Origin of the sequence: Sulfitobacter sp. G21635-S1 (assembly GCF_027213915.1) — a bacterium.
In the GTDB taxonomy this organism is placed as follows: Bacteria; Pseudomonadota; Alphaproteobacteria; order Rhodobacterales; family Rhodobacteraceae; genus Sulfitobacter.
This window is the reverse complement of sequence record NZ_JAPWGV010000007.1, coordinates 1-113,707: the sequence shown is the minus strand read 5'-3', so window position 1 is coordinate 113,707 and position 113,707 is coordinate 1. Positions and strand designations below refer to the sequence as shown.

The 113,707-nt window shown below is 60.4% G+C and carries 107 protein-coding genes (1 of these 107 cut by a window edge); 55 read left to right on the top strand and 52 right to left on the bottom strand.

Going from position 1 to position 113,707, the window contains the following annotated elements; translation table 11 throughout:
• Window positions 1-2,507, top strand: partial view of a DNA mismatch repair protein MutS gene (mutS, locus tag O4H53_RS09385; protein WP_269363353.1) — the 3' portion only. Its footprint begins 115 nt before the window's first position; only the last 2,507 of its 2,622 coding nucleotides appear in the window; the start codon falls outside the window, past its left edge; its stop codon occupies window positions 2,505-2,507.
• Window positions 2,508-2,555: 48 nt separating this feature from the next.
• Here mutS and O4H53_RS09380 read toward each other — a convergent pair whose 3' ends face one another.
• Window positions 2,556-3,119 (bottom strand): nucleotide exchange factor GrpE, encoded by a 564-nt coding sequence (locus tag O4H53_RS09380; RefSeq protein WP_269363211.1) that lies wholly within the window; start codon window positions 3,117-3,119, stop codon window positions 2,556-2,558.
• Window positions 3,120-3,128: 9 nt separating this feature from the next.
• Complete coding sequence (gene hrcA / locus O4H53_RS09375; RefSeq protein WP_269363209.1) at window positions 3,129-4,193, bottom strand: heat-inducible transcriptional repressor HrcA; 1,065 nt, start codon at window positions 4,191-4,193, stop codon at window positions 3,129-3,131.
• Window positions 4,194-4,289: 96 nt separating this feature from the next.
• Between hrcA and rph the strand changes: the two genes are divergently transcribed.
• The 3 genes from rph to hemW are packed head-to-tail and all read left to right on the top strand — an operon-like array spanning window position 4,290 to window position 6,761.
• Complete coding sequence (gene rph / locus O4H53_RS09370) at window positions 4,290-5,003, top strand: ribonuclease PH (RefSeq protein ID WP_269363207.1); 714 nt, start codon at window positions 4,290-4,292, stop codon at window positions 5,001-5,003.
• A complete protein-coding gene (gene rdgB, locus O4H53_RS09365; RefSeq protein ID WP_269363205.1) occupies window positions 5,000-5,611 on the top strand; it encodes an RdgB/HAM1 family non-canonical purine NTP pyrophosphatase in 612 nt (203 codons plus the stop codon). Before rph ends, rdgB begins: the two co-directional genes overlap by 4 nt.
• The gene (hemW, locus tag O4H53_RS09360) at window positions 5,604-6,761 is read left to right on the top strand and encodes a radical SAM family heme chaperone HemW (RefSeq protein ID WP_269363203.1); all 1,158 of its coding nucleotides are present in this window, start codon (window positions 5,604-5,606) and stop codon (window positions 6,759-6,761) included. The genes rdgB and hemW overlap by 8 nt, the downstream gene beginning before the upstream one ends.
• On the opposite strand, the gene O4H53_RS09355 is transcribed toward hemW, so the two are convergent.
• The 7 genes from O4H53_RS09355 to O4H53_RS09325 all read right to left on the bottom strand — a co-directional run bounded on the left by O4H53_RS09355 (window position 6,758) and on the right by O4H53_RS09325 (window position 14,109).
• Window positions 6,758-7,657, bottom strand: a complete 900-nt coding sequence (locus O4H53_RS09355; RefSeq protein ID WP_269363202.1) for a ParB/RepB/Spo0J family partition protein — start codon at window positions 7,655-7,657, stop codon at window positions 6,758-6,760. The two genes, hemW and O4H53_RS09355, sit on opposite strands and share 4 nt — an antisense overlap.
• Before the next feature lie 9 nt (window positions 7,658-7,666).
• Window positions 7,667-8,467, bottom strand: coding sequence for a ParA family protein (locus tag O4H53_RS09350; protein WP_269363200.1), 801 nt, complete (start codon window positions 8,465-8,467; stop codon window positions 7,667-7,669).
• Complete coding sequence (rsmG, locus tag O4H53_RS09345) at window positions 8,460-9,068, bottom strand: 16S rRNA (guanine(527)-N(7))-methyltransferase RsmG (protein ID WP_269363199.1); 609 nt, start codon at window positions 9,066-9,068, stop codon at window positions 8,460-8,462. Before rsmG ends, O4H53_RS09350 begins: the two co-directional genes overlap by 8 nt.
• The gene (gene mnmG / locus O4H53_RS09340) at window positions 9,065-10,927 is read right to left on the bottom strand and encodes a tRNA uridine-5-carboxymethylaminomethyl(34) synthesis enzyme MnmG (RefSeq protein WP_269363198.1); all 1,863 of its coding nucleotides are present in this window, start codon (window positions 10,925-10,927) and stop codon (window positions 9,065-9,067) included. Before mnmG ends, rsmG begins: the two co-directional genes overlap by 4 nt.
• A 13-nt stretch (window positions 10,928-10,940) precedes the next feature.
• The gene (gene mnmE / locus O4H53_RS09335) at window positions 10,941-12,227 is read right to left on the bottom strand and encodes a tRNA uridine-5-carboxymethylaminomethyl(34) synthesis GTPase MnmE (RefSeq protein ID WP_269363196.1); all 1,287 of its coding nucleotides are present in this window, start codon (window positions 12,225-12,227) and stop codon (window positions 10,941-10,943) included.
• Between the two features lie 31 nt (window positions 12,228-12,258).
• Window positions 12,259-13,530, bottom strand: coding sequence for a transcription termination factor Rho (gene rho, locus O4H53_RS09330; RefSeq protein ID WP_114274041.1), 1,272 nt, complete (start codon window positions 13,528-13,530; stop codon window positions 12,259-12,261).
• A 129-nt stretch (window positions 13,531-13,659) separates the two neighbouring features.
• Window positions 13,660-14,109: a CopD family protein gene (locus O4H53_RS09325; protein WP_269363195.1), complete on the bottom strand. Its 450-nt coding sequence runs from the start codon at window positions 14,107-14,109 to the stop codon at window positions 13,660-13,662.
• Window positions 14,110-14,513: 404 nt separating this feature from the next.
• Between O4H53_RS09325 and O4H53_RS09320 the strand changes: the two genes are divergently transcribed.
• Genes O4H53_RS09320 through dnaQ form a run of 4 tightly spaced genes read left to right on the top strand, consistent with a single transcriptional unit; the run spans window position 14,514 to window position 17,212 of the window.
• Window positions 14,514-15,113 (top strand): Maf family protein, encoded by a 600-nt coding sequence (locus tag O4H53_RS09320; protein WP_269363193.1) that lies wholly within the window; start codon window positions 14,514-14,516, stop codon window positions 15,111-15,113.
• The gene (locus O4H53_RS09315) at window positions 15,110-15,943 is read left to right on the top strand and encodes a shikimate dehydrogenase (RefSeq protein WP_269363192.1); all 834 of its coding nucleotides are present in this window, start codon (window positions 15,110-15,112) and stop codon (window positions 15,941-15,943) included. Before O4H53_RS09320 ends, O4H53_RS09315 begins: the two co-directional genes overlap by 4 nt.
• Entirely contained in the window at window positions 15,943-16,533 is a 591-nt protein-coding gene (gene coaE / locus O4H53_RS09310; protein WP_269363191.1) for a dephospho-CoA kinase, read from the top strand. The genes O4H53_RS09315 and coaE overlap by 1 nt, the downstream gene beginning before the upstream one ends.
• Entirely contained in the window at window positions 16,526-17,212 is a 687-nt protein-coding gene (gene dnaQ, locus O4H53_RS09305; protein ID WP_269363189.1) for a DNA polymerase III subunit epsilon, read from the top strand. Before coaE ends, dnaQ begins: the two co-directional genes overlap by 8 nt.
• On the opposite strand, the gene secB is transcribed toward dnaQ, so the two are convergent.
• Together secB and O4H53_RS09295 are read right to left on the bottom strand one after the other, a co-directional pair.
• Entirely contained in the window at window positions 17,209-17,709 is a 501-nt protein-coding gene (gene secB / locus O4H53_RS09300) for a protein-export chaperone SecB (RefSeq protein ID WP_443069597.1), read from the bottom strand. The genes dnaQ and secB overlap by 4 nt on opposite strands.
• A 51-nt stretch (window positions 17,710-17,760) precedes the next feature.
• Window positions 17,761-18,246, bottom strand: coding sequence for an FxsA family protein (locus O4H53_RS09295; protein WP_269363186.1), 486 nt, complete (start codon window positions 18,244-18,246; stop codon window positions 17,761-17,763).
• A gap of 104 nt (window positions 18,247-18,350) precedes the next feature.
• Here O4H53_RS09295 and O4H53_RS09290 point away from each other — a divergent pair, with 104 nt between their 5' ends.
• The 3 genes from O4H53_RS09290 to O4H53_RS09280 all read left to right on the top strand — a co-directional run bounded on the left by O4H53_RS09290 (window position 18,351) and on the right by O4H53_RS09280 (window position 20,634).
• Entirely contained in the window at window positions 18,351-19,010 is a 660-nt protein-coding gene (locus O4H53_RS09290; RefSeq protein WP_269363184.1) for a Tim44/TimA family putative adaptor protein, read from the top strand.
• Window positions 19,011-19,090: 80 nt separating this feature from the next.
• Complete coding sequence (mltA, locus tag O4H53_RS09285; protein ID WP_269363351.1) at window positions 19,091-20,044, top strand: murein transglycosylase A; 954 nt, start codon at window positions 19,091-19,093, stop codon at window positions 20,042-20,044.
• Complete coding sequence (locus O4H53_RS09280) at window positions 20,041-20,634, top strand: Smr/MutS family protein (RefSeq protein WP_269363182.1); 594 nt, start codon at window positions 20,041-20,043, stop codon at window positions 20,632-20,634. The genes mltA and O4H53_RS09280 overlap by 4 nt, the downstream gene beginning before the upstream one ends.
• A gap of 260 nt (window positions 20,635-20,894) precedes the next feature.
• On the opposite strand, the gene O4H53_RS09275 is transcribed toward O4H53_RS09280, so the two are convergent.
• Both O4H53_RS09275 and hslU read right to left on the bottom strand, forming a co-directional pair.
• Entirely contained in the window at window positions 20,895-22,112 is a 1,218-nt protein-coding gene (locus tag O4H53_RS09275) for an MFS transporter (RefSeq protein WP_269363180.1), read from the bottom strand.
• 47 nt (window positions 22,113-22,159) lie between these two features.
• Window positions 22,160-23,467, bottom strand: coding sequence for an ATP-dependent protease ATPase subunit HslU (hslU, locus tag O4H53_RS09270; RefSeq protein WP_269363178.1), 1,308 nt, complete (start codon window positions 23,465-23,467; stop codon window positions 22,160-22,162).
• A 63-nt stretch (window positions 23,468-23,530) separates the two neighbouring features.
• Here hslU and O4H53_RS09265 point away from each other — a divergent pair, with 63 nt between their 5' ends.
• Window positions 23,531-24,727 carry a patatin-like phospholipase family protein gene (locus O4H53_RS09265; protein ID WP_269363176.1) on the top strand — a complete coding sequence of 399 codons (1,197 nt, stop codon included), beginning with the start codon at window positions 23,531-23,533 and terminating at the stop codon, window positions 24,725-24,727.
• 4 nt (window positions 24,728-24,731) lie between these two features.
• On the opposite strand, the gene hslV is transcribed toward O4H53_RS09265, so the two are convergent.
• On the bottom strand, window positions 24,732-25,289 hold the full coding sequence (hslV, locus tag O4H53_RS09260; RefSeq protein ID WP_269363174.1) for an ATP-dependent protease subunit HslV: 558 nt from the start codon (window positions 25,287-25,289) through the stop codon (window positions 24,732-24,734).
• 106 nt (window positions 25,290-25,395) lie between these two features.
• On the opposite strand from hslV, the gene O4H53_RS09255 reads away from it, so the two are divergent.
• Window positions 25,396-26,301, top strand: coding sequence for a hypothetical protein (locus O4H53_RS09255; RefSeq protein ID WP_269363172.1), 906 nt, complete (start codon window positions 25,396-25,398; stop codon window positions 26,299-26,301).
• A 47-nt stretch (window positions 26,302-26,348) separates the two neighbouring features.
• On the opposite strand, the gene trxA is transcribed toward O4H53_RS09255, so the two are convergent.
• The 8 genes from trxA to regB all read right to left on the bottom strand — a co-directional run bounded on the left by trxA (window position 26,349) and on the right by regB (window position 38,146).
• Window positions 26,349-26,669 carry a thioredoxin gene (gene trxA, locus O4H53_RS09250; RefSeq protein WP_114274056.1) on the bottom strand — a complete coding sequence of 107 codons (321 nt, stop codon included), beginning with the start codon at window positions 26,667-26,669 and terminating at the stop codon, window positions 26,349-26,351.
• A gap of 37 nt (window positions 26,670-26,706) precedes the next feature.
• Window positions 26,707-30,075 carry a double-strand break repair helicase AddA gene (gene addA, locus O4H53_RS09245; protein WP_269363170.1) on the bottom strand — a complete coding sequence of 1,123 codons (3,369 nt, stop codon included), beginning with the start codon at window positions 30,073-30,075 and terminating at the stop codon, window positions 26,707-26,709.
• The gene (gene addB / locus O4H53_RS09240) at window positions 30,072-33,029 is read right to left on the bottom strand and encodes a double-strand break repair protein AddB (RefSeq protein WP_269363168.1); all 2,958 of its coding nucleotides are present in this window, start codon (window positions 33,027-33,029) and stop codon (window positions 30,072-30,074) included. Before addB ends, addA begins: the two co-directional genes overlap by 4 nt.
• Entirely contained in the window at window positions 33,022-33,708 is a 687-nt protein-coding gene (locus O4H53_RS09235) for a nucleotidyltransferase family protein (RefSeq protein WP_269363166.1), read from the bottom strand. Before O4H53_RS09235 ends, addB begins: the two co-directional genes overlap by 8 nt.
• Window positions 33,705-34,691 (bottom strand): aminoglycoside phosphotransferase family protein, encoded by a 987-nt coding sequence (locus O4H53_RS09230; RefSeq protein ID WP_269363165.1) that lies wholly within the window; start codon window positions 34,689-34,691, stop codon window positions 33,705-33,707. The genes O4H53_RS09235 and O4H53_RS09230 overlap by 4 nt, the downstream gene beginning before the upstream one ends.
• Window positions 34,685-35,152 carry a tRNA (adenosine(37)-N6)-threonylcarbamoyltransferase complex ATPase subunit type 1 TsaE gene (tsaE, locus tag O4H53_RS09225; protein ID WP_269363163.1) on the bottom strand — a complete coding sequence of 156 codons (468 nt, stop codon included), beginning with the start codon at window positions 35,150-35,152 and terminating at the stop codon, window positions 34,685-34,687. Before tsaE ends, O4H53_RS09230 begins: the two co-directional genes overlap by 7 nt.
• A 48-nt stretch (window positions 35,153-35,200) precedes the next feature.
• The gene (locus O4H53_RS09220) at window positions 35,201-36,661 is read right to left on the bottom strand and encodes a PAS-domain containing protein (RefSeq protein ID WP_269363161.1); all 1,461 of its coding nucleotides are present in this window, start codon (window positions 36,659-36,661) and stop codon (window positions 35,201-35,203) included.
• A 111-nt stretch (window positions 36,662-36,772) separates the two neighbouring features.
• Window positions 36,773-38,146, bottom strand: a complete 1,374-nt coding sequence (regB, locus tag O4H53_RS09215; protein WP_269363159.1) for a sensor histidine kinase RegB — start codon at window positions 38,144-38,146, stop codon at window positions 36,773-36,775.
• A gap of 99 nt (window positions 38,147-38,245) precedes the next feature.
• Here regB and O4H53_RS09210 point away from each other — a divergent pair, with 99 nt between their 5' ends.
• Both O4H53_RS09210 and O4H53_RS09205 read left to right on the top strand, forming a co-directional pair.
• Window positions 38,246-38,857, top strand: coding sequence for an SCO family protein (locus tag O4H53_RS09210; protein WP_269363157.1), 612 nt, complete (start codon window positions 38,246-38,248; stop codon window positions 38,855-38,857).
• 62 nt (window positions 38,858-38,919) lie between these two features.
• Window positions 38,920-39,471 carry an ActR/PrrA/RegA family redox response regulator transcription factor gene (locus O4H53_RS09205; RefSeq protein WP_269363156.1) on the top strand — a complete coding sequence of 184 codons (552 nt, stop codon included), beginning with the start codon at window positions 38,920-38,922 and terminating at the stop codon, window positions 39,469-39,471.
• 90 nt (window positions 39,472-39,561) lie between these two features.
• On the opposite strand, the gene O4H53_RS09200 is transcribed toward O4H53_RS09205, so the two are convergent.
• Window positions 39,562-39,696, bottom strand: coding sequence for a hypothetical protein (locus O4H53_RS09200; protein WP_269363155.1), 135 nt, complete (start codon window positions 39,694-39,696; stop codon window positions 39,562-39,564).
• Window positions 39,697-40,050: 354 nt separating this feature from the next.
• Between O4H53_RS09200 and O4H53_RS09195 the strand changes: the two genes are divergently transcribed.
• The 10 genes from O4H53_RS09195 to O4H53_RS09150 all read left to right on the top strand — a co-directional run bounded on the left by O4H53_RS09195 (window position 40,051) and on the right by O4H53_RS09150 (window position 50,784).
• The gene (locus O4H53_RS09195; protein WP_269363154.1) at window positions 40,051-40,620 is read left to right on the top strand and encodes a cysteine hydrolase family protein; all 570 of its coding nucleotides are present in this window, start codon (window positions 40,051-40,053) and stop codon (window positions 40,618-40,620) included.
• Window positions 40,621-40,677: 57 nt separating this feature from the next.
• Window positions 40,678-41,691: a TRAP transporter substrate-binding protein gene (locus O4H53_RS09190; RefSeq protein ID WP_269363152.1), complete on the top strand. Its 1,014-nt coding sequence runs from the start codon at window positions 40,678-40,680 to the stop codon at window positions 41,689-41,691.
• A complete protein-coding gene (locus O4H53_RS09185; protein ID WP_269363150.1) occupies window positions 41,688-42,194 on the top strand; it encodes a TRAP transporter small permease in 507 nt (168 codons plus the stop codon). Before O4H53_RS09190 ends, O4H53_RS09185 begins: the two co-directional genes overlap by 4 nt.
• Window positions 42,187-43,476 carry a TRAP transporter large permease gene (locus O4H53_RS09180; RefSeq protein ID WP_269363149.1) on the top strand — a complete coding sequence of 430 codons (1,290 nt, stop codon included), beginning with the start codon at window positions 42,187-42,189 and terminating at the stop codon, window positions 43,474-43,476. Before O4H53_RS09185 ends, O4H53_RS09180 begins: the two co-directional genes overlap by 8 nt.
• 660 nt (window positions 43,477-44,136) lie before the next feature.
• Window positions 44,137-44,919 carry a DeoR/GlpR family DNA-binding transcription regulator gene (locus tag O4H53_RS09175; RefSeq protein ID WP_114274066.1) on the top strand — a complete coding sequence of 261 codons (783 nt, stop codon included), beginning with the start codon at window positions 44,137-44,139 and terminating at the stop codon, window positions 44,917-44,919.
• Window positions 44,916-46,427 carry a sugar ABC transporter ATP-binding protein gene (locus tag O4H53_RS09170; protein ID WP_269363148.1) on the top strand — a complete coding sequence of 504 codons (1,512 nt, stop codon included), beginning with the start codon at window positions 44,916-44,918 and terminating at the stop codon, window positions 46,425-46,427. The genes O4H53_RS09175 and O4H53_RS09170 overlap by 4 nt, the downstream gene beginning before the upstream one ends.
• A gap of 23 nt (window positions 46,428-46,450) precedes the next feature.
• A complete protein-coding gene (locus tag O4H53_RS09165) occupies window positions 46,451-47,437 on the top strand; it encodes an ABC transporter permease subunit (protein ID WP_114274068.1) in 987 nt (328 codons plus the stop codon).
• Window positions 47,438-47,509: 72 nt separating this feature from the next.
• A complete protein-coding gene (locus O4H53_RS09160; protein WP_269363147.1) occupies window positions 47,510-48,454 on the top strand; it encodes an ABC transporter substrate-binding protein in 945 nt (314 codons plus the stop codon).
• A 64-nt stretch (window positions 48,455-48,518) separates the two neighbouring features.
• Window positions 48,519-49,208 (top strand): L-ribulose-5-phosphate 4-epimerase AraD, encoded by a 690-nt coding sequence (gene araD, locus O4H53_RS09155; RefSeq protein WP_114274070.1) that lies wholly within the window; start codon window positions 48,519-48,521, stop codon window positions 49,206-49,208.
• Window positions 49,209-49,215: 7 nt separating this feature from the next.
• A complete protein-coding gene (locus O4H53_RS09150; RefSeq protein ID WP_269363144.1) occupies window positions 49,216-50,784 on the top strand; it encodes a ribulokinase in 1,569 nt (522 codons plus the stop codon).
• Window positions 50,785-50,876: 92 nt separating this feature from the next.
• Here the strand turns inward: O4H53_RS09150 and O4H53_RS09145 are convergent, their stop codons facing one another.
• Window positions 50,877-51,362, bottom strand: a complete 486-nt coding sequence (locus O4H53_RS09145) for a GNAT family N-acetyltransferase (RefSeq protein ID WP_269363142.1) — start codon at window positions 51,360-51,362, stop codon at window positions 50,877-50,879.
• Window positions 51,359-51,955 (bottom strand): HD family hydrolase, encoded by a 597-nt coding sequence (locus O4H53_RS09140; RefSeq protein WP_269363140.1) that lies wholly within the window; start codon window positions 51,953-51,955, stop codon window positions 51,359-51,361. The genes O4H53_RS09145 and O4H53_RS09140 overlap by 4 nt, the downstream gene beginning before the upstream one ends.
• A 75-nt stretch (window positions 51,956-52,030) precedes the next feature.
• Between O4H53_RS09140 and O4H53_RS09135 the strand changes: the two genes are divergently transcribed.
• The 4 genes from O4H53_RS09135 (at window position 52,031) to O4H53_RS09120 (ending at window position 55,182) form a co-directional block, all read left to right on the top strand.
• Complete coding sequence (locus O4H53_RS09135) at window positions 52,031-52,348, top strand: S-adenosyl-L-homocysteine hydrolase (protein WP_269363139.1); 318 nt, start codon at window positions 52,031-52,033, stop codon at window positions 52,346-52,348.
• A gap of 78 nt (window positions 52,349-52,426) precedes the next feature.
• A complete protein-coding gene (ahcY, locus tag O4H53_RS09130; protein WP_269363138.1) occupies window positions 52,427-53,815 on the top strand; it encodes an adenosylhomocysteinase in 1,389 nt (462 codons plus the stop codon).
• Window positions 53,816-53,991: 176 nt separating this feature from the next.
• Window positions 53,992-54,669 carry a PRC-barrel domain-containing protein gene (locus tag O4H53_RS09125; protein WP_269363136.1) on the top strand — a complete coding sequence of 226 codons (678 nt, stop codon included), beginning with the start codon at window positions 53,992-53,994 and terminating at the stop codon, window positions 54,667-54,669.
• Between the two features lie 171 nt (window positions 54,670-54,840).
• On the top strand, window positions 54,841-55,182 hold the full coding sequence (locus O4H53_RS09120) for a DUF2853 family protein (RefSeq protein WP_114274077.1): 342 nt from the start codon (window positions 54,841-54,843) through the stop codon (window positions 55,180-55,182).
• A gap of 224 nt (window positions 55,183-55,406) precedes the next feature.
• Here the strand turns inward: O4H53_RS09120 and O4H53_RS09115 are convergent, their stop codons facing one another.
• From O4H53_RS09115 to tsaD, 5 genes are read right to left on the bottom strand one after another with little or no spacing between them, the layout of a single operon-like run.
• On the bottom strand, window positions 55,407-55,802 hold the full coding sequence (locus O4H53_RS09115; RefSeq protein WP_114274078.1) for a DUF1761 domain-containing protein: 396 nt from the start codon (window positions 55,800-55,802) through the stop codon (window positions 55,407-55,409).
• Between the two features lie 45 nt (window positions 55,803-55,847).
• Window positions 55,848-56,267 (bottom strand): EVE domain-containing protein, encoded by a 420-nt coding sequence (locus O4H53_RS09110; protein WP_114274079.1) that lies wholly within the window; start codon window positions 56,265-56,267, stop codon window positions 55,848-55,850.
• Window positions 56,267-56,539: a YciI family protein gene (locus O4H53_RS09105; protein ID WP_269363134.1), complete on the bottom strand. Its 273-nt coding sequence runs from the start codon at window positions 56,537-56,539 to the stop codon at window positions 56,267-56,269. Before O4H53_RS09105 ends, O4H53_RS09110 begins: the two co-directional genes overlap by 1 nt.
• A 1-nt stretch (window position 56,540) precedes the next feature.
• On the bottom strand, window positions 56,541-57,494 hold the full coding sequence (locus tag O4H53_RS09100) for an NAD(P)H-dependent glycerol-3-phosphate dehydrogenase (RefSeq protein ID WP_269363133.1): 954 nt from the start codon (window positions 57,492-57,494) through the stop codon (window positions 56,541-56,543).
• Complete coding sequence (gene tsaD, locus O4H53_RS09095) at window positions 57,491-58,579, bottom strand: tRNA (adenosine(37)-N6)-threonylcarbamoyltransferase complex transferase subunit TsaD (protein ID WP_269363131.1); 1,089 nt, start codon at window positions 58,577-58,579, stop codon at window positions 57,491-57,493. Before tsaD ends, O4H53_RS09100 begins: the two co-directional genes overlap by 4 nt.
• Between tsaD and O4H53_RS09090 the strand changes: the two genes are divergently transcribed.
• From O4H53_RS09090 to O4H53_RS09075, 4 genes are all read left to right on the top strand, one after another.
• Window positions 58,578-59,357 carry a uroporphyrinogen-III synthase gene (locus O4H53_RS09090; RefSeq protein WP_331284230.1) on the top strand — a complete coding sequence of 260 codons (780 nt, stop codon included), beginning with the start codon at window positions 58,578-58,580 and terminating at the stop codon, window positions 59,355-59,357. The genes tsaD and O4H53_RS09090 overlap by 2 nt on opposite strands.
• 75 nt (window positions 59,358-59,432) lie before the next feature.
• The gene (locus tag O4H53_RS09085) at window positions 59,433-60,821 is read left to right on the top strand and encodes a COG4223 family protein (protein ID WP_269363129.1); all 1,389 of its coding nucleotides are present in this window, start codon (window positions 59,433-59,435) and stop codon (window positions 60,819-60,821) included.
• A 13-nt stretch (window positions 60,822-60,834) separates the two neighbouring features.
• Window positions 60,835-62,334: a heme biosynthesis protein HemY gene (locus O4H53_RS09080; RefSeq protein ID WP_269363128.1), complete on the top strand. Its 1,500-nt coding sequence runs from the start codon at window positions 60,835-60,837 to the stop codon at window positions 62,332-62,334.
• 232 nt (window positions 62,335-62,566) lie between these two features.
• Window positions 62,567-64,906, top strand: coding sequence for a calcium-binding protein (locus tag O4H53_RS09075; protein WP_269363126.1), 2,340 nt, complete (start codon window positions 62,567-62,569; stop codon window positions 64,904-64,906).
• Between the two features lie 44 nt (window positions 64,907-64,950).
• On the opposite strand, the gene O4H53_RS09070 is transcribed toward O4H53_RS09075, so the two are convergent.
• The 3 genes from O4H53_RS09070 to O4H53_RS09060 are packed head-to-tail and all read right to left on the bottom strand — an operon-like array spanning window position 64,951 to window position 68,935.
• A complete protein-coding gene (locus O4H53_RS09070) occupies window positions 64,951-65,736 on the bottom strand; it encodes a carnitinyl-CoA dehydratase (protein WP_269363125.1) in 786 nt (261 codons plus the stop codon).
• Window positions 65,737-65,738: 2 nt separating this feature from the next.
• Complete coding sequence (locus O4H53_RS09065; RefSeq protein WP_269363124.1) at window positions 65,739-67,778, bottom strand: acetate--CoA ligase family protein; 2,040 nt, start codon at window positions 67,776-67,778, stop codon at window positions 65,739-65,741.
• The gene (locus O4H53_RS09060; RefSeq protein WP_269363122.1) at window positions 67,775-68,935 is read right to left on the bottom strand and encodes an acyl-CoA dehydrogenase family protein; all 1,161 of its coding nucleotides are present in this window, start codon (window positions 68,933-68,935) and stop codon (window positions 67,775-67,777) included. Before O4H53_RS09060 ends, O4H53_RS09065 begins: the two co-directional genes overlap by 4 nt.
• Before the next feature lie 80 nt (window positions 68,936-69,015).
• Here O4H53_RS09060 and O4H53_RS09055 point away from each other — a divergent pair, with 80 nt between their 5' ends.
• The 5 genes from O4H53_RS09055 (at window position 69,016) to O4H53_RS09035 (ending at window position 75,847) form a co-directional block, all read left to right on the top strand.
• A complete protein-coding gene (locus O4H53_RS09055; RefSeq protein WP_269363121.1) occupies window positions 69,016-69,996 on the top strand; it encodes a GlxA family transcriptional regulator in 981 nt (326 codons plus the stop codon).
• Between the two features lie 45 nt (window positions 69,997-70,041).
• Window positions 70,042-72,417, top strand: a complete 2,376-nt coding sequence (locus O4H53_RS09050) for a pre-peptidase C-terminal domain-containing protein (RefSeq protein WP_269363120.1) — start codon at window positions 70,042-70,044, stop codon at window positions 72,415-72,417.
• 108 nt (window positions 72,418-72,525) lie between these two features.
• Window positions 72,526-73,167, top strand: a complete 642-nt coding sequence (locus O4H53_RS09045) for a CmcI family methyltransferase (protein WP_269363118.1) — start codon at window positions 72,526-72,528, stop codon at window positions 73,165-73,167.
• A 21-nt stretch (window positions 73,168-73,188) separates the two neighbouring features.
• The gene (locus O4H53_RS09040) at window positions 73,189-74,955 is read left to right on the top strand and encodes a hypothetical protein (RefSeq protein WP_269363117.1); all 1,767 of its coding nucleotides are present in this window, start codon (window positions 73,189-73,191) and stop codon (window positions 74,953-74,955) included.
• A gap of 34 nt (window positions 74,956-74,989) precedes the next feature.
• Window positions 74,990-75,847 (top strand): sulfotransferase family protein, encoded by an 858-nt coding sequence (locus tag O4H53_RS09035; protein ID WP_269363115.1) that lies wholly within the window; start codon window positions 74,990-74,992, stop codon window positions 75,845-75,847.
• A 20-nt stretch (window positions 75,848-75,867) separates the two neighbouring features.
• Here the strand turns inward: O4H53_RS09035 and O4H53_RS09030 are convergent, their stop codons facing one another.
• Entirely contained in the window at window positions 75,868-76,671 is an 804-nt protein-coding gene (locus tag O4H53_RS09030; protein WP_269363114.1) for an ABC transporter permease, read from the bottom strand.
• 486 nt (window positions 76,672-77,157) lie between these two features.
• Here O4H53_RS09030 and O4H53_RS09025 point away from each other — a divergent pair, with 486 nt between their 5' ends.
• Both O4H53_RS09025 and O4H53_RS09020 read left to right on the top strand, forming a co-directional pair.
• Window positions 77,158-78,228: a capsule biosynthesis protein gene (locus O4H53_RS09025; protein ID WP_269363113.1), complete on the top strand. Its 1,071-nt coding sequence runs from the start codon at window positions 77,158-77,160 to the stop codon at window positions 78,226-78,228.
• Between the two features lie 9 nt (window positions 78,229-78,237).
• Window positions 78,238-78,906: an ABC transporter ATP-binding protein gene (locus O4H53_RS09020; protein ID WP_269363112.1), complete on the top strand. Its 669-nt coding sequence runs from the start codon at window positions 78,238-78,240 to the stop codon at window positions 78,904-78,906.
• On the opposite strand, the gene O4H53_RS09015 is transcribed toward O4H53_RS09020, so the two are convergent.
• A complete protein-coding gene (locus tag O4H53_RS09015; protein ID WP_269363111.1) occupies window positions 78,907-80,025 on the bottom strand; it encodes a glycosyltransferase family 4 protein in 1,119 nt (372 codons plus the stop codon).
• 13 nt (window positions 80,026-80,038) lie between these two features.
• On the bottom strand, window positions 80,039-80,986 hold the full coding sequence (locus tag O4H53_RS09010) for a glycosyltransferase (protein ID WP_269363109.1): 948 nt from the start codon (window positions 80,984-80,986) through the stop codon (window positions 80,039-80,041).
• Window positions 80,987-81,185: 199 nt separating this feature from the next.
• On the opposite strand from O4H53_RS09010, the gene O4H53_RS09005 reads away from it, so the two are divergent.
• Window positions 81,186-82,397 (top strand): glycosyltransferase, encoded by a 1,212-nt coding sequence (locus O4H53_RS09005; protein WP_269363107.1) that lies wholly within the window; start codon window positions 81,186-81,188, stop codon window positions 82,395-82,397.
• A complete protein-coding gene (locus O4H53_RS09000; protein ID WP_269363105.1) occupies window positions 82,394-83,617 on the top strand; it encodes a glycosyltransferase in 1,224 nt (407 codons plus the stop codon). The genes O4H53_RS09005 and O4H53_RS09000 overlap by 4 nt, the downstream gene beginning before the upstream one ends.
• Here O4H53_RS09000 and O4H53_RS08995 read toward each other — a convergent pair.
• On the bottom strand, window positions 83,607-86,366 hold the full coding sequence (locus O4H53_RS08995) for a calcium-binding protein (protein WP_269363104.1): 2,760 nt from the start codon (window positions 86,364-86,366) through the stop codon (window positions 83,607-83,609). The two genes, O4H53_RS09000 and O4H53_RS08995, sit on opposite strands and share 11 nt — an antisense overlap.
• Before the next feature lie 215 nt (window positions 86,367-86,581).
• Here O4H53_RS08995 and O4H53_RS08990 point away from each other — a divergent pair, with 215 nt between their 5' ends.
• From O4H53_RS08990 to rfbA, 5 genes are all read left to right on the top strand, one after another.
• A complete protein-coding gene (locus O4H53_RS08990; protein ID WP_269363103.1) occupies window positions 86,582-87,619 on the top strand; it encodes a DUF2793 domain-containing protein in 1,038 nt (345 codons plus the stop codon).
• 110 nt (window positions 87,620-87,729) lie between these two features.
• A complete protein-coding gene (rfbC, locus tag O4H53_RS08985) occupies window positions 87,730-88,299 on the top strand; it encodes a dTDP-4-dehydrorhamnose 3,5-epimerase (protein ID WP_269363101.1) in 570 nt (189 codons plus the stop codon).
• Window positions 88,296-89,336: a dTDP-glucose 4,6-dehydratase gene (gene rfbB, locus O4H53_RS08980; RefSeq protein WP_269363099.1), complete on the top strand. Its 1,041-nt coding sequence runs from the start codon at window positions 88,296-88,298 to the stop codon at window positions 89,334-89,336. Before rfbC ends, rfbB begins: the two co-directional genes overlap by 4 nt.
• 23 nt (window positions 89,337-89,359) lie before the next feature.
• Window positions 89,360-90,211: a dTDP-4-dehydrorhamnose reductase gene (gene rfbD / locus O4H53_RS08975; RefSeq protein ID WP_269363097.1), complete on the top strand. Its 852-nt coding sequence runs from the start codon at window positions 89,360-89,362 to the stop codon at window positions 90,209-90,211.
• Window positions 90,208-91,080, top strand: coding sequence for a glucose-1-phosphate thymidylyltransferase RfbA (rfbA, locus tag O4H53_RS08970; RefSeq protein WP_269363095.1), 873 nt, complete (start codon window positions 90,208-90,210; stop codon window positions 91,078-91,080). Before rfbD ends, rfbA begins: the two co-directional genes overlap by 4 nt.
• 130 nt (window positions 91,081-91,210) lie before the next feature.
• Here rfbA and O4H53_RS08965 read toward each other — a convergent pair whose 3' ends face one another.
• From O4H53_RS08965 to gmd, 4 genes are all read right to left on the bottom strand, one after another.
• On the bottom strand, window positions 91,211-92,650 hold the full coding sequence (locus tag O4H53_RS08965; RefSeq protein WP_269363093.1) for a mannose-1-phosphate guanylyltransferase/mannose-6-phosphate isomerase: 1,440 nt from the start codon (window positions 92,648-92,650) through the stop codon (window positions 91,211-91,213).
• A 171-nt stretch (window positions 92,651-92,821) separates the two neighbouring features.
• Window positions 92,822-93,988, bottom strand: a complete 1,167-nt coding sequence (locus O4H53_RS08960) for a DegT/DnrJ/EryC1/StrS family aminotransferase (protein ID WP_269363092.1) — start codon at window positions 93,986-93,988, stop codon at window positions 92,822-92,824.
• Complete coding sequence (locus tag O4H53_RS08955) at window positions 93,985-94,914, bottom strand: GDP-L-fucose synthase family protein (protein WP_269363090.1); 930 nt, start codon at window positions 94,912-94,914, stop codon at window positions 93,985-93,987. Before O4H53_RS08955 ends, O4H53_RS08960 begins: the two co-directional genes overlap by 4 nt.
• Window positions 94,915-94,917: 3 nt before the next feature.
• Window positions 94,918-96,036: a GDP-mannose 4,6-dehydratase gene (gene gmd, locus O4H53_RS08950; protein ID WP_269363088.1), complete on the bottom strand. Its 1,119-nt coding sequence runs from the start codon at window positions 96,034-96,036 to the stop codon at window positions 94,918-94,920.
• Between the two features lie 120 nt (window positions 96,037-96,156).
• Between gmd and O4H53_RS08945 the strand changes: the two genes are divergently transcribed.
• Window positions 96,157-96,849: a fumarylacetoacetate hydrolase family protein gene (locus O4H53_RS08945; RefSeq protein ID WP_269363086.1), complete on the top strand. Its 693-nt coding sequence runs from the start codon at window positions 96,157-96,159 to the stop codon at window positions 96,847-96,849.
• On the top strand, window positions 96,846-97,505 hold the full coding sequence (gene maiA / locus O4H53_RS08940) for a maleylacetoacetate isomerase (RefSeq protein ID WP_269363085.1): 660 nt from the start codon (window positions 96,846-96,848) through the stop codon (window positions 97,503-97,505). Before O4H53_RS08945 ends, maiA begins: the two co-directional genes overlap by 4 nt.
• 82 nt (window positions 97,506-97,587) lie before the next feature.
• On the opposite strand, the gene O4H53_RS08935 is transcribed toward maiA, so the two are convergent.
• The 8 genes from O4H53_RS08935 to O4H53_RS08900 form a co-directional block, all read right to left on the bottom strand.
• Window positions 97,588-98,394: an alpha/beta fold hydrolase gene (locus tag O4H53_RS08935; RefSeq protein WP_269363083.1), complete on the bottom strand. Its 807-nt coding sequence runs from the start codon at window positions 98,392-98,394 to the stop codon at window positions 97,588-97,590.
• Complete coding sequence (locus O4H53_RS08930) at window positions 98,387-99,376, bottom strand: P1 family peptidase (RefSeq protein WP_269363081.1); 990 nt, start codon at window positions 99,374-99,376, stop codon at window positions 98,387-98,389. The genes O4H53_RS08935 and O4H53_RS08930 overlap by 8 nt, the downstream gene beginning before the upstream one ends.
• Window positions 99,377-99,424: 48 nt before the next feature.
• Entirely contained in the window at window positions 99,425-99,775 is a 351-nt protein-coding gene (locus O4H53_RS08925; protein WP_269363079.1) for a cupin domain-containing protein, read from the bottom strand.
• A complete protein-coding gene (locus tag O4H53_RS08920) occupies window positions 99,772-100,518 on the bottom strand; it encodes an SDR family oxidoreductase (protein ID WP_114274112.1) in 747 nt (248 codons plus the stop codon). Before O4H53_RS08920 ends, O4H53_RS08925 begins: the two co-directional genes overlap by 4 nt.
• Window positions 100,519-100,586: 68 nt before the next feature.
• Complete coding sequence (locus O4H53_RS08915; RefSeq protein ID WP_269363076.1) at window positions 100,587-101,054, bottom strand: GNAT family N-acetyltransferase; 468 nt, start codon at window positions 101,052-101,054, stop codon at window positions 100,587-100,589.
• Window positions 101,051-102,649, bottom strand: coding sequence for an ABC transporter ATP-binding protein (locus tag O4H53_RS08910; RefSeq protein ID WP_269363074.1), 1,599 nt, complete (start codon window positions 102,647-102,649; stop codon window positions 101,051-101,053). Before O4H53_RS08910 ends, O4H53_RS08915 begins: the two co-directional genes overlap by 4 nt.
• A complete protein-coding gene (locus tag O4H53_RS08905; RefSeq protein WP_269363072.1) occupies window positions 102,646-103,461 on the bottom strand; it encodes an ABC transporter permease in 816 nt (271 codons plus the stop codon). The genes O4H53_RS08910 and O4H53_RS08905 overlap by 4 nt, the downstream gene beginning before the upstream one ends.
• Window positions 103,458-104,405: an ABC transporter permease gene (locus O4H53_RS08900; RefSeq protein WP_114274116.1), complete on the bottom strand. Its 948-nt coding sequence runs from the start codon at window positions 104,403-104,405 to the stop codon at window positions 103,458-103,460. Before O4H53_RS08900 ends, O4H53_RS08905 begins: the two co-directional genes overlap by 4 nt.
• 282 nt (window positions 104,406-104,687) lie before the next feature.
• On the opposite strand from O4H53_RS08900, the gene O4H53_RS08895 reads away from it, so the two are divergent.
• Together O4H53_RS08895 and O4H53_RS08890 are read left to right on the top strand one after the other, a co-directional pair.
• On the top strand, window positions 104,688-105,137 hold the full coding sequence (locus tag O4H53_RS08895; RefSeq protein WP_269363069.1) for a hypothetical protein: 450 nt from the start codon (window positions 104,688-104,690) through the stop codon (window positions 105,135-105,137).
• Window positions 105,138-105,240: 103 nt separating this feature from the next.
• Window positions 105,241-106,356, top strand: a complete 1,116-nt coding sequence (locus O4H53_RS08890) for an acetoin utilization protein AcuC (protein ID WP_269363068.1) — start codon at window positions 105,241-105,243, stop codon at window positions 106,354-106,356.
• A 323-nt stretch (window positions 106,357-106,679) separates the two neighbouring features.
• On the opposite strand, the gene O4H53_RS08885 is transcribed toward O4H53_RS08890, so the two are convergent.
• The gene (locus O4H53_RS08885; protein WP_269363066.1) at window positions 106,680-107,861 is read right to left on the bottom strand and encodes an acetyl-CoA C-acyltransferase family protein; all 1,182 of its coding nucleotides are present in this window, start codon (window positions 107,859-107,861) and stop codon (window positions 106,680-106,682) included.
• 142 nt (window positions 107,862-108,003) lie between these two features.
• On the opposite strand from O4H53_RS08885, the gene O4H53_RS08880 reads away from it, so the two are divergent.
• From O4H53_RS08880 to tdh, 3 genes are all read left to right on the top strand, one after another.
• On the top strand, window positions 108,004-108,570 hold the full coding sequence (locus tag O4H53_RS08880; protein ID WP_269363065.1) for a helix-turn-helix domain-containing protein: 567 nt from the start codon (window positions 108,004-108,006) through the stop codon (window positions 108,568-108,570).
• A 102-nt stretch (window positions 108,571-108,672) separates the two neighbouring features.
• Window positions 108,673-109,860, top strand: coding sequence for a glycine C-acetyltransferase (locus O4H53_RS08875; RefSeq protein WP_269363349.1), 1,188 nt, complete (start codon window positions 108,673-108,675; stop codon window positions 109,858-109,860).
• On the top strand, window positions 109,857-110,894 hold the full coding sequence (tdh, locus tag O4H53_RS08870) for an L-threonine 3-dehydrogenase (RefSeq protein WP_269363063.1): 1,038 nt from the start codon (window positions 109,857-109,859) through the stop codon (window positions 110,892-110,894). The genes O4H53_RS08875 and tdh overlap by 4 nt, the downstream gene beginning before the upstream one ends.
• 18 nt (window positions 110,895-110,912) lie before the next feature.
• On the opposite strand, the gene O4H53_RS08865 is transcribed toward tdh, so the two are convergent.
• Together O4H53_RS08865 and O4H53_RS08860 are read right to left on the bottom strand one after the other, a co-directional pair.
• On the bottom strand, window positions 110,913-111,647 hold the full coding sequence (locus O4H53_RS08865) for a metallophosphoesterase family protein (RefSeq protein ID WP_269363061.1): 735 nt from the start codon (window positions 111,645-111,647) through the stop codon (window positions 110,913-110,915).
• 303 nt (window positions 111,648-111,950) lie between these two features.
• Window positions 111,951-112,868, bottom strand: coding sequence for a LysR family transcriptional regulator (locus O4H53_RS08860; protein WP_269363059.1), 918 nt, complete (start codon window positions 112,866-112,868; stop codon window positions 111,951-111,953).
• A 180-nt stretch (window positions 112,869-113,048) separates the two neighbouring features.
• Here O4H53_RS08860 and O4H53_RS08855 point away from each other — a divergent pair, with 180 nt between their 5' ends.
• On the top strand, window positions 113,049-113,450 hold the full coding sequence (locus O4H53_RS08855; protein WP_331284229.1) for a hypothetical protein: 402 nt from the start codon (window positions 113,049-113,051) through the stop codon (window positions 113,448-113,450).
• Window positions 113,451-113,707: the final 257 nt, after the last annotated feature.

The window sequence follows — 113,707 nt, the reverse complement described above, 5'->3', positions numbered from 1 at the left end:
TGGATATTGCCCTGACAAAACGCGGTAAACACGCGGGCGATGACATCCCGATGTGCGGTGTCCCCGTCCATGCGGCCGAAGGATATCTGCTGACCCTGATCCGCAAGGGGTTTCGCGTTGCCGTCTGCGAACAGATGGAAAGCCCGGCTGAGGCCAAGAAACGCGGCCACAAATCCGTCGTGAAACGCGATGTCGTGCGCCTTGTCACCCCCGGCACGCTGACAGAGGAAACGCTGCTCGAAGCGCGGCGCCACAATTATCTTGCCGCCTTTGCCGAAGTCAGGGACGAAGCGGCGCTGGCCTGGGTCGATATCTCCACCGGTTTCTTTCAGGTAATGGCCCTGCCCGCCGTCCGGCTTGGCCCGGAGCTCGCCCGCCTTGCCCCCGCCGAACTGATTGTCTCCGAGTCGAGGGAAGCGGACTATCGCCATCTGGAAACGGAATTCGGCACCGCCCTGACCGGCATCGCGCGCTCCGCCTTTGACAGCACAAATGCCGAAAAGCGGATTTGTGCGCTCTATGAGGTGGGCACGCTGGACGCCTTCGGCAGCTTCACCCGTGCCGAGGTCTCGGCGATGGGCGCGCTGATCGACTATCTGGAGATCACGCAAAAGGGCAAGCTGCCGCTCCTGCGCCATCCGCAAAAGGAAAGCGAGGCCCGCAATGTCCAGATCGACGCGGCCACGCGGCGGAATCTCGAACTGACCCACGGGCTCGGCGGCGGGCGCGCGGGATCGCTGCTGGCGATCATGGACCGCAGCTGCACCGCTGGCGGCGCAAGATTGCTGGAACGTCGCATTTCCAGCCCTTCGCGCGTGTTAGAGACGATTTCGCAACGGCTGGAGGCAGTGTCATACGGCTATGACAACACCCATATCACCCGGCAAATCAGGGACAGCCTGCGCAAGGTGCCGGATCTGGACCGGGCACTGTCGCGCCTGTCGCTCGACCGGGGCGGACCAAGGGACCTTGCAACCATCCGGAACGGGTTGGCCGAAGCCGCCCTGCTGGCCGAAGCCCTGCGTGAACAGGATCTGCCCCCCTTGCTGGCAACGGCAGTTGACGGGCTGAACGGCCATGACAGCCTGACCGACCTGTTGGATCAGGCCCTGATTGCAGAGCCGCCCCTGCTGGCAAGGGACGGTGGATTCATCGCCCCGGGCTATCACGCCGAACTGGATGAGGCGCGGCAGCTGCGCGACGAAGGGCGCAGTGTCATCGCGTCCATGCAACAGAATTATGTCTCTGACACGGGGATTTCCTCGCTCAAGATCAAACATAACAACGTCCTGGGCTACTTTATCGAGACGACAGCAACCCATGCGGAAAAGATGTTGTCCGCACCACTGTCAGAAAGGTTCATCCACCGCCAGACCACGGCCAATCAGGTCCGGTTCACAACTGTTGAGCTGTCCGAAATGGAGACCAGGATCCTCAACGCGGGCAACCACGCGCTGGAAATTGAAAAGCATCTGTTTGAAGACTTGAAACAGGCGGTTCTGAACCATGCCGCCGGAATTGGCGTGGCGGCCTCCGGCCTGGCGGAAATTGATCTGGCCTTCGGTCTGGCCGATCTGGCGCAGGCGGAAAACTGGGTCAGGCCCATTGTCGACGATTCACGCGCCTTTGACATTTCCGGGGGCAGGCACCCGGTGGTCGAACGCGCCCTGCGGCAACAATCCGGCGATCCCTTTGTCGCAAATGACTGCGATCTGGGGATCGACGGCGATGGCGCGCATATCTGGCTGCTGACCGGGCCGAACATGGCGGGTAAATCCACCTTCCTGCGCCAGAATGCGTTGATCGCACTGATGGCGCAAATGGGCAGCTTTGTACCTGCGGACAGCGCACATATCGGCCTGATCAGCCAGCTGTTCAGCCGCGTCGGTGCCTCCGACGATCTGGCGCGGGGGCGGTCCACCTTCATGGTCGAAATGGTCGAAACCGCGGCGATCCTGAATCAGGCAGATGATCGCGCCCTTGTCATCCTTGACGAGATCGGCCGCGGCACCGCCACCTATGACGGCCTGTCCATCGCCTGGGCCACGCTGGAATACCTTCATGACGCCAACAAGTGCCGCGCCCTCTTCGCCACCCATTATCACGAGATGACGGCGCTTTCGAACAAGCTGGACGGCGTCGACAATGCCACGGTTGCGGTCAAGGAATGGGAAGGCACGGTCGTCTTCCTGCACGAGGTCCGCAAAGGTGCCGCGGACCGGTCGTATGGGGTTCAGGTGGCGCAGCTTGCAGGACTGCCGGAAACCGTGATCGCCCGCGCCCGCGTTGTGCTTGAGGCCCTGGAAAAAGGCGAGCGCGAGGGTGGTGCCACCCAGAAAACCCTGATCGACGACCTGCCGCTGTTCTCGGTCAACCCTGCCCCGGCACCGGTGAAACGCCAGAAATCCGAAGTTGACGAACAACTTGCCGCGATCATCCCCGATGAGCTGACACCAAGGGAAGCGCTTGATCTGCTCTACAAACTGAAAGAGGCGGCCAAAACCTGACCGCCCCTTCATTGTTCTTTCAAATACACAAAATCGACGGTTGCCGCGTTAACCAGCAGGGGTTGAAGACACGCCAACCTGTGCCGGGCGCAGCAAACGGTCATGCAGCATGAAGCCTTCTGCGGCAACCTGGATGATATCGCCCGCCTTGGTATCGGGAACCGGGGCCTCGAACATCGCCTGATGGTGCTTGGGATCGAAACGATCACCAACTTCGGGCGCGATGACTTCGATACCGTGTTTCTTGAACACGTTCAAAAGCTCGCGCATTGTCAGCTCGACACCCTCAAGCACCGGGCCCGATACGGCGCGTTGTTCTTCGGTTGCCGCTTCCAGGGCACGCTTCATGTTGTCATAGACCGGCAGCATGTCACGGGCGAGTTTCGACCCGCCATAGTTCTCGGCCTCGCGCCGGTCCTTGTCCGACCGCTTGCGCGCGTTTTCGGCATCCGCCAGAGCCCGCATGAAACGGTCCTTCAGCTGATCGCGCTCTGCCCGCAGCTGGTCCAGTTCCAGTGCTTCATCGTCGATTTCCGCCATGCTGTCAGCAAATTCTTCGTCTTCCGCCGCATCAATATCGTCGAGAAAATCATCGTTCTTCGGCTCAGCCATTTTTCCCCTCTAGCTCCGGTCGGAAACCAGTTTTCCGACCAGTTGCGCAGTATAATTTACAATCGGCACAATGCGACCGTAGTTCAGCCGCGTGGGACCAATCACACCGACGGCCCCGATCACCTTTCGATCAGCGTTCATATAAGGGGAAACCACCAGAGAGGAACCCGAAAGTGAGAAAAGTTTGTTCTCTGAGCCGATAAAAATGCGAACACCGTCGCCACCTTCGGCAAGTTCGAGAAATTCGGCGATATCACGCTTCCTCTCAAGGTCGTCGAACAGGGATCTGATGCGCGCCAGGTCTTCCTCTGCCGCGTCGATTCCCAGCAGATGCGACCGCCCTCTGACGATCAGCCGCTCGGAATTTTCGTCGTCCCCGGTCCAAAGCGCCAGACCACTTTCAACCAGTTGCTGCGCCAGAAGGTCGATCTCCTGGCGGCGTTCCGCGATTGTCTGCGCGATGCTGCGCTGCAGCTCGCTCAGGGTCTTGCCCTCAACCAGGGAGTTCAGGAAATTCGCCGCCTCGCGCATCGAACTGGGAGTCTGCCCCGGCGGCGGCGTGAACAGGCGGTTTTCCACATGACCATCCGAAAACACCAGAACAACCAGCGCGCGGTCATGAGACAGTGAAACAAACTCGATGTGCTTGATCGGCGCCTCGTGTTTCGGCGTCAGCACCAGCGACGCGCCCTGCGTGACGCCCGACAATGCCGAACCGACCCGGTCCAGCAGGCCACTGACATCGGAGACGTTGTCGCCAAGGGTTGCGTCGATCTTTTCGCGATCCGTGTCCGTGGGTTCGCCCAGCTCGATCATGCCATCCACGAACATCCGCAACCCCAGTTGCGTCGGAATGCGGCCAGCGCTGACATGGGGAGAGCCCAGAACCCCCATGTATTCGAGATCCTGCATGACATTGCGAATCGTCGCCGCGCTGACCTTTTCGCTGAAATCCCGCGTCAATGTGCGCGAGCCAACGGGATCACCGCTGGAAAGATAGCTTTCGACAACCCGGCGAAACACTTCGCGGGACCTTTCGTTCATTTCTTTCAAAAGATCCGAGGTATCACTCATGCCCCCAATAAAGGTGCCATTGGTGGAAACGTCAATCGGGGTTGCATCATTGCAGTGCTGGACGCTATGCCAAAGGCAGTTCAAAAAGGATCATACATGCGACCTTCAGGCCGGAAACTCGATGAAATGCGCGCTGTCTCTGTTGAGGTCGGCTTTACCAAACATGCGGAAGGATCCGCGTTGATCAAGGTGGGCGATACCCATGTTCTGTGCACCGCCACGATCGAGGATCGGGTGCCGCCCTTCATCAAGGGCTCCGGGCTGGGCTGGGTGACAGCGGAATACGGCATGCTGCCCCGCGCGACCAACACGCGGATGCGCCGCGAATCCGCCATGGGCAAGCAAGGTGGCCGGACCGTTGAGATCCAGCGCCTGATTGGCCGTGCCCTGCGCGCCGGCGTCGACCGCGTGGCCCTGGGCGAACGCCAGATCACAATCGACTGCGACGTGCTGCAAGCCGATGGCGGCACCCGTTGCGCCTCCATCACCGGCGGCTGGATCGCGCTGCGTCTTGCGGTGAACAAGCTGATGAAGGCCGGGGATGTTATTTCCGACCCGCTGGTCGATCCCGTTGCCGCGGTCAGCTGCGGCATCTATGCGGGCCAGCCGGTTCTTGATCTGGACTACCCGGAAGATTCCGAAGCAGGCGTGGACGGCAATTTCATCATGACCGGCAGCGGCAAGCTGATCGAAATTCAGATGAGCGCGGAGGGATCGACCTATTCCCGCGATCAAATGAACCAGTTGATGGATCTGGCCGAAAAAGGCGTTTCCGAACTGGTCGCCATCCAGAAATCCGTCACCGCATGACCCGCAAGTTCACCGAGACCCGGATCCTCTTTGCCACCCACAACGCTGGCAAGCTGGAAGAGGTGCAGCAGCTGTTCGCGCCTTACGGCGTCTCGGTTGTCGGTGCTGCCGAAATGAACCTTCCGGAGCCGGAAGAGACGGAAAATACCTTTGTCGGCAATGCGCGGATCAAGGCCCACGCAGCCACGAAGGCCACCGGCATCCCTGCCCTGTCGGACGATTCCGGAATCGAGGTCGAGGCGCTGGACAATGCCCCCGGCGTCTATACCGCCGACTGGGCCGAAACGCCGAACGGCCGTGATTTTCTGATGGCGATGACCAAGACCCATGACCTGCTGGAGAAGGCAAATGCCCCGCACCCGCGCCGGGCAAGGTTTTGCGCCACGATGGTCCTGGCCTGGCCGGATGGCCACGACGAGGTTTTTGAGGGAACCGTGAACGGCACTCTGGTGTGGCCGATCCGGGGCGAACTGGGGCACGGCTACGACCCGATGTTTCAGCCCGACGGGCATGAACAGACCTTTGCGGAAATGACCGCCGATCAGAAGAACGCCATCAGCCACCGCGCAGATGTCTTCGCCAAGCTGATCACGGGCTGCTTTGACTGAAGACTGGCAAAACGGGGGCTTCGGCCTTTATATCCATTGGCCCTTTTGCGAGGCGAAATGCCCCTATTGTGACTTCAACAGTCACGTCAGCCGCCGGATTGACCATGCCGCTTGGCGCGATGCCTATCTTGTCGAACTGAAGCGCGCGGCCGCCGAAACAAGGGGCCGGGTGCTGAATGCCGTTTTCTTTGGCGGCGGCACGCCCAGCCTGATGGAACCGGAAACGGTCGCAGAGATCATCACGGCGATCCGGGCGCATTGGCCCACCGCAAATGATCTGGAAATCACGCTTGAGGCCAACCCGGGCTCCGTCGAGGCAGGCAGGTTTGCGGCCTTCAAACAGGCGGGCATCAACCGGGTTTCAATGGGCATACAGGCCCTGAACGATCCGGACCTGCGACGTCTGGGGCGGTTGCACAACGTGGCAGAGGCGCTGACCGCTTTTGACATTGCCCGAAATGAATTTGACCGCGTCAGCTTTGACCTGATCTATGCCCGGCAGGACCAGTCGCTGGCGGATTGGGAAGCAGAGCTGAAACAGGCACTGTCCCTCGCGATAGATCATCTTTCTCTCTATCAACTGACGATCGAAAACGGCACGGCCTTTGGCGACAGATACAGCAGGGGCAAGCTGCGCGGCTTGCCCGACGAAGACCTCGGCGCAGATCTGTATAATCTGACGCAGGAGATCTGTGGCACCATGGGCATGCCCGCCTATGAGGTGTCAAACCACGCCCGCGACGGCGCGCAATCCCGGCACAACCTGATCTATTGGCGCTATGGCGACTACATTGGCATTGGCCCCGGCGCGCATGGTCGCCTGACCATCAACGGGCAAAAATGGGCGACGGAATGCTATGGCCAGCCCGACCGCTGGCTGAATGGTGTGCAAGACTTCACAACCGAAAAGCCCCGCAGCCTGTTGTCCGGAAAGGATCAGGCGGCGGAATATCTTCTGATGGGTCTGAGGCTGAAGGAAGGGATCGACCCAAAACGTTACGCCGCCCTAGCCGGAGAGGTTCTGAACCCCTCCGCCCTGGACCACCTAACAGAGATCGGCATGCTCGATCAGGCGCGTGAAAGAATAACCGTTACAGATCAAGGGTTTATGGTCCTGAACTCGGTCATTGAGACCCTTTTGCCCGGTTAGGACCCGCCCAATATGCGGCAAAGCTCATCCAGTTGCTCAAGTGAGTCATATTTGATCGCCAACTGGCCGGATTCCTGCCCCGGCTTGTGATCCAACGTCACCTTCATACCAAGTGAAGCGGACAAATCCCCTTCGAGCGCCCTGGTATCCGCATCCTTTTCCTCCCGCGACGCGGCATTTGACGACGTCTTTGTGGGGGCGGCATCTCCCTTCAGCTCATTCCTGACCAATGCCTCGGCAGCGCGTACAGACAGACCACCTTTGACAATGGCCTGTGCCAACTTCAAAGGGTCCGATGCCGGAATTAGCGCCCTTGCGTGACCCGCGCTGAGGTCGCCGCTGCGCACCATGTCGATCACCGGTTCAGGCAGCGTCAACAGCCGCAAAAGGTTCGCGATATGGCTGCGGCTCTTGCCCAGGGCCTCTGCCATTTTCTCCTGCGTATGGCCAAACTTGTCCATCAATTGCCGGTAGCCTGCCGCCTCTTCAATCGCGTTCAGGTCGGCGCGCTGAATGTTCTCGATGATGGCGACTTCAAGCACTTCGGCATCCGAAAAATCGCGGACGATAACAGGAAGTTCATGCAGCTGCGCCAGCTGCGCCGCCCGCCAACGGCGTTCGCCAGCGACAATTTCAAAACTGTTGTCAGACCGGACGCGCACAATAAGCGGCTGAATCACGCCTTTTTCACGGATTGAGGATGCAAGATCGTTCAAATCCGACTGTTCGAAGTGCTTCCTTGGCTGGTCCGGGTTCGGTGAAATCCGCTCAATCGGGACGAATTGATCTGCCGCTGCAATGCCCTGGGCCGCGACACGCTCCGATTCCGTGACATCCGACATCAGGGCAGACAGGCCTCGACCCAAGCCGCGTTTCCGTTCCTGTTTATCTGCCATGTCGTTTCCTCAGATTGAATTATTATGGATCAGTTCTTTTGCAAGCGCACGATATGCCGATGCGCCTTTTGACGCGCTGTCATAGGTAAGGACCGGCATCGCAAAGCTGGGCGCCTCGCTGACCCGCACGTTCCTTGGAATGACAGTCTTGAAAACAAGATCGCCCAGATTGTTCCGCGCGTCGCTTTCCACCTGTTGCGACAGGTTGTTCCGCCTGTCGTACATCGTCAGAACCACGCCTTCGATGCGCAAATCCTTGTTTCCGCTTTGCCGGACCTCGCGGATTGTCAGCATCAGCTGAGAAAGCCCTTCAAGGGCGAAAAATTCGCTTTGCAGGGGAACAAGGATGGAATGCGCCGCGATCATCGCGTTGACTGTCAGCAGGTTAAGTGATGGCGGGCAGTCGATCAGGATATAGTCCAGAGCAAAGGCGTCCATGGCCGTCTGCCTGAGCGCATCATGCAAAAGAAAGCTGCGTTTTTCATTTGAAATCAGTTCGATATCAGCCGAGCTCAGATCAATTGTCGCCGGGACGATGTACAGACCTTCGAAATCCGTCTCCTGAATGACCTCGTTCAGCGAAATGTCTTCAAGCAGCAGTTCATAGGTCGTAAAATCACGCGCATCGCTTTCCACCCCCAGGCCGGTGGAGGCATTCCCCTGCGGATCCAGATCAACCACAAGCACGCGTTTGCCGGCTTCGACCAATGCAGCCGCCAGATTGATGGAGGTCGTTGTCTTTCCGACCCCGCCTTTCTGGTTTGCAACCGCAATGATTTTCGGCCCTTGGGGACGGGACAGGTCAGACACGCGATACATCCTTGATCAGCAAAATAGCGGCTTCAGCGCTGGTCTTACTCTTAACGGGGTCCAGGGAATATGACCACAATTGTCGTGCGGCTTCATCCTCTTTTCGCCAGTTCTGACCTTTTGGAAAGATAGCTGTCCCGCTCTTTGCCAGGTGCAATTCCGTGAACTCCAGGAGGGCCGGCAAATCGGCCAATGCCCGCGCTGACAGAACATCGGCGCCCAAAGGCGGTAGCTCTTCGATTCGCTCCGCAATCACCTTTGCGTTCAATCCAAGTTCCCGGATTGCGGTTCTCAGAAAGGTTGCCTTGCGCAAATCGCTCTCGACCAGGGTGATCCTGGCCTCCGGCCGCGCCTCTTTCGCGATGATGGCAATGACAATCCCGGGAAATCCGCCGCCGCTGCCCAAATCCACCCAATGTTCAAATTCAGGCGCCAATTCAAACAATTGAGCCGAGTCAGCAACGTGCCGTTCCCAGATGCCATCGACACTGGCCTTTGAAATCAGGTTGATCCTGACCGTCCAGCGTTCAACCAGTTCGGAAAACTGCGTCAGAAGATCCGTTGTTTCACGTGAAACATTCAAGCGGTCCAAAGATGTCATGCCCGCAACCGGTTATCCAGTCGCCGCAGTCGTGACAGCAACAGGGTCAAGGCGGCAGGTGTCATCCCCTCGATCCGCGCGGCCTGGGCAAGATTGGCCGGTTTCGCCTGAATCAGCTTGCCTTTCAACTCGTTCGACAGCCCTTCAAGGGCATTGTAATCAAAATCAACGGGAATCTTGAACCCTTCATCCTTGCGAAGAACATCAATGTCCTTCTGCTGTCTGGCGAGGTAATTGGCATAAAGCGCGTCATATTCGACTTGTTGCTTGATCGACCCGTCGAGCGATTCAAGCTCCGGGAACAGGGGTTCAAGATCGGAGAACGCAACATCTGGAAAGGACAGCAATTGCATGCCGGTCCTACGGCCCCCATCCCGGCTGATCACGACGTCAATATCCGTGAGCTCCTTGGGAGTGAAGCTTCGGCCTTCAAGGATGGATTTAGTCCTGGTCAGGTCGCCGAGTTTTTGTTCAAAAGCCTCTTTTCTCCGATCAGATACGCAACCGATCTCGATGGCCAGCGGTGTCAGCCGCTGATCCGCGTTGTCAGCGCGCAACGAAAGCCGGAACTCGGCCCGGGAGGTAAACATTCTGTAGGGTTCAGTCACACCGCGGGTCGTCAGATCGTCGATCATCACACCGATGTAGCTTTCCGCCCGGCTGAACAGGATTTCAGGCTGCTGCCGAACAGATCGCGCCGCATTCAGACCCGCAACCAGCCCCTGCGCCGCCGCCTCTTCGTAACCGGTGGTTCCGTTAATCTGGCCGGCAAGGAAGAGCCCCTGCACATCTTTAAGCTCAAGACTTGGCTTGAGCGATCGCGGATCGACGAAATCATATTCGATCGCATAACCCGGCTGAAGGATAACCGCCTCCTCCAACCCTTTGATCGAGCGGACATAAGCCTCCTGCACATCTTGGGGCAGCGATGTGGAGATCCCGTTGGGATAGATCGTATGATCATCGACGCCTTCCGGCTCAAGAAAGATCTGATGCGAGGTCTTTTCCGCAAAGCGCACAACCTTGTCCTCGATGGAGGGGCAATACCGTGGACCTGTTCCTTCGATCATCCCACCGTACATCGCTGAACGATCAAGGTTTTTGCGGATGATGTCGTGGGTGCCTTCGTTTGTATGGGTGATCCCACAGGAGATCTGCCGCGCAGTTACCTGATTGGACAGAAAGGAGAACAGCACAGGGTCATCGTCACCCGGCTGCAGCTGCAAATCCGTCCAGTCAATCGTGCGCCCATCCAGACGCGGGGGTGTCCCTGTTTTCAAGCGACCCATGCGCAGATCAAACTGGTCAAGCCGCTCCGCCAGCCGAACCGAGGGGCGATCGCCCATTCTGCCGCCGGAATGCGATACGTCGCCGATATGAATAAGCCCGCGCAGGAAAGTCCCGGAGGTGAGGATAACTGCACCAGATTGCAGCTTGGCGCCCGTCGCCAGTTCAACACCGGTAGCTCTTTTCCCTTCCATGATCAGATCGACAACTTCACCTTCCACAATGGTCAGATGCGGTTGATTTTCAGTCTCCCGCAGCATCGCTTGCCGATACAGCTTGCGATCCGCCTGGGTTCTGGGCCCCTGAACCGCCGGGCCTTTCCGCCGATTCAGCAGGCGGAACTGAATGCCTGCCTCATCCGCGACACGGCCCATCACGCCGTCCATCGCGTCAATTTCGCGAACAAGATGCCCTTTTCCAAGACCGCCAATGGCCGGGTTGCAGGACATGACGCCGATATCCTCACGCCGCATGGTGACAAGTGCCGTCTCCGCACCCATACGCGCAGCAGCATGTGCCGCCTCCGCGCCAGCGTGGCCACCGCCAATGACAATCACATCAAAATGTTTCACGTGAAACACTCCATCATTTCCCAATGCAGAAATTCGCAAAAATCTCGTCGAGGAAGTTTTCAACATCTACCCGGCCAATCAGGCTTTCCAACGCCTGAATCGCCAACCGCAATTCCTCTGCTGCGAAATCATACTGGTCCGCGCCGCCCGAAGCCATCACAATTGCAGATTGGAGGGATTCCCGCGCATGTAGCAAGGCGACGCGATGCCGTTCCTGGGTGGCAAGGCCAGCATTCTGCACGCGGCCTTCCAGGATGGACTGAATCTTCTGGATCAAGGCGGACAGGCCCTCGCCGGTTCGGCCTGAAATCGCGCCGGTCTTGTCCTGCCTCATGTCCGCTTTTGGCAGCACCTGAATGTCATCCGGCAAAGGTTGCACCATCAGCTTTTCATCTTCCTCACAGAGGAACACCCGCAGATCTGCCGCCTCGCTCCGCGCCACAGCCCTTTGAACACCGATCTTTTCAACGCTGTCCTCCGTCTCCCTCAGACCGGCGGTGTCGAGGAAAGTCACCGGCAGACCGCCGATATCCATGCGCACCTCGATCACATCCCGGGTCGTGCCGGCAACCTCTGAGGTGATCGCAGCATCCCGGCCGGCGAGGGCATTCAGCAAGGTCGACTTCCCGGCGTTGGCAGGACCGATGATTGCCACCTCGAACCCCATCCGGATTCGCTCAGCCGCGCCAACCCCGGCGATTTCGGCGTCAATGCCTTGGATGACCCCCTGCAGCAATGCTGTAACTTCCGGCGTGACGTCAATCGGCACGTCTTCATCGGCAAAATCAATGGTAACGGTCAAAAGCGAGGCGGATCTGATCAGATCCAGGCGCCATTGCTCTACCCGTTCACCAAGTTTTCCTGAAAATCCAAGCATGGCCTGCTTGCGCTGCGCTTCGGTCTCCGCATCGATCAAATCGCCCAGACCCTCGATCTGCACCAGATCCAGACGGCCGTTCTCAAGCGCGCGTCGTGAGAATTCGCCAGGTTCGGCAAGACGGGTATTGGGGAAGGCGCCCAAACACCGCAGCACTGCGCGGATGACCGCGATGCTGCCGTGCAGGTGAAATTCAACAACATCCTCACCGGTGAAACTCTGCGGTCCGGCAAAGCGCAGGACAAGCGCCTGATCGAGAAGAGAGCCGTCCGGCCCATGCAGGTTGCGAACAGCAGACCGCCGCGGCTCCGGCAGGGAACCGGCCAGGGATTCACCTATGGCGAAGGCGTCCGGGCCAGAAACCCGGACAACCGCAACCCCTGCCCGGCCCATGACAGTTGCCTGGGCGAAAATCGTGTCCATTTCACTTAACCTATTGTTATTAAATAATAACTCAGGTGTTCATTGAATCAAAGAAATCCGAGTTCGACTTGGTTTGCTTCAGTTTGCCGATCAGGAACTCGATGGCGTCGGTGGTGCCCATCGGGTTCAGAATCCGGCGCAGGACAAAGGTTTTCTGCAGATCGATCTTCTCGACCAGCAGGTCTTCCTTACGGGTGCCCGATTTGAGAATGTCGATGGCCGGGAACACGCGTTTGTCCGCAATCTTGCGATCCAGAACGATTTCAGAGTTACCCGTGCCTTTGAATTCTTCAAAGATCACCTCGTCCATCCGGCTGCCGGTGTCGATCAGCGCGGTTGCGATGATGGTCAGCGATCCGCCCTCTTCGATGTTCCGGGCCGCCCCGAAGAAACGCTTGGGGCGCTGCAGCGCGTTCGCGTCCACACCACCGGTCAGAACCTTGCCGGAGGACGGCACCACGGTGTTGAACGCACGGCCAAGGCGGGTGATGGAATCGAGCAGGATCACCACATCGCGCTTGTGCTCGACCAGCCGCTTTGCCTTTTCGATCACCATCTCGGACACGGCAACGTGGCGTGTTGCCGGCTCATCGAAGGTGGAGGAGACAACCTCACCCTTGACCGACCGCTGCATGTCGGTGACTTCCTCGGGCCGTTCGTCGATCAGCAGAACGATCAGGTAGCATTCCGGATGGTTCTTCTCGATCGAGTTGGCGATGTTCTGCAGCAGAACCGTCTTACCTGTCCGCGGCGGGGCAACGATCAGGCAGCGCTGGCCTTTGCCGATGGGCGATACCAGGTCGATGATCCGGGCTGACCGGTCCTTGACCGTGGGGTCGTCCACTTCCATCGTCAGGCGCTCATCCGGATAAAGCGGTGTCAGGTTCTCGAAAGCGACCTTGTGGCGCGCCTTCTCCGGTTCTTCAAAGTTGATCTTGGTCACTTCGGTCAGGGCAAAGTAACGCTCGTTGTCGTCAGGTGCCTTGATCAGCCCTTCGATGGTGTCACCGGTCCGCAGCGACCATTGGCGGATCATGTCGGGCGACACGTAGATGTCATCGGGGCCCGGCAGATAGTTCGCCTCTGGTGACCGCAGGAAACCGAAACCGTCCTGAAGCACCTCAAGCACACCATCACCCGAGATTTCCCAGCCTTCATCCGCGCGTTCGCGCAGGATCTGGAACATCATCTCGCCCTTGCGCATGGTGGAGGCGTTTTCGATCTCAAGCTCTTCGGCCATGGCGAGAAGGTTCTTGGGCGTCTGCGCCTTCAGATCGGCAAGGTTCAGTGTATCTGTTGTCATGGAAAATCCCGTTCAGCGGCAACACGCAGGGCGTTGGCTGGTCATCATTGCAATGTTGAAGCTAGGCAATCACCCCGGACGGGGCGTTGCGATGGGATATAGGGCCGGGCAGGCGCGGAGTCAATCAGCTCAGAACTTCACGACCACCGAAAGGACAATCACGATCATCAGAACGGTCGGAACTTCGTTCATCAGCCGGTATTGCCGTCCCGTGAACTGGTTCCGCCCCTCGCCAAACTCCCGCATCCGCGCCATCAGCCATTCATGGAAACCGGTCATCGCGATGACGCAGGCCGCTTTCGTATAGGGCCAGATCGCCGACCAATCCACGATCCCCGGTGTGAAGACAAGGGCAAGGCCGAAAACCCAGGTTGCGATCATCGCCGGTCTCATGATCACCGTTGCCAGCTTGAATTCCATCTGGGTGAAAATGTCGTGGGTGCTGCCGCTCAATCCCGCTTTCTCGGTATGATGGACAAACAGACGCGGCAGATAGAACAGCGCAGCCATCCATGAAATCACGGAGATGATGTGCAGCGATTTGGTCCAAGGGTAGGCGAGGGCTAGAAGGTCAGACATATCCCACTCCGGTTTCTGTGCCCTTCTAATAATAATAAAGAAAAGAAGAAAGATGATGTAGTATGTAGGGAGCCGGGAAACTGTGGATTACTCTCTTTCACCCGCAGATGTCCCCAGTCGGATAACGGTTCAGGCGCTGTGTGCATAACATCTCGTCAAGAGCCAAAAATCACTCCTGAATCTGCTATGTGACCTGTCTCACCGGGTTTGGCCCTGTGGATATCCATAAGGACAATTTTAACGAAAACCGATTCCTCCCGGATCCGGACTTGTCCTTTTCCACGCGGGAACTTTTACGGCATAAGGCGGCGAGATCGTCGGAGAACCCGCTGTTTGCGGGTGGGCTGTCGCTCTCGGTAAAAAGTCCTTAATTACTCCTTAACGTCTTACACAGGGTTATCCCCATGTCTCAGCCGATCATACTGGCATCCGGATCGTCCATCCGCGCGAAACTGTTGCAACAGGCCGCCGTCCCTCATTCGGTCGAAACTGCCCGGATCGACGAAGAGATGATCAAGTCCGCGCTTATCGCCGAAGAGGCGCCGCCGCGCGACATCGCTGATACGCTGGCCGAAATGAAGGCGCGCAAGATCAGCGACAAACATCCTGATGCGCTTGTCATCGGATGTGATCAGGTCCTGGATCACCGGGGAAAGCTGCTGTCCAAGCCCGACAGTCAGGAGGATGCGATCCGCCAGCTTACCCAGCTGCGTGGGGACCGGCACATGTTGTTGTCCGCGGCTGTTATCTGCGAGGGCGGAAAACCGATATGGCGGCATGTCGGGCAGGTCAGACTGCGGATGCGGGACATTTCAGACAGCTATTTGGACGATTACGTGACCCGCAATTGGGAGAGCATCCGACATGCCGTCGGATGTTACAAACTGGAAGAGGAAGGATCGCGATTGTTCACCTCCATCGAAGGGGATTACTTTCACGTTCTGGGTATGCCATTTTTGGAACTCCTGAACTATCTGGCCTTGCGCGGAGACCTTACGACATGACATTGCCGAAAATACCGCTTGCAGGCGTGATTGGATCACCGATTGCACATTCCAAATCGCCGCAATTGCAGGGGCATTGGCTGAAAACATATGGAATTCCAGGGTATTACATCCCCATGGATGTCTCTGTTCAGGATCTTGAGACCGTTGTCCGGTCGCTGCCAAAGATGGGTTTTGTCGGTGTGAATGTCACCATTCCCCATAAGGAAGCGGTGATGGAGATAGCTGATCTTGTGACAGATCGCGCAATCCTGATTGGTGCGGCGAATACGCTGATCTTTCGCAAGGATGGCAAGATTCATGCAGATAACACAGATGGTTACGGGTTTATCGAGAACCTGAAAGCAGGTGCCCCCAACTGGAACCCCAAGTCCGGCCCGGCGGCGATCCTGGGTGCCGGGGGCGCGGCACGGGCGGTGATTGCATCGCTGCTGAATGCCGGCGTGCCCGAGATACTCCTTTCAAACCGTACCCGCGTCAGGGCGGAGAAGCTGAAATCCGATTTCGGCAGCAGAATCCGTGTCTATGACTGGGTTCAGGCAGGCAACATGCTGGATCATGCGCATCTTGTCGTGAACACGACGTCGCTCGGCATGATCGGCAAGGGCGAGATGCGGGTGCCGCTGGACGGGCTGCAGCCCGGTGCGGTGGTGACCGATCTTGTATATGCCCCGCTGAAGACCCGGCTGCTTGAAACCGCCGAACAGATGGGATGTGTCACTGTTGACGGTCTGGGGATGTTGCTGCATCAGGCCGTGCCGGGGTTTGAACGCTGGTTTGGCAAACGCCCGGAGGTGGACCGCGCAACCCGTGCGGCCGTTCTGCGCTGATGTTCGTACTTGGTCTGACCGGGTCCATTGGCATGGGCAAATCCACGACCGCCCGCATGTTCGCTGATGAGGGCTGTGCCCTCTGGGATGCGGATGCAGCCGTACACAGGCTTTATGATGTGAATGGCGCGGCGGTGGCCCCGATACAGAAGGTCTTTCCGGATGCTGTTCAGGATGGCGCGGTTTCGCGGCTGATCCTGAAAGAGATCATCAGCCAGACGCCGGACGCCCTGAAAAAGATCGAAAGCATCGTGCATCCGCTTGTCGCGCAGGATCGTGCCGTGTTCCTGGAGCAGGCAACGGCGGATATTGTGGTTCTGGACATCCCCCTGCTATTCGAAACCGGAGGACAGGCGCGGGTCGATGCCACGGTCTGCGTTTTCGTCGATGATGAGACACAGCGGCAACGGGTGCTGGAACGCGGTACGATGACCCCTGCCCAGTTCGAAGCCATCAAGGCGAAACAGATGCCGGCGGCAGAAAAACGCGCCCTAGCGGATTATGTGATCGAAACGGATACGATCGAACATGCAAGAGCGCAGGTGCAGGATGTCGTGAAGGACATTCGGGAGAGGTTGAAAAATGCGTGAAGTTGTCCTTGATACGGAAACCACGGGTTTCGATCCCGAGACAGGCGACAGGATCGTCGAAATCGGCGCGGTTGAACTGATGGGCCATATGGCCACGGGCCGGACCTATCACCAATACATCAACCCCGAGCGCGCGATGCCTGACGAGGCTTTTCAGGTACATGGGCTGGGCGATGATTTCCTGCGGGACAAACCCAAATTTGCGGAGATCGGTCAGGCGTTCCTGGATTTCATCGGCGATGCCAAGCTGGTGATCCATAACGCCGCTTTTGACATCAAGTTTCTGAATGCAGAGTTGAAATGGATGAACCTGCCGCAGATCCCCTGGGAGCAGGCCATAGACACGCTTGCCATCGCCCGGAAAAGGTTCCCCGGCTCGCCCGCGTCCCTTGATGCGCTGTGCCGGCGTTTCAACATAGACAATTCATCGCGGACCCTTCACGGGGCGCTTCTGGACAGTGAAATTCTGGCGGAGGTCTATCTTGAACTGATCGGCGGGCGGCAGCCGGATTTTGCGCTATCGGCAAAGCCGGAAGCGGCGTCAGGGGAAACGCAGGCCGAATGGACCCCGAAGCCAAGGGCAAATCCCCTGCCCTCCCGATTGTCGGAAAAAGAGGCCGCCGCCCATGCCGAGTTCATCGGCAAGCTGGGCGGCGACGCCATGTGGGGTAAGGGTTAGGCGTCTGCCTTGGGCGGCGTTTCGGCCTGACGGCGCGCAACCTCGTTGCGGTACATCGACATGAAGTCGATGTTTTCCAGGTTCAGCGGCGGGAAGCCGCCATCGCGCGTGATGTCGCTGACGACGCGGCGCAGGAACGGAAAGATCATCCGTGGGCATTCGATCAGCAGGAACGGGTGAATCTGGTCGTCCGGCACGTTCTCGATGTGAAAGATGCCGACATAATCCAGCTCAAGCACGAAAAGCGTCTGATCGCCGCCCTTGTTCTTGGAGGTGATATTCAGCTTGATCGCGGATTCGAACTGGTGATCTGCCGGGCGCTTTTTCGCATCCAGATTGACTTGTACCTGCACATCGGGCTGCACATCTGTGGGTGCCCCTTTCTGTGCCATGATGTTCTCGAATGACATGTCACGGATAAATTGGCCCAACACGCGCATTGTTGGTGCGGTTGGTTGTGCAGCTGCTTCTTCGGCCATGGAAATTCCCTCGGTAATATTGGTTGGACCCGCACTTATCAGGTTGCGCGAGTGCCCTCAATGCCTTCGCTATGGCTTGGTCCATCCCGATGGCTTTTGTGACCCCTGATCGGACTGCGGGATCTCGTGATAGTCGCCGTCGATCACATCGCCGCCCCTTGTCCGGTGTGGATCCGGGCGCGGGGCTCCATGGGTGGAAAAGCTCTGGACATGGACGCGGGCGCGCAGAAACTCGAACGCGGCCTTGCGCACGCCGGGGATCAACAGGGAAAAGCCGACCGCATCGGTGAAAAACCCCGGTGTCAGCAACAAAGCGCCGGCGAAAAGGATCATTGCACCATGCGCCAGAGGTTCGGTCGGATCGCGCATGTCAGAGAAGGAACTGCGCAGCTGGCTCATCGCGATGGCACCCTGTGACCGGGCCAGCGACGCACCCAGAATGGCCGTGATCACAACGATGGCCAGGGTCCAGCCCAGGCCGATGGCACCACCGATCTGGATGAACAAGGTGATCTCGATCAGGGGGACGGCGAGGAATGCGATCAATAGCCACATGTGAAAGGTTCCTTATATGGGGGGCAGAGTGGACTCGCCCCGGTCAAGCACCTACATAAGTCTTCAGCCATCGTGTTTCCATGTTTTCACCCCAAGAGGTTCCAATGAATTCACCCATGATACAGCTACTGGTCTTGGCCGGCATTGCGGTATTTCTCATCCTGCGCCTCAAGAATGTGCTGGGCACCCGTGAAGGGTTTGAAAAGCCGCCTGTTGCTGACCAGACCTCGCAGCGGCGCGGCGGCCCCGCACTGGAGGTGATCGAAGGCGGTCCGGATCTGGATATTGCGGACCATGTTCCCGAAGACAGCGATGCGGGCAAGGCGCTGGCACGGATGAAGCGGATTGAACCCTCCTTTGGTGTCAGCGATTTTCTGGGCGGCGCGCGCGGTGCCTATGAAATGATCGTCATGGGTTACGAAAAGGGCGAACTGGCGCAGATCCAACCCTTCCTGAGTGAAGAAATCTATGAAAGCTTTGTCGACGGCGTGGCCGCGCGCGAGGATCAGGGCCTGACCATCGAGGCGAATTTCATCGGTGTCCGTGAGACAGAATTGGTAGACGCAAGGCTTGACGACGCTACAAATGAAGCGGAACTTAAAATTCGCTTTGTTGCCGAACTTACCTCGGCTGTCCGCGATGCGGGCGGTGATATTATCGAAGGCAGCACGAAAGAAATTAAGCGCCAGAAAGACACTTGGGTTTTTGCGCGCATCATGGGCTCGGATGATCCGAATTGGATGCTGGTTTCTACAGACGGCTGATCCATGCGGTTCTTGCATTGGTATGGACGGGGGTTGCAACAGTGACCCCCGCTTCTGCGAGTGATGTTTCCTATAAGGTGATGGAGTTCGATCAGCTGGTTGGCTGGGCCGATGATGACCATGCCGCAGCGCTCAAGACCTTTCTGAACACCTGCCGGGATCTGGAGGATCTGGATTGGACCGCCGTTTGCAGATTTGCGCAGACCAACCCCGAACCGCGCCAGTTCTTCGAGCTGTTCTTCAGGCCCGTGCTGATCGACGACGGGCAGGATGCCCTGTTCACCGGGTATTTCGAGCCCGAGCTTGACGGTGATCTCTATCGGTCCGAGCGCTTTCGCTATCCGATTTACAAGATGCCGAATGAGGCTCTGGCCCAGAGCCCCTGGCTGACCCGCCGCGAGATTTTGGACGGCGATGTGATGGCGGGCCGGGGTCTGGAAATCGCCTGGGTCGATGACCCTGTTGAATTGTTTTTTCTGCAGATCCAGGGTTCGGGCCGCATCAGGCTGCCGAATGGCAAGTATATCCGGGTCGGGTATCGCGGGGCGAATGGCCATCCTTACAAATCCATCGGGGTGGAACTGGTCCGCCGTGGCGTCTACCAGCCGCATCAGGTCAGCGCGCAGGTGATCAAGAACTGGGTACGGCGAAATCCGGAGGACGGACGCGAACTGCTGTATCACAACCCGTCCTATGTCTTTTTCCGCGAGGTCAGCAAGGTCCCGGCGGATCAGGGGCCGCTGGGCGCCATGAACCGAAGCGTGACCACCCTGCGCTCCATCGCTGTCGATCCGGCCTACGTCAGACTTGGTGCGCCGGTCTGGATCGAGAAAGAGGGCGAGAAACCTCTGCATCGCCTGATGATCGCGCAGGATACCGGATCGGCGATCAAGGGCGCGCAGCGCGCGGATATCTTTTTTGGCACCGGGGATCAGGCCGGTCTGGCGGCTGGCAAGCTGCGTGATCCCGGCCGGATGATGGTGCTGATGCCGATCCAGCGCGCCTATGCCCTGCTGCCCGAAAGCGCGATATGAAGCGCAGCTCCCGGAAACCGCGTTTGAACGACGACGACCTGGAATTGTGGCGTCGGGTGACCGAGCGCACCGAAAAGCTGGACCTGAAATCGCTTTTCATGCCGGAAATCGACGCCCCGCCGCCGTCACCCGCTGCACTGAAAAGGGGCCGATCCGCGCTTTTGGGAAAACCCATGCCAAAGCCGCGCCGCAGGACGTATGATCTGATGCCTTCCCTGCCCGATCAGGTCCGGTCGGCCCCGGTGCAGATGGACAGCAAATCCTTTGGCAAGCTGAAACGCGGCAAGCTGCGGCCGGAAGGACGGATCGACCTGCACGGCATGACACTGGACCGGGCGCATCCGGCGCTCATGCACTTCATCCAGACGTCACATCGCAATGGCAAACGTCTGGTCCTTGTGATCACGGGAAAGGGCAAGCAACGGGACGATGGCGGGCCAATCCCGGTCCGCTACGGCGTGCTGCGCCACCAGGTCCCGCAATGGCTGTCGTCCCCGCCGCTGTCATCCGTCGTGCTGCAGGTCGCCCAGGCGCATATCAGCCACGGGGGCAGCGGTGCCTATTATGTCTATCTCCGGCGGCAGCGCTAGGCTCTGGACCCATTAATCTTATGTGCTCAGTTTGACAGATTTTTTCGTAGACCAGGAACATCTGCGCAGGAATAGTGGTTCTATTCCAAGCAGATGTGACGCAGACTGCGGGAAAATCCGTCAAACCCGAAGGGCGGCGATTTCACTTCATTTCAACGTCTTGGGTCGCTTGCAAATAGAACCACTATTGGCTGCACGCCCCAAACCATTGAAATTTCGCGAAATCGCCGCTGAGCATATAAGATTAGTGGGTCCAGAGCCTAACGCCCAAGCGTCGGATAATATCTGATGATCCCATAGGTCGCGAGCCCGGCGGCAATCACGTAATATACGGAAATCGGCAGCATCTGTTCGGGAAAGGTGATCCCCAGATCAATCAGCAGGCCCGTGACACCGGGCCCGATTGCCGATCCGAAGACCATCAGCGCGGCGGCCACCGATTTGATCGACCCGATGTAGCGGGTGCCGTAATATTCGGCCCAGAAAGTCGAGGTGGCGGTGCTCTGCATCCCCTGCCCCAACCCGAATATGACCAAGCCGACCCCGGCCATGAAAATCGTATCGGCATAGGCCAGCACCGCGAAAGACGCCGCGAAGGGCAACATCTGGAACGGAACGATGCGGCTGACCCCGAAGCGGTCGATGGCCCAGCCAGAGACAAAGGTGGTTGCAACCGAGGACAGCGTATAGATCGGCATCAGGGCGACGAAGGCGACCAGTTCCCACCCCTTGACCTCGACCAGATGGACCTGCTGAAAAAACAATGCCGTACCCCAGGCCGATGGTCCGACGATCATCGGGATCATCAGAAAGAACAGGCCCGAGCGCAGCATCTGCGCCCGTGTCCAGTGGGTTCCGTTCATGCCGGCAATCTGTGCTTCATCCGCCATCGACTGTGGCGTGCGTTCCTGGCGCAGCAACAGCATGATGACAGGAATTGTCAGGATTATCAGCGCCGCCGCCAAGATCCACAGGCTGCGCCACTGCGCCACGGCGAAGAGCCCGACAAAGACAACCGGCAAGACGGCCTGCCCCGCGGCAAAGCCCATGGACGCAAGCGAAAGCGCCTTGCCGCGCGTCGCCTCGAACCAGCGGACCATCGCCACAGCACCCAGTTGCGACATCATCCCCTGCCCGGTCAAACGCAGGGCGAATATGAGAAAGACCAGCAGAATCCAGGATGTATTCACGGCCATCAGGACACAGGCCAGGGCCAATCCCAGCATCACGCACAATGCAAGCACTCGCACCCGAAACCGGTCTGTCAGGACACCGGCCCAGACCATGGTAATGGCGGACAGCGTCGTGCCGATGGTATATATCCCGCCCCACTGCCCATCGCTGAGGCCGAAGTCGGCCTTTATCTCGCCGGCGAAGAGCGAGATGAAATAGGTCTGGCCGTAGGATGAGGTGAAGGTCAGCAGGAAACCTGCCAGCAGGAAGAGCCAGTTGAGACGCAGGAATTGAAGATAGTTCATGCCCCTTCATCCACGGGGCATGAGAAAATGAAAAGCCCTAAAACGCGTCAGAGCACGTAGCGGCTGAGGTCGGCTGATCGGGTCAATGCGCCCAGGTTCTTCTCGACGAAATCGGCGTTCACCTCGATCTCTTCGCCGCCCCGGTCCGGCGCGGTAAAGGACAGTTCCTCGAACACCCGTTCCATCACCGTATAGAGCCGCCGCGCGCCGATGTTCTCCACCGACTGGTTCACATCCGCGGCGATCTTGGCCAGCGCGGCGATGCCTTCGGCGGTGAAGCTGACCTTGACCTCTTCGGTGCCCATCAGCGCGGTGTATTGCAGCGTCAGCGCGTTATCGGTTTCGGTCAGGATGCGCACGAAATCCTCTTCGGTCAGGGCGCGCAGTTCGACGCGGATCGGCAGGCGGCCCTGCAGTTCCGGCAGCAGGTCCGATGGTTTTGCGATGTGAAATGCGCCAGAGGCAATGAACAGGATATGGTCGGTTTTCACCGGCCCGTATTTCGTGCTGACCGTGGTCCCCTCGATCAATGGCAACAGATCGCGCTGGACGCCTTCGCGGCTGACATCGCCGCCGCGCGCGTCCGAACGGGCGCAGACCTTGTCGATCTCGTCCAGAAAGACGATGCCGTTCTGCTCAACCGCTTCAATCGCGTTGCGGGTGACGGCCTCATCGTCCAGCAGCTTGTCGGCCTCTTCGCCGATCAGGATGTCATAGCTTTGGGAAACGGTCAGACGCTTCTTGGTCCTGCGCCCGCCCATTGCCTTGCCGAACAGGTCGCCGATGTTCATCATCCCGGCACCCCCGCCTGGCTGGCCGGGGATATCCATCATCTGGAACGGGTTGGTGGTATCTGTGACCTCAAGGTCGATGATCGTATCGTCCAGCTCTCCGGCTTTCAGTTTCTTGCGAAACATCTCGCGGGTGCCGTCACGGGCATCTGTCCCTGCGATGGCGTCGATCACGCGATCCTCTGCCGCTTGATGCGCAGCGGTCTTGACGTCTTCGCGCATGTGTTCGCGGGTCATCGCGATGGAGGAATCCAACAGGTCGCGGATGATCTGTTCCACGTCCCGGCCGACATAGCCAACTTCGGTAAACTTTGTTGCTTCGACCTTGAGGAAGGGGGCGCGCGCCAGTTTTGCCAGACGGCGGCTGATTTCCGTCTTGCCGACGCCGGTGGGGCCGATCATCAGGATGTTCTTCGGATAGACCTCGTCGCGCAGATCATCGGCCAGCTGCTTGCGCCGCCAGCGGTTGCGCAGCGCCACGGCGACGGCACGTTTGGCGTCGTTCTGCCCGATGATGAAGCGGTCGAGCTCGGAAACGATCTCGCGGGGAGTAAGGTCGGTCATTTTGGCTCCGTGACTGTGTTACGTTGACATAAGTGTTCGGCCCGGTATTGAAAACCTCGGAGAGTGGATGATTTTTCAGCAGTGACGGCAAAGGCGATGGGTATTCCGACAAAACCGGCCCGTCCGGCCACGATTGACCGACGCCACCTGCTTGTCACCGGTGCGGCGGCGGCGCTTTCCGGCTGCGCCACCAGCCCCCGCATCCCCTATACGGCGGAAAATGCGGCATCGGCGCAGGTGCCGGGATTTCAGCGCATCCGCATCAGCGCCGATGCCCGCCCCGAGGAGATTGCCGCGTTCTTTCAGCCCCTGCCCCGGTCCACCGGCCGGCCCCAGTGGCTGGCCCTGTCGGGTGGCGGTTCGGGCGGTGCCTTTGGCGCGGCCTATCTGCTGGGATGGGAAACCAACGGAACCCGGCCCCGCTTCGATCTTGTCACCGGCGTCTCCGCGGGGTCGCTGATCGCGCCTTATGCGTTTCTCGGCACGCAGGGCGACGCGGGGTTGAAGCGGATATTCACCGTCGAGAGCCTGGAAAGCCTGGCCGGTCCGCGCAACCCGCTGCGCGCTGTCATGGGCCAAAGCATCTATCCGCAGGGCGCGCTGGCGCAGATCGTCGCCACCTATGTGGACATGCCACTGCTGGACCGGATCGCGGCCCGGCACCGGACTGGCGCACGTCTGCTTATCCAGACGACATCGCTGGACAGCGAAAGGGGCTATATCTGGGATCTTGGTCGCATCGCCGCTTCGGACAACCCGGATCGGCTGGCGCTTTTCCGGCAGGTTCTGACCGCCTCGGCAAGCATCCCTGCGGTCTTTTCGGCGCAGCGGATCGTCGTTGAATCCGGCGGGTACCGGTTCGAGGAGCTGCACGCCGACGGCGCGGTGACCAGCGAGATCCTGACCGTACCGACCACCGTGCTGCAATCGGGTCTGGATCTGTTGCCGCACTGGAAACCGGCGATCTACATCATCTTCAACGAAACGCTCGACCCCCGGTTCAAGGTGGCGCGGGACCGGGGCGTGGACCTGGGCGCGCGGGCCCTGTCGATCCTCAGCCGCAACGCGGCGGTGGGGGATCTGACGGAAACCCTGCAATTCGCGCGGCGGCGGGGCCTGCCGCTGAAGGTCACGAGCATCGACCGCGATCTGGGGTACAACCCGCGCCGTCCGTTTGGCCCGGGATATATCTCAAGGGCGCGGGCGCTGGGCACCGCGCGGGGCGAATCGGCGTCATGGGACAGGACGCTGCACGGCTGAGGTGTCAGCCGCCGATCGCCTCGACGGTAAGGTTGCCGTTGGTATAAACGCAGATGTCAGAAGCGATGGCCATGGCATCGCGGGCGATCTGCTCCGCATCGCGGTCGCTATCGTAAAGGCCGCGCGCCGCGGCGAGCGCATAGTTGCCGCCGGACCCGATGGCGGCAATGCTGTGCTCCGGCTCCAGCACATCACCGGCGCCGGTGATGACCAGCAGATCATTGCCATCGGTGACGATCAGCATCGCCTCCAGCTTTTGCAGATATTTGTCGGTGCGCCAGTCCTTGGCCAGTTCGACACTGGCGCGCTGAAGCTGACCCGGCGTCGCCTCAAGCTTGGCCTCAAGCCGTTCCAGCAGCGTAAAGGCATCGGCGGTGGAGCCTGCAAAGCCCGCAACCACGTCAAATCCGCCGGGGGACAACCTGCGCACCTTGCGCGCGGTGCCTTTGATCACGGTCTGGCCCAGGCTGACCTGCCCGTCACCGGCCACGACGACCTTGCCGTCCTTCTTGACGCCAATGATCGTGGTTCCATGCCATCCGGGGAATGAATCTTCTGCCATTTTCCATGTCCTGCTCATTGCTTGTGATCTATATGGCCCCCATGAAACGGGCAGACAAGGGGCGTCATCCCTTGTGACCTGACCACCCCCCGATTAGAAATCCGGGATGGCCGACGAGAAAATCCTGCGCATCTGTCTTGAGGAACCCCTGCGCTGCAGCGCAGAGGCGGGGCAGCATAATTTCATCAACCTCGTCGCTCAGGTGGCGGGAAAAGCCCGGTTCAGGGTCGAATTTTGTGATATTCCCGATCAGGCGCAGGCCCCGCATGTCTATTCGCTGACCCATATGGCAGCACCCCCGAATGATCTGGGTCTGGTTTTCAGGCGGGTCTATCAATATCCCTTCTGGCAGATAGAGGCGACGGCGGAACGCTGGGACTGGGATGTGGCCCGCGCATCGTTTGACCCCGATATCGTGGCGCCGGATGCCGCCCGGTTCTATCGTTTTTGGCAGAAGCGGTTGTTCGGACAGGCCGCGCAGGACAGCAACCGTTCGGGATATGTCTATGTGCCGCTTCAGGGGCGGCTGGACAGCAAGCGATCCTTCCAATCCTGTTCGCCGCTGGAGATGGTCGAGCATTGCCTGCATCATGACAGCCAGAGATCTGTCGTGGCGACCCTACATCCGAAGGAGGATTATTCGGCGGCGGAGCTCAAGAAGCTGGACGCCCTGGCGCGGAAACATGCGCGTTTGACAGTTGAAACCGGGCAGATGGAAAAACATTTGCGGGATTGCGACTATGTCGTCACCCAGAATTCAAGTGCCGCCTATTTCGGATATTTTTTCCGCAAGCCCGCGCTTCTGTTCGCTAAAATAGATTTCCACCACATCGCTGTTCAGGCACAGATGGATCGGTTGGATGCCTGTTTCCAGCGCGTTGTCACCCATGAGCCGACCTATGACAAATACGTCTGGTGGTTCTGGCAAGATCAATCCATCAACGCGGGTCTGCCGGATGCGGCGGACAGGATCGAAGCGCGGTTCAGGCGGTTCGGCTGGCCGATGCAATAAGGGCGCCCCGCAGGACGCCCTTTTCAAAAGTCATTGTCGGCAACGGATCAGATCGATTCCTCAATCCAGCTTTGCAGCGCTGCTTTCGGTTTGGCGCCGGCCATGTTTGATACCACTTCACCGTCCTTGAAGATGAACAGGGCGGGGATACCGCGCACGCCCATCTGAGCGGGTGAATTGGGGTTTGAATCAACATCGACCTTCACGATCTTGACCTTGCCATCCATCTCTGCCGACAGCTCTTCAAGGGCGGGACCGATCTGTTTACATGGGCCGCACCATTCGGCCCAGAAATCCACCACGACGGGGATGGGGGAATTTTTCACTTCGGCGTCGAACGTATCGTCTGTGACTGCGACGGTTGCCATGCTGCTCTCCTGACAGGAATTCGTTTGAGACATGAACCTATGAACGCGGACCCAGCCCGTCAAGATATGGCGAGCGGTCAATCGCGGATGTCACGATATTGTTGGGCAGCCGCATCAGCTTTCGCGTGGCGGTCCACAAGACGGCGGTTTCGATCTCATGCCCGGGATAAACCGCAGCCAGCATCCCGACATAGGCCCCCATCTGTCGGAGGATGCCTTCGGGACAATCCTCCGCCGTCTTCGGCACGATACGATTGGTCTTGTAATCAACTATCAGCGCCTCGCCCGGCGTCAGGATCAGCCGGTCGATGATGCCATTGAACCGCGCGTCACCGATGGGTGCTGTCAGCTGAACCTCGGCCAGGGTGCCCGGCGCGAATATCGGCGCCAGCGCATCGTCATTCAAAACGGCAAGCGCCTCGGTCAGGGCGGCGTCGCGGATCAATGGGTCGTGGCCGTCACCCAGCTGCGCCGCGACAGCTGCCCGGCTGTCCACCGGCAGATCCGCAAGTCTTTCCAACATGCTGTGCACCAGCACGCCATATGCTTTGGCCGCGTCACTCTCTGCGCCGCCTTCACCCGGCAGGGCCTTTGCGCCGCCCATATCGGAAGGGGACCAGACCATCGCAGGGTGTTCAAAGATGTCGATGCCCCGCAGCAGGGCGGGATGGGCCACCGGCGTGCTTTTCCCGGCCTCCGGCAATGACACGGCTTCCGACCCGTCCCAGTCACCCTCTTCAAAGCGCAGGGTACCATCTTCACCAGCGGGAACGGCATTGATGTGCGACAGGGCCGAGGCGACAATCTGATACCAGCTTGACCCGTCCTTGGGCAGATCACCCGCCGCGGCAACCATCAGCCACTTTTCCGCACGGGTCATCGCCACGTAAAGCAATCTCAGCCGTTCATCGAACTGGGCGCCTTTCATCGCGTCGATGGCGGTGCTGACGGTCTGGGGCATATCGCCTGCCGTCGGTTTCCAGACCGGCACACCGTCAAGCAGGATGATCTCGTCCCGGATCGTGATGTTGCGTTGACCGGTATCCGGCAGGATCACGATGGGCGCTTCCAGCCCCTTGGAGCCATGGACGGTCATCACCCGGATCTGATTTGATGCGGAATCGATCTGCCGCTTGATTTCCAGATCATCGGTTTGCATCCATTCGATGAAACCGGTCAGGCTGGGGATCTCGTTCCGCTCATAGGCAAGCGCCTGGGTCAGCATGGCGTTGATGCCATCCTCGGCCTCCGGCCCCAATCTCGACAGCAGCAGTTTGCGGCCCCCGTGACGGGTCAGTATCCGCTCGATCAGGTCATAAGGCCTCAGGAAATCGACCTGTGCCCGCAAGTCCTGCAACACCATGATCGTGTCAGCATGGTCTTGCGTCCTTTTGCGCAGCGCCTGCCAAAGGCTCGGATCACCTCGCCGATGGGCCAGGTCGAACAGCGCCTGTTCGGACCAGCCAAAGATCGGCGACTTCAGCGCAGTGGCCAGCGACAGGTCGTCGTCCGGCGTCGCAAGAAAGGACAGCAACGCACCAAGGTCCTTGACCGCCAGTTCGGCCCCCACTTTCAGCCGATCCGCCCCTGCAATCGCCAGCCCGGCCGCCTTGCAGGCGCGGATGATCTCGGAAAACAGGGCTGAGCGGCGCTGCACAAGGATCAGGAAGTCGCCCGGCTGGATGCGCCGCCGGAAATATCGGCCATCCCTGTCGTCCGGGATGAAATGTTCGTCCCGCGTCAGCTCCAGAATGCGCGCCGCGATCTTTTCGGCCAATACGACGGTGTGGTGTCGCGCGCTGCGCCGGTCGATGGGGTCGGTCCATTGCCGCTCTTCATCCGCCTCTGCCTTTTCCACCACGGGCCACAGATCGACACGGCCGGGCAGGGCGTGTTTGAACGCCAGATGTTCTGTCGGATTGTCGAAGCCGAAGGCCTGCCGTGGATCAAAAGCAGTGTCTACAAGGCGCAAAATGGCACTGGACGACCGGAACGAATAATCCAGGCTACGATGCTGGAACACCTTTCCCGCCGCTGTGAAAGCCCCCTCGAAACTGGATCCCTTTCGGTCAAACTCCCGAGGGTCGGCCCCCTGGAACGAATAGATCGACTGTTTCTTGTCCCCGACCACAAACAGCGTGCGGTCAACATCAGGCCGCGCGCCGTCACCGCTGTTGAATTCATCGGCCAGCTTTTCGATCACATCCCACTGCCGGGGCGATGTGTCCTGTGCTTCGTCCACCAGGATATGATCAATGCCGCCGTCAATCCGGTACAGCACCCAGGCGGCGACCGCCGGGTCATTCAGCAGGGCGCGGGCCTTGTCGATCAGATCGTCAAAATCCAGCCAGCCCCGCAATTGCTTGGCGTTTTCATAGCGCGCAAGAAAGACCTCGGCAAAGCGGTGCAGAACAGAGGAACGTTCGGCAAGCTCCAGCGCCAGACGGGCGGGCCGCGCCGCCTCAACCCGCAGCATCAAGGCCTCTAACGCAGGCATTTGTGCCGCTATCTGCCCCTGGGTCGCCTTTGTGGGGAAGCTGCCGATCTTTGCCGAGAAAGGCGATTGCGCGCCCCCTTTGGTCAACAGCACATTTTCCAGAGCGGGCAGCGCTGCCAGATCGAAAGTCTCGATCTGCTGCAATGCTTCGCCGGCTTTTGTGTCATTCCCGCCTTTGGCCAACAGATACGGCAGGATATCGGCGATCAGCATCTCTTCTCCGCCCAGAAAAACCGACGCCTCAATCCGCGCCCAGGTCAGATCCGATGGCTGATCCAGCAGCGACAGCAGATCCTCCCGGCTGACGTCACCCTGAAATTGCTCTCTCATGCCCACGATCCGCCGGGTGAGCCCCGCGAAATCCTCGCCGGTGTAGAACCGGGCGACCTGGGCGATATGCTCCGCCGCCGCGTCTGATGCCATCTGGTCGACAATCTCTGCCCGCAGCAGGTCGGCGGCGCGGTCCTCGACCTCCTTGAATTGCGGGCTTACCCCCGCTTCCAGCGGAAAACGCCGCAACAGAGACGCGCAGAAGGAATGGATGGTCTGGATCTTCAGCCCGCCCGGGGTTTCGATGGCCAGCGCGAAAAGGGTCCGGGCCTTGCGCAGGTCTTCCGGTGACAATTGCACCTCGATACCGAGCTTTGCCATCGCACCGCGCAGATCATCGTCCTTGAGCATTGCCCATTCGCCCAGCCGCCGGAACAGGCGGTTCTGCATCTCGGATGCGGCCGCCTTGGTGTAGGTCAGGCAGAGGATCTGATCGGGTTGCACCCCGTCCAGCAGCAGCCGGGCCACCCTGTCGGTCAGAACACGGGTCTTGCCGGAGCCGGCATTGGCCGCCAGCCAGGTAGAGGCATCCGGGCGCGCCGCATCAATCTGCGCGCGGGTGGCGTCATCGAAAATCATGTCAGATCCTCGGGTGTCGGGTCGCATGTGCCATCCCATTCACCAAAACGGGCAAGCTGGTCGTAATCCCCCGCAGCATCTTCGGTCTTGACCAGCCGTCTTGCGGTAAAGCCCTGATCAGGGACGAAATAATGCCCTATAAGCTCTCTCAACCCGGCCATTACCGTTTCCGGCGGCTCCTCTGCAAGGGGGGCGGGCACCTCCACCGGTTTACCGCCAAGGCCGATAAAGGCCGCGTGGGCGACATGGGCGACGCCAACCTCGGCAAATCCGCCCTCCTCGACCATCGCCGCTTCGATCAGCAATTGCTTGTCGAACAGCGCCTGCTCTTTCTTGCTGGGGGGCGTGCCGGTCTTGTAATCGTAGATCAGCGCGTCGCCTTCATCTGTCTTGTCGATCCGGTCCGCATAGCCCGTGAGGGTAAAGCCCAGATCCTCGAAAACATGCGTGCCTTTCGCGGCCTTTTCGAAACTGACCGGGCTGGAATAGCTTTGGCGGATCTTTTCCTGCGCGATGAACCAGTCGGCGACCCGTTCGATCCGAGCCAGCCACATCGCCCGGGCGGCGGGCCAGGGTGCTGCCTCTTTCAGTACCGCGCGGGCCGTTTCCATCAACACCTGTTTCGTGAGGCATGTCTCGTCTTCGCAAACGCGTTTGACGAATTTCTCCATGATCTCGTGCAGAACAATGCCGCGCACCGGTGCATCCGGCGATTGAACCAGCGGGTTGATCGGGCGCAGGCGCAACGTGTGTTTGGCATAGATCGCGTAGGGGTCGCGGATCAGCCGTTTGATTTCAGTAACCGAAAGCGCCCGTGGCCGTGCGGCAATCGGTGGCCGGGGCGAGGGGCGTATGGCGGGTGGAACCCGCGCGATCGCCTCAAGCGCGCTGACCTGGTCCAGCCACGCATTCCCGCGCGCCTGCATCTCTGCCCAGGCCTGCGGGCCGTTCTGATCCGGCAGGCCGCACAACAGGTTTTCCAGCCTGTTCAGCCAGCGCGACGGAACGGTTTCCGCCTCGTCCGACCGAATGGAGCGGCTCAGCCAGACCTCCGGCGCGGCGATGGCCTGTTGATAGTCATGGGCCGACAGCCCGATGCGCCGTTCCGGCAAAAGCAATCCCGCCCTGAGCCGCATCTGACGGTTCAGCCAGGGATCGGGGGGCGGTGATTCAGGCCAGCTGCCGTCGTTCAGACCACCAAGGATCACCAGATCGGCACCCTGTACCCGCGCTTCCAACGTACCCCAGATCATCACATTCGGATGCGGGCCGTCCTGATCCCGCACTTCCTGCTCTGACAGCAGGGCAGCGATCAGATCGGCATAATCCCGGGCAGAAAGCGCACCGCCATGGCTGGCTTCGGTTGAAAGCGCCTCCATCATCTCGCGCGCGGCGCGGCCTGCGGTCTTCTTCCACAGTTGCGAGGTGTCGTCTGTCGATCTGCCCGCGGCGATCCGTTCGGACAGCGCCAGATGCGCCCTTGTCCAGGTGTCCAGTTGTTGATCATCCGCCGTTTCGTGATGGCAAAAAGTCTCACTGACCCAATTTGCCCAATCCAGAAAATCATCCGGCGCGTTCAGATGATCCGCAATCTTGCGGGCAATCCGCGTCAGTCCTGCGGGATCGGGATAGGGCAGGCCGTCGCGCCTGACCCGCATCTCGAAGCGCTGCGTGTGCAACTGATGGGTATTCCTGTCCGCCGCGCTGTGGGTCAACGGGTGTTTCAGCAGGGTCAGCAAAGCTTCGGCATCGAGGGGCCGCACGAAAAGGTCTGCGACATGCCGCAGGAAACGCCCTGGCGGCGACAGTTGCAAGGGCGTGCCCGCACTGTCATCGGGCAGGATGTTCCACCGGTCCAGCGCCGATGTCACCTGACGGGTGAGCATCCGGTCGGGTGTGATCAGGGCCGCTGTCTTGCCCTCTTCCACGGCGGTGCGCAGGCGGGCTGCGATGGCCTGGGCCTCGATCCTTGGGGTTGGTGCCTCGACCAGCGTGAGGTTTCCGGTTGGCGCAAGGAGATCCCCCAGCGCCGGACCCTCGCTCAGCCAGGCATGGGTTACCGGGGCAGGGCGCAGGGACAGCGAGACCAGCGCGTTGCGCGCAGAACCGGGTGCGGATGTGCCGCACCAGTTGCGGATCGCGCTGCTGGGCATGTCCAGAGCCCGCATCAACGCCCGGAAGCGGTATTGCGGGTGATCTTCGGCAATGACCTCCTGATCGAGATCCTGCCAGACCGCCGTCGGCATTTCAAAATCGAACCCCGGCAGGACAACGGCGCCCAGCGGCAATTGTGCGACAGCCTGCATCAACAGCGATGTGGTGCCGCGAGACCCGGTTGAACCGGCTAGGATCACGGGATGCTGCGGCGGTGCATCCTGCCAGTTTTTGACAAGAGCGGTGACAACCATGCGTTGCCTTGCTTCAGCATCGGGGGTGCTGTCCGTCTGGTCAAGGTAGCCCTGCGCGAGGCTGAAAAACTGCTGCGCCCGTGCCCAGTGACCGGATTGGTCGCTGACGTCGAGTTCGGCGATGCTGGAGGCCGAAACGCCTTCGCCCTGCATCTCATCCATCAGGCTCGCGAGGCTGTCAGCCAAATCGTAAAGGGCGCTGCGCGGTGCCAGTTCGGGATCGGATTCGAGCAATTTCGACACCAGCCTGGTCAGTTCCAGCCGCTTGCGCAGCGGAGAGATTGCCCGGGCAATGGTCTGGTTCTGCAACAGGTGATCCAGATTGGTCACCAGGGACACCCGTGGCATGAACCCCGGCGGTCCGGCGTCAAACAACTGCCGCAGACGGTGGCGCATGCGCTGGCTGTTGACGATCAGCTCGACCCTGGCGATGGACTCGGGTGGCTGGCCTTTCAGTCTTTCCCGGATGCCCTGGATCAACCCGGCCGGGAATTCAACGCCGGGTGCCAGCCCGAAGACCCGCGGTTTATCTGTCGGCTCAAACATTGGAGCCGGCCAGCATCTCTTCGGCCTGGGCGATGCCAGCGGGGTGCCCCACGTCGCACCAGAACCCTGGATAGGACAGGCCGAACAACCGCTTGCGGTCCAACATCATGTTCCACAAGAGGTTGAGGGAAAACGCATTTTCCGGAATGTCGTGCAGCAGCTCGGTCTTGATGATCTGAACGCCACCGTAAAGCACGCCCGGCCCCCGGATCAGCCTGCCGTCTGGCCCAAGCGTGAAATCCCCGGTGCCGTTATAGCCCGTGGCGCGGGCCAGCTGGATGCAGATCAGTAAGGCATCCATCCTGTCCGGCTCCCATGCCCTTTGCAGCAGGTCGATGGGGTTGGGCCCCGACCAGATCGCATCGGTGTTCATCGTCACCACGGTATCACCGCCCAAAACACCCAGCGCATTGCGCAAGCCGCCCCCGGTATCCAGGATATCGGGCCGCTCGACCAAAGTGACCACGCCGGTGCCTGCAAGGTGATGTTCAAGCTGCTCTGCCCTGTAATGCAGGTTCGCCACGATGGGTGTGCAATCCGCCTCCTGGGCAAGGTCCAGGGCGTGATCCACAAGCGGCTTTCCCGCAACCTCGATCAATGGCTTTGGCCGGTCATCGGTCAGCGGCTTCATCCGGGTGCCGAACCCGGCGGCAAACAACATCAGGGGCAGGGGGCTCATGTGGTTTTCAACTGCTCCAGGAAGGCTGGCGTCGGTTCCGGAATTGCGTCAAGCGCACGGGCCAAAGGCACAAGGTCAGGATGGGCGAGGTTGCGTTTCACATAGTTCCAGACCCGTGGAACAAGATCAACATAAGATGGTTTGCCGTCCCGCTTCGCGAGGCGGGCAAAGATGCCCAGAATGCGCAGATTGCGCTGCACGCCCAGAACGGCGTAGCTCCGCCTGAAATCAATCGGGTCGACGGGTGATTTCGACAGGTAATACTCCTGCATCTCCGCCTCGATCTCGGCCGTCACATCGCGGCGGGCGTCCTGCAGGATGGAAACCAGGTCATAGGCCCGGTGTCCGGCAAGGGCATCCTGAAAGTCGAGGATACCAACCCGCGCCACATCTGCCCTGCCAGGCAGCCAAAGCAGGTTCTGCGCGTGATAGTCGCGCAGGATCGTGACCCTGGGCGCGGCTGCGATCTGATCTGCAAAGGGATGGAATGCGGTTAGGAATGCCGTCCGGATCTCTGCCCCGGCCTCCGGCAGGTACCAGTCGAACAGCGGCGCCGTCATTTCGGTCAGCCAGGCGGCATCGCAATCCGGCAGCGGCAGAGGATCGGCCCGGTGCAGGGCAATCAGCACGTCCACGGAAGCCTTGTAGAGCGGCTGTTGCAGCGACGGATCATCCTGCATCAGCGTTGCAAAAAGCGCGTCACCCAGGTCTTCCAGCAGCAGAAAGCCTGCTGTTTCATCAGCAGCCATGACCGCAGGCGCGCTCAGCCCGCATTGGCGCAGATAGGCGGCGAGGTGGATGAAAGGGCGGACGTCTTCCCCGGTGTCGGGCGGGGCATCCATCAGGATCGCCGTGGTCCCGTCGGGCCGCGTCAGGCGGTCGTATGCACGGTTGGAAGCGTCCCCGGCGATGCGGATGCGGCGCGCCGGGTTCCAGCCGTTTTCCGACAGGAAACGCGCGGCCTTGTCCCTGCGCGCTACCATGCTGTCACGGTTTCGGTCCAGCGGGGATCCTGCCATGTGGCGCGCACCGACCGCGCATCTGGTGATTGTCCCGGTTTGAAGCCAAGTGACAGCGCCGATGGTGGGGTCAGCGCGCCCAGCCGGTCGGGCCATTCGACCAGACAGATTGCCGTTGCAAAGGCGTCGATCAGGCCCAGTTCCTCGACCTCCTGTACAGAGGTCAGCCGATACAAATCCGCGTGCCAGATCTCGGCCTCCGCCGTCTCATAGGTCTGGACCAGGGTGAAGGTTGGTGACGGGATATCTTCGGGCTCAGCCAGAAGCGATTGAATAAGCGACCTTGCAAAGTGAGTCTTGCCCGCCCCCACGTCGCCGGACAGCAGGATCACGTCACCAGACCCCAGATGCCGGGCAAGCCGCGCGGCATAGATGCCTGTCTGTTCTGCATCTGAAAAACAAAGGCTACGGGTCAGCTTGGTCATGGCCCATGCATACCCGTGGCGCAGAAGGCTGCAAGGCAAAATACGCCTTTAATGGGCGGCGGCGGTGACCTCCTCAAGGGTCTTGAAGCAGATCAGGGTGGCGCCCGATGCGATGGTCTCGGCAACGCAGGTCATCCGCTGCCCGTTGTTCAGGGTGATCCTTGTCGTCAGCGACTGCCGGTTGGTGTAGCCGCAGGAAATTTTCATGAAATCCTGCCACGGCACCTCGGCCTTTGCCTTGCTGCGCCAGATATCGAGACAATCAGATACCGTGATGTCGGCAAATGCAGCGTCAGGATCTTGTTGCCACAGTTCCCTGTAGGCCGAATTGCAGAATGTCAGCACGCCGGACGGTGAAAATACGACGAGACAGTCCTCGACCTTGTCCAGCAGGTATTGGCTCAGCTCAAGCTCGGCGCGAAAGTTGCGGGTCAGGCTGACTTCCGCGCTGATGTCCTCGAACAGGAAAACAGTTGCACCTTCGGGGTGCGGGCGGCCCTGGACGGAATAGGTGCGGCCATCTTCCAGCGACCATGTCTCCCGGTAGCGTCCGTCTGCTGCGGCGCTGGCCAGGCTGGCTATCTGCTGACGCCAGCTTCCGTAATTCTTCGGCTCCGGCATGCGCCTGTTCTCGCGAAGCTGGTCGAAGAAGGACAGCATGTTGGGCTTCCCACTCAGAAACTCGGCCGGAACCCCCGAGAGTTCCAGCAAGGCCGGGTTGAAAAGGACAAGCTGGTCATCGCGGTTGAAGACCGCCAGCCCGATCCGCAGATGCGCAAATGTCTTGGTAAGGGTCTGGACGAATGTGCGCAGGGATTCTTCCGCTTTTACCAGCCCGCTGATGCAGGTTGCGTGATGGATCGTCACCCCGTCCACCTCGCGGCGGGTGATTTCGAACCACTCGGAATCGCCGCCGCTTCTGGATGTCAGCAAGGTCCTTCCGTTCAGGGAGGTTGTTGCCTTTTCAAACAGGCATTCATCGGGTTGCGGCCGGCGTCCGTGGATTTGTTCGAACAGGATCAGGTATCGGTTGTTGCACCAGATGACCGCGCCGTCGCGGTCGGTTTGCCAGATGGGGTGTGGAGAGGCGTCACAGGCGCGTTGGGTTGCGCCGACGCTGCCGCGACGCTGGTGATTCAGGCATGTTACCCAGCAAAGCGATCCCCACCAGGAAATCTCGATCTTTTGCGGGTCATTGGCGGTTCTGGCCTGAAGTGTGAGCGAGCCGTGTTCACCGGGGCCGGGGAAGGTCGGAAAATCGGGAAAACTGTCTTTCAGCTCTTCCCTGAGATCATCCCACAAATGCGCACCGGGCAAGAGCGAGAACCGCCGCATTGCGGGTGTCGTGGCATGATGCAGGACACCATCGTCGAAAAGCAGCGCCAGAGGTTCGGCATCTGTTGTTTCGCCCTGAACCGAGGGTTCCGGCCGCCGCAACAGATATGTCACAGCAGACGATGCGGCAGCGATGGCGATAAGCAGCACAAGAAGGATTTCAGCTGGGGTCAACAACGCGGGATCCTGGCGGTTCAAAGATACGAAAAACGACCCTTGACCGAAATGTTTAACACCGCGTTAATAACTGCCATTTCCCTTCATCTGAGGGGCAAACTGTGCGTTCTACGCAGTAATGCGTTGATTTGCGCCAAGCGGGCCGGTTGAGGCCTTTGTCTGCGGCTCCAGCAATTCGCGCGGCCAGATGACTTCCACAACGGCACCGCTTTGCGGATGTTCCGATCCATTTGCAAAACGCAGCTGCGCGCCTGACCTTTCCAGCAACGTCTTTGCGATGAAAAGCCCAAGCCCCATGCCTTCGTATTCGGGTCTCGCGCCCATGATCTGACTGACCTTGCGCTGCCGGACAAAGGGGTCGCCGATCCGACCAATCACGTCAGCGGGGAATCCCGGCCCGTCGTCGATGATCCGGACCGAGATGGTCTGATCGCTCCAATCCGTTTCAATCCAGACCGTGTTGCGGGCAAAATCCACCCCGTTCTGGATCAGGTTGCGCAGGCCGTGAATGATCTCGGGTTTGCGCAGGATCGCGGGCTGGTCCTTTGCCCCTGAATGACGGGGTGCGTGTTGGCGTTCGACGCTGATGCCCCTGCCAATATGCGGCTCTGCGGCTTCGGCCACGACAGCCTCGAAGGGGGCCTGTCGCAGATGCAGATCGTCCTTTCCGGCGCGACCCATGTCGCGCAGGATGTCCCGACAGCGATCCGCCTGATCACGGATCAGCGCCGCATCTTCTGCAAGTTCCGGCTGATCCCTCAGGTCGTTCAGCAATTCCGCACTGGCCAGCTTTATCGTCGCCAGCGGCGTCCCCAGTTCATGCGCCGCAGCAGCGACCACGCCGCCAAGGTCGGTCAGTTTCTGTTCGCGGGCCAGGGCCATCTGGGTGGCGGCCAGCGCATCGCCCATCGAATGCACCTCTGTCGTGACGCGGCGCGAATAGGCGCTGGTGAATATGATCGCGATGACCAGCGCGGTCCATTGGCCAAAGTTGAACAAGGCAGGGATCCGCAGGATTTCACCCTCACTGTTCACAAGCGGCACATGGCTGAGCGCAAGGACGGAGACAAGGACGATGGCCGTGGTACAGAGCAAAACGGTGGAGCGCAGGCTGAGCGTGGTGGCAGAGATGGTCACGGGGCCCAGCAGCAGCAGCGCAAAGGGGTTGTTCAGCCCGCCCGTCAGGTACAGCAGGAAGGCGATCTGCAGCAGATCGAACATGATCATGCCCAGGTTTTCCCGTTCGCTGAGGCGCTTGTTCTCGGGAAATATGAAGGTCGCGATCAGGTTGCCGATGATTGATACGCCAACCGCGAAATAGCACAGGCTCAGCGCCAGTTGCAGGCCGAACATGGCCTGCGCCACCGTGATCGCCACCAGCTGGCCGATAATGGCGACCCACCGCAGGAGGATCATGGTGCGCAGACGTATCCAGTTTGCACGCGTGCGCCCGGACAATGGGAGGATGTTGGCCTGCGTCATCAGCGCACCTTTTGTTCATTCGGTGTTGCATGTCAGAAGCTGTAGCGTAGGTCTGCACCCGATACTGATCAAGGTGCCCAATTGGCGCAGGAGAACAAGATGAACCGGATAATCGCCCTTTCCGCATTGGCCGTTGCAGCGGTGTTTCTTGGCGCGACGCTATGGGTCGCGACGCGGGTGTCCGATGACGATCAGTTCTCCCAATGCCGCTCAGGAACCGTCGCGGGTGATCTGGGCGGACCGTTTGAACTGGTCAATGCACAGGGTGAAACGGTGACCGACGCGGATGTGATAACGCAGCCCACGCTGATCTATTTCGGCTATACCTTCTGCCCGGACGTCTGCCCGCTGGATGTCGACAGGAATGCCCAGGCGGTGGAAATTCTGGAAGAACGCGGCAAGATGGTGACGCCGGTGTTCATCACGATCGACCCGGCACGCGACACGCCGGACGTCGTGGGTGAATTCGCGGAAGCGATGCATCCCCGGATGATCGGCCTGACCGGGTCGGATGCGCAGGTCAAGCAGGCAAGCCAGGCCTACCGCACCTATTACAAGGCCCATCCCCCCGAAGATGGCGAATACCTGGTGGATCATTCGACCTTCAGCTATTTTGTCATGCCCGGGATCGGTTTTGTCGATTACTTCCGCCGAGAATTGACCCCTGACGAACTGGCTGACAAGATGCAGTGTTTCGTGGACAATAGCTGAGAGTTTGACCCGGTTCGTACTTGGGTCATATTGAGCGGCATGGCAGAGGCAGGGCGGACTTCATGACTGAACCCCAACACGATATCGGCCCGGACAAGACATTGCTTCTTGTGGACGACGATGAACCGTTTCTGCGGCGGCTGGCCAAGGCGATGGAAAAACGCGGGTTCGAGGTTGAGACCGCGGACAGCGTGGCTGGCGGCTGTGCAATTGCCACGGCCAGACCGCCAGCCTATGCGGTGATCGACCTGCGGCTGGAGGACGGCAACGGGCTGGACGTGGTCGAAGTACTGCGCGAACGCCGGGAGGATGCGCGGGTTGTGGTGCTGACGGGATATGGCGCGATTGCCACAGCTGTCGCAGCGGTCAAGATCGGCGCGACCGACTATCTGTCAAAGCCGGCTGACGCCAATGACATCACCAACGCCTTGCTGGCCACGGGGGACGACATGCCCCCGCCGCCGGAAAATCCGATGAGCGCGGATCGCGTGCGCTGGGAGCATATCCAGCGGGTTTACGAGCTTTGCGATCGCAATGTCTCCGAGACGGCGCGGCGGCTGAACATGCACCGCCGGACATTGCAGAGAATCCTGGCCAAGCGGTCACCGCGCTGAATAGCGGGCTGTGACACAGCACTGCCAACTTATCTGAACGCAGTGATTTCACGCCTTAGGTCGCTGTTCGCGTCCGTGTGCGCCCGATGATCAACCGGGTGCGGGATGATCGATGGGCCCGGTGTCGCGGCGCAGCTTGTCGGCAGCGATGACCCGTGGAACGCCGCACCAAAAGATCAGCCTCAGCGAAACCGTTTCACCGCCTTCGCCAGGGGCCTGGGGCATACAATTTGGCAATGTTTCCTGTCCTACCGCTATGAAAAGTTAGTCCAGCCATAACTTAAGAGTCCTGTCAGCTCCGCAATGTTACATATATGTATGTACCCAAAGTGCATACAATATTACTGAATGTTTTGCGGTTGAATGCGGAAGTGGGCGTATTGAGGGGGATATGCCGCAGGCTGCGCGCAGCAGGAGACTTGGGCGTTCGCGGGGAAGCGCTTTGACCAATCAAAAAGCGCCGACAATCCGTGATCGCGTGACGTCTGCCGGGAGGTCAGGTTTTGCGCCGCGCGGTCCGGGCGCCGAGCCGGCGAAATACACTGAGAGCGGGAGGAGCTGTCCATGAAATCTGCATTGTTGATCCTCGACATGCAAAATGAACTCATCGACCCGAAAGGAAAGGTGGGGAAGAACGGGTTTGCCAAGATGGTGGCGGACCTCAAACTGGTGGAAAAAACCGCAGCGGTTGCGGATGCATTCCGTGCGCGGAACCTGCCGGTTGTGTTTGTGAACGTGGGCTTCGAAAAAGGCTACCTCGACGCGATCAGCAAGCAATCGAGACTGGCCCATCTGAAAGACATGGGGGCCATGATCATTGGTGAGTTCGGCACCGGTTTTCCCGATGCGCTTGCTCCGAATGCGGGCGATCTGGTGGTGACCAAGAGGGCCGTGAACCCGTTTCACAACACCAATCTGCTCAACTGGCTGCAGGCCAACAAGGTGGAACGGATCGTTCTTGCCGGTGTCTACACGCATATGGTTGTCGACAGCACCGCGCGGCATGGCGACGATTCAGGATTGTTCGTCACGGTTCTGGAAGATTGTTGTGCGTCGCCCGACATGGATCTGCATCGTATCGAATGCGAGAAAATTCTGCCGCTGTTCAGCACAGTGAGCCGGTCTGAAGAGTTCCTGAAGCTTTTATAACGGGCTGCCAGGAAGCGTAAAAAATCAAAAATATCATCACTAATGGGAGGAGAAACCATGACCACCAAGATATTTGCTGGTGCTGCAGCCTTTGCCGCGCTGAGCCTTGCCGCGACCCTGAGCCAGGCGGCCGAATACAACATCCGTGTCGGCAACTGGAACCCCAATTCAAACCATGCTGTTGTGAATGCTCTGAATGCCTGGGCAGAAAAGATCGAGACAGAGTCCGACGGCCGCATCGAAGTGTCCGTCGACAAGGCCATCATCGGCAAGCCCGCAGGCCAGTACGACCTGATCCGTCAGGGCGTGGTGCAGGCCGGCTGGGGTGCGCTGGCATGGACACCGGGGCGTTTCGATCTGAGCCAGGTGATCGAATTGCCGTTCCTTTCAGCCAGTGGTGAGGAAGGCAGCCGCAAGATCACCGAAATCTGGCAGGAGAATTTCGCCGACAAGGAATTCACAGATACCAAGCTGCTTGCCCTGCATGTGCATGCGCCCGGTGCACTGCACACCAAGGTCAAGGTGGCGTCGCTGGACGATCTGAAAGGCCAGAAGATCCGCACGCTGGGTTCTGGCGTCGAATGGGCCGAAGCGCTGGGGGCCACGGCTGTTGTGATGCCCGCAAGCAAGGCGCATGAGGCACTGGCGCGCGGCGTAGCCGACGGCATCCTGTTTCCGTTCGATGCCATTCAGTCCTACCGGCTTGAGGAAATCCTTCCCTATCATCTGGAAGTGCCAAACGGGTTGTACACGATCACCTTCTTCTTTGCGCTGAACAAAGAGTTCTACAATTCTCTGCCCGACGATCTGAAGGCAGTCATTGATGCCAACTCGGGCCCTGATCTGGCTGCGGAAATCGGACGCCACTGGGATCAGGCGGCAGAGGTGACCTATACCGCGCTGTCCGAAGATCCGGGTCACGAGGTGTCACTGGCCAGCCCCGAGATGATGGCGGAACTGGAATCGCGGGCCTCCGCGGTGTTCGATGCCTGGAAGGAGATTGCCACGGAAAAAGGCGTTGATGCCGATGGCATCCTTGCCAAACTTGCCGCGACAGGATCCGGTCAATGACCATCCTGAACGAGCTGGGCAACTGGGCCCGTCGGATCACCGTTGCATTTGCGGCGGTGGTTCTGGCGGGGCTGGCGGTGCTGATCTTTCTTGATGTGGTGGGCAGATATGTCTTTTCCGCGCCTCTGCCCGGAACAGTGGAACTGATCGAGGGTTTCATGGCCGTCGTCATGTTTGGTGCACTTGCCCAGGCGACGCATTCCCGGGACCATATCCGGCTGGATTTCCTTTTGAACAAGTCGCGCGGACATCTGCGCTGGGCCGTGGCAAAGGCGGGCGACCTGGCTGTTCTTCTGGTTGTCCTGGGCGCGACCTGGGGCATGTACGAGCGGATGCTGTCCCTGCATGAGACGGGTGACCTGACCCCGATCCTTGACCTGCCTCTGTACATTCTGGCGGGCATCGCGCTGGGCACTGTTCTGGTTGCCTGCATCGTTGCGGTGCAAGTGCTGACAAGGGCCGTCCAGACCGACGCCAGCTGGGAGATGTCGCACTATGACTGAGATCGAGGCAACCGTCCTGGTGGTCACCCTGCTGTTGGCCATGATGGCGCTGAGCGTGCCCATCGGGGCGGCGATGGCTCTGTCTGCCTTTACGGGCATCGCGATGTTGTACGGCACCGGCACTGCCTTCTTCATGGTTGGCGAGGTGTCGATGGAAGTGGGGTTCAACTATGAACTTTGCATCATTCCCTTGTTCATCCTGATGGGGAACCTGGCCACAAAGGCGGGCATGTCGGCTGACCTCTATCAGGGATGCGCCCGTCTGTTTGGCGGCCTGAAAGGGGCATTGGCGATGGCCACCATCCTGGCATGTGGCTGCTTTGCAGCCGTGTCCGGATCGTCACTGGCGACCGCCACTGCGCTGGGGCAGGTGTCGCTGCCGGAAATGAAAAAGCACAACTACAGCGACTCCCTTGCAACCGGCTGTGTTGCTGCGGGCGGCACCATCGGTGTTCTGATCCCGCCGTCGATCATTCTGGTGATTTATGGCGTCCTGACCGAAACCTCGATTACCGATCTGTTTGTTGCCGCGGTCATTCCGGGTTTCATGCAAATCGTCATCTACGCGTTGACGATTGCAATCATCGTGCGGGTCTGGCCCAAATCTGCCGGCGTTGGCACGCCCACAAGCTTTCGCGAGAAACTGGCCGCCTTGCCGCAGATTTCCAGCATGTTCGTTCTGTTCGCGCTGATTATCGGAGGGCTTTACCTTGGTATTTTCACACCAACAGAAGCGGCAGGTTTCGGCGTGATCTTTGCGCTATGCATCGGCGTGCTGCGCCGTTCGCTCAGCCTCCGGCAGGTTGTTGACGCTCTGTATTCGTCGATCAAGACCACAGGAATGATCGCATTGATCATTTTCGGCGCCTTCCTGTTGATCAACTTCTTCGTGTTGACGCGGGCCAATATCACGATTGCCGACTACATTCTGTCGTTCAACGCATCCCCCTTCCTGATCCTGCTGGTGATCTTGCTGATCTATCTGATCCTTGGTTGCTTTCTGGACAGTATCGGGATGGTGCTTTTGACCGTTCCGGTCATCTTCCCGATCATCGTCGGGCTGGGCTATGATCCGATCTGGTTCGGCGTCATCCTGGTGATTGTGGTTGAGACAGGCATGATCACGCCCCCGCTGGGGATCAATGTCTTCGCCATCAAATCAATCGCACCGGATATCCCGTTGTCCACGATCTTCAAGGGGGTTGTCCCGTTCTGGGGTGCCGACCTCGTGCGGTTGGCCCTGCTCGTGCTCTTCCCGGCACTGACATTGTATTTTGTCTAAGGCTGGAGGGCATTGCGCCGTCCCCGGCTGAAAATGCCGACCTTGGGGGCCGCCGGACAGGCGGCCCTCAGATTGCTGACAAACCCGGAAACGGCTGCCGCCGGAGGTAAATCGTTCTTCTGCGCTCAGCGTTACGTTTTCGAACGAAGGGCCGCGCCCGAGCCTGGGAGGGCGCATTGAGACGCGCATTCGGAGCGCTTCCCTTACAAATATCAATGTTGTCAGTGTGATACGAGAAGTCACCAAAAGCGCCCTCCCGGGGGGAGGGTCGGGCGCGGCCCGGGCTGACACCCGGGCCAAGGCTTGTGGCTGGCGTCGTGGAAGAACGATTTCGTTGTTTCGGGGGGGGCGGGTGCAGGAACGTGCGTTTTCAGCAGCCTCGGGGCCGCCGGACAGGCGGCCCTTTCCTTTTGCTGCGCAACCGGTCTCGTCGCGCCAATCAGACAGCATGTCATTGCGCGCCCAGGACGCACGCCTGATCGCCGGACGTGACGGGAATGCTTCACGGTGAGCCATTTCGCTCGTTTATAAATATCACTTATATAACAGTGGCTTGTTTGCGCGTAGCATAGAGGCGTAATGCAATTTCGTCATCATTGGTGAGTTTTTTATTGCATTATGAGCGTTTGAAGTCGTAACAAACCCAGGGGAGGCCGATGCATGAGCGAATCTCAGCGTCACGAAACGATTACACAACTTTTGACCGAACGCGCCTTTGCCTCGGCCAAGGAATTGCAGCTGATGTTCAATGTCTCGGCCGCCACCATCCGGCGTGACATCGACAAGCTGCACGAGGCCGGCGTGGCGCAAAAGGTGCATGGCGGTATCGCCGCACTGGACGGGACGCCGCGCCCCCGCGCGGTGTCTTTGCCCTTTATCGAAAACCGCGACATCGCCGTCGAAGCCAAGACCGCCATCGCCCATGAGGCCGGCAAGCTGGTGCGCGACGGCAGCCTGATCATCGTGCATGGCGGGTCGACCTGCTTTCGCTTTGGCCAGCATATCGCCAACCGGAATGTGCGCGTCTTTACCAATTCCATGCCGCTGGCGGGCTATCTCTCTGAACACGGCACCTGCCAGCTGACGGTGGGCGGCGGCGATCTGCACCGCGAACCGGGCATTCTTTATGATCCCGCGCGCGGCAGCTACGAATTCTACGCCTCGCAGTTCTTTGTCGGCAGCCTGGGTGTCAGCCCGGACGGGTTGCTGGAAAGCCACCCGCTGCTGGTGCGCTTCATCAACGATATGTGCGACCTGTCGAACGAGATCGTGGTGTTGGTCGACAGCCGCAAGTTTCGCGAACGCCCTCCCAAGCTGGCGCTGCCCTTCGCCCGCGTCACCCGGCTGATCACCGACGACGGGCTCAGCGACCGGGACGCGGCGATGCTGGAGGACCAGGGCGTGACCTTTACCGTGGCCGAAACCCGCACGGGGGCCGCATGACACCGCTTCTGGAAATGCGCGACATCTCCAAGACCTTCGGGCCGGTCAAGGCGCTGTCCGGCGTGTCGCTGACCGCCTATCCGGGCGAGGTTCACGCCCTGATGGGCGAGAACGGTGCCGGCAAATCCACGCTGATGAAGGTGTTGTCGGGCGCCTATGTCGCCGATCCGGGCGGCGAGATCCTGGTCGATGGCCAGCCGATCCCCACCGGCGATCCGAAACTGGCCCGCGCCCTGGGCATCGCGGTGATCTACCAGGAACTGGCGCTGTCGCCCAACCTCAGCGTGGCCGAAAACGTCTTTCTGGGGCGCGAGCCGTCCCGGGCAGGCTTTGTCAGCCGGTCCAGCATGGCCGCCCGCACCCAGCCGGTGCTGGACCGGCTGGGGATCGACTTTACCCCCGCCACCCGGGTCGGCAGCCTGTCTCTGGGCGAAAGACAACTGGTCGAGATCGCCCGCGCCGTCGCCTCGGATGCGCGCATCATCGTGATGGATGAACCCACCACCTCGCTGTCCAGCCGCGAGACGGATCGGCTGTTTTCTGTCATCGAGGGGCTGACGGCACAGGGCATTGCCATCATCTATATCAGCCACCGCATGGATGAGATCTATCGCCTGGCCGACCGCTGTTCGGTGCTGCGCGACGGTGCCTATGTCGGCACGCTCGACAAGGCAGAGCTGAGCGCGCAAAAGCTGGTGTCGATGATGGTCGGGCGCGACCTGTCGACCTTTTACACCAAGGATCACGTCGCCCATGACGACGCGCGTCACGTTGTACTGCGGGTCGAGGGCATGTCGGATGGCCGACTGGTCAGGGATTGTTCGTTCGACGTGCACGAGGGCGAGGTACTGGGGCTTTCCGGTCTCGTCGGGTCAGGCCGGACCGAACTGGCGCGGCTGATCTATGGTGCCGATCCGGCCACTGCGGGCACCGTCACGCTGAACGGACGCGAGGTCACGCCGCGCAGCCCGCGCGAGGCTTTGCGCCACGGCATCGTCTATCTGACCGAGGACCGCAAGGCGCTGGGCCTGTTCCTGGATATGACCATCGCGCAGAACATCTCGACCTGCGTGCATGAGCGCGACGCCCATCGCGGCGGTTTCCTGAATTTCCGCGCCCAGGCCGAGCGGGCCGCCAGGGCAATCCGCGAGCTGGGGATCAAGACGCCATCGGCCCGGTTGAACACCGGCGCGCTGTCGGGGGGCAACCAGCAAAAGGTGCTGCTGGCCCGTCTGCTTGAGGCGCAGCCAGCCGTGGTCATTCTGGATGAGCCGACACGCGGCGTGGACGTGGGCGCGAAATCCGAAATCTACCGCCTGATCGACCGCCTCGCGCGGGAGGGCATGGCGGTGGTGATGATCTCGTCCGAACTGCCCGAAATCATCGGGGTCGCCGACCGGGTGCTGGTCATGCGCGACGGCGAAATTGCCGGAGAGGTGCGCGCCGCGCCCGGAAAACCGGTGAAACAGGAAGAAATCATGACCCTGTCGACAGGGGCCGCGGCCTGATGGCCCGCGTTGGAGGACAACAGATGAGCGATACGGCACAGACAGGCAGCGCCGCTGCCAATGCGGAACGGCTGAAAACCACGATCCGGGCGCTGGGCATGCTGCCGGTGCTGATCCTGCTGGCGATCGGCTTCGAGCTGATGACCGGCAAGTTCCTGTCGGTAAACAACATTTCCATCGTCACCCAGCAGGCGTCGATCAACATCGTGCTGGCGGCGGGCATGACCTTTGTCATTCTGACCGGCGGGATCGACCTGTCGGTGGGCTCGATCCTCGCGGCCTCGGCGATGGCGGCGGTGTCGCTGTCGCTGGTGCCGGGATGGGGCATGATCGGCATTCCCGCAGGGTTGGCGGTTGGGCTGGCCTTCGGCCTTGCCAATGGCGCATTGATCGCATTCCTCGGCCTGCCGCCTTTCATCGTCACGCTCGGGGCGTTGACGGCGGTGCGCGGAGTGGCCCGGCTGATGGGCGACGACACCACCGTGTTCAACGCCGATCTGCCCTTCGATTTCATCGGCAACGGCACCCTGCTGGGCGTGCCCTGGCTGGCCATCGTGGCGCTGCTGACGGTGTTCATCTCCTGGCTGATCCTGCGCCGCACGGTGCTGGGCACCTGGATCTACGCCACCGGCGGCAACCACGAGGCGGCGCGGCTGGCAGGCATCAAGGTCGGGCTGGTGCTGCTCTTTGCCTATGGCATGTCGGGCCTGCTGGCGGGGCTTGGCGGCGTGATGTCCGCCGCGCGGCTCTATGCGGCCAACGGGCTGCAACTGGGTCAGGCCTATGAGCTTGATGCCATCGCCGCGGTAATCCTGGGCGGAACCTCCTTTGTCGGCGGGGTCGGCAGCATCTGGGGCACGTTGATCGGCGCGCTGATCATTGCGGTGCTGTCCAACGGGCTGATCCTGACCGGGGTTTCAGACATCTGGCAGTTCATCATCAAGGGCCTGGTCATCATCGCCGCCGTGACGCTGGACCGCTACAGGCTCAAGGGCGGGGCGCGCACCTGATCGCGAAAGACCGGCCATTCACCACTACGGACCAAAGACCAACGACAACGCATAAAACCATGGGAGGATAACATGCGTATTCTGAAGACCTTCGTTACATCCGCTGCCGCTGCCGCGCTGCTGGCCACCGGGGCTGCGGCCCAGGACAAGAAACTGGAAAGCATCGGCATCTCGGTCGGCCTGCTGGGCAACCCGTTCTTTGTTGCCACCATCAAGGGGATCGAGGACCGCGCCAGGGAGATCAACCCCGATGTCGCCGTCACCTCGGTCTCGGCCGATTACGACCTGAACAAACAGGTCAGCCAGATCGACAACTTCATCGCTTCGGGCGTCGACATCATCATGCTGAACGCGGTGGATGCCGCCGCCATCGCCCCCGCCGTCAAGCGGGCGCAGAACGCAGGCATCGTGGTTGCCGCCTTTGACGTTTCGGCCCCCGGATCTGATGTGACGGTGATGACCGACAACGTGGATGCCGGGCGCAAGGCCTGCCAGTACATCGTCGATGCCCTCGGCGGCTCGGGTGACGTGATCATCATCAACGGCCCGCAAAGCTCTTCGATCATCGACCGGGTGGCGGGCTGCCAGGAGGTCTTCGAGGCCAATGAAGGCATCAACGTGCTGTCGGATGACCAGAACGGCCAGGCCTCGCGCGATGGCGGGCTGGACGTGATGCAGGGGCTGCTGACCCGCTTTGACAAGATCGACGGTGTCTTTGCCATCAACGACCCGACCGCCGTGGGCGCGGCACTTGCCGCCAAGCAGCTGGGCCGGTCCGAATTCATCATCACCGGCGTCGACGGCGCCCCGGTGGTCGAGGACGAACTGGCCAAGGAGGGCTCGCTGATCAAGGCTTCGGCCTCGCAGGATCCCTATGTCATGGCCGGTCAGGCGCTGCAGATGGGCTATGACGTTTTCATGGGCAACACCCCCGACAAGGACACCGTCCTGCTTGAGCCACAGCTGATCACCGCCGACAACCTGGCCGATTACAAGGGCTGGACCGACCCGCGCTGATCCGTTTCCGGGCGCTCCGCTGCGGCGGGGCGCCCCCGCCGAATTGACTGCCAAAGGACTGCTCATGCCGCTCGACACCCTCAAATCCGCTGTGCTGGAGGCCAACCTCGACACCGTCCGCCACGGGTTGGTCAAGGTGACCTTCGGCAATGCCAGTGGCATCGACCGCACGACCGGGCAGATTGTCATCAAGCCCTCGGGCGTGCCCTATACTGACATGACCGCCGATCACATGGTGCTGACTGACCTCGACGGTGCGCCGCTGGACAACCGGTTCCGGCCCTCGTCCGACCTTGACACCCATGTCGCGCTCTACCGCGCCTTTCCGCAGATCGGCGGCATCGTGCATACCCATTCGACCTTTGCCACCATCATGGCACAGGCCCGCCGCCCGATCCCGCCGCTGGGCACGACCCATGCGGATTACTTCCGTGGCACCATCCCGGTGACACGCGACCTGACCGCGGAAGAGATCAGAACCCGCTATGTCGCCGCCACCGGCGAGGTCATCGCCGAAACCGTGGGCGAGGGCGACCCGCTGGCGATTCCGGCGGCGCTGGTGGCCGGGCATGGCCCCTTTGTCTGGGGCCGCGACCCGGCCGAGGCGGTGCTGAACGCCATCATCCTGGAAGAGGTTGCCAAGATGGCCTGGCATGGCGCGGTGCTGAATGCACGTCCGCCCGCCATCTCGGACGCCCTGCTTGACCGCCATTTCCTGCGCAAGCATGGTGCCAACGCCACCTACGGCCAGTGAGGACCGCATGAGCATCGTCGCCGGTGCCGATTTCGGCACGCTTTCCACCCGCGTCACCCTGATGGACACCGACAGCGGCGCCGTGCTCGGCTCGGCAGTGGCGCCTTATCCGCTGCACCGTTCGAAGGCGGATCCGCATGTGGCGCGGCAAAGCCATGACGACCAGATGCGGGCGCTTTGCACCGCGATCCGCGACGCGGTGGCCGAGGCGGGGATCGACGGCCATGACATCGCCGCCTTTGCTGCCGATACCACCGGCTCCTCTGTCATTCCGCTGGATGAAAGGTTGCAGCCGCTGGCCGACTATTACCTCTGGTGCGACCACACCGCCCATGGCGAGGCGGCCGAGATCACCCAGCGCGCCCGCGACGAGGGGATCGAGGCGCTGGAGTGGTGCGGCGGGGTCTATTCGACCGAATGGGGCTATGCCAAGCTGCTGCATTTCCTGCGCCACAACCCCGATGCGCCACTGGCGACGGCGGCCGAGAATTGCGACATGATCGCCGCCACCCTCTGCGGCATCACCGATCCGGCGGAGATGCCCCGTTCGGTCTGCGCCATGGGGCACAAGTGGATGTGGGGCGAGGCCTGGGGCGGGTTGCCGCCGCAGGAGTTTCTGACCCGCGTCGACCCGGCGCTGGCGGGCATCAATGACAAGATCACCGGGCGCTGGGGTCATTCGCTGCAACAGGCCGGGGTGCTGTCGCCGGACTGGGCTGAACGCACCGGCATGCGGGCGGGCATTCCGCTGCCCTTCGGTGCCTTCGACGCCCATTGGGACGCCATTGGTACACGTTGTGCGCCGGGCGATGTGGTCAATGTCGTGGGCACGTCGACCTGTATCATTGCAATTGCCGACGCCGATGCGCGACCCGTGCCCGGCATCTGTGGCATGGTGCCGGGCAGCGTTGTGCCCGGCTTCATGGGGATCGAGGCGGGGCAATCCGCGACCGGTGACGTCTTTGATGCCATCGCCCGGCGCGCGGGCAGCGACGTGGCCACATTATGCGAAGGGCTGATGGGTTACGGGCCCTGCGCAACGGGCCTGCTGCGCGTGCCATGGGACAATGGCGACCGCACCGTGCTGGTGCGGCCGGACCTTGGCGGCGTCACGCTGGGCTGGGACCTGCACCATAGGGCAGCGGATGAAATGCATGCCGCGATCGAAGGCATGGCGATGCATGTCAGCCTGATCATCGAGCGGATGCAGGCGGGCGGGGCACGCTTTGACCGGATCATCAACGCAGGCGGCATCCCGCAGAAGAACGACGTGCTGAACCAGGTCTATGCCGATGTGCTGGGCCGCCCGGTGCATGTGCCCGAACGCTCTCCGGTCGGGGTCGGTGCCTGCATCTTTGCCGCCATGATCGCGGGGGATTTCGAGACGATTGCCGAGGCGCAGGAGCGTATGGCCCCGCCGCTTCGCGTCTTCACCCCACGCGCCAGCCATGTCGCGGCCTACGAGCGCCTGTCGGCCCTGTTCCGCGATACATACTTTGCCTTCGGCGAAGGCCGATCCTGCGATATGGGAGCGATCCTGCCCGCCCTGCGCCGGTTCCGCATGGGTCGGGGCTGACGGGCTGGGCGGCTGCGGCGCTGAAAACCAGGCTGTGACATCCGTACACAACCTGTGCACAGCCCATACACCGACGGGTGCACCTTTCCGGGTCAGAGGTCGTAGCGCTTGAGCCTTTTGTCGACGATCTGACCGTCCGCCATCCGGTAGCCTTCGATGACGCCGTAATCCTGAAACCCCCGGCTTTGATAGTAGATCAGCCCGCCTTCGTTGTCGGCGCGGATGTTCGCGTTGATCCAGAGGTAGCCCATTGCCCTGGCTGCTGTCCGGGTCGCCTCGAACAGGGCCGAACCGATGCCCAGACCGGTCTGGCCGATCTGGACAAAGGTCGCGATATTGGCGGCTTCCGGTGGCAATGAGGCCTCGGGCTCGATCCATTGAAAGCCGACGATCCGCTCCTCCGCGTCGACAGCGACATGCCATGCGCTGCGCGGCGGGTCGAAGGCGATCCATGCCGCGATGTCCTGTGCCGTCACGGGCCGCGCAATTGCCGTGGTCCCGCCGGCGGCAATGATCTGGTTCAGCAGCCGCGCCATATCGGCGGTATCGAGTGTGAGCGGTGGTCTTACCCTGATCATGACATCTGTTCCAGCAATGCGGCATGGCGCGCCTTGAAGGCAAGCCGGGTTTCGACGGCGGTGCGCAGGACGATATCCAGCCCTTCGGTGACCGAAGGGTCGGGCTGTCCAAAGAACTTTTTCGCCTCGGTGGCCGAGAAACCGGCAATTTGCGTGGCTTCCATATAGGCGCTGATCTTGTCCGCTTTCTTGATCTGTTTCTTGACCGCAACCGGCAGGGTCGCGGGCAGGCCGAAACGAATGTGGATCGCGCCGGTCAGGCGGTCGTCCAGCGCGCCATAGCCGGGTCCGACAGCCGCCTTCACCGGGGAAATCATATCCCCGATCACATATTCCGGCGCATCATGCAGCAGCGCCGCCAGCCGCCATTTGGCGGGGGCCTTTGGGTTCAGCCTGCAAAAAAGGGTTTCCACCAGAAGCGAATGTTCGGCAACGGAATAGGCGTGATCACCCTGGGTCTGGCCGTTCCAGCGGGCCACGAATGCAAGCCCATGGGCGATGTCCTCGATCTCCACGTCCATCGGGGTCGGGTCCAGCAGATCAAGCCTGCGTCCGGAAAGCATCCGCTGCCATGCGCGGGGCTGTTGTGCCATCGGGTTGTCTCCATCCAGTTGACCATGTTGGAACTTTCTGTCCGCCACGCCGTTCTAACCGCGAAGGAGACGATCATGAAACCCGTTATTTCGACACTTTCAATGGCTCTGGTTCTGGGGCTTTCGGTGACAGCTGCCACTGCGCAGGAGGTCAGCGGGCAGGAGGTTTGCATGCCCGCCGATGAAATGAAAGCGTCGCTTGTGGACTGGTACGGCGAAACCCCAGTCGCAGAGCCCTCGCCAGAAGGTGAGCAGATGTGGGCATCGGATCGCTCCGGCACCTGGACCATGGTCAGGCTTCTGGCGGATGGAAACGCCTGTGTCCTCGCGCAGGGTGAAAACTGGATGGCCGGTGGCGATGCGCCTGAAAAACTGGCGCAGCTTGCCGACTGACCCGCGGGATCGAAGCCTGTTGAGAACCGCATGAAATGATGCTACTCGCCCCTCTAAACAAGGTTTTAGAGGTGTTTCATGGCCAACGACTATATCGTTAAAGACATTAATCTTGCGGCCTACGGGCGCAAGGAATTGGATATCGCCGAGACCGAGATGCCCGGCCTGATGGCATCCCGCGAAGAGTTTGGCGAAAGCAAGCCGCTGAAGGGCGCGCGTATTGTCGGTTCGTTGCACATGACGATCCAGACCGCTGTTCTGATCGAAACGCTGGTTGCCCTTGGCGCCGATGTGCGCTGGGCATCGTGCAACATCTTCTCCACCCAGGATCACGCCGCTGCGGCCATCGCCGCAGGCGGCACGCCGGTCTTTGCGATCAAGGGGCAAAGCCTTGAGGAGCATTGGGATTACCTCGACAAATCCTTCCTGTTCGAAGACGGCCCGAACATGATCCTGGACGACGGTGGCGATGCGACGCTTTACGTACTGCTGGGCGCGCGCGCCGAAGCGGGCGAAGAGATCATTCCGGTGCCGCAGTCCGAGGAAGAGGAAGTCATCAAGAAGCAGATCGCCAAGCGGATGAAGGAAAGCCCGGGCTGGTTCACCAAGGTGCGTGACCAGATCAAAGGTGTATCCGAGGAGACCACAACAGGTGTTCACCGCCTCTATGATCTGCACAAGAAAGGTCAGCTGCCGTTCCCCGCGATCAACGTGAACGACTCTGTGACCAAGTCGAAGTTCGACAACAAATACGGCTGCAAGGAATCGCTGGTTGACGGTATCCGCCGCGCCACGGACACCATGATGGCGGGCAAGGTTGCCGTGGTCATGGGGTACGGCGATGTTGGCAAGGGTTCGGCGGCGTCGCTGGCAGGTGCCGGCGCAAGGGTGAAAGTGACCGAAGTCGATCCGATCTGCGCCCTTCAGGCGGCGATGGACGGTTTTGAGGTCACCACGCTGGAAGATGTCGTGGCCACGGCTGACATCTTTATCACCACTACCGGCAACAAGGACGTGATCCGCATCGAGCACATGCGCGAGATGAAGGACATGGCCATCGTCGGTAACATCGGCCACTTCGACAACGAGATCCAGGTCGCTGCCCTGAAGAACCACAAGTGGACCAACATCAAGGAACAGGTGGACATGATCGAGATGCCGAATGGCAATCGTCTGATCCTGCTGTCCGAAGGCCGTCTGCTGAACCTTGGCAACGCCACGGGTCACCCTTCGTTCGTGATGTCCGCTTCCTTTACCAACCAGGTTCTGGCGCAGATCGAGCTTTGGACAAAGGGCGACGAATACCAGCCCGGCGTCTACATCCTGCCCAAGCATCTGGACGAGAAGGTCGCGCGCCTGCATCTGGACCGGATCGGCGTCAAGCTGAGCAAGCTGAACCCGGAGCAGGCCGCCTATATCGGTGTCTCTCCCGATGGGCCGTTCAAGCCGGAACATTACCGCTACTGATCACCCGATCTGAGCGACAGGTTTTTCAGCGCCGCCCCGCAGATTGCCGGGCGGCGTTTTCTTGCCGGTTTTCCTTCATTCAGGCGCGCTTCCGCCGTCGGGCTGTTCCGGCCGGAACCAAGCGGTCCGCGCAGCGGTTGGCTGATTGAACGTGTTCCAAACTGCAGGAGAACCTTATGAAACGCCTCACATTGAAATCCACCGTTGCCGCCATTGCGATCATCTCTGCCGCCGCTGCCTGGGCGCAGACCGATCTGAATGCCGATGCCCAGGCAAATGTAACTGCCGATACGGAGGCCACGAGCACGATCGACAAGGCGCTCGAAGACACCGGTGACGCCTTGAAAAACACCGCAAACGAAGTCGGTAACGCGGTTGAAGACACCAGCGCGGCGGTGGCGGAAACGGCCGAGGAAACCTATGACGCCGCGACGGATACGGCGCAGTCCGCGGCAGAGCAGACCGAAGCCGAGGTCAATGCCGAAGCAACTACACAGGCACAGACCGGCACTGCGAATGCCGATGCCGGGGCGACAGCCGAAACCGAAATGGTTGACGGTTTCTCTGGCATGACGGTCGCCGATGTTGTGGGCCAGCGCGTGATCGAAGCGAATGGCGAAGACGTCGGGACGGTCAACCATGTCATCGAAAACGGTGGCGAGACCGAAGTTGTGATCGGCATGGGCGGTTTTCTGGGCATTGGTCGCCATGACGTTGCCGTTCCACTTGAGCAGCTGACTCAGGGTGCCGACGGTACATTGCAGCTGTCAGGCACCACGCAGGAGGAACTGAAGCTGATGCCGGAAGTGGATCTGAACGCGGTCACGACGCTTTCGGACGACCAGTCAATCTGAACGACCGCGGATGCGATTTACAGGGAAACGGGGGGCGCCGGCTGGTGCCCCCTTCTTGCATGCGGGGAATGAACCTGGAATTTTCCCTTTGTCGACTTTCAATATATGGGTAGGGTCCGACCCAAGGTCAGGAATGGCTGGATTACTGAAGTCCAAGGTGGGAGATATCAAATGGGCAAACGTGACGAGTGGATTGCGAAATACGCAGAAGATCTGAAGACCAAATGTGGCATGACGCCCGACATGGATTTGTTGACCAAGGTGACAATTGGTTGTGGCCCGGCCATTTACAACGCCGATGCCCAGACCGTCGCAGCCGGCCAGGAAAGCGAGCTGGAGCTGGTCAAGACAAACTTCCTGATGAAAAAGCTGGGCCTGCCGGATGGTCCGAACCTGATGGAAGCCATTCATTCCGTCATCGAGACCTATGGAAAATCGGAGCGGAACAAGTACCGTGCAGTGGTCTATTACATGCTGACCAAGCACTTTGGGAAAGAAGCCGTTTACGGATGATTTTTTAGTATTACCAATAGTTTGACGCCCGCTTGGTTAAGCGGGCGTTTCGTTTTTGGAGGTGATTGACGGGATCATTTCGTTGATCGGATCCACAACTTCGTGTAGTGTCAACTCATCGGCCAGGATGGCCAGAACAGATTTCTATACGTGTGCCGGGGTAAAGGGAGCGCACGGGGTGAAAAGGGTTCTGGCATTGGTGTCAGAGCCCTTTTTGTTGTTTGTCAGAACAGGGTCAGCACCAGACCGATAATCGCACAGCCAAAGGTCGCATAGCCGCTGTCGATCAGGGTCAGCCGGAAGGGGCGCCCGGGATATGCATTGTTGATCATGATCCAGGGGCTGATGAAGAACAGCCCGATGCCCAGACCGGAGACCAGACCTTCCATCGCTGTGTCGATACCGGAGAGCGCGAAGACATGGCGCATCATGCCCGCCACCAGCAACATCGCGACACCGGAGAGAATGAAGGGCAGGGAAGATCCGTCGCCTTCCGGTTTGCCATTTGGCCCGACCTTGATGCCCACGGCGGCCATCCAGGGTTTCGCCAGCAACATGTACCAGACCGCGCCAAAGCCGAAGCCAGCCGCAGCCGCGATAATCACAGCCAGATATCCCATACCGATCTCCTTCTCACCTTGCTGTTGTGTCAGCGTCTGCAGGGTTCAGGGTTGCGTCTGGCCAAGCGTGCAGATGATGTGCCACTGATCTTCTGTCACGGGCTGAACCGACAGGCGCGAATTCTTTACCAATACCATATCGGCCAACCGTTCGTCCGCCTTGATCTGATCCAGCGAGACTTTTTGTTCAAACGGGCGGACCGCCTTGATATCCACGCATTCCCAGCGCGCATCGTCGGTGGTGCTGTCGGGGTGTGCCTGCCGGATCACTTCGACAATGCCCACCACCGATTTTTCCTTCATCGAATGATAGAAAAATCCGAGGTCACCGACCTTCATCTCGCGCATGAAGTTGCGGGCCTGGTAGTTGCGCACGCCGTCCCATTCTTCGCCCGCTGCGCCCTTGGCCACCTGATCGTCCCAGCCCCAGGTGTTGGGTTCGGACTTGAAAAGCCAGTAGCCCATCAGCCGATGACCCGGTTCCAGTGGGTCAGCGTGACCTCTGCGAACAGCCCGGCCTTCGCATAGGGATCATTTGCGGCCCAGTCGCGGGCGGCGGCCATGTCCGGCACGTCCAGTACGATCAGTGATCCGATCATCCCGCCATCATCGTCAAGCAGGGGGCCTGCCTGGGCGACCAGGTCGGTGGATTTCAGATATTCCAGGTGAGCGGGACGGTTTTCGGTGCGAATATTCAACGCGCCTGGCTTGTCCTTTGCCATGAGAACAACAAACATTCTATTCTTCCTTCAAGGGCCGCGCCAACAGGATTGCCATGGCGCTGGAGACATTTTGCCTGTTCTCGATCAGCGCCGCAACCACGGCTGTGATCGGCAGGTCCAGCCCGGAGTCCTGCGCAAGAGCGTGGACCGCGCGCGCGGTTGCCGCCCCTTCCACCGTGATGGTCTGGTCAAACGGACGCCCCTCGCCGATGGATTGTCCCAGCCGGTAATTGCGGGACTGGGCGGAGGTGCAGGTCAGGACCAGATCGCCAAAGCCGGAGAGGCCGGCAAGCGTATCGGGTTGCGCATCGAGATGCCGCGCCAGACGCTTCATCTCGGCAAAGCCACGGGTCAGCAGCGCGGCGCGGGCGCTTTCGCCCAGACCGGCCCCCATGGCGGCACCACAGGCGATGGCGATCACATTCTTCAGCGCGCCGCCCAGTTCCGCACCGATGGTGTCGGTTGTACGGTAAAGCCGCAGATTATCGGTTGTCAGCGCCTTTTGCAGCGCCTTTGCCGTTGTATCGTCGGCGCAACCAAGGGTCAGCGCCGTTGGCAGGCCACGGGCAATGTCGCTGGCAAAGCTGGGCCCGGTCAGGATTGCCGCTGTCGCCTGGGGCACTTCCTGAGCGATGATGGAAACCGGGCCAAGGCCAGTGCCGATCTCCATCCCCTTGCAGCAGGCCACCAATTGTTTGCCCGTCAAAAGTGCTGCATGTTCACGCAGCATGTCGCGCAGTTTCTGCATCGGTACGGCAATCAGCAGGATCGGGGCCTGCGCCGCCTCCTGCAGGTCGCCGGTGACCTTCAGGGACGGGGGAAAGCGGCAATCCGGCAGGCGGGCCGCATTCTGCCGGGATATCTGCATATCGCCCGCATCGCGCGCCCAGAGGGTCACGGGGCCCTTGTTGGCAAGTGAAATCGCCAGGGCGGTTCCAAATGCACCCGCGCCCAGAACCGAGATGCTCATGCCTTGGCTCCTTTTTTGCCGCTGCCCAACATGGGTGCCTGAACCCGGTCCAATGGCCAGCGGGGCCGCGCGGACAGGGTCATGTCGTCGGGCGCGCGTGTCCCCGCCTGTTCGGCAGCCGCAAATGCGATCATCGCCGCGTTGTCGGTGCACAGCGCTAGCGGCGGTGCCACGAAAGTGGCGTTGAAGCGGTTCGAAACAGTCTCTAACGCGGCGCGTATTGCCTGATTTGCCGCCACGCCCCCGGCAACGCAAAAGCTGCGTTCGCCATCGGCGGTATAGGCTTCCAGCGCACGGCGGCTTTTTTCGGACAGGACATCAACCACGGCTGCCTGAAAGCCCGCCGCCAGATCGGCCTGATCCTGCCGGGTCAGGCCGGACTGCTGCGCCAGCAGGCTGTCGCGCGTCCGAAGCACCGCCGTCTTGAGGCCCGAAAAAGACATGTCGCACCCGGGCCGGTCCAGCAGCGGGCGGGGAAAGGCAAAGCGGTTCCTGTCACCTGAGCGCGCGGTTTCCTCTATCGCGGGGCCGCCGGGCTGCGGCAGGCCGATCAGGCGGGCGATCTTGTCGAATGCTTCGCCGGGCGCGTCGTCGATTGTTCCGCCAAGGCGGTTGAAATGATCCGGGCCGGAGACCAGCAGGAACTGGCAATGCCCGCCCGAGACCAGCAGCATGAGATAGGGATAGGCGACGCCGTCTGTCAGCCGGGGGGTCAGCGCATGGCCCGCCAGATGGTTCACCCCGTAAAGCGGCTTGCCCGTCGCGGCGGCCAGCCCCTTTGCGCACATCACGCCGGAGACCACCCCCCCGATGAGCCCCGGACCTGCCGTGACGGCAATGCCATCGATCTGCGAAAGCGTCATATTCGCCTTTATCAGAGCCTGTTCCACGCAGATATCCAGCTTTTCGGCATGGGCACGCGCCGCGATTTCCGGGACAACACCGCCATAGGCGGCATGAAGCTCTGCCTGGCCCAGAACGACGGAAGACAGGACCTGCGCCCCGTCCTCGCCAATCCGCACGATTGCGGCGGCGGTGTCGTCGCAACTGCTTTCCAGTCCGAGGATCGTCTGTGATGGCTGCATGGGCTTTCCGTTGCAGGGCTGTTTCAGGGCAGGTAACACTGGTTCATTCCTCAAACAATGGCCGGACAAGATCATGACCAAGCCGATCCTGTTGCTGACCCGACCAAAGGAAAGCTCTTTTTGTTTTTTTGACAGCCTGAGGCCGGAGATTGCCGCAAAGGCCCGGCTGATCGTATCGCCCTTGCTTGAGATCGCGGGCACCGGGGTGCAGCCGGATCTGTCCGGGGTCCGGGGCGTGATTTTCACCTCTGCCAATGCTGTCGGATTTGCGCCTTTGGGGCAGGGCAGGGCGGCTTTCTGCGTTGGTGAGAGGACACAGGCCGCCGCAGAGAGGCGGGGTTGGAAAGTCAGACAGGTCAGCGCAACTGCCGGGGATTTGCTGGCTGACCTGGATATGGCGCTGATCGAAGGGCCAGTGATGCATCTTGCCGGTCGGCATCTGCGGATGGATATCGTTTCGGCATTGCGCAGCCGTGGTGTCATGGCAACTTGCGCGACGGTCTATGATCAGAAGCTGCTGCCATTGAGCGATGAGGCGCAATCCGCGATGGCCGGAACCGCACCTGTGATCGCTCCCTTGTTTTCTCCGCGCAGCGCATCACATTTTGTCGAACAGGCCGGTGATCTGGCGCGGGTCCATGCGGTTGTGATCAGTCCGGCCGTGGCTGCGGTGTTGCCTGAGGGCGCTTGTGCTTCAATCCAGGTCGCGCAGCAGCCAACTGGCCTGGAAATGCGGCGTAGTGTGGAAAAGCTGTTGGCTGATTGCCGCTTGGCTTGAAGCTGGTCGCGGTTGCCGGATAAGGTTGGCAGGTCTAGCTGGTCGGTATGATCAGAATCGGAAAGGTGGGGCAGAGTGGCGAGCGGTAAAAAGACAGGCACGACAAAAGGTCCGGCGGCGGAAACCTCCAAAGATGAGGCTGCCAAGCCCGCCACAGCCAGAAAGACCGCGCCGAAGACTTCTGCAAAGAAGCCCGTGATCGCCGAGACCGCTGGCACCACTGACAAGACAGCCGATACGCCGACATCCAGCGCCAGCGCGGCGGCAAAGAAGAGTGCCGCAGCGAAACCGGCCGCAAAGGACGAGACTCCGGTGGATAAGAGCGCGGTAAAGGCTGCGGAAAGCAGCCCTGCGGTGACGGCGCAAGATACCGCTGAGGACAAACCATCGGCACCGGGTAACGATTCAAAGACCTCAGAGACTGGCAAGGCCGCAGCGGCCAAGGACAACAGGTCGGCGTTCCAGCCGACCCGCGATGTGATTTCGACAACAACCGGTGCCGGATCGACACCACCGCCGCCGTCGCCTGTGACAGCGGAAAAGAAGTCCGGCAGCATTTTCCTGCCGCTTGTGCTGGGTGGTGTGGTTGCGGCGGCCCTGGGGTTTGCCGCGTCAGAGGCGAACCTTCTTGGATTGCGCAGCCAGGGTGGCGATCTGCGCAGCGCGCTTGAAAAGCAGTCAGCCGAGATTGCGGCCCTGAAAGATGCAGCGCCGCCCCAGGTGGACCTGAGCGGTCTGGAACAAGAAATCGCGGGATTGTCGGAAAATGTGCAATCCTTCGAGAGCCGGATTGCGGCGCTTGAGGCGCGCCCGGTTGCGTCATCCGGCGATGGCGGCGGTGGTGATACATCTGCCTATTCCGCCGAGCTGGCGCAGATGCAGGCCGCCCTGGAAAAACAGCGATCCGAGATCGAGGGATTGCTCAAGAATGCGCAGAGCATCGAGGAGGCGACAGCCGCATCCGCGCGCGCCGCTGCTGTTCAGGCAGGCGTGAGCAAACTGACGGCTGCGATCAGCACGGGATCAGCCTATGACGGGGCTCTGGACGCGCTCAAGGAGGCGGGCGTGAATGACTTGCCGCAAGCGCTGGTCGATGGTGCGGCTGACGGGGTTGTTACGCTGAACAATCTGCAAAGCCGGTTCCCCGATGCGGCCCGCAGCGCATTGGCTGCAGCACGGGCAGGCGGGTTTGATGCCCAGGACACCGGCGGTGTGACCGGCTTCCTGCGGCGGCAGCTTGGCGCGCGGTCGGTTGAACCGCGTGAAGGGTCCGACCCCGATGCGGTTCTGTCCCGTGCAGAAGCTGCGGTGCGGGATGGCCGCCTGTCCGTCGCGCTGGAAGAAATTGGCACCCTGCCCGAGGAGGCACAGTCTGCCATGTCTGACTGGATTTCCGACGCGCGCCGCCGCGCCGCAGTCGAGGCTGCGGTCAATGACCTGTCACAAAGCCTGTCGGCAAACTGAGGAGACCCCGATTATGCTGTGGTCATTGATTAAGATCGTCTTGTTCGTTGCCGTCGTGGGGGCCCTGGCCTGGGGCGCCGGGTTTCTGTTGGAAAGCCAGGGTGGCGTACAGCTGACCTTGCTGGGAACGGAATACAGTTTCGGACCGCTGCAATCCGTCATCGCGGTGATCGTCCTGCTGCTTGCGGTCTGGGTGCTGCTCAAGATCCTGGCCCTGCTGCTGGCTGTCTGGCACTTCCTCAACGGGGATGAGACTGCGCTGACCCGCTATTTCGACCGGAATCGCGAACGCAAGGGGTTCGAGGCGCTTTCCGAAGGGTTGATGGCGCTGGCCAGTGGTGAAGGCAAGGTGGCGATGTCGAAAGCCGCGAAGGCCGACAAATACCTGAACCGCCCGGCGCTGACCAATCTTCTGACCGCGCAGGCAGCGGAACTGGCAGGCGACCGCCGCAAGGCCGAGGAAACCTATCGCAAGCTGGTGGCCGATGAGGCAACCCGGTTTGTCGGGGTGCGCGGGATCATGAAGCAGAAGCTGGCAGAGGGTGACACGGAAACGGCCCTTCAACTGGCCGAAAAGGCATTTGCACTGAAACCGAAACATGAGGAAACCGGTGATGTGCTCTTGCGGCTTCAGGCAGAGAAGGAAGACTGGGCCGGCGCCCGCAAGACGCTGAGCATGAAGCTGAAGAACGGCCAGCTGCCCCGTGACGTGCACAAGCGCCGCGATGCCGTGCTGGCGTTGTCAGAGGCGCGGGAGGTCTTTGCAGAAGGCAACGACATCGAGGCGCGCGAAGAGGCGATCGAGGCCAACCGCCTGTCGCCCGACCTGATCCCGGCGGCTGTCATGGCGGCGCAGGGGTATATTGCGCAGAACAAGCCGCGCTATGCCGCGCGGGTTCTGGCAAAGGCCTGGAGCGTTCATCCGCACCCCGATCTTGCCGCGGCGTTTGCCGCCATTGAACCGGATGAAAAACCGGCGGCGCGCATCAAGAGGTTCGCCGCGCTCACCAAGTCTCAGCCGGGGCATCCGGAGACCAGGATGCTGCAATCGGAACTGCACATCGCGAACGAAGATTTTCCCGCCGCCCGCCGCGCGCTGGGCAAGCTTGCCGAAGAAGACCCGACTGCACGTTCGGTCACGCTGATGGCGGCGATAGAACGGGGTGAGGGGGCTTCGGACACCATTGTCAAAGGATGGCTGGCACGCGCGCTTACGGTGTCGCGGGGGCCGCAGTGGATCTGCGACAATTGCCAGCACATCCATGCCAGCTGGAAACCCATCTGCGAGAACTGCAAGAGCTTTGACACGCTGGCCTGGAAGACACCCCCCATGTCCGAGGTTGCGATGCCGGGCGGTGTCCAGATGTTGCCGCTGATTGTCGGCACTGCTGACGATCAGGCAGGCGCCGATGGCGCAGGCAAGATCGCGACACGCAGTGACATCGAGGATGTTGACCTGATTGTCGAAGGCGACGAACCGCGCGCGGAAGAGGACAAGCAGGCGTCGTCCTGAAACGGGCCTCGCCGGACGCTGTCACAAGTGACGCCGCGCCGATGCGCGGGGCGCTGCGTTGATATCAGCCTGACACCACAATTCTGACTCCTGATAGTTTAAGTGACATCGGACGTTCAATTAAAAGTAGAACTTCTTTCCGGTATTTCGTGAAATTGAGGGCAATTTTTCCTAGAAATCCTCGAAGCGAAACAATACCAATGAGTTATGCATAATGTGAGGATAAGAATTCATGCTGAATATACAGTTTTTCCAATCGATAGACGATCTCTTCGAACTGGCTTTTTACGATCCGATTGACGACGAATTTGATGTTGACCTGCAAAACTGGTCTTCAACAGAAATCAACGTGGTGAACCCGATTACCGGGTGGACAACCTCGATCACCGGCAGCGGTTTCTCCAATCCTGAAGTGACGCTGACCGGCGTCCTCAACACCCTTGAAATCCGTGATCAGAACGGTGACCTGGTCGCGTCCTTCAGCAATGCCAACTGGACTCTTGCGGCGTTCATCAACGCCATGGAAGAACTGCTGATCAATGACAACGAGGGGCCGTTCAACAACCTGCTGAACCTTCAGCCGATCAACGTGGACGCCAGTGCATCCACCGGTGCAATCGAGGGTTACCTCGACGGCGTGACCGTGCCGGTAACGGCAACAGGATCCGATTTCAACGATACGCTTGTCGGCGGTGACGGCAACGACACCCTGCTGGGCGGCGACGGATCTGACGAGATCCGCGGCGGAAACGGCAATGATTCCATCAACCCCGGCGACAACACCGATTTCGATTATATCCTTACCGGAGCAGGCAACGACACTGTCAACCTGGGCGATATCCAGGTCGGGTTTGTTGAGATCGACCACCGTGATCTGAATGCGGGGATCACTGCAACCATCAATGGCAACACCAATACCGGGACGATCAACAAGGGCGCGAACGGCACGACAACCATTCTGGATGTTGCGGGCGCGATGTTCTCCGACGGTTTCCTGCTGACCGGGTCGAACCATGACGACACGTTCAACGTGACCGTGGCAAATGGCGGGTGGATGTCGCTGCGCGGTCTCGACGGCGTGGACAACTACGTGATCAACCCGAGTTCCGGCAATGTGCGCATCGATTTCCGCTCCAACTCCGTGCAAAATGGCGTGAATGTGAACCTGGCCACCGGTGTCATTGCCAACGATGGCTTTGGCAACACGGAAACGATTTCCGGGAACGGTTCTGTGTGGGAAATCCGCGGCACCCATCTCAATGACACCATGACCGGCAGCAACGGCGACGAAAGCTTTATCGGGCTTGCCGGGAATGACAACATCAACGGGGCTGGCGGTTTCGACCGGCTGCGGTTCGACAGCGGTGCGAATGTCACCAGCCTGTTTGTCGACATGCAGAACGGGACGGCCAGCGGTTTCGCGAACGGGGTTGCCCTGAACACGACCTTCACCGGGATCGAACATATCCGCGGGACGCGCAATGGCGACAACATCATCGGTGCCGATGGCGGTGTCCGGATCGAAACCCGTCAGGGCAATGACACGCTGACCGGTGGCAATGGCAATGACACCCTCGAAGGCGGCACCGGCAACGATACGTTGAACGGGGTAGCCGGGAATGACGTCATTCGCGCCGGGATTGGCAACGATATGGCAGACGGTGGTGACGGTAACGATGCGCTGTTCGGTGATGGCGGCTTTGACACCATGCACGGTGGTGCGGGCGATGACACGGTCGATGGCGGTAACGGCGCCGATTCACTCTATGGCGGTGCGGGCAACGACCTGATCATCGGCTCCGACGGCTTTGACCAGCTGTTCGGTGAAGCGGGCAACGATACGCTTCAGGGCGGCAATACCAATGATTACCTCTTTGGCGGTGACGGGAATGACCTGCTGCTTGGCGGTCTGAACATCGGCACATCCACCGAGCTGCTGGACGGCGGCGCGGGCAACGACACGCTGCGGGGCGAAGGCGGGTTTGACCTGCTGCGCGGTGGCGATGGCGATGACGTGCTGGACGGCGGCAACCAGGCGGACAACCTGTACGGTGATGCCGGGAACGACACGCTGTTTGGCGGTGCCGGGTTTGACCGTCTGTTTGGCGGCACTGGGGACGATGTGCTGAACGGCGGCGATGGGCCTGATGGCCACTTTGGCCAGCAGGGCAACGACACCATCTATGGCGGCGACGGCAACGACCGGTTCTTCGGCGGCACCGGTAACGATCTGATCCTGGCCGGAAACGGCAACGACACGATCTATGCCGACAGTGGTTTTGATACGCTGAACGGCGGCGCGGGCAATGACCTTTTGTTCGGGTTCTTCAACGCGGATACCTTTGTCTTCGAGGCGGGTCACGGCAATGACACCATCGGTGATTTCGACGAGTTCAACGCCGGCGAACGGATCGATTTCAGCGGTCTTGGCACGATGAACAACCTCACCCAGGTGCTGAATGCCTCGACCCAGATCGGCAACAACGTGGTCATCAACACCGGTGGCGGCAACTCCATCCAGTTGAATGGCGTGCAGCTTGCCGACCTCGACGCGAGCGACTTCATCTTCTGAGGAAGCAGTCAGCCGGGAGCGTCCCAGAGGGTGCTCCCGGCGCTTTATCTACCTTTCCAGACCGGATCGCGCTTTTCCGCAAAGGCGCGGGCGCCTTCCATCTGATCTTCGGAGGCATAGAGCGCATCGACGGTCCTGAGCTGGCGCCGGGTGATCCGGTTCATCGCATCCTGAAACTTCGAATCCTCCGCGTCGCGAACGATTTCCTTGATCGCCGCATAGACCAGCGGCGGGCCGGACGCGAGCAGGCGGGCAAGTTCCCAGGCCCGGTCCATCAGTTGATCGGCTGGCAGGATTTCATTGACCAGCCCCCAGCCCTTCGCCTCCTGCGCATCGAACCAGCGGCCGGTCAGCAGCAGTTCCATGGCGATGTGATAAGGGATGCGTTTCGGCAATTTCACCGATGCCGCATCTGCAACCGTACCTGACCGTATCTCGGGCAGGGCAAAGGTGGCATGATCGGCGGCAAGGATCATGTCCGCGCTCAGGGCAAGCTCCAGCCCGCCGCCGCAGGCAATCCCGTTCACGGCCGCGATGACCGGTTTGTTCAGATCCCGCAGTTCCTGCAGCCCCCCGAAACCGCCGACCCCGTAATCGCCATCAACCGCGTCACCCTCGGAGGCTGCTTTCAAATCCCAGCCGGGGCAAAAGAACTTGTCTCCGCCCCCGGTGATGATGGCCACCCGCAGCGCCGGATCATCGCGGAATGCGGCAAAGACCTCGCCCATCTGGCAGGAGGTTTTCAGGTCGATGGCATTGGCCTTTGGCCGGTCGAGCGTGACCTTGAGGATGGCACCGTCGCGGTGGGTCTTGATCGGGGTCTCGGTCATGTTCAGTCCTTTTCAACGTCGCGCCGCAACAGGGCGTCTGCGGCGATTGCATCGTCCCTCGTACAGAGCAGAGGGTTTATCTCGACTTCCTGCAAGCCCTGGACATGCGCCAGGACAAAGTCCTGCACCGCCATGATGGCATCCAGTATGCGGTCCATCTGCGCGGGCGGCCTGCCCCTGTATCCCATCAGTATGGGTGCCATGCGCAGCCTGCCGATTGCTGTCAGGATAGCTTCCCTGCGGGTCGGCACCAGCAGCGAAACAGTATCATCCAGCAGTTCCGCCGATGTGCCACCGGCCCCCACAGTCAGGATGAACCCATGGGCCGGGTCATGCACAACCCCGATCAGCAGCTCGGCGATGCTGTTGGTGATCATTTCCTCGACCAGGTAGCTGTCAACCGGCATTGCCGCGGCGGCAGCGGCAACATCATCACCACAGGTCAGGTTCAGGCGCACCGCACCTGCCTCGGTCTTGTGGGCGATGCCCGCTCCTTTCAGCGCCACCGGAAATCCGATCTCCTCGGCTGCGCTTGCCGCTTGCGCGCTTCCCTCGCAACGCCGGGATACGGGACAGCGTAGCCCGTGGTCCGCGAGCAGATCTTTGGCGTCTCCCTCGGCCAGCAGCACGGGGGCCACGGCGGGGGCCGCCAGATGAACCGGATCGACGTCGCTTTCGACCGGGAGTGCGGCATGTGCGCAGGCCATCAGCGCCTCGTTCAGGCCGCAGAAAGGGGTAATCCCCTGCGCCATCAGCATCTCTGCGACGTGCTCGGGCATCAGTTCGGGCAGGGTGGCGACCATGCCGTATCTCGCACCTGTCTGTTGCGAAGCCGCAATGACGGCCTCGATCACGCAATCCCAATCGGAGGGGTCACATCGGTCGCTTCGGGGGAAATCGACGATCAGCAGCGTGATCGCAATACCGGGGTCGGCCATCCCCGCAAAGGCGGCGGTCATCGCGGGCACGTCCCGCCAGATGTAGGTGTGATAATCCAGCGGATTGGCCAGTGCGACACGCGGGCCAAGCACATCCCGCAGGGTGGTCTTTTGCCTTGCCCCGAGCGGCGGGAAGTCGAGCCCCGCAGCGGTGCCGGTATCGGCCGCCAGGCTGGCCTCTCCGCCGGAGCAGCTGATCGTGGCAATCCTGTTGCTTTCCAGCGGACCCGCCACATGCAGCAGTTTCAGGGTTTCCAGAAAGGTTGGCAAATCGGTCACCCGCGCAATGCCGAGCCTGCGCAGCAGAGCCGCTGCACCTGCATCCCGCCCGGCCAGAGACGCAGTATGCGAGATTGTCGCCTGCTGCGCCTGTGCCGATTGCCCCACCTTGATCGCGACGATGCGTTTGCCAAGGCTTTGCGCATAGCGGGCCAGCGCTTCGAACTTGCGCAGATCCCCGATGCCTTCGATATGCAGGCCCAGGGCCGTCACCCTGGGGTCCTGCAGTACCGCCATGCCGATGTCGGAAAGTCCGCATTGCGCCTGATTTCCGGCGGTAATCACATAGGCAAGGGGCAGGGCGCGGGCCTGCATCGTCAGGTTGATCGCGATATTGGAGCTTTGCGTGACAATCGCGACGCCCCGTTCCACCCGCTTGCCGCCATGCTGATCCGGCCAGAGCAGCGCGCCATCCAGAAAGTTGATGAACCCGTAGCAATTCGGCCCGAGAATTGGCATGTCGCCTGCCGCCTGCAAAAGGGCGGCCTGATGATCCACGCCTTGCGCGTCTTCTGCCTGAGCCTCAAGAAAGCCTGAGGCAAAGCAGACCGCGCCGCCCGCACCGCCCCTGGCCAGTTGTCCGGCAATGTCGATGGTCGCGGCCCGGTTGACACCGATGAAGGCGGCATCCGGCGGGGCGGGCAGCGCATCGACGTCGGGAAAAACCTCCAGACCGGAAATGGTGCCGGCGCTGGGGTGCACCGGCCATATCTTGCCTTCGAACCCCATCTTCTGGCATTGCGCGACAACCGCACGGCACCATGCGCCACCGCCGATGACTGCGATGGACCGGGGTTTCAGCAGCCTGGACAGCTCCCGTGTCATGCGCCCAATGGCCGCAACAGGTCGCGCGAAATGATGTGGCGCTGGATTTCCGATGTCCCGTCCCAGATCCGCTCCACCCGCGCGTCGCGCCAGAACCGCTCAATCGGGAAGTCGTCCATCAGGCCCATTCCCCCGAAGATCTGGAGGGTGGTGTCGGTCACCCGCGCGAGCGCCTCTGATGCGTAGAGTTTGGCAGAGGCGATTTCGCGGTTTGCCGGCAGGCCCTGGTCCAGCCGCCAAGCCGCAGCAAGGGTCAGCCAGTCGGCAGCGTCGATTTCAGTGATCATATCGGCGATCTGAAAGCTGACGCCCTGGAACTTGCCGATCTGCTGGCCGAATTGCCTGCGCTCGGCCGCATAGTGCAGGGCGTAGTCGAAACACCTGCGCGCGCGCCCGACGGAGAATGCCGCAACCGTCAGTCGCGTGGCATAAAGCCATTCATTCATCACCTCGAACCCGCCATCGACCTTGCCCAGCACCTGGGCGTCGGACAATCGGCAGTTGTCGAAGTAGAGGATGCAGTTCTTGTAGCCCTTGTGGCTGACGGAGTTGTATCCGTCGCGCACCTCGAACCCCTTGGTGCCCTGGTCCACGAGGAAGGTCGTTATCCGCTTCTTGGGGCCTTTTGGCGTTTCATCCACGCCGGTCGCGACGAAGACGATGAAGAAGTCGGCATGTTCCGCGCCGGAAATGAAGTGTTTGGAGCCATTCACAACCCAGTCACCGCCATCCCGCACGGCACTGCATTTCATGCCCCGCACATCGGAACCGGCGTCGGGCTCTGTCATTGCCAGCGCGTCCATCCGCTCGCCACGCACGGCGGGAAGCAGGTAGCGTTCGCGCTGATCATCGTTGCAAGCCATCAGGATGTTCTGGGGGCGACCAAAGAAATGGGTCAGCGCCATAGAGCCGCGTCCAAGTTCGCGCTCGACAAGGGTAAAGTCGGTATGGCTGAGCCCGGCACCGCCGACCTCTTCGGGGAAATTGCAGGCATAGAAACCGAGGTCGATCACCTTTTGCTTGATCTGTTCGCCAAGTTCGCGCGGGACCTGTCCGGTCCTTTCGACCTCTGCCTCGTGGGGGTAGATCTCTTTCTCCACAAAGCTCCGCACGGTGGAGACGATCATTTCCTGTTCTTCGGTCAGTCCAAAATTCATTCCCGTTCCCTCACGCGATCCATTCCGGGGTCAGGCTATCGCTCTTGCGCAGTCAGGATGTGCAGACTTATGGTCTGACTATGCAGAGTTTGAATAATTCAGGCAAAGCCACTACCCGCATCGGAATCCTGCTGTTTGACGGGTTTTCGAACCACTGCCTGGCCAACACGGTGGAGCCGTTGCGGGCTGCAAATCATCTGGGCCGACGGGTGCATTACCGGTGGGAATATCTGACGCTGTCGGGCGCCGCGGCAATCAGCTCAAGCGGATTGCAGATCGTGCCTGACGGGCCGCTGAAGGATGCTGCGGGTGATCTGCTGATGGTGATGCCGTCATATGGGGTCAGGTCGTATCTGACCGACCCGGTGTTGCGCGGGCTGCGGTCCGCATCGGCGCGTTTCGCGAATCTGGCGGGTCTCGACATGGGCAGTTGGCTGCTGGCGGCGGCGGGGTTGCTGAATGGTCGGATTGCCACGATCCATTGGGAGGAACTGACCGCCTTTGCCGAAGCCTTTCCCGATCTGACCGTGGCGCGGGAACGCTTCATCCTGGACGGCAACCGGATCACCTGCTCCGGGGCGATGGCGAGCTTTGACCTGGTGCTGCATCTGATCGTGCAGGCGCAGGGACCCGCGCTGGCACTGGAGGTCGAACAGCTTTTCATGGCGCCGGGCGCGACGCCGTCTGTCCCTTCGGTGACAGCCAGAACGCGGCTGTCCCGCCGCGCGGTGGCGGTGATGCAGGACCACATCGAAACCCCCTTGCCCTTGCCGCAGGTGGCCGAAGCCAGCCGATGTTCGCAGCGTGCGCTGGAACTGGCGATCCGCAAGGATTTCGATATGACCCCGCAGCAGCTCTACAAGGTGCTGCGTCTGAACATGGCGCGGCGGCTGGCGGAAACGACGTCACTGCCACTGGCCGAGGTCGCACTGAGATCGGGCTACCGAAACGCCAGCGCGATGACACGGGCCTTTCGCGAAAGGTTCGATATGACACCGGGTCAATGCCGCAACCATGTTGATGATCAATTGCCAGACAGAGACAAATCGGATAGGACTTAATGCGCCTGATTATATGAATTAATTTACTGTTTCGGGGGAAATTCAATGTCTATCACCGTCACCAGTTCCGGGATGAGCCCGGATCACGATCCGACTGCGTTCTTCTGCGGATGCGATTCCTGCATGGCTGAAAAAGAAGAAAGCGGGGCCCTGCCGGATGATGCAGCGCCAGAGATTGGTCCCGACATCGGTGAAACGCCAGGAACCGCCGGTACGATCAACGTTGGGCAGACCATCGTCAACACGATCGACGTAGCGAATGACAATGACTGGTTCCGCATCACGTTGACCGCCGGGCAAAGCATTCAGATCACGTTGAACGGGTCGTCCGTTGGCGGCGGCACCCTGTCCGATCCTTTGGTGCGGCTATACGATGCATCCGGCAGTATTATTGACAGCGATGACGATGGTGGTCCGGGTCTGAACTCCCTGTTGAACTTCTATTCCGAGAACGGCGGCGTTTTTTATATTTCTGCTGAAGCTTACGGGTCCAATACGGGCACATATACACTTTCGGTTCAGGAAGTAACGTTCAACCCCAATGATTCCTGGGAGGACTCGCCAGACTTCGCCAGCCCGCTGCTCGACTCGATTTCCTGGGATACACGGTTCGATCACAACGTGATCACAGTCTATTTCGGCGAGGCTGGCTATACTGCAGATGGCGTTACCTCCGAGGGTTTCAATGCCTATGAGCGGCAGCAATTCATGCGCGCTTTCGACGCAATCGAAGCCGTCACGAACCTGACCTTCAACATCGTGAACTCCGGTGACGGGGCCGATTGGGAACTGATCCTGGATACCAATGAACTGGATGGCGTCTATGGCCGTTTCAACCCGCCGGGCTATGGCGGTGACGGGAACGATGGTGTCGGCCAGTTTGCCGGCAACCTCTGGGATCGCTTTGCCGGTGGCGACCTGACCGAAGGCGGGTTCGGGTATTTCACCATCATGCACGAGTTGCTGCACGGCCTCGGGCTGGCGCACCCCCATGATACGGGCGGCGATTCGTCCGTCATGCCGGGTGTGGGATCTTCGCGAGATGATTTCGGGGACTTCAACATCAACCAGGGTGTGTTCACCATGATGTCCTATAACCCGGGGTATCACACCGGCACGCCGGGGTCGGCCCCCGCCGATGGGACCGGTGACGGCACCGGTGTTCCCTATGGCTACGCCGCCGGACCGATGGCGCTTGATATTGCCGTGCTTCAGGGTCTCTATGGGGCCAATAATTCACATAACAGCGGCAATACCACCTATGTCCTGCCGACCGGCACAGGCGCGGGTGTGTTCTGGTCGACGATCTGGGATTCCGGTGGCAACGACACCATTCGCCACAATGGTGCCGGGGCGGCCGTGATTGATCTGCGGGCCGCGACCCTGGCGGTCGAAATGGGAGGCGGTGGTTTTGTTTCCGCCGTAAACGGCACCCGTGGCGGGTTCACCATTGCGGCGGGTACGGTCATCGAGAACGCGGTTGGCGGAAATGCCGGCGATCTGATTTTCGGCAACCAGGCCAACAACCAGCTTTCCGGCTTCGGTGGCTTTGACACCATGCACGGCGGCGCGGGCAATGACACGATTGATGGCGGTAACGGCGCCGATTCACTCTATGGTGGCGCGGGCAACGACCTGATCATCGGTTCCGACGGCTTTGACCAGCTGTTCGGTGAAGCGGGCAACGACACGCTGCAGGGCGGCAATACCAATGATTATCTCTTTGGCGGTGACGGGAATGACCTGCTGCTTGGCGGTCTGAACATCGGCACATCCACCGAACTGCTGGACGGCGGTGCGGGCAACGATACGCTGCGGGGCGAGGGCGGGTTTGACCTGCTGCGCGGTGGCGATGGCGATGACGTGCTGGACGGCGGCAATCAGGCGGACAACCTGTACGGTGATGCCGGGAACGACACGCTGTTTGGCGGTGCCGGGTTTGACCGTCTGTTTGGCGGCACTGGGGACGATGTGCTGAACGGCGGCGATGGGCCTGATGGCCACTTTGGCCAGCAGGGCAACGACACCATCTATGGCGGCGACGGCAACGACCGGTTCTTCGGCGGCACCGGTAACGATCTGATCCTGGCCGGAAACGGCAACGACACGATCTATGCCGACAGTGGTTTTGATACGCTGAACGGCGGCGCGGGCAATGACCTTTTGTTCGGGTTCTTCAACGCGGATACCTTTGTCTTCGAGGCGGGTCACGGCAATGACACCATCGGTGATTTCGACGAGTTCAACGCCGGCGAACGGATCGATTTCAGCGGTCTTGGCACGATGAACAACCTCACCCAGGTGCTGAATGCCTCGACCCAGATCGGCAACAACGTGGTCATCAACACCGGTGGCGGCAACTCCATCCAGTTGAATGGCGTGCAGCTTGCCGACCTCGACGCGAGCGACTTCATCTTCTGAGGAACGCGTAACTTTGCCGACAGGAATTTGTCCGCGGCTTCACCTTTTTGAAATTCCCCCCTATGACAGGGGGGAATTATTTTTTGCACTGAGCATTGAGGTTTATCGATGGTTCGTTCGTTCAAGACGCCCTATACCCGCCCGCAACTGGGGGCTTATTTCAAAGGCGTGATGCAGTACCATTATCGCGATGTGATGTGTAACAAGTCACCCTTGGACATCGCATTGTTCCTGCACCTGATTCATGCGGCCAAACCGGCAACCTATATCGAGATTGGCACCAAATTCGGCGGATCGGCCCTGCTGATGCGCGACATTGCCAAGATGTACGACATTGACATGAAGATCGTCACCATTGACCGAAGCCCGCCCGAGGTGGACAGCCGGTTTGATGGCATCCAGTTCGTGCAGGGCAATGTTATGGACATGGAAGGGACGTGGGCACGGAACAACCTGTTCGATCTGCCGCGGCCCTGGCTGATCTGCGAGGACAGCGCGCATACCTATGATGCCTGCATGGGCGTGCTCAGGTTCTTTCAAGAGCATCTGCACAAAGGCGAATACCTGGTCATGGAAGATGGCATTCTGGCGGAGCTTGACCTGGGCGATAAATTTGACGGAGGTCCCAGCCGTGCGCTGGAGGAATTCCTGGACAACAATCCCGGCGTTTACGAGATCGACACCAGCTATTGTGACATGTTCGGGATCAACGCCACGACGAACCCGAACGGCTATCTGCGCAAGCTGTAAGCGAGACTTGGAAAAACTGCCATGACGACACCGGAATTCTCCGAAAACATCAGGTTGATCATCTGGGACCTGGACGAAACCTTTTGGGACGGGACGTTGACTGAGGGCGGCATCTCCTATCGCGACGATCACCATCAGCTGGTTATTGACCTGGCCAAGCGTGGCATCATGAGTGCGATCTGTTCGAAGAACGAACATGAACCGATCGAGGCGTTGCTGAAGGAAAAGGGGCTGTGGGACTATTTTATCTTCCCCAGCATCGACTGGACGCCGAAAGGCCCCCGGATCAAGGCGATGCTTGAGACCATCGGGTTGCGGGCCGCGTCGACCCTGTTCCTGGACGACAATGCGATGAACCTTGCCCAGGCCGAACATGTTAATCCGGGTCTGAACTGTGCCTTGCCGGATGTCATTCAGCATCTGCGGGACGCACCGCAGTTACGGGGCAAGGATGACAGCGGCCTGACCCGCCTGGCGCAGTACAAGGTCACCGAGAAAAAGGCCGAAGCCGCAAAAGTCACCGGCGGCGACACCGCGGCCTTTCTGCGGCAGTCCAACGTAAAGGTCTTTATAGAATACGACGTCGAAGCGCATCTTGACCGGGCCGTGGAGCTGGTCAACCGCACGAACCAGCTGAATTTCACCAAGAACCGGCTGCCCGACGATCCTGAGGTGGCCAGGCAAGAGCTGAGCAAGAGGCTGGCGCATAACACGACCGATGCGGCATTGATCCGTGTGCGTGACGATTTCGGCGATTACGGTTTTGTGGGATTCTACATGACCAGGCGGGTGAACAATTCACGGACGCTGGAACATTTCTGTTTTTCCTGCCGCACCCTGAACATGTACATTGAGCACTGGGTTTATGCATTCCTCGGCCGTCCGCGCCTGACCGTGGAAGGCGAGGTACTGTCAGATGTCCATAATCCCGATATCGACGTGGACTGGATCACCCCCGCCAACATCGAAGACATGGATGCGCCCAGTGCAGGCGCTGATCTGAGGTTCGATCACATCTTTGCGCGGGGCGGCTGTGATCTGGCAAGTCTGATGCATTACTTCACGCTGCATGCCGACAAGATCGTGGAAGAATTCAACGAACCCAGGAATGGACAAATGTTCCGCCGCGATCATTCGGCGTTCCTGATGCCTGCGCTGGAGGGGGGGCTGACCCCTGCCCAGATCGATGCGGCCGCCGGCCTTGGTTACATGCCAGAGGACTTTCACAGTGACCTGCCGGATCTTGGAACGGGCCATGGGCTTTACTTCCTGAGCTTCTGGGCCGATTCGGATCTCCCCATCTACCGGCATCGTGCAACTGATTTGCGTGTGCCCTATTGGCTGATAGGGGCCCAGAACCACAACCTTATCGACCGCGCCGACTTGCGCGCCACCATTGCGAAGACCGATCTTCATAAGGAACGTCTGGAGGTTCTGTGCAGGGACTATGAGTATGAGGGAATCATGTCTCAGTCAGAGATGGAGCAGCGGTATGCAGCGGTACTTGACCAACTTCCCGCAATGGCCGAGGTGGTGATGATCCTTGCGGCTGAGCGTGGTCCTCTGCATTTCAAGGACCCGAACAAGCCGTCGCATCCATTTCATCAGCGCCTGAACGCGGCGCTTAGAAATGTGGCACAGGGCCGGACAAACGTCATGTTGCTGGACCCGGCGGCGCTGATTGAGGGTGCTGAGGATATGATCGACCTCAACCACTTCAAACGCGATGTCTATCATCGTATGTACCGCGCCATATTGGACCGGTTCACAAACGCCAAAGCTGCCTGAGCGGCCAAGAAGACTTCAGATCGGAAATCGACTAATGCCCAAGACCTTCAACAATCTCTTTCTGAGCATCGGTGCCATGAAAGCCGGGACAACCTGGCTTTACGCCGTTCTGGCACAGCATCCGGCGCTCCACTTTGCGCTGGAGAAAGAGATTCACTATTTCTACCACAAGTATGTCGACAAGAACATGCTGAGCGAAAAGTACCGGCTGGCAGAAGCAAAGAACCGGTATCTGATGCGGTATGACCCTGAAAAGGCGAACATTGATGCGATCCAGAAAAACCTGCATTGGGTCAGCGCCTATCTGAACCGTCCGGTGGATGATTTCTGGTATCGCAATCTGTTCCAGATGCGCGACCGCGAGATCTACGCCTGCGACTTCTCGAACCTCAATGCCCAGCTCCCGGTGGAAGCATGGCCGCAAATTTCCGCCAAGTGCAACAATCTCAGGGTGCTTTATACCATGCGCGACCCGATCAAGAGGTTGTGGAGCCATGCCAAATTCCACCTTCAGATCACCGGTGCTGTAGACAACCTGAACACCTGGGGCCCTGATCAGTTCAACGAATTCGTGCGCCGTCCGCACATCTGGCGCAACGCCGAATACGGACAGGTCCTGCGCACGATGCGCGAGGGGCTGGACCCGAAACAGCGAAAAGTCATCTTTTACGAGGACATCCACGCGGACCAGCGTGGCATGTTGCGTCAAATTGAAGAGTTTCTGGGCCTGCCGGCCTTCAATTACTCACAAGCAATCCTCGACCGCCGGTTTACCGAAAGCGTCAAACACGAGATGCCGCCATTCTTCCCCGAGCTGTTTGCAGACGACATCAAACGAATACGCTCGGAAATCGAAGCCGAAGGATTTACCCTGCCCGAGAAATGGGGCTGACAGTCCCAAAGCTTGCAGGGCTATTTGTCCAACATCTCGCGATGGTAGCGGCGGAGAAGGAAAAGCCCTGCCATCAGCGTAATCAAGCCGACCAGTATCGGATAGCCGACCGAAACATAGTTCGGATGATAGAATGGGTAAAATCCATCCCGCATCATGCCAATGATATGGATGATCGGGTTGTACCAAAGGTAGTTTGAGTAAGGCTCCGGAATACTCTCAAACAAGAAGAAAACGCATGAGACGATGAATAGCGGGCGGTTCAGGATCGCCCAGGCCGTCTGCCAGATCGGGTATGCGAGAATCAGAAAGGCATTCAATGTGCCGATCCCAGTCGCGAGGAAGACGATCATGACGTAGGCGGTCACGATCTTTGTAAAATCAAAGGTCGTCGATACGTTGGAGATCGACAGGATAAAGATCAGGACGATGCTGTGCACTGACAGTAACGTGATCAGGCCGAGAAGCAGCCTCGCTATGAGCGCATCGACGAATGTCACCCGTGGATAGGAAAGTAGTGCGCGGCTGAAAATCATTGATTGACCCAGCTTTCCCGACAAATCCATATACATCAACAGCGGCAGGATGCCCGTGGCGTAGAAAAGGGAAAATACAGTTCCCAGCGGCGGCGATCTGAAGCCGACTGAAAAAATGACACTCAGCAATGCGATACCTGCCGCCGGTTCAAGAACGGCCCAGACATACCCGCCGGGTGAACGTCCGTAAGTGGTCGTAATTTCACGAAGGATCAGCGCCATGATAGCCCTGACGGAAGCGAATGACGTGCGCTGCTCGCGCAGAGTGGCTGTTTGTTCTGTCGACATCGGGCCATCCCTCCTGTCTGGATACCACCTGCGTTCTGATGTAACGGTACGCGAGATAAGGCAAGTTCTTTAGACAGAAAAGACATCTCAATGGCTGAACCCAAAGCGCAAACTCCCAAGCCGGCCGGAAATGCTCAGCCGAAAACGCCGAACGAAACATCGGTAAAGGCTGACAATCAAGCGAGCCAGCCCGCAGCCAAGCCCGCACCGGAAGCCGCGAAACCGGCAGCAGCCGGAACAGACCCAAAACCGGCGACTCCAGCACCTGCGGCCAAACCGGCCGGAAACGCTCAGCCGAAGCCGCAAAATCCGGCACCCGCGGCCAAACCGGCAGCCCCAAAACCGGCAGCCGGGGCCAAGGTTGATTCTGATCTGGCGGAGCCCGCGCCGCCGCGCCAGCAGCCCGGAGAGGCCAAGATCCCTGTTGGCAGGACTGCAATTCCCGCGAAAACCAAGGGGCGCCACGTCTTTTTGCTGTCTTCCTTCGTGTTTGTCGTACTTGTGCCCGCGTTTTTCACGGCTTTCTATCTGTGGACCCGGGCAGCAGATCAATATGCGTCCGACGTGGGGTTCTCTGTCCGGACGGAGGAAAAGAGTTCGGCCATCGAGCTTCTGGGCGGCATAACGGAATTGTCCGGCTCCAGTTCATCAGACACGGATATTCTATACGCGTTCCTGTCCAGTCAGGAACTGGTCCGCAAGGTCAATGCCAAAGTGGATCTGCGTGCGATCTGGTCCCGCGTCGATATAGAACAGGACCCGTTCTTTGCCTTTGATCCTTCGGGTACGATTGAGGATCTTCAGGATCATTGGGATCGGATGATTTCGATCGTGTATGACAGCGGAACAGGTCTGATCGACCTGGAGGTCCTGGCCTTTGATCCCGTAGATGCGCAGAAAATCGCGCAGGCCATTCTTGAGGAATGTGATTCCATGATCAACGCGCTTTCCAGCATCGCGCGGCAGGATTCCATCAAGTACACGCTGGAAGAACTGGAAAACGCGGTCGAAAGGCTGAAGAATGCGCGCCGGACGCTGACGGAATTTCGCAACAGAACCCAGATTGTGGACCCCAGCATCGACACGCAGAACCAGATGGGTCTGCTCGTTACCCTGCAGCAACAACTGGCTGATTCGCTGATCGAATACGATCTGCTGCAAGACACCACGCGGGAAAACGATCCTCGCGTCACACAGGCCGAACGCCGGATTGAAGTGATCAATGCCCGTATCGCATCAGAGCGGCGCAAGCTGGGGCTCGGTGAAAATGGCGGCAGCGGCGAAGCCTTTGCCAACCTTGTCGGCGAATATGAGGGTCTGATTGTGGACCGCGAATTTGCCGAACAGGCCTATACAGCCGCGCTGGCCGCGCATGACGGGGCACTGGCAGAGGTGCGCAAGCAAAGCAGATACCTTGCGGCGCATGTGAAACCGACATTGGCAGAAAAGTCCGAGCACCCCAAACGGGTCAAGATCATGTTGTTCCTGCTGCTGTTCAGCTTCTTCGTATGGTCGATCCTGTGTCTGGTCTTCTACAGCTTGCGGGACCGCAAGTAGGAGCGTCCGATGATCCAGCTGGATAACCTGACAAAGTATTTTCGGACGCGAAACGGATATCAAACGATTGTCGAGAACCTGACGGCAACGTTTCCGACAGGGGCGTCCGTGGCTTTGTTGGGCCGCAACGGTGCGGGCAAGAGCACATTGCTGAAGCTCATTGCCGGGACGATCCGGCCGACATCGGGCCGGGTACTCTCGACGGGAAGCATCTCGTATCCTGTTGGCTTTGCCGGGTCATTTCACCCCGATCTGACAGGTGCGCAGAACACACGTTTTGTGGCGCGATTGTACGGGTACGATACGGACAGCCTGCTTGAGTTCGTGACTGAATTTGCGGAGTTGGGCGGCCATATGCACATGCCATTGCGGACCTATTCCTCTGGTATGCGCGCGCGCCTTTCTTTCGGGGTCTCCATGGGGATTCCCTTCGATACCTATCTGGTCGACGAAATTACAGCGGTTGGCGATGGTGCCTTTCGGGCGAAATCGGCAGCAGTTTTTGATGATCGGATGGAAAGATCCGGTGCCATCGTGGTAACCCACTCGCCCCCGATGGTCCGCCGCATGTGCAACAAGGCTGTTGTTCTCGAAAACGGGGATATCCAGTTTTTCGACGATATCGAAGAGGCGCTGGAGCTGCATGAAATGCAGATGAAGCAGCCGCCAAACCGGTAATCAGTTTGCCAAGAGCCTGTGCAGCAGAGCCCGGGCCCGTTCATCAAAGACGTCTGGTGACCATTCGCGGTGCCAGACCGTTCTGATCTGCTGCCGCAGCGCGCGGTCGGCAGCACGCGCATTGCGAAGAAACTCGGTTACCTGTTTGCCAGACGTTTCCAGATCGGAAGGGTCAATCTTGATGCCCATCGGATGCCTGTCGACCAGCGCATCGGCACCTTCGAAGTCGGCCAGGATGATAGGCAGCCCGGCCTCAAATGCCTCAAGGGTGCCGATGGGTGTTCCTTCGTAGCGCGATGTCAGCAAATATGCGTCTGCGGCCCTCAGCAAAGGGCGAACATCCTGCACCGGACCGATGCAATAAATCCGGGCGCATGTGGCTGCGGGGACAAGCCCGGCGATTTCGGCCTGGAACTTTTCCGTATCCGTTCCCGTACCGCACAGCATCAGATGGGTGTTCTCTGGCAGATGGTTCATGAGCCGCACAGCACATGCGTAGTTCTTTTGCCGGCCAGCACGTCCGGTCATCACGAGGGTGGGGTCCTTCGGGCGGGTGAATGGGGGCAATTCACCCAGGTCGGAACAATTTGGCAGAACGTGAATGCCATGGCGCGCCAGGCGACTTGCCCCGATCATTTCCCGTGCGCGATCCGCCATATCCTGGGACAGGAAAATGATATTGGTCGGCGGGCATGTCCGCATCAGGGCCTTTTCCAGCGTCAGGGACAGAAAGCTGGCGTAGGGTTTGTGCCCCTTTCCATAGGGCAATCCGTGAATGGTAAATGCGGTCGTACCCTTTGGCCGCCACAGCCGCAGCGCCAGGGCCATCCGCCCCATCAGAGAGGGAAACCGGGGGTGAATCCAGGTCAGATCGGCCCGTGATCCGCGCAGAAATGCCAGAAAGCCCCGCCAGCCGCGCCACATATGCCCCAGCGACAACCTGCTGCTGAGACCGCTCAATGTGATGTGGCGGCTGCCCAGCTCTGCCAGCGCATCGTAACCGCCATGGTTGATGTCGCTGATCACCGTCACGTCCGCAATGCCGTCAAACGCCTTGGCGAGGTGGCAGATATGGCGCGGCACGCCGGATGGAATGCCTTCTCCTCCGACGAGAAGCACCTTTGGCAATGGGTCAGATCCGGCCAAGTGTTGCGGCCCCCCAAAAGCCGATGTTGCCTAGAACAGTTTGCCGGAAGGGCCCGATGCGGCGCAAACCCGTAAGCCGGGGCATGAACGGCGCGCCGCGCGCAGCAGAGAATTCATCGAGGATTTGCCGGTTCTCCTCTGTCAGCAAGCCGCGCGCCTGATCCAGCGCGAGGATATTGCTTTGCAGCCGGTCAGAGAAGGCACCGCGCAGAACGGCGAGTTTGCGTTTGGCCTGTTGTGCCAGGCTGTGGCCTGCACCGATCACGTTGGCTTCATGCTGCCGGTACAACAGGCAGGGAGGCCCGTTGTCAAAGATGACCTGGCCCCCGGCGCCGGTGATCAGAAGGTAGAGCCACCAGTCATGGGCAAAAACGCGGTCCGTCAGCTGCGCAGCCTCGCGGGCAAGGCGCGCTGCAGCGGGATTGAGCAGGATCGCATTTCCCGAAGCAACGTTTTCGATCAGGGCATTGCGAAAACAACATGACCTTTCGATCAGGGGCGAGGGATGCCGCTGATCCGTTTCGGGCCGCCAGTACCATCTGCGCGCGGCATAAAGCGTCGGAATCTCGCCGCTGTCCTGCAATGCTGCCATCCCGCGCGCCAATTTGTCCGGCATCCAGATGTCATCCTGATCGGCAAATCCGACATGGTTCGCATCGTCGGGAAGATCGCGTATCAACTGCATGAAATTGGCGGAAAACCCCAGTTCAGGGCCTGCTTTGACAACCACCTGTCCAGGGTGTTTGGCGGCGAAGGTCTTCAGAACCGATGGCGTATCGTCGGTCGAGCCATCGTCGCTGAAGATCACGTGCCAATGGGGGTAGCTCTGTTCGGAGATGCTGCCGAGTTGTTCAGGCAGGAAGGCGGCACCGTTGTGGACACCCATCAACAGGGTCACATCCTTGGAAGGCAGGAGGTTATCGGGGGGCGTCATGTGGTATGTCCGTCCATTCCAGGGCGACGAATGGTGTAGATATTCGGGCTGAACTAGACTATCCGTGCCGCGGCGGAAAGCTCAAGGGAACACTTTTGTGGCAAGACTTTTCAGACTGAATTTGATTCGACGTTTTATTTCCAGCTATCGCGAAGAAGGACCAGGAGAAGCATTTCGCAAGGCCCGTACCTATACCGGGATGAAGCTGCGCAAACTGGGCGCGGGCACCATTGGCCAGACGGCGCAGGGGGTTGCGCGATCTGACGACCAATACCTGCATGGCATTTGGCAGGACCTTGCCCGCAAAGAGGCTTTTCATATCATGACGGCCCCCGCCGTTTTGCAGAAACGTCGCCAGATTGCGATGATCGGTGACCTGAACTTGCCGCAGTGCCGAAAGTACCGGGTGGAGCAGTTGGCAGCCTTCTGGCAGGGGCGTGGGGTTGATTTCGAGTATTCGCATTACCAGGATGTTCCGCGCTCGGCGCGCATCATGCAGAATGCAACACATCTGATGGAATATCGCCTGCAGACCATGCCGGTGACCGAAATGTTCCGGTATGAGGCACGGCGGCTGCGGCTGCCGGTGCTCTATGATCTGGATGATCCGCTTTTCTCTGTCTCTGCCTATGAAACTTACCGCAACATGGAATCCGTTGGCGCCAAACTGAAGGCGCATTTCCTTTCGGAAGCGCCAAAGTACCTTGGCATGATGAATGGTGCGGACATCCTGCAGGTGTCGACGCCGGGCATGGTGGAACATACAGGGCTTTACACATCCAGACCTGTCTACCTGCGCCGGAACTTTGCCGATCAGGAAACACTGGATGCCGGGCGTCTGGCAATGGCGACCCGCCCCGAAGACGACGGCATTTTCCGCGTGGCCTTTGCGAGCGGTTCACAGGGTCACGAAATTGATCTGGCGGAAATCCTGGAACCGCTGGCAGCGTTCATCCTGGATGACCCCAACCGCCGCCTGATGCTGATCGGTCATTTCAAGCCTGAACACCTGCCAGAGGGGCTGATCAAACAGGTAGAGACGACGAAATTCGGGACCTATGCGCTTTATCTCGAAGCGCTTGCGCGGGCGAATTGCGCGGTGATGCCGCTGTGCGACGATATCTTCAACCGGTGCAAGTCTGCTGTCCGGGTGCTGGATGCCTCTGCGGTGGCCGTACCTTCGCTGGTTGGAACGGTTGGAGATTTGGCCGCTGTGGTGAAACATGACCAAACGGGTTTTGTTTGTGCCCAACCCGCTGACTGGATCGAGGCATTGGAGGCGCTGGCGGCCGATCCCGCGTTGCAGCGCAAGTTGGGACAGGCGGCGCGGGAAGAACTGGAAACACGCTGGCACGGGTCAGACGGTACGCATATCATTTCGCCCGAAATCCTGAAGTGGGTCGAGGCATGAGCGCACCCCATATTCTGCTCGCGAATGTCTTTTTTGCGCCGTTCTCCTATGGGGGCGCGACCGTGGTGGCAGAACAGGTCGCTCATGCTCTGGTCGACAACCATGGATACCGGGTGACCGCCGTTTCCATGTGCTGCCGTTATGACCTGGCACCCTACGTTGTGGTCAAGTCAGAGCAGAACGGCATCACCAACTACCTGATCAACGTGCCGGCCAGCCGCAGTTACGGTGAACTTTACGATAACCCGAATGTCACGTCCCGACTGGCTGAGCTGATCGCGACATTGCAGCCGGATCTGGTGCATGCGCATTGCATCCAGGATATGGGCACCGGCATCCTGACCGCTGCGGCAACGCATGATGTGCCGGTTATTCTGAGCATCCACGACTTCTGGTGGATTTGTGACCGTCAGTTCATGATCAAGGTGGATCAGCAATACTGCGGGCAAAGCCCTGTCCGGATTGAACAATGCAAAGGCTGTGTCGACAATTTCTGGGCGGCAAAGATGCGGTTTGACCACGTCCGGCAGATTGCTCAGAAAGCGGCGCGCATCACCTATCCCAGCAACTTCGCTCTGGATCTGTGCGAGACTTCCGGTCTGGCACCTGGCAGCGGGGTGGTTTGGGAAAACGGGGTGCATCACCCCAAACAGGACTTTTTCCAGCGTCAGGCTAAGCGGCGGGAAAAGGACAGCCGGTTGAGTTTCGGGTTCGTCGGCGGGCCATCGCAGATCAAGGGTTGGCCATTGATCAAACGGGCGTTTTCCGAAGTCGATACCGAGGATTTCCGCGTGGTGCTTGTGGACGGGTCGCTGGATGGCACCTGGTGGAAGGACCATACCTTCGACGACCTGCCCGGCGACTGGGAAGTGCACCCGAGATTCTCGCAAGAGAAGATGGACGATTTCTATGCTGAGATCGACGTGCTGCTGTTCATGTCACAGTGGAAAGAGACCTTTGGCCTGGCCATTCGCGAAGCGCTGGCCCGTGGCATTGCCGTGATCCAGACGGACAGTGGCGGAACAACGGAACATGGTGCGATTTCCCCAGACAAGCTGATCCCGATCGGCGCACCGGCAAGCCAGTTGAAAACTCAGGTGAAAGACGCGATCGACGGACATCCGCGTGCGCAGACAGTGCATTCAGTCGCCAGTTTTGACGATCAGGCGCGGGAATTCGACGCCATCATCAGGGATGTTCTGGCCAACGTCAAAAGATGAAGTCGTTTGCGTCCAGGTCCCCGAGGTCGGTCTGCATCAGACGGATGGAGCTGCTGCTTCCGGTTTCGATGATCACGTCCCAACCGGCCTGACGGGCGTTTCCCAGCACATCTGCGAAGGCTGCGAACCGGGACAGATGCGAAAAGTCGATCAGTTCCAACGGGTTTGTCGCATCGAAATCGGCGATGGTGTCGTGGCCATGGTTCGCGGCAAAGACAAAGGTATCGGCATTGAAACTGCCCACCAGCATGTCGTTTCCTGCCCCGCCGATCAAAGTGTCAAAACCCGCGTCTCCGTAAACCGTGTCGTTCCCCGTGCCGCCATCGATGATGTCATTGCCGGTTCCGCCAAAGAAACGGTCGCCGCCTTCACCCCCCCAAAGGGTGTCGTTTCCCTCTTGGCCGAAGTGGCCATCGCCGCTGTCACCGCCTGAAATCATATCGTTGCCGGTGCCACCGAACAGGCGGTCGAAACCCGGACCACCCAGAAGTGTGTCGTTCCCGGCTTCTCCGTAGAGGTTGTCAGCCTGATGGCCACCGTCCAGAACATCGTCGCCGTCACCGCCGTTCAGAAGGTCGAAACCCGCGTTTCCGAAAAGGGTGTCGTTGCCTGCCTCGCCAAAGATGCCGTCGACGCTCAGACCATAGTTGATCCCGGCGCTGATCCAGTCGTCGCCATCCCCGCCATAGACCCGGTCAGGCGTGGCGCCGGACCAGATGGTGTCATTGCCGGCCCCGCCGTAAATCCGGTCGTATCCGGAACCGCCGAGGATGAGATCATTTCCATTCCCGCCATAGATCGAATCCGCGCCATCGCCGCCGGACAGTGAATCCGCGCCGTCGCCGCCGGTAAGGGTGTCGAACCCGTTTCCACCCAGCAGCAGATCATCGTCGCCGCCGCCATGGATCAGGTCGTTGCCGCCACCACCGCTGACCCGGTCATCGCCGGCGCCGGATTCGATGGTGTCGTTGCCTGCGTTTCCAAAGACGCCATCCGCATTTCCCGTCGTCCGGATCATGTCCGGCGTATTTGAGGCATTCAGGTCTCCCGGGCGGCGCGTCAGGGTCAGGTTTGGTGCATTGACCCAGGCGGGGTGTGTCGGCGCTTCGCCGGGCATTTGTGTCACGGAAGGGCTTGTCGGCGGGTTTGGTTCAGGATCCGTCGGTGTCGGTGTCGGTGTCGGTGTCGGTGTCGGGTTGGGTGCCGGGCCATCGTCATAGGCATCTGGATCGGTCTCGATCCTGCCGCCGGTGATCAGGTTGAGACGGTTGAAATCCCGTGCGTTCAATGACCCGCCATTGGCGGAGCGCACCTCGATCACCTCATTGCCAAGGATGAATTCCGCGCCCCAGTTGCGCTGCTGTATCCGCAAGCCGCCGATGCCCGCCAGCTGGCCGAAGGCCGACAGGTCGATCTGATCGTATTCGATCTGAAAGTCTCGGATGATATCGCGCGCGCCGTCCTGCGTCAGGATGAACAGATCCGCGCCTGCGCCGCCGGTCAGGGTATCCTGCCCGGCACCGTCCATGATGATGTCGTTACCTGCACCGGCGGCGATGTTGTCCGCGCCGCCTTGTCCGGCAAGAATGTCGTCGCGCGCCGTGCCAGAGAGCGCACCACCCGAGGCCTGCGCCGACAGGCTGGAACCGAGGTTCGGCAAGTTCACGCTGAACTCTGACAGATAGGGTGCGGCCTGCGTCGAGACCCAGATCCGCAAACCATGCGGTGTGGCCATGGCTTCAACCGCTGTGATCCCGTTCAGCGGGGCCTGTGCTGTTCCCTCCATGGTCTGGACATGCTGCAGGCGGCCACCGGGCAGCATCGCAAAAAGGCTGAGCCCGGCGTCGGTCCCTGCTGCGAGGATGTAATCCTGCCCGCTGATGGTGACACTGGTCACATGGCTGGCACCGGCGAACCTGGTGTCCAGCCCGTCCAGGATGTGATCCACGGGGTGCAGCCCGTTCGAGGTGACTTCAAGCACCGTCAGCGAATTGCTGCCCGAGCTGGCGACAACGACGAATACACCGCCATCGAGCGTATGCGACACAGCCATCGCGCCGGGCCGATCGACCCAAAGCCCGTCACTGGCGTCCACATCCGTGACATGCCGCATGACGCCGCTTGCGTCTTGCCGGAACATGCTGATTGTATCCTCGGCCCCGTAGCTGACAAAGCCGTAGGTCTGCCCGTTGTGAACTGTCGTGACGATGTCCGTGGCACCGGCATTGTCCATGGCATTGCCCTGGTTGATATCTGACACGTTCAGCGTGCTGCCCGCGCCGAATGAAAGATTGACCAATCCGCCGCCGCGCAGGGCGGCCAGCCCGCTGTTGCCGTCGCCTGTCAGCTCCATCTCTGAGAAATGGCCAAGGTTCTGGCCATTTGCCGAGACATTGACTGCACCGTCGAATGCAGCCCCGTGACCGTCGGAATCCAGGCGCAGACCGTTGAGCGTGGCGCTGTTCAGCCCGGCCATGAACAATTGGGGGCCGTTGGCGGTTTCCCGCAGGACAAGATCGGTTGATTCGAGCGTGAGATAGCGTTCGGCCAGCGCATAGGCCCCGTCCTGCCGTGTGGCTCCTGCTGCCCCGCCGATGTCAAAGGCTGTTACCCAGCCGCCACCCCGGGTGACGGCATAAAGCATCGTACCCCCTGCAGTTTGAACCAACTGCAGATCGTTGATCCCGACCAATGCCCCTTGTTGTGATGCGATCAGAGGATTTTCCACAGAAAAGACTGCACGTACCATGCCACCAGCTCCCAATTGCCCGGTGCCATTCCTGGCAGTTGAACGTGGGCGGGGCTGGGAGCGAATGTGGCCATACCGGGGCCGATAAGGCGCATTTTAAAGGTTATCTGTTGCGTAAAATTTGGGTCAAACGTTCGCTGCATGGCGGCTTGTTTACCTTCATTTGCCAATCCTCACGGCGACCGCAATGGAAAGACCCCGTAAAGGATATTTGGATGCCAGAGACTTCCCCGGCCCTCACCCTGCCCTATCTGCAACCTGCGCAGGCGCAAAAGCATGTCACCCACAATGAAGCGCTGCGCATCCTGGATGCGGTGACGCAACTCTCGGTGCTGAACGCAGAACTCGGCACGCCCCCGGCGCTTCCGGCTGATGGGGATCGCTATATCGTCGCTGCTCCCGGCGCTGATGCCTGGGCGGGTCAGGACCACAACATCGCATTGTGGGTGGACGAAAGCTGGCAGTTCTTTGAGCCCGGCACAGGCTGGCGTGCCGATATCGCAGGCTCGGGCGAGACGTTGCGTTTCGACGGTACGACATGGGTGGCACCTGCCGCACCCGAGATCGATATGCAGAACCTGCCCCTTGTCGGGGTGAATGCCACGGCAGACACGACAAACCGTCTGAGCGTTGCAGCTGACGCAACCTTGCTCTCTCACGCGGGTGGGGATCACCAGGTCAAGATCAACAAGTCGGCCGCCAGCGACACCGCCAGCCTGCTGTTCCAGACCGGATTTTCCGGGCGCGCCGAAATCGGGACCTCGGGGGATGATGATTTTGCCATCAAGGTAAGCGCGGACGGCACGACATTCCTGCGGGCCATCCAGGTCGACCGAACCACCGGCTCTGTGATTATTGGCGAAGGGGTGGGCACCCAGACACTTTCGGTCATGGCCGAGGATGCACCCAGCGTGCGGGTGCATAACACGGGCGGAATCGGAGGCGCATCATTCATCATGTTGGATGAGCCGTCGGGCGGGAACTGGAAGTTCAAGATCACCGGCGCCGGCGATTTCAAGCTGCGCGACGAAGCAAATTCAGAGGATGTTCTGAAGATCGACAAAGCGACGATGGTAACCAGCCATTTCGGCCCGGTGCAATTGTGCAGCTATTCCGTGGCGACCCTGCCCAGTGCCGCAATAGCGGGTGCAGGTGCCCAGGTTTTTGTCACCGACGAGACGGGCGGCGCTGTTCCGGCCTTCTCGGATGGCACCGACTGGCGGCGGGTCACGGACCGAACTGTCGTTTCATAGGCGGTAATCCCCGGCATTGTCCGAAACTTCGGCAGTGCCGCCACTCGCGCCGTGACATTCTCAGGCCTGCTTGCTAAAGGCAGAGCGATTGAGAATGACGGAGCAATTTCGTGGACTTTATTACTCGGACCAAACTCCCCGGCGTGGTCTTGCTGAATCCACCGCGATTTGGTGACAATCGTGGCTTCTTTTCCGAAAGCTGGAATCGCAAAAAGCTTGCTGATCAGGGCATTGACCTTGATTTCGTCCAGGACAACCATTCGGTTTCTGCTGCTGTCAATACGGTGCGCGGGCTGCATTTTCAGTCCCCGCCGCATGCGCAGGACAAGCTGGTGCGATGCGGCCGTGGGGCACTCTTTGACGTGGCCGTCGATATCCGTAAGGGGAGCCCGACATTCGGCCAGTGGGTCGGATACGAACTGACGGCCGAGAACGGGTTGCAGCTTTTGATCCCGGCGGGGTTCCTGCATGGCTTTGCGACCAGGGCACCGGATACGGAAATCATCTACAAGTGCAGCGATTATTACGCGCCTGAATGTGACGGCGCCGTGCGTTTTGATGATCCTGACATCGGGGTCGACTGGGGGTTGAGTGGTGATGCCGTCCTGTCCGAGAAGGATGGCAAGGCCCCGCTGCTCGCCGATTTTGAAACCCCGTTCCAATTTGAAGGTGCAGCATGAAGATCATGGTAACGGGTGGTGCCGGCTTCATCGGCTCCGCTGTCGTGCGTCTTGCCGTGGCGCGTGGTCATGACGTCGTCAATCTGGATGCATTGACCTATGCGGGATGTCTCGAAAACCTCGACAGCGTCAAGGACAGCCCGCTTTACGCGTTTGAGCAGGTCGATATCCGCGACCGTGCGGCACTGGACGCGGCCTTTTCAAAACATGCCCCCGATGCGGTGATGCATCTGGCTGCAGAAAGCCATGTGGACCGGTCCATCGACGGACCCGGCGATTTTGTCGAGACCAACATCACCGGCACCTACAACATGCTTGAGGCTGCCCGTGCCCATTGGGTGACGGCGGGAAAGCCTGAGGGGTTCCGGTTCCACCACATCTCCACCGACGAGGTTTTCGGGTCGCTGGGTGAAACAGGCATGTTCACCGAGGATACGCCCTATGATCCGCGGTCGCCCTATTCGGCCTCCAAAGCGTCGAGTGACCACCTGGTGCGGGCGTGGCACGAAACCTATGGGTTGCCGGTTGTCCTGACGAACTGCTCGAACAACTACGGGCCGTTTCATTTTCCTGAAAAACTGATCCCGGTGATCATTCTGAACGCTTTGGCGGGCAAGCCGCTGCCGGTCTACGGGCAGGGGATCAACGTGCGCGACTGGCTTTTTGTCGAAGATCATGCTGACGCTCTCTTGCTTGTGCTGGAAAAGGGCGTTCTGGGCCGAAGCTATAATATCGGGGGCGAGAACGAGGCCCGCAACATTGATATCGTCAGGAAAATCTGCGGTATCCTGGATGAGAAGCGGCCAAAGGACACCAGGTACGAAGAGCAGATTGCCTTTGTCGAGGATCGTGCGGGGCATGATCTGCGCTATGCAATTGACCCGACACGCATCAGGACCGAACTGGGCTGGCGGCCTTCCGTCACGCTGGACGAGGGGCTGGAGCGGACCGTGCAATGGTATCTCGATAACGAGGACTGGTGGCGCGCGCTGCAGGCACGCGCGGGTGTCGGTGAACGGCTGGGCGTCAAAGCCTGAAGCAACCATCGGAAGGAAGCCATATGACCATACTTGTTTTTGGTGAAACCGGTCAGGTCGCGCGGGAGCTGGCCCTGCTGGACGGGACGAAATGCGTGGGGCGGGCAGGTGCCGATCTTGCTTCTCCGGAGGCCTGCGCGGCCCTTATCAAGGCGGAACGCCCCGGTGCCGTGATCAATGCGGCGGCCTTTACCGCCGTGGACAAGGCCGAGAGTGACGAGGCACTGGCAACTGTTATCAACGCCGACAGCCCCGGTGCCATGGCGCGGGCCTGTGCCGACCTGGGGATTCCCCTTGTCCATATCTCGACCGATTATGTGTTCGAGGGGGGCGGGACCCGGCCCTGGACAGCTGACGATCAGACCGGCCCGCTGAGCGCCTATGGCCGGTCGAAATGTACCGGCGAGGAAGCGGTGCGGGCGGCAGGCGGCGCCCATGCAATTCTGCGCACCTCCTGGGTTGTTTCGGCGCATGGAAACAACTTTGTTAAGACCATGTTGCGGCTTGGTGCCGAGCGTGATGTTCTGACCATCGTGGCGGACCAGATTGGCGGACCGACAGGCGCGCGGGAAATCGCCGCTGCCTGCCATTCCATCGCCGGACAACTGGCAGCCGATCCCGAAAAGTCCGGGACCTATCATTTTTCAGGGGCCCCCGACTGCAGTTGGGCAGATTTCGCGCGGGCGATCTTTGACAAGGCCGGGGTGTCCTGCGAGGTCAGGGATATCCCATCATCAGATTATCCGACCCCGGCGGTTCGGCCGTTGAATTCGCGCATGGATTGTTCCGAGACGGAGCGCCGTTTTGGCATTTCACGGCCCGACTGGCAGGCCACACTCACGCATATTTTAAAAGACATTGGAGCATCCGGATGACACAGCGCAAAGGTATTATTCTGGCCGGCGGTTCGGGCACGCGCCTCTACCCGATCACGATGGGCGTCAGCAAGCAGCTGCTGCCGATCTATGACAAGCCGATGATTTATTATCCTATTTCTGTCCTGATGCTGGCCGGTATTCGCGAGATCGCGATGATCACGACGCCGCAGGATCAGGATCAGTTCAAGCGGACGCTCGGCGACGGCAGCCAGTGGGGCATTTCGCTGACCTATATCACCCAGCCCAGCCCGGACGGGTTGGCGCAGGCCTATATCCTCGCCGAAGATTTCCTGGACGGCGCGCCTTCGGCGATGGTTCTGGGGGACAACATCTTTTTCGGTCACGGGTTGCCCGAACTGCTGGCAGACGCGGATGCGCAGGAAAGCGGCGGGACGGTATTCGGCTACCATGTGTCCGATCCTGAACGCTATGGGGTGGTGGGATTCAACAAGGATGGCGTGGCGCAATCCATTATCGAAAAGCCGGAGAAGCCCGCGTCCAATTACGCGGTGACGGGGCTCTATTTCCTGGACGCCGATGCGCCAAAGCTGGCCCGGCAGGTCAAGCCCTCAGAGCGTGGCGAGCTGGAAATCACCACCCTGCTTGAGATGTATCTGGCCAAGGGCGCGCTGCGGGTGAACCGCATGGGGCGCGGTTATGCCTGGCTTGATACCGGCACCCACGCGAGCCTGCTGGATGCGGGTAATTTCGTGCGGACGCTGACCACCCGGCAGGGTCTGCAAACCGGTTGCCTGGAAGAAATCGCGCATGATCTGGGCTGGATCGACGATGCACAGCTGACGGAACGGGCTGAGCTTTTCCGCAAGAACGGCTATGGTGCCTATCTGGCCTCCATGCTGAAATAACGCAGGCCTGCGGTACCGCATTGGTTGTCGGCCTGCACATGAAGACATGTCATTTTAGACATGTCTTCATTTGAACTCTGGATTTCAGATAAACGGCCGCTGAGCGGTAAGCCGCAAGTCCGGGGGAGAGCTACCCCTTTGCGCCCTGGCCGCGCGCATAGACGTCTTCATAGCGCACGATGTCGTCTTCACCCAGATAGCTTCCGGTTTGCACCTCGATCAGTTCCATCGGAACCTTGCCGGGGTTTTCCATCCTGTGAACGGCGCCAAGCGGGATGTAGACGGATTCGTTTTCACAGACCAATTGCACCTTGTCGTCGATGGTCACCTTTGCCGTTCCGGCGACCACGATCCAATGTTCCGACCGGTGCACATGGCTTTGCAGGCTCAGCGCGGCGCCGGGGGTCACCACGATACGCTTGACCTGGAACCGCCCGCCCAGGATCAGGGTTTCGAAAAAGCCCCAGGGGCGGTGATCCCTGGGAAAGGTATCGGCCTGGGGAATGTCGCGCCTGCGCATTTCCTTGACCACATTGCCAACCTCGGCCACACGGTCCCGGTGGGCGATCAGCACCGCATCCGGCATGGCCACCGCAACGATCCCCTCCAGCCCGAGCCCGACGATCTGTTGCCCTTCGTTTTCAGACCGCAAAAGGCTGTCCTTGCAATCAATCGCCAATGCAGTGCCCTGCAAAGCGACACCATTTGCATCCGTTTGTGCATGTTGATGCACCGCCGTCCAACCACCAAGATCGGACCAGTCGCCGTGATGTTCGATCACGCTCAGGTTGTTCACCTTTTCCATGATCGCGAAATCGACGGAAATGTCTTCGCATTGTGCCCAGGCCTCTGGATCCAGGCGCAGGAACCCCAGGTCGGGCCTGGCGGCGTCGACAGCGGCCTGCACATGTTTCAGCATCTCGGGCGCATGGGCCGCATAGGCATCCACCAGGGTTCTGGCGGTGTACATGAAAATGCCCGCGTTCCACAGATACCCGCCGGCCTCCAGCATCCGCTCGGCCTCTGCCAGCTTGGGTTTCTCGACAAAGCGTTTCAGCGGCACCGCTGTCGCCCTGTCCCCTTCACCCAGTTCGAGGTAGCCATAGCCGGTTTCCGGGCGGTCCGGTGTGATCCCGAAGGTCACGATCTGCCCCGCCAGGGCCGCCGCCACGCCGGATTGCACGCTTTCGCGAAACTTTTCCGCCTGCGTGATGTAATGGTCAGAAGGGGCGGCGAGCATCAGGGCCTCGGGGTCCGACTGCATCTGCACGAGGGCAGCCGCCAGCAGCGCAGGCGCCGTGTTGCGTGCCTGCGGTTCGATCAGCACAGCGCCGGGATCAAGGCCCGCGTCGGCAAGCTGCTGTGTCGCGATAAAACGGAAATCCGAATTGGTCACGATCATCGGCGCGGCATAGCCCGGCCCCGACAACCGCGTGGTCGACTGCTGGTACAGGCTGCCCTCACCGATCAGGGCGATGAACTGCTTGGGGAAACTCTTGCGGGACACGGGCCAAAGCCGCGTTCCCGAGCCTCCGCAAAGGATAACCGGGGTGATCTCCTGTGCTGTCATCACATTGTCCTCGTCGTTGTCCCGGGCGACCTTAACCCGCCCAAAGCGGCGGGAATATGGCGCGGGGAGCGGCCTGTGGAATTTGTTGCCAACTGCGGTTTTCAGACTCTGGACTGTTTACGTCTCGGAAACAATCGGGGGATGCGGTTGACGATCAACAATCAACACGACCTAGAGCCTGGCCAATTCCCTGATCGCCTCGGGCAGGGGGTAGTGGTGGTTGCCGACGAAGAGCCCATTGGCGTCGATGTAATCGGCATTCGCCAGTACCCCGTGAATTTCGTGGTCGATGTGTTGCATGACCTCGTTCTTGGCAAAGTTTCCGGCCACGATGGGACGGCACTCAAAGCCCTTTTCCCCCAATTCGCGGACCAGTTGCGCCCGTGTTCCGGCGTGTTCTTCCCGCAGGACCAGCGAAAAGCCGAACCAGCTTGATTTGCCGATCTCGCGCTGGATCATGAAGCGCGGATGCCCTTCAAGCGCTTCCTGCAGCAGCGCGCCATTGGCCTGCCGGCCTTCGACCAGCCCCGGCAGCTTCCTGATCTGCTCCCGCCCCAGCGCGCCGGACATCTCCAGCGGTCGCAGGTTGTACCCCGGCAGGACAAAGCGAAAGCTCTCTTCAAAGGGATCGTCCGATTTTTCACCCGTGACGTGGTTGAACTTGGGCAGGTTCCGGGTCCAGCCATGGGCCCGCAGGGACAGCATGACGTGATACAACTCCTCGTCATCGGTCACGACCATGCCGCCTTCCATGGTCGAGATGTGGTGCGAGAAAAAGGACGAATAACTGCCCATCACGCCGAAGGTGCCTGCCTGCTTGCCGTCAAAGGTAGCACCCATGGATTCGCAATTGTCCTCGATCATCACGATGCCGCGCGGTTCTGTCAGGGCTTTGAGCCGGGCAAAGTCATTGGGGTTGCCCAGCAGGTTCACCACCATCAGCGCGCGCGTCTTGTCGGTGATCGCGGCCTCCAGCGCATCAAGGTCGTAGTTCAGCGTTTCGCGGTCGATGTCCACGAACTTCAGCCGTAGGCCGTATTGCGACAGGGGATAATAGGTGGTGGACCAGCTGACCGCAGGCACGATCACCTCGTCCCCCCGGCTCAGTTTCAGCGCGGCGTTCCTGGTGTAGAACAGCGCCGCCGTCATCAGCAGGTTTGCGGAAGACCCAGAATTGACCATGACCGCGAACTTCGAGCCGAAGAGATCGGCGAATTCTTCCTCATAGGCGCGGACCTCCGGCCCCATGGAGAACATGTCGGATTTGATCACCCGGTCGATGGCGGCATATTCCGCGTCGTCCCAGGAGGACGTGGCAAGGGGGTAGGTAAAGCTCATGACGCATGGTGCTCCAGGTAATGGCGGTAGGTCTTGGCGATCCCGTCGCGCAATGTGGTCGGGGCCTGCCAGCCCCAGGCAGTCTGCCGGTCGGTGGCGCAGAGTTTCTGTTTCATGCCGACAGGGCGGGACAGGTCGTGGGTGAATGTCCCCTGCCAGCCGATCACCCCGGCGACGGTTGCGTAGTAATCGTTGATCGAATGATCATGACCCAGCCCGATGTTCATGGCACCGGGAAGGCTGGCCGGATCCTGCACCGCTTTCCAGACGGCATCGGCCAGATCTCCCGCATACATGAATTCGCGCCGCGCGGTGCCGTCGCCCCAGATTTCCACCGTATCGGCCCCGGTCTGTTTTGCCTCATGCACCTTGTGGATGATCGCCGGCAGCAGGTGCGAGGCTTTGGGGTCGAACTTGTCATATGGCCCATAAAGATTGCAGGGGATCAGCGTCTTGTACTGCGCTTCGGGGTCTTCAGCGCGGATATAGTCGCAGAGTTTCATCGCCATGATCTTGGCAATGGCATAGCCCTCGTTGGTGGGTTCCAGCGGACCGGTGAGGATGCTTTCCTCCCGCAGGGGGTTCTGCCCCTCTGCGGGATACATGCAGGTCGAGGCGAGGTTGATCAGCCGTGACACCCCGGCGGCACGCGCGCCCATGATGACATTGCGCCCGATGGCGATGTTCTGTTCCAGGAATGCCACCGGATGCGCCATATTCGCCTGGATGCCGCCGACGCGCCCGGCGGCATGGACGATCACGTCGGGCTGCTGTGCGGCGATGTAATCGGCGGTCTGGCGGGCATCCGTCAGATCCACCTCGGCAGAGCCGGGGGCCAGCACCTGCCAACCGGACGCGGCCGCATGTTCGCGGATGTTGCGGCCCACCATGCCACCGCCACCGGTGAGAAAGAGCTTGCCCGCCACCGCTCAGTCCTCGCGCGACATCTGCGGATCATAGCCGTGATCCTTCAGCACCCGTTCGCGCTGGGCGTTGCGCAGGTCGTTTGCGACCATTTCGGCACACATCTCCTGCGCGGTGATCTGGGGCACCCAGCCCAGCTTGGCCTTGGCCTTGGAGGGATCACCCAGTAGCGTTTCCACCTCTGCCGGGCGGAAATAGCGCGGATCGATGCGGAAAATCACGTCCCCCTCGCGCAGTGCCGGGGCCTTGTCGCCGGTGATTTTGTCGACGATGCCGATCTCCTCCACGCCGCTGCCTTCGAACCGCAGCGTCAGGCCCAGCTCGGCCGCTGACCATTCGATGAACTGGCGCACGGAATACTGGACGCCGGTGGCAATCACATAGTCCTCGGGCGTGTCTTGCTGCAACATCATCCACTGCATGCGCACATAGTCCCTGGCATGCCCCCAGTCGCGCAGTGCGTCGATGTTGCCCATGTAGAGGCAGGGTTCCAGCCCCTGTGCGATGTTCGACAGGCCGCGTGTGATCTTGCGGGTGACAAAGGTCTCGCCCCGGCGCGGGCTCTCGTGATTGAACAGGATGCCGTTGCAGGCATACATCCCATAGGCCTCGCGGTAATTCACCGTGATCCAATAGGCGTACATCTTGGCCACGGCATAGGGGCTGCGGGGGTGAAACGGTGTTGTTTCGGTCTGCGGCGTTTCCTGGACGAGGCCATAAAGCTCCGACGTCGACGCCTGATAGAACCGCGTCTTGTGATCCATCTTGAGGAACCGGATCGCCTCCAGCAGGCGCAGCGCTCCGGTGGCATCTACATCAGCGGTATATTCCGGGGCCTCAAAGCTGACCGCGACATGGCTTTGTGCGCCAAGATTGTAGACCTCATCGGGCTGCACCTCGGCCAGGATGCGGGTCAGGTTGGATGTATCGGTCAGATCGCCGTAATGCAGGTGAAAATTGCGGTTCCGCTCGTGCGGATCCTGAAAGATGTGGTCGATCCGCTGGGTGTTGAACAGGGATGCGCGGCGCTTGATCCCGTGCACTTCATAGCCTTTTTCCAGCAGGAGTTCGGCCAGGTAAGAGCCGTCCTGCCCTGTGACGCCGGTGATGAGTGCTTTTTTCATGTGACTTTCCTGCCGTAACTTTCTGTCCTTCTATGTCATCAGATGGCATAGGCCAATACGCTCGGCATTGACGATGCCTGACAGCCGGTGTTCGGTGTGTCCAAGCAGAGGAGCCGTCTCATGTATGTAATCGACCCGCCCAAGCAGGCCAGCCTTGCCGTACAGGGAAGCGAAAACCGGTTTCCGATCCGGCGGATATTCTGCGTCGGTCGGAATTACGAAGCGCATGCCCGCGAGATGGGCAAGGACCCGACGCGCGAGGCGCCGTTCTTTTTCACAAAGCCGGCGGATGCCGCATTGGATACGCCCTGCACGATCCCCTATCCGCTGTTGACCGAGAACCTGCATTACGAAATCGAATTGATCATTGCCATCGGCAAGGGCGGCGTGCGGATCGCTGAAGCTGATGTGATGGAACATGTCTGGGGCGCATCCGTGGGTCTGGACATGACGCGCCGCGATCTGCAGGGCGAGGCCAAGGAGATGGGCCGCCCCTGGGACTGGGGCAAGGCGTTCGACAAATCTGCGCCGATTGCCCCGATCAAACCATTGGCGGAGGTCCCCAGTATCGAAAAGGGGCGCATCTGGCTGGCGGTGAACGGCAAGGTTCGGCAGGACGCGGACCTTTCCGACCTGATCTGGTCAGTGCGTGAACATGTCTCGATCCTGAGCCATTCCATGGCCCTGGCCCCCGGCGACGTGATCATGACCGGCACACCCGCTGGCGTGGGGGCCGTTGTTACCGGTGACGTGATCACCGGCGGTGTCGAAGGCATCGGCGAGCTGGAAGTCACCATCGGGCCGCGCGCATGAGCGATCTTGTCCTGCATAATTATTTTCGGTCCTCCACCTCCGTCCGGGTCCGGGCCGCGCTGAACCTCAAGGGGCTCAGCTATGACTACGTCCCGCTTTCCCTGCTGAAGGGGGAGCAGGCCAGCGCCGAACACCTGGCACTGAACCCTTCGGGATTGGTCCCGACGCTGGTCACGCCGCAGGGTGCGCTGCCGCAATCTCTGGCGATCCTCGAATGGCTGGACGAAGTGCATCCGGAGCCGCCGCTGTTGCCGGCTGACCCATGGGGCAGGGCGCGGGTGCGCAGCCTGTCGCAGATCGTCGCGCTGGACATCCACCCGGTCAACAACCTGCGCATCCTCCAGCATCTGGAGGCTGAATTCGGCGTGGACGCGGCGGGCAAGGCGGCCTGGTTCCGCAAGTGGGCCGGGGCGGGCATGCAGGCGCTTGAGGCGCGGCTGGCCGCCGAGCCTGAGACCGGAAAGTTCTGTCACGGCGATACCGTTGGGTTGGCCGATCTGTGCCTTTACGCCCAGGTCCTGAACAACGCGCGCTTTGAGGTCGATATGAGCAACTGTCCGACCATCCTGAGAATTCACGACAATTGCATGGAGATCCCCGCGCTGGAACAGGCCACGCCGCCGAACCAGCCGGATGCATCAACGTCCCGCCTTTGACCAAAGGCAGATCACATCGCCAATGTCCCGGGAGCGCGTAGCGCGGCAGGGTATTGGCGATGCAATATCAAGGCGGGGCGTCCTATCTGATCGGATGTTCTGAAAGGAAATCGAGCAGGCAGGATGCGACATCGCCCGGCGCATCCCAGATGATCGAGTGCCCGGCGTTTTCCACGGTAAATTCGGTCTTCTTCCCGATCCCGTCGAAACCCGGTTTCGCCAGGGCGGGCGGCACAAGGATATCCTGCGCGCCATAGAGGATCAGCGCCGGGCAGGTGACGTCTGAAAGGCTTGCCTCTGGCCGGAAGAGTTTGAAGGCGTCAATCTGATGGGCCATCGCGTCTGCGGATTGCGCATAGGGATAGGCCAATGCGGCGTTGAGCGCCGCTTCGGCATTGCCGGGATCGGTGAAGAACGCGGGCCCGAAGATCCAGGGGTAGAGCGCGCGCAGCCATGTCTCCTCGCCCATTGGCATCCGGCGGATGGCCAGCAGCGAGTCGAACACCGCCGTTGTGCGCGGGCTGCGCACCCGGCCCGAGGCCATGACGGTTGCGGATGCAACCCGGTCTGCGAACAGACCGGCAATCTCAAGCGTCATCAGCCCGCCCATCGAATGCCCCGCCACGTGAAACCGCGCATGACCCAGATGGTCCATCAGCGCGATCACGTCGCGGACCATCAGGTCCATTGTCGCCGGCGCGTCCTTTGGCGTTGTGCGTCCGGTGCTGCGGTTGTCAGGGCGGATCACCGTGAAACTGTTGCGAAGCAGGGGCACAAGGGGCGTCCAGGCGGCACTGTCGCTGAGCATGCCCGCGAGCAGGACCAGGGGCGGTCCGTTCCCTTCGACTTCATAATGCAGGGACAGGTCGTTCAACGCGAGGTCAGGCATTCAGGTCGCTCCAGCAGGGCAAGAGGTCACCGGGGCGTGGCGACGCGTGAAAGATCGCGCGGGCGATGGCGCGGGACAGGCACAGGGCGGCGGCATGGCCGATCATCATGACATCACCGGGGGTGCCGCCCCCGGTGCTGAGCGCAAAGACCAGATCGCCGTCATGGGGCGTATGCGCCGGGACCGTTGCGCGACCGATGCCGTCATGTGCCGCGACGGCGACGCGGTGACACTGCGCCTTGGTCAGTGCGGCGTTGGTGGCGACAATCGCGATGGTGGTGTTTTCCCGTGGCGTTTGCGCGCGCAGCTTCCGGCTGTCCAGTGACATGCCAAGGCCGCTGGCAGGATCCGGCCCCAGACCACCGAATTCAGCCCCCACCTCGAAAGGTGCAGCGTAGAAATGCCGGTCCCCCGGTGTGGTCACGGCCCCGACCGGATTGGCAGCGACAAGCGCCCCCACCGTGGTGCCATCCGGCAGCACGAGGGAGGCAGAGCCAAGTCCACCCTTCATCATCGCGCTCAGCGCGCCGGTGCCTGCACCGGCTGTCCCCAGTTCGAATTCAAGCGTCGCCGCGTCGAAGGCCCGCCGCCCCAGCGCGCGATATGGGTTGTCGGACCAGGTCTTGTCCCCGCCATTGAGCAGGTCGAACAGGATTGCCCCCGGCACAAGCGGGATGACGGCACCGCCCACCTGAAAACCGCGCCCCGCCGCGCGCAGCTCGTCAACCACGCCGGAACAGGCGTCGAGCCCGAATGCCGAGCCGCCCGAGAGCACCAGCGCATCCACGGCTTCGACGGATTTGTCCGGGGCAAGCAGATCGGTCTCGCGCGTGCCGGGAGCACCACCCATCACATGCACCGATGCGGTAAAGGGCGCATCCCCGACAACAACGGTCGTGCCGGATTTCAGCACCTCATCCTGCGCGTTGCCGACCCAAAGGCCGGGGACATCCGTGATCAGGTTTCTGGGGCCGGTGTTCATGGGGCACGCCTGCTTTGGTTCGGGAACAGCATCTGAAAAGGCATCTGGTCAGATGCGGGGCTTCGCGGCGGCGGTTGCCGGGTCGCCAGTGTTCGGCACACCCTTTGGTTCGATCAGCAGAACCTCGCATTCCTGATCGGCGCGTGGCCGGTGGGTCACGCCTTTCGGCACGACAAAGATTTCCCCCGCCTTCACTGGATGCGCCTCGTCTTCAAGTTCCATCACCATTTCCCCCTTGAGCACCAGAAAGAAATCATCAGTGTCCTCGTGCAGATGAAACGGGAAAGCGCCCTGGAATTTGACAACCATGACGTCATTGTCGTTGTAATCCGCGATCACATGCGGATCCCAGTGGCTGCTGATCCGGGCCAGCTTCCCGGCGAGATTGATGGTCTTCATATGCAGCGGCCGCCGTCGACTTCCATGGCGACACCGGTGATCATGCTGGCTTCGTCCGAGCAGAGAAACAGTGCCGCATTCCCCATGTCCTGCGGGGTCGAGAACCGGCCAAGCGGGATGGTGGACAGAAACTTCGCCCGCATTTCCGGCGTGTCCTCGCCCATGAAACTTTTCAGAAGCGGGGTTTCCCCCGCGACCGGGTTCAGCGCGTTCACCCGGATGCCCTTGGGGGCGAGTTCGACCGCCATTGTCTTGGTCGCGGTGATCATCCAGCCCTTGGAGGCATTGTACCAGTTCAGGTTCGGACGGGGCGAGACGCCGGCGGTTGAGGCAATGTTGAGGATCGCACCTGCCGCGCGTTCCTTCATATGCGGCACCAATGCGCGGGCGGTCAGGTAGACCGACTTCATGTTCACATTGAACACGCGGTCAAAATCCTCTTCCGACACTTCATCAAGAGGGGTCGGCAGGTGTGTCACACCCGCATTGTTGATCAGGATGTCCACATGGCCCCATTCCTCGATCGCCGTGCGGCACATGTCGTTGACGGAAAGGCCGTCGCTGACGTCGACGGTATGTGCGATGGCGTGATCGCCCATTTCCTGCGCCAGATCGCTTGCGGCGGAACCGTTCAGATCGGCGATCATGACGCGCGCACCGTCTTGCAGGAAACGACGCACGATGCCGGCCCCGAACCCGGAGGCGCCGCCGGTGATGATGGCTGTTTTTCCGGTCAGTCTCATGGCATGGGCTCCTTCCAATTGGGTGAGGACTCTACTGTGCCGCCTGTCGGATGGCTTGCCAAGCCCGCTCAGCGTTCGACGCGAAAAGAGAAACTTCCCGCCTGATTGGCAGTTCGCGGCGGGCGGCGCGTGATTTCGCAGACACCTTCGCAGGCCTCAAGGCAGTGCTGCCAGAAAACCATCGCCCCCGCCGGGTTCCTTGCCACGCCAAGCACCCAATCCCCACCAAGCGCGAGAAATATCATCTCGGCGGCCTGGGTTCCGATGCCCTGATGCCGGTGGGCGGGCAGGATGGTGAATTCGGTCAATTCGTGGGTGCCGTCGGGGTGGTTCCAGACCAGGGCAAAGCCGATGGGCTCGCCGTCCTGTTCGATCAGATAGGGATGGCGGCCGGGTTCGATCCAGTAGCGGTCCAGCGCATTGGGAAAGAAGGCAGGGCCATTTGGCAGCACCTCCCTGAAATAGCTGCGGGCCATCCCGTCAAGGACGGCGCGGCGCGACTCCGGCACCGGGGCTATGGAAATCCTGGCCGTCATTCTGCCGCGTGAATTTGCGGCAGGACCGGGGCTGCGTCGATCAGGCTGCGAGTATAGGGGTGCTTCGGGTTGTCAAAGGTTTCCGCTGTCGGCCCTTCTTCGACGATCTTGCCCGATTGCATGACCAGCACCCGGTCGGTAACTGTCCGTACCACCGACAGATCATGCGAGATGAACAGATAGGTCAGATCATAGGTGCCGCAAAGCTCCGCCAGCAGATCGAGGATCTGCGCGCGCACCGAGACATCCAGCGCGCTGACGGCCTCGTCGAACAGGATCAGCTCGGGCCGGATGATCAGCGCGCGGGCGATGGCGATGCGCTGCCGCTGCCCGCCGGAGAATTCGTGGATGTACTTGCGGGCGTCCGCCGGGGTCAGCCCCACGGCTGTCAGCGCCTCGTCAATCGCCCGTGTCCGGTCCGCGCCGGCCGGCGGGTCGGGCAGCAGGTGAAACGGTTCCGTCACCAGACGGTCCACCCGGTGCCGGGGGTTGAAACTGCCAAAAGGGTCCTGGAACACCACCTGCATCTTGCGCCGCACCGCAAGGTTGGGCGCATTGCCGGAGAATACCGGCGCCCCGTCCAGTGTGATCGTGCCGGACTGAACCTGCTCAAGCCCCAGCACCGCGCGGGTCAGGGTGGATTTTCCACACCCCGACTCCCCGACAAGGCCAAGCCGCTCGCCCCGGTGGATGGTAAAGGACACGTCATCCACGGCACGGAAATGCCCTGCCGGGCTGAACAGGATCGTGCGCGGCAGACGGTAGTCGCGGCTGACATTCGTGACCTCAAGCAGCGGCGGCTGGGCGGAGACCTCGGGCAGGGAAACCTGGTGGCCGGAGGCGGCGAAGAGCATCCTGGTATAGGGATGATTCATGTGCCGCAGCAGATGCCTGGTTTCACCCTCTTCCACCACTTCGCCCTCGCGCATCACTGTAATGCGGTCTGCCATGTCGGCCACCACGGCGAGGTCATGGGTGATCATCATCAGGCCCATCCCGTCGGCGCGGGCCAGATGCTTGAGCAGGTCGAGGATCTGTGCCTGGGTCGTGACGTCCAGCGCGGTGGTGGGTTCGTCGGCGATCAGCAGGCGGGGCCGCAGCGCGATGGCCATGGCGATCACCACACGCTGGCGCTGGCCACCCGACAATTCATGCGGATAGCGGCCAAGCGGGAACCGGTCCTGCGGCAGGCCCACGCGGGTCAGCGTCTCTGCCGCGCGGATTTCAGCGGCGGCGCGCGATATGCTGCGGTCGTGGATGCGGATCGTCTCGGCGACCTGCGCGCCGATAGTCTGCACCGGATTGAGCGCGGTCATCGGCTCCTGAAAGACCATGCCGATGTCGTTGCCCCGGATGCCGCAGAGTGTCTTTTCGTCCTGCTGCGTCAGGTCCGTCTCGCCCAACATGATCCGGCCCTTTGTCTGCGTTCCCTTCGGCAGGAGCTGCATCGCTGCCAATGCCGTCAGCGATTTGCCCGATCCGCTTTCGCCGGTGATGGCGACAATCTCGCCCGCAGCGATGGACAGGGTCACGTCCCGCAGGATGTCGAGACCGTAGATCGACAGCGACAGGTTCTGGATCGACAGCAGGCTCATGCGCGGACGACCCGCAGCCGGGGGTCGAGATAGTCACGCAACCCGTCGCCCATCAGGTTCAGGCCAAGCACTGTCAGGATGATCGCAAAGCCCGGCACCAGCGCCATATGCGGCGCAATGCTGACCAGCGTCTGCGCATCGGCCAGCATCCGGCCCCAGGAGGGCGTCGGCGGCTGCGCGCCCAGGCCAACATAGCTCAGCGCCGCTTCGGCAAGGATACCCAGGGAGAACTGGATGGTGCCCTGCACGATCAGCAGGTTGGTGACATTGGGCAGGATATGTTCGACCGATATGCGTGCCGCGGATTTGCCCGCCACCCGCGCCGCAAGGATGAACTCGCGCTGCCAAAGCGACAGGGCCGCACCCCGTGTGATCCGGGCAAAGACGGGGATGTTGAAGATACCGATGGCGATGATCGCGTTGATCGCGCCCGCGCCGAAGATCGCGGTGATCAGGATTGCGATGACGATGCTGGGAAAGGCAAAGACAAGGTCGTTGCCGCGCATGATCAACTCGTCAAGCCAGCTGCCCTGCCGTGCGGCGGCCCATAGCCCCAGGGGAATGCCCAACCCCATACCGATGCCCACCGCCACCAGCGCCACCGCGATGGAGGTGCGTGCGCCGACCATGATCATGCTCAGGATATCGCGCCCGAAATGATCGGTGCCCAGCAGATGCACCGCGTTGGGCGTTTGCAGCTTGTTCGGTATGTTCAGTGCCACATGATCATAGGGTGTCCAGACAAAGCTGATCAGCGCCGCAAGCACGAAGAGCGCCGAGAGCATCCCGCCAAGGATCAGGTTTCGCCTCATGACCGCGACCTCAGCCGGGGGTCCACGGCGGCATAGGCAAGATCGACCAGGAAATTGACCACGATGACCGAAAAGACCAGCAGCATCACCACCGATTCCACCACGATCAGGTCGCGGGCCGAAATCGACTGGAACACCAGCCGCCCCAGACCGGGTAGGTAGAACACCTGTTCGATGATGATCGACCCGGCCAACAGGAAGGAAAACTGTAGCCCGATGATGGTCAGCACCGGAATCAACGCATTGCGCAAACCGTGCCGCCACAGCGCCTGCCGCTCTGTCAGCCCTTTTGCGCGGGCGGTGCGCATGAAATCCTCGCCCAGCACATCCAGCAGCGAAGACCGCATGACGCGTGCCAGAATCGCCGCCTGTGGCAGGGCAAGGGCTATGGCAGGCAGGGTCAGCGCATGCATCCCGGCCCAGAAACCCTTGTCCCAGCCGACAAAGCCGCCGGCCGCGAACCAGCGCAGGTTGATGGCAAAGATCAGGACCAGCATCATTGCGAACCAGAAGTTCGGGATGGCAACGCCAAGCTGGGTGGCCCCCATGACGCCGATGTCGCCCGCCTGTCCCCGGCGCGACGCGGCAAAAATCCCGGCGGGAAAGGCCACGGCGGTGCTGAGCGCGAGCGCATAAAGTGCAAGCGGCAGGGAGACCCACAACCTGTCTGCCACCATCCCGATCACCGGTGTGCGGTAGGTATAGGAGGTGCCGAAATCGCCGGTCAGCATGCCGCCGACCCAGGCCAGGTATCGCGCCACCTTCGAAGTATCCAGGCCAAGTTCGGTACGCAGCGCTGCAAGGGTTTCAGGCTGCGCGTTCATGCCCAGCATGAAGGACGCCGGATCGCCGGGTGCCACTTCGATCACGGCAAAGATCACCAGCGAAGCGACAGCGAGGCTCAGCAGGAGGGAGAGCAATCTTTTGAATGTATATCTGACCATTTTTCCGAAGGTTATGCGCAGTGGTCGGAACCGTCCAGTGGATAAGATCAGGGCGGTGCGCCTGGCGGTCGGCTGGGCCGGATGTGGCTTTTGAATGTCTTAAGACATAGGGGCAGAAAGTTATTCGCTTCAAACGAAAAGAAAGATCAGAAAAATTTTATAAATTAAAACAATGTATTGAGCGGCGCATCACGCAGGTGTCGCCGGGCTGCACCGGGCCGTCTCGGAACTGCCCGCCGCCGTGAGTGTTGGTTCTTCAACAGTAAATCAAGGAGTATGATTATGAATTTTGTCGTAAAAACAATCGCCGCCGCAAGCCTGATGGGCAGCGTTGCCGCACCCGCCCTTGCCGATGCGCACATGAGCACTTCCATGACATGTGCCGAATACAAGGCATTGACCCCCGAAGAACAGATGACCGTTGCCTCGATGGCAATTGCCGAAATTGACGGCGAAACCGACGGAATGGTGACCGATGGCAATGCCAAGGCAGACCAGGGCACCATGGGAACCACCTCCGCCGAGGAAGCAACTGACGGTACTTCCGAAACCGGCAGTGTCATCGACGGTGAAGCCCAGGCGGTCGAGCCGACCGGCGGCAATACCGCGGCATCCAACATGACGGCAGTGCCGATGGATGAAGCTGCGATGGAAGCTTTCATGACAATCTGCGACCAGAATCTGGACGCCATGGTGTCAGAAGCTGCAGCCGGTCTTGACGGCACCAGATAAGACCTGTTTCTGAATGACCGGATCAGGGCGCCTTCGGGTGCCCTTTTTCGTTTCTGCCCGACAGAGAGATGGCATTTGTGTGGTGGCAGGTTAGATTTGGCCGATGAGGCAGCCCCTGTTCATCGGTCACGACATTTACCGCCATTCGACCTACGGCCGCTGGCACCCTTTGCGGGTGCCGCGCGTGTCCACGGTCATGGATCTGGCGCGGGCGCTGGGCTGGCTGGAGGAGGGTCAATTCATCAGATCACCCCGCGCCAAGCCCGAAGCGCTGACCCATTGGCATACCCCGCGCTATATCGCGGCGCTTCAGCGGATCGAGAAGGAACAGGCCGCGGCCCCGGCAGATTTTGAGAACCATGATATCGGCAGCGTGACGAACCCGGTCTTTCCGGAGATTTTCCGCAGACCGGCGACGGCGGCGGGCGGTTCGATCCTTGCCGGTGAACTATTGAAGGATGGCGGGACGGTCTACAGCCCGGCAGGTGGCACGCATCACGGGATGCCGGACCGCGCCAATGGTTTCTGCTATCTTAACGATCCGGTTCTGGCGATGCTGTCCCTGCGGCATCACGGGGTCCGGCGGATCGCTTTTGTGGACATAGACGCACATCACCCGGATGGGGTGGAGGTCGGCTTTGCCGGTGATCCGGATTGCCTGATGATGTCGATCCACGAAGAACACCTGTGGCCCCGCACCGGCCCGCTGGAAAACGACGGTGGCGGAAATGCCTTCAACCTGCCGGTGCCGCGCGGATTCAACGATACCGAAATGGCCTTTGTCAGAGAGGAATTCCTGATCCCGCGCCTGCTGTCGTTTCAGCCCGACGCCATCGTGTTTCTATGCGGTGCCGATGGTCTGGAAGAGGACCCGTTGTCGCACATGCATCTCAGCAACAATGCCCATTGGGACGTTCTGCGCGCCATCCGGGGGCTTGCCCCAAGGCTGCTGGTTCTGGGTGGAGGCGGGTACAATCCGTGGTCGGTGGGCCGGATGTGGGCGGGCATCTGGGGCATACTGAATGATCATGCGCTGCCCGGTCTCTTGCCTGCCCCTGCCGAAGCCGTGCTGCGCGCGTTGCGGTTCGACGGGAACCGGCGGGGCAGGAACCCGCCGGAGCACTGGTTTACCACGCTGCAGGACAAGCCGCGCCCGGGCATCCTGCGTGACGAGGTTGCGCAGCGCGTTGACCATCTGAACAAGCGTCCGGTGATCTAGTCACCCGGAATCAAAGTTCGGCTCATTGAATACCACTCTCAACGGCAGGTTCGCACCCGACCCCGAGGGCGGCCTTCCATTTTGCGAGGCATTTCCATTTTTCCATACTTATCAGAATCTTGCGAGGTCGGAATTTCGCACCCGCCGTTTTGCCGAAGGCAAACCTGCGGTTTGACGGGGGCGGGGTCGGGTGCGAACCGGATCGCAAGCGATCCGGGGCCAGTGGGAAATGATGCGCATTTCGTTTCCGCCATACTAGGCCCTGTGGACATTCATTTCCGATTGAAACGGGTGGTGGAAGATGAACGCCGCAGGCCCTGGAGTCAGCCCATCCGTTCAATGGCCAGCGCGATCCCCTGACCGCCGCCGATACACATGGTGATCAGGGCGCGCCTGCCGCCGATCCGCTCAAGCTCGTACATTGCCTTGACCGTGATGATCGCACCTGTCGCCCCGACGGGGTGGCCCAATGCAATCGCGCCACCATTCGGGTTCACGATTGCGGGGTCAAAGCCCAGTTTCCGGGAAACCGCCACGGCCTGCGATGCAAAGGCCTCGTTGCTTTCGATGACATCGAAATCGCCGGCCGTCAGCCCGGTCTGCGCCAGCAGGTTTTCAACCGCGGGCACGGGGCCGATCCCCATCACCTCGGGCCTTACCCCGGCGTGGGCATAGCCGATGATCCGCGCACGGGGGGTCAGGCCGGATTTCTCAGCTGCTTCAGCGGTGGCCAGAACGACCGCAGCCGCGCCATCGTTGATCCCGCTGGCATTGCCCGCCGTCACACTGCCGTCTTTCTTGAACACGGCGCGCAGCCCGGCCAGCGCCTCTGCCGTGGTGGCCTTGGGATGTTCATCAACCTCGAAATTGACCGTATCGCGCTTTACCCGGGTTTCGACGGGGGTGATCTGTTCCTTGAAATATCCTGCCGCGATGGCCGCCGCCGCCCTTTGCTGACTCTCCAGCGCGAAGGCGTCCATGTCCTCGCGGCTGATCCCGTGTTCCGCCGCCACGTTTTCCGCAGTGACGCCCATGTGGCCGCTGCCAAAGGGGCAGTTCAATGTCCCCAGCATCATGTCCAGCGATTTGACATCGCCCATCTTCTGACCCCAGCGGGCGTTCTGAAGGAGGTAGGGCGAACGCGACATGTTCTCTGCCCCGCCGGCAAGGCCGAATTCCGCGTCACCCAGCATCAGGGATTGTGCAACCGACACGATGGCCTGCACACCGGACCCGCACAGGCGGTTCACGTTCATCGCCGGAACCACGTCGGGCACACCCGCCTGCATGGCGGCGACACGCGACAGATACATGTCGCGCGGTTCGGTGTTGATGACATTGCCAAAGGCGACATGCCCGATGCGATCAGGGGTCACCCCCGCGCGTTCCATCGCGGCTTTCGCCGCAGCAGTCCCCAGGTCGATGGGGGGTGTACCGGCCAGTGACCCGCCAAAAGTGCCAATGGCGGTCCGTGCGCCACCCAGGATAACGATGTCTTGTGTCATGACGGTTCCTTTGATGTTTGTTCGAATATGCCGCAGCTCTTGCCGGATGTCAGGAAAAGCCTGCCGGGACCTCACGTCAATTCCATGTGTTGCGCGTTGGTCGGTTGTTGACTTTCACCCGGGCGCGGTCAATTCCTCCGTCATGACGGAAAGCTCTGACACAATGTTGACCCAGCTGCCTGCGCGCCTGAAACAGGCGCGGCTGGGGCAGGGCCTGTCGCTTGAGGCGATTGCGAAATTGTCGGGTGTGTCCCGGTCCATGGTCAGCCAGATCGAGCGGGGAGAATCATCGCCCACCATCGCGACGTTGTGGAACCTGACCCGTGCCTTGCAGGTCGATTTCGCCGGTCTGCTGGACGGCGCGCCGCAGGTGTCGCGGATTGAATTGCTCAGGGCTCAGGATGTGCCGGCCATCAACAATCTTGGTTCCGGGTGCCGGATTCGCATCCTGTCCCCGCCAGAGGAGGCGGGCAGGCATGAGGTTTACGATCTTTACATAGCCGCCGGTGGTGCTCTGGACAGCCAGCCGCATGCGCGGGGTGCGCGCGAGCATCTGACCGTGATCGAAGGCCGCATCAGCCTGCGCAGCGGGGAAAGCGCGCAGGTGCTGAATACATCTGACACCGCCCGCTATCCTGCGGATGTGAACCATTGCATCGCTGCGCATGAAGGTCCGGCACGGGCCTTTCTGGTGGTACATTACGCCTGAAGCGCGCGCGTGTTTCTGCTATAAGAGAAAATTTCCGGAATATTGGATATTTTGGTTTTGTGCCGTGATGCGCCATGTTAGAGCAAGGAAAAGGACATGCGCATGACCCAGGCCTATCTGAACCATATCGAAAACATCCTGACGCAGATTGATGCGGACGGCATGATGAAGAAAGAGCGGATGATCACCTCCGCCCAGGCCGCGACAATCAATGTGGGCGGGCACTCCGTCATCAACCTCTGCGCGAACAACTACCTGGGGCTGGCCGATCACCCCGAGCTGATCGCTGCGGCGCAGGATGCGATGGGCCCCAAGGGGTTCGGCATGGCCTCTGTCCGCTTCATCTGCGGCACGCAGGATATTCACCGTAAGCTTGAACAGAAGCTGGCGGCCTTCCTGGGCAAGGATGATTCCATCCTTTTCGCCGCCTGTTTCGACGCAAATGGCGGCCTGTTCGAACCGCTGTTCGGACCGGAAGATGCCATTGTCTCGGATGCGCTGAACCATGCCTCCATCATCGACGGCATCCGGCTTTGCAAGGCCAGACGGTATCGTTACGCCAACAGCGACATGGACGATCTGGAAGGGCAGTTGAAACTTGCCCGGGAGGACGGCGCACGGTTCATCCTGATCGCGACGGATGGCGTGTTCAGCATGGACGGCTATCTGGCGAAACTGCCAGAGATCACCGCGCTGGCAAATAAATACGAGGCGCTGGTGATGGTGGACGATTGCCATGCCACCGGGTTCATGGGGCCAAAGGGCGCGGGAACCCCCGCCCATTTCGGGGTGGATGTGGACCTGCTGACCGGCACCCTGGGCAAGGCGCTGGGCGGGGCCATCGGCGGCTATATCGCAGGGCCGCAGCCGGTGATCGACCTGCTGCGCCAACGTGCGCGGCCCTACCTTTTCTCCAATTCCCTGCCGCCTGCCATCGTCATGGCCGGGCTCAAGGCGCTGGACCTGGTCGAGGCGGGCGACGACCGGCGTGAGAAGCTGTTCGCGAATACCGCCTATTGGCGCGCCGGTCTTGAGCGGCTGGGGTTTGACCTGCTGCCGGGTGAACATCCCATCGTTCCGGTCATGCTGGGTGAAGCGCAGCTGGCGCAGGACATGGCCGCGCGCCTGTTCGAGGAGGGCGTCTATGTCTCGGGCTTTTTCTTCCCGGTTGTGCCGCGCGGACAGGCGCGGATCCGTACCCAGATGAATGCGGCATTGACGCGCGATGAGCTGGATCGCGCGCTGACGGCGTTCGAGGTGGCGGGCAAGGCCTGCGGGGTGCTGTCATGACCAACGAGATGAAGGCGCTGAGCAAGCTGCACGCGCGAGAAGGCCTGTGGATGACCCATGCCCCGGTGCCCGAGATCGGTGCCGACGACGTGCTGATCAAGATCAACAAGACCGGCATCTGCGGCACCGATATTCATATCTGGAACTGGGACGACTGGGCGGCAAAGACCGTGCCCGTGCCGATGATCACCGGTCACGAATTCGCGGGCGAGATTGTCGAGATCGGGCGCAATGTCGAAGGGCTGGAGATCGGGCAGCGCTGTTCGGGCGAGGGGCATCTGATCGGCAAGCAATCGCGGCAATCGCGCGCGGGCAAGTTTCACCTGGACCCGGCGACGCGGGGCATCGGCGTGAACGAACAGGGGGCCTTTGCGCAATACCTCAAACTGCCCGCTTTCAACGTGGTGCCCTTGCCCGATACGATCAGCGATGACATCGGCGCGATCCTGGACCCTCTGGGCAACGCCGTGCATACTGCGCTGAGCTTTGACCTTGTGGGCGAGGATGTGCTGATCACCGGTGCCGGGCCGATCGGCATCATGGCGGCGGCGGTGGCGCGGCACGTGGGTGCGCGGCACGTGGCGATCACCGACATCAACCCGGCGCGGCTGGAACTGGCGGCCAGGGTAGCGGATGTGGTGCCGGTCAACGTGGCCCAGGAAGACCTGCGCGACGTCATTGCCCGCCTGAAGATGAAGCAGGGTTTCGACGTCGGCATGGAGATGTCGGGGTCACAGGCTGCACTGGATCAGATGGTCGAGGCCATGACCATGGGCGGGCGGATCGCCATGCTGGGCATACCGCCGGGAAAATCGCCGGTGGACTGGAGCCGCATCGTGTTCAAGGCGATCACGATCAAGGGCGTCTATGGCCGCGAGATATTCGAGACCTGGTACAAGATGATCGCGATGCTGGAAAACGGGCTGGATGTCTCGGCCATCATCACCCACCGGTTTGGCGTTGATGATTTCGAAGCCGGGTTCGCCGCGATGAAGTCCGGCCAGTCGGGAAAGGTTGTGCTGGACTGGACCTGAGGCAGGTCACGCCGGCGTTTATCTTTCCGGCGTGAGTGGGTTGCGGCCCTTGTCGGTGAGTGTCCAGCAATTGCTGCCCTCAAAGACCGCCGCCGTCAGCGGTTGCCCGTATCCCGCCCCGCTGTCGAGATTGATCCGGTTGCCGTAATGCGTTGCCTGATCGACCGGCGTATGACCGTGGACGATGATCTTGGGGTGCGGTTCCGCATATTCGTGAAACTCATTGCGAATCCACAACAGGTCTTCCTCGTCCTGCCGGGACAGCGGGATGCCGGGGCGAATGCCCGCATGACAGAAGAACAGCGCATCGGTCTCGTGGCACAGGTCAAGCCCTTTCAGGAACTCCAGATGCGCCTGTGGAACCGCCTTGCGCGCCGCTTCGTGGACGGCCAGCATCCGGTTCCGTGATCCAAAGTCGACCCCGTAGGATTCCAGCGTGGTGTCACCGCCCAGCCGCCTGTGCAGCCAGTAAAGCTCGACCGGCAGATAGGCCTCGTGCTGGGGGTAATCGCGCATGAACCATTCGAACATGCGGTCATGATTCCCCTTGATGAAAGTCCAGGGTCGGTTGCTGCGTTGCCCCTCGATCAGCAGGTCGAGCACACCGCGGCTGTCCGGGCCACGGTCGGTGTAGTCCCCGAGAAAAACGATCCGGGCGTCGCCGCCACCATCGGCTTCGATCAGGGATAGCACCCGCTGCAATTCCTGCAGCTGGCCGTGAATGTCGCCGATGGCGTAAATGGGATCAGTCATGCGCAGCAGGTAGCGCAGGCCGACCCGCAAGAAAAGCCCCTAGGCTCTGGACCCATTAATTCTACATGCTCAGCGGCAATTTCACAAAATTTCAATGGTTTGGGGCGTGCAGCCAATAGTGGTTCTATTTGCAAACGGCCCAAGACGTTGAAATGAAGCGAAATCGCCGCCCTTCGGGTTTGACGGATTTTCCCGAAGCCTGCGTCACATCTGCTTGAAATAGAACCACTATTCTTGCGCAGATGTTCCTGGTCTGCGAAAAAATCTGTCAAACTGAGCATATAGAGTTAATGGGTCCAGAGCCTAGCCGTCAGCCTGACGATATGCGTCAAGCGGTGCCAGGATATCTGCGATGACACCACGGATCCAGATATGTGCAGCTGCATTGGTGCGTCGCCGGTGCCAGATCATGCCAATCACCGGCTCCGGCATGACGACAGGGGGCGGCAGAACCTGCAGGTTCAGCTTTGTGCTGATCTTTCTTGCCAGTTGATCGGGGACAACCGCAACATAATCGGTTTCAGCCACGGCGCTGCACACGCCGTACATGACCGGAAGTGTCATGACGACACGTCGGTTTCGGCCAACCTTGGCCAATGCGGCGTCAGCCATCGCCGCAAGGTTCCCTTCCGGCGAAAACAGGACATGGCTGAGATCGCAAAAGGTGTCGATGTCGATTTCACCGGGCGTCGGCAAGGCTGCCAGCCGCGGATGCCCGCGCCGCGCGATCATGGAAAAACGCGCACGGAACATCGGCTGCCATTCCATCCAGGACGGGCCTTCCATCTGGGGCACCATGGCCAGGTCGACATCCTGCCGTTCCAATGCACCGGCGAAGTTGTCCGGCACCAGATCGACAAGCTGAATGCGAACGCCGGGTGCCTCCTGCGCGATTTTCTCCGCCAGCTGCGGCATCAGCATCTCGGCAAAGAAATCGCTGCCAGACAGGCGAAACCGGTCGTCCGCGATGCTGGGATCGAAACGCGGCGGGCCTGAAAGTATGGATTCGGTTTGATCCAGCAATGTCCGCAGTGGTTCGGCAAGTGACAGGGCATAGTCGGTTGGTTCAAGCCGGGGACCGATCCGTATCAGCAGGGGGTCGTTCAGCGCGGCACGCAACCGCGCCAGCGCAGCGGATACCGCCGGTTGCGAAAGCCCGATCCGCTGGCCCGCGTGGGTCGCTGACCGGGTTTCCAGCAACGCGTCAAGAACGCGGAGCAAATTCAGATCAAAGCTGCCAAAATTCATATCATCTATAATGATAATACATTTAATTAATTTTTTATATGGCGAAATTTATGGCATAGTATCAGCACGATTTTTGCAAAAAAGTCATTCTTTATGGGGGCTGCTCCTCGCTTCTGCGTGGCAGCCCTCTTTTGCGGACGGTGCTGTGTTCGTGTGGATTGGAAACTGGATGAATTGGAAGGGCAAATGAAAGGTCTCGCGTTTTATTTTTTGTTGGTGGGTGTGCTTTCGGTGCTGGTCGGGATGGTTTGGGGCATTCAGATGTCAGCCACGCACGATCATGGCCTCTCCCCCGCGCATGGGCATCTCAACCTGATCGGCTGGGTCAGCATGACGCTGTTTGCCCTTTATTATCACGTGGTGCCCGGTGCCGCGCAAAGCCGCCTGGCGATGATCCACTTTGCCGTCTCCGTGGTCGGGCTGATCGTACTGGTGCCGGGCATTGCCATCGTCCTGTCGGGTGGTACGGAATCGCTGGCCAAGATCGGTTCAATGATCACGGTTGTGGCCATGCTCCTGTTTCTTGCAGTGGTGCTGCGCAACCGCGCGGCCTGAACGAAAAAGGGCGCTCCTGCCGGAGCGCCCCGAGGCTGCTGAAAAAGCACGTTCCTGCACCCGCTCCCCCCGAAACAACGAAATCGTTCTTCCACGACGCCAGCCACAAGCCTTGGCCCGGGTGCCAGCCCGGGCCGCGCCCGACCCTCCCGTCAAACCGAAGGTTTGCCTCCGGCAAAACGGGAGGGCGCGTTTGGTGACTTCTCGTATCACACTGACAACATTGATATTTGTAAGGGAGGCGCTCCGAATGCGCG

Bases quoted from the DNA above. Each gene is read 5' to 3' on its own strand.
- O4H53_RS09380 (WP_269363211.1), bottom strand. From the start codon at position 3,119: ATGGCTGAGCCGAAGAACGATGATTTTCTCGACGATATTGATGCGGCG.
- hrcA (WP_269363209.1), bottom strand. From the start codon at position 4,193: ATGAGTGATACCTCGGATCTTTTGAAAGAAATGAACGAAAGGTCCCGC.
- rph (WP_269363207.1), top strand. From the start codon at position 4,290: ATGCGACCTTCAGGCCGGAAACTCGATGAAATGCGCGCTGTCTCTGTT.
- rdgB (WP_269363205.1), top strand. From the start codon at position 5,000: ATGACCCGCAAGTTCACCGAGACCCGGATCCTCTTTGCCACCCACAAC.
- O4H53_RS09355 (WP_269363202.1), bottom strand. From the start codon at position 7,657: ATGGCAGATAAACAGGAACGGAAACGCGGCTTGGGTCGAGGCCTGTCT.
- rsmG (WP_269363199.1), bottom strand. From the start codon at position 9,068: ATGACATCTTTGGACCGCTTGAATGTTTCACGTGAAACAACGGATCTT.
- mnmE (WP_269363196.1), bottom strand. From the start codon at position 12,227: ATGGACACGATTTTCGCCCAGGCAACTGTCATGGGCCGGGCAGGGGTT.
- rho (WP_114274041.1), bottom strand. From the start codon at position 13,530: ATGACAACAGATACACTGAACCTTGCCGATCTGAAGGCGCAGACGCCC.
- O4H53_RS09325 (WP_269363195.1), bottom strand. From the start codon at position 14,109: ATGTCTGACCTTCTAGCCCTCGCCTACCCTTGGACCAAATCGCTGCAC.
- O4H53_RS09320 (WP_269363193.1), top strand. From the start codon at position 14,514: ATGTCTCAGCCGATCATACTGGCATCCGGATCGTCCATCCGCGCGAAA.
- O4H53_RS09315 (WP_269363192.1), top strand. From the start codon at position 15,110: ATGACATTGCCGAAAATACCGCTTGCAGGCGTGATTGGATCACCGATT.
- coaE (WP_269363191.1), top strand. From the start codon at position 15,943: ATGTTCGTACTTGGTCTGACCGGGTCCATTGGCATGGGCAAATCCACG.
- dnaQ (WP_269363189.1), top strand. From the start codon at position 16,526: ATGCGTGAAGTTGTCCTTGATACGGAAACCACGGGTTTCGATCCCGAG.
- O4H53_RS09295 (WP_269363186.1), bottom strand. From the start codon at position 18,246: ATGTGGCTATTGATCGCATTCCTCGCCGTCCCCCTGATCGAGATCACC.
- O4H53_RS09290 (WP_269363184.1), top strand. From the start codon at position 18,351: ATGAATTCACCCATGATACAGCTACTGGTCTTGGCCGGCATTGCGGTA.
- mltA (WP_269363351.1), top strand. From the start codon at position 19,091: ATGGAGTTCGATCAGCTGGTTGGCTGGGCCGATGATGACCATGCCGCA.
- O4H53_RS09280 (WP_269363182.1), top strand. From the start codon at position 20,041: ATGAAGCGCAGCTCCCGGAAACCGCGTTTGAACGACGACGACCTGGAA.
- O4H53_RS09275 (WP_269363180.1), bottom strand. From the start codon at position 22,112: ATGAACTATCTTCAATTCCTGCGTCTCAACTGGCTCTTCCTGCTGGCA.
- hslU (WP_269363178.1), bottom strand. From the start codon at position 23,467: ATGACCGACCTTACTCCCCGCGAGATCGTTTCCGAGCTCGACCGCTTC.
- hslV (WP_269363174.1), bottom strand. From the start codon at position 25,289: ATGGCAGAAGATTCATTCCCCGGATGGCATGGAACCACGATCATTGGC.
- O4H53_RS09255 (WP_269363172.1), top strand. From the start codon at position 25,396: ATGGCCGACGAGAAAATCCTGCGCATCTGTCTTGAGGAACCCCTGCGC.
- trxA (WP_114274056.1), bottom strand. From the start codon at position 26,669: ATGGCAACCGTCGCAGTCACAGACGATACGTTCGACGCCGAAGTGAAA.
- addA (WP_269363170.1), bottom strand. From the start codon at position 30,075: ATGATTTTCGATGACGCCACCCGCGCGCAGATTGATGCGGCGCGCCCG.
- addB (WP_269363168.1), bottom strand. From the start codon at position 33,029: ATGTTTGAGCCGACAGATAAACCGCGGGTCTTCGGGCTGGCACCCGGC.
- O4H53_RS09235 (WP_269363166.1), bottom strand. From the start codon at position 33,708: ATGAGCCCCCTGCCCCTGATGTTGTTTGCCGCCGGGTTCGGCACCCGG.
- O4H53_RS09230 (WP_269363165.1), bottom strand. From the start codon at position 34,691: ATGGTAGCGCGCAGGGACAAGGCCGCGCGTTTCCTGTCGGAAAACGGC.
- tsaE (WP_269363163.1), bottom strand. From the start codon at position 35,152: ATGACCAAGCTGACCCGTAGCCTTTGTTTTTCAGATGCAGAACAGACA.
- regB (WP_269363159.1), bottom strand. From the start codon at position 38,146: ATGACGCAGGCCAACATCCTCCCATTGTCCGGGCGCACGCGTGCAAAC.
- O4H53_RS09210 (WP_269363157.1), top strand. From the start codon at position 38,246: ATGAACCGGATAATCGCCCTTTCCGCATTGGCCGTTGCAGCGGTGTTT.
- O4H53_RS09205 (WP_269363156.1), top strand. From the start codon at position 38,920: ATGACTGAACCCCAACACGATATCGGCCCGGACAAGACATTGCTTCTT.
- O4H53_RS09200 (WP_269363155.1), bottom strand. From the start codon at position 39,696: ATGCCCCAGGCCCCTGGCGAAGGCGGTGAAACGGTTTCGCTGAGGCTG.
- O4H53_RS09190 (WP_269363152.1), top strand. From the start codon at position 40,678: ATGACCACCAAGATATTTGCTGGTGCTGCAGCCTTTGCCGCGCTGAGC.
- O4H53_RS09185 (WP_269363150.1), top strand. From the start codon at position 41,688: ATGACCATCCTGAACGAGCTGGGCAACTGGGCCCGTCGGATCACCGTT.
- O4H53_RS09180 (WP_269363149.1), top strand. From the start codon at position 42,187: ATGACTGAGATCGAGGCAACCGTCCTGGTGGTCACCCTGCTGTTGGCC.
- O4H53_RS09175 (WP_114274066.1), top strand. From the start codon at position 44,137: ATGAGCGAATCTCAGCGTCACGAAACGATTACACAACTTTTGACCGAA.
- O4H53_RS09170 (WP_269363148.1), top strand. From the start codon at position 44,916: ATGACACCGCTTCTGGAAATGCGCGACATCTCCAAGACCTTCGGGCCG.
- O4H53_RS09165 (WP_114274068.1), top strand. From the start codon at position 46,451: ATGAGCGATACGGCACAGACAGGCAGCGCCGCTGCCAATGCGGAACGG.
- O4H53_RS09160 (WP_269363147.1), top strand. From the start codon at position 47,510: ATGCGTATTCTGAAGACCTTCGTTACATCCGCTGCCGCTGCCGCGCTG.
- araD (WP_114274070.1), top strand. From the start codon at position 48,519: ATGCCGCTCGACACCCTCAAATCCGCTGTGCTGGAGGCCAACCTCGAC.
- O4H53_RS09150 (WP_269363144.1), top strand. From the start codon at position 49,216: ATGAGCATCGTCGCCGGTGCCGATTTCGGCACGCTTTCCACCCGCGTC.
- O4H53_RS09145 (WP_269363142.1), bottom strand. From the start codon at position 51,362: ATGATCAGGGTAAGACCACCGCTCACACTCGATACCGCCGATATGGCG.
- O4H53_RS09140 (WP_269363140.1), bottom strand. From the start codon at position 51,955: ATGGCACAACAGCCCCGCGCATGGCAGCGGATGCTTTCCGGACGCAGG.
- O4H53_RS09135 (WP_269363139.1), top strand. From the start codon at position 52,031: ATGAAACCCGTTATTTCGACACTTTCAATGGCTCTGGTTCTGGGGCTT.
- ahcY (WP_269363138.1), top strand. From the start codon at position 52,427: ATGGCCAACGACTATATCGTTAAAGACATTAATCTTGCGGCCTACGGG.
- O4H53_RS09125 (WP_269363136.1), top strand. From the start codon at position 53,992: ATGAAACGCCTCACATTGAAATCCACCGTTGCCGCCATTGCGATCATC.
- O4H53_RS09120 (WP_114274077.1), top strand. From the start codon at position 54,841: ATGGGCAAACGTGACGAGTGGATTGCGAAATACGCAGAAGATCTGAAG.
- O4H53_RS09115 (WP_114274078.1), bottom strand. From the start codon at position 55,802: ATGGGATATCTGGCTGTGATTATCGCGGCTGCGGCTGGCTTCGGCTTT.
- O4H53_RS09110 (WP_114274079.1), bottom strand. From the start codon at position 56,267: ATGGGCTACTGGCTTTTCAAGTCCGAACCCAACACCTGGGGCTGGGAC.
- O4H53_RS09105 (WP_269363134.1), bottom strand. From the start codon at position 56,539: ATGTTTGTTGTTCTCATGGCAAAGGACAAGCCAGGCGCGTTGAATATT.
- O4H53_RS09100 (WP_269363133.1), bottom strand. From the start codon at position 57,494: ATGAGCATCTCGGTTCTGGGCGCGGGTGCATTTGGAACCGCCCTGGCG.
- O4H53_RS09090 (WP_331284230.1), top strand. From the start codon at position 58,578: ATGGGCTTTCCGTTGCAGGGCTGTTTCAGGGCAGGTAACACTGGTTCA.
- tsaD (WP_269363131.1), bottom strand. From the start codon at position 58,579: ATGCAGCCATCACAGACGATCCTCGGACTGGAAAGCAGTTGCGACGAC.
- O4H53_RS09080 (WP_269363128.1), top strand. From the start codon at position 60,835: ATGCTGTGGTCATTGATTAAGATCGTCTTGTTCGTTGCCGTCGTGGGG.
- O4H53_RS09075 (WP_269363126.1), top strand. From the start codon at position 62,567: ATGCTGAATATACAGTTTTTCCAATCGATAGACGATCTCTTCGAACTG.
- O4H53_RS09070 (WP_269363125.1), bottom strand. From the start codon at position 65,736: ATGACCGAGACCCCGATCAAGACCCACCGCGACGGTGCCATCCTCAAG.
- O4H53_RS09065 (WP_269363124.1), bottom strand. From the start codon at position 67,778: ATGACACGGGAGCTGTCCAGGCTGCTGAAACCCCGGTCCATCGCAGTC.
- O4H53_RS09060 (WP_269363122.1), bottom strand. From the start codon at position 68,935: ATGAATTTTGGACTGACCGAAGAACAGGAAATGATCGTCTCCACCGTG.
- O4H53_RS09055 (WP_269363121.1), top strand. From the start codon at position 69,016: ATGCAGAGTTTGAATAATTCAGGCAAAGCCACTACCCGCATCGGAATC.
- O4H53_RS09050 (WP_269363120.1), top strand. From the start codon at position 70,042: ATGTCTATCACCGTCACCAGTTCCGGGATGAGCCCGGATCACGATCCG.
- O4H53_RS09045 (WP_269363118.1), top strand. From the start codon at position 72,526: ATGGTTCGTTCGTTCAAGACGCCCTATACCCGCCCGCAACTGGGGGCT.
- O4H53_RS09040 (WP_269363117.1), top strand. From the start codon at position 73,189: ATGACGACACCGGAATTCTCCGAAAACATCAGGTTGATCATCTGGGAC.
- O4H53_RS09035 (WP_269363115.1), top strand. From the start codon at position 74,990: ATGCCCAAGACCTTCAACAATCTCTTTCTGAGCATCGGTGCCATGAAA.
- O4H53_RS09030 (WP_269363114.1), bottom strand. From the start codon at position 76,671: ATGTCGACAGAACAAACAGCCACTCTGCGCGAGCAGCGCACGTCATTC.
- O4H53_RS09020 (WP_269363112.1), top strand. From the start codon at position 78,238: ATGATCCAGCTGGATAACCTGACAAAGTATTTTCGGACGCGAAACGGA.
- O4H53_RS09010 (WP_269363109.1), bottom strand. From the start codon at position 80,986: ATGACGCCCCCCGATAACCTCCTGCCTTCCAAGGATGTGACCCTGTTG.
- O4H53_RS09005 (WP_269363107.1), top strand. From the start codon at position 81,186: ATGAAGCTGCGCAAACTGGGCGCGGGCACCATTGGCCAGACGGCGCAG.
- O4H53_RS09000 (WP_269363105.1), top strand. From the start codon at position 82,394: ATGAGCGCACCCCATATTCTGCTCGCGAATGTCTTTTTTGCGCCGTTC.
- O4H53_RS08995 (WP_269363104.1), bottom strand. From the start codon at position 86,366: ATGGTACGTGCAGTCTTTTCTGTGGAAAATCCTCTGATCGCATCACAA.
- O4H53_RS08990 (WP_269363103.1), top strand. From the start codon at position 86,582: ATGCCAGAGACTTCCCCGGCCCTCACCCTGCCCTATCTGCAACCTGCG.
- rfbB (WP_269363099.1), top strand. From the start codon at position 88,296: ATGAAGATCATGGTAACGGGTGGTGCCGGCTTCATCGGCTCCGCTGTC.
- rfbD (WP_269363097.1), top strand. From the start codon at position 89,360: ATGACCATACTTGTTTTTGGTGAAACCGGTCAGGTCGCGCGGGAGCTG.
- rfbA (WP_269363095.1), top strand. From the start codon at position 90,208: ATGACACAGCGCAAAGGTATTATTCTGGCCGGCGGTTCGGGCACGCGC.
- O4H53_RS08965 (WP_269363093.1), bottom strand. From the start codon at position 92,650: ATGACAGCACAGGAGATCACCCCGGTTATCCTTTGCGGAGGCTCGGGA.
- O4H53_RS08960 (WP_269363092.1), bottom strand. From the start codon at position 93,988: ATGAGCTTTACCTACCCCCTTGCCACGTCCTCCTGGGACGACGCGGAA.
- gmd (WP_269363088.1), bottom strand. From the start codon at position 96,036: ATGAAAAAAGCACTCATCACCGGCGTCACAGGGCAGGACGGCTCTTAC.
- O4H53_RS08945 (WP_269363086.1), top strand. From the start codon at position 96,157: ATGTATGTAATCGACCCGCCCAAGCAGGCCAGCCTTGCCGTACAGGGA.
- maiA (WP_269363085.1), top strand. From the start codon at position 96,846: ATGAGCGATCTTGTCCTGCATAATTATTTTCGGTCCTCCACCTCCGTC.
- O4H53_RS08935 (WP_269363083.1), bottom strand. From the start codon at position 98,394: ATGCCTGACCTCGCGTTGAACGACCTGTCCCTGCATTATGAAGTCGAA.
- O4H53_RS08930 (WP_269363081.1), bottom strand. From the start codon at position 99,376: ATGAACACCGGCCCCAGAAACCTGATCACGGATGTCCCCGGCCTTTGG.
- O4H53_RS08925 (WP_269363079.1), bottom strand. From the start codon at position 99,775: ATGAAGACCATCAATCTCGCCGGGAAGCTGGCCCGGATCAGCAGCCAC.
- O4H53_RS08920 (WP_114274112.1), bottom strand. From the start codon at position 100,518: ATGAGACTGACCGGAAAAACAGCCATCATCACCGGCGGCGCCTCCGGG.
- O4H53_RS08915 (WP_269363076.1), bottom strand. From the start codon at position 101,054: ATGACGGCCAGGATTTCCATAGCCCCGGTGCCGGAGTCGCGCCGCGCC.
- O4H53_RS08910 (WP_269363074.1), bottom strand. From the start codon at position 102,649: ATGAGCCTGCTGTCGATCCAGAACCTGTCGCTGTCGATCTACGGTCTC.
- O4H53_RS08905 (WP_269363072.1), bottom strand. From the start codon at position 103,461: ATGAGGCGAAACCTGATCCTTGGCGGGATGCTCTCGGCGCTCTTCGTG.
- O4H53_RS08900 (WP_114274116.1), bottom strand. From the start codon at position 104,405: ATGGTCAGATATACATTCAAAAGATTGCTCTCCCTCCTGCTGAGCCTC.
- O4H53_RS08895 (WP_269363069.1), top strand. From the start codon at position 104,688: ATGAATTTTGTCGTAAAAACAATCGCCGCCGCAAGCCTGATGGGCAGC.
- O4H53_RS08890 (WP_269363068.1), top strand. From the start codon at position 105,241: ATGAGGCAGCCCCTGTTCATCGGTCACGACATTTACCGCCATTCGACC.
- O4H53_RS08885 (WP_269363066.1), bottom strand. From the start codon at position 107,861: ATGACACAAGACATCGTTATCCTGGGTGGCGCACGGACCGCCATTGGC.
- O4H53_RS08880 (WP_269363065.1), top strand. From the start codon at position 108,004: ATGACGGAAAGCTCTGACACAATGTTGACCCAGCTGCCTGCGCGCCTG.
- O4H53_RS08875 (WP_269363349.1), top strand. From the start codon at position 108,673: ATGACCCAGGCCTATCTGAACCATATCGAAAACATCCTGACGCAGATT.
- tdh (WP_269363063.1), top strand. From the start codon at position 109,857: ATGACCAACGAGATGAAGGCGCTGAGCAAGCTGCACGCGCGAGAAGGC.
- O4H53_RS08865 (WP_269363061.1), bottom strand. From the start codon at position 111,647: ATGACTGATCCCATTTACGCCATCGGCGACATTCACGGCCAGCTGCAG.